This window comes from Brassicibacter mesophilus (assembly GCF_050433385.1).
GTDB lineage: Bacteria > Bacillota > Clostridia > Tissierellales > Proteiniboraceae > Brassicibacter > Brassicibacter mesophilus.
The window spans coordinates 1-115343 of the sequence record NZ_JBNPXI010000012.1; the positions used below are offsets into that span (position 1 = coordinate 1).

Here is a 115343-nt window from a genome sequence, read left to right on the forward strand (position 1 = left end):
AGGTGATTTTTTTGTATAACTTCTGTCGCGCACCCGCATAGCAGGTGGTTTATTGTTTCGCACGCTTCGCGAGCTCAACAGGCTAAAGCCCATAATAAAATAGCTCAGCAAATTTTTGCTGAGCTATTACACATGAGTTATTGCACAATAAAAAAACCTTTCTAATCATAGAAAGGGCATTATTAATACTAGTAGAACAAATACAAAGTAAGATCTCTACTACTAAATAACACCTCCCCATCCTCGTGAGTAATAAACAGCGCTGTTACCATTGGCAGGTCTCCTGACTTAGGAATAACAAACCTTACACCTTCCCATGCATATTGCACAGTGGCATTTGTAGGGTTCTATCCATTACAGTGGCGGGACCGTGTCGGAATTTCACCAAACTTCCCTTTTAAGCAATTTCATAAATGAAACTACACCAACAGTCATAGTATTCAATTTTAATTTCAACTAGAATATATCATTACTTAAAATAATTGTCAACAATTCTTTTAAATACAATTTAATGCAAATATATGTGTTATACTAAAATCCATTAAAGACTATTTAATAATAAAAGCATTTCTCTTAATTTTGCATTTACAAACATAAGTAATACTCCTAGTGAATATGTATTATTTAAGACAAGCCACTAGGGGAGGTATATATGAAAAAGAACATTAGTATATGTATTATTGTTTTACTTCTATTTATTTCTTCTTATAAAAATATATATGCAGAAGAAAATGATCAATATAAACAATATACAGCAGTGGTTACTGAAATAGAAGAAGATGCGAAAAATGATGGAATTATCTATCATATACAAGCTAAGTTTAAGAATGGACCTTATAAAAATAAATTAATAAAATTTGATCATATACCTATCGAAAACACACAATCGGACATTGAGCTGAGAAAAGGCATGACTATTATTGTTAGTCTATACTTAGTAGATGGAAAAATAGAAAGAGCAGATTTATCAGATGTGTACCGAATAGATACTATAAAAGTACTAGCTATTACTTTCATGGTTTTTCTAATTATCTTTGGAGGATTTAAAGGATTACGGTCAGCATTTTCACTAATACTCACATTTTTATTAATTATTTTTTGTTTAATACCTTTATTATTGAATAATTACAACCCTATACTAGCAACTGTTATTACTTCTTCCATTGCCATTTTTATAAACTTCCTATTAATAAGTGGTTTTAGCAGTAAAAGTTTTTGTGCTATTATAAGCACAATAGGAGGTACGATTGTAGCAGGACTTTGTGCCTATTATTTTGGTAATTATATGTCATTAACTGGTCTTGCCGATGAACACGTTCAAAACCTTGTTGCCTACACAAATATATCTATAGATTACCGTGGATTGCTTTTTAGTGGAATTATAATTGGTACTATTGGAGCTGTAATGGATGTCGGCATGTCTATCACTTCTTTTATCTTTGAAATAAAGAATAAACATCCACATACATCCCAATTATCACTGTTTAGATCAGGGTTAACCGTAGGAAAAGACATTATGTCCACAATGACAAATACTTTAATTCTAGCTTACGCTGGTGCATCACTGCCACTATTACTTTTTTTTGTAACTATGGATGCTTCATTTATAGATTCAATTAATATGGAATTTATATCAGAGGAAATACTTCGTTCGCTATGTGGAAGTATTGGTTTAATTCTGACAATCCCAATAAGCTCTTTTATGGCTTCTATAAAAGCATAACCATTCTAATTTAAAAATAGTATACAGCATTAATGAAAATAAATGAAAAAGATAGCCGCCTTATTGTCAAGACAGACTATCTTCTTATTTATAATAGAAAAGATAAAGCTGTAGTTTTTTTATTCTTCATCTTTCTTAACTATTTCAGTTAAAGAAGTTGCTAATCCAGCTAAGTTTTGTATTTCTGATGGTATGATTATCTTTGTTGCTTTACCATCAGCGGCTTTAGCAAAAGCTTCTAATCCTTTTAAAGATATAATTTGTTGTGTAGGAGCAGATGCATTAAGCATTTTTATACCTTCTGCTGTGGCCTGCTGAACTTTGAGTATAGCTTCAGCTTGACCTTCAGCTTCTCTAATAGCTGCTTCCTTCTTAGCTTCTGCTCTTAATATTGCGGCTTGTTTTTCTGCTTCTGCTTCAAGTATTGCAGATTCCTTTTTACCTTCAGATACAAGGATAGCAGATTTCTTCTCTCCCTCTGCTCTTAATATAGCTTCTCTTCTTTCTCTTTCTGCCTTCATCTGTCTTTCCATAGCATCTTGAATTTCTCTCGGTGGAATTATATTCTTTAATTCAACTCTGTTTACTTTGATACCCCATGGGTCAGTTGCTTCATCTAGTATGCTTCTCATTTTTGTGTTAATTGTATCACGAGAAGTTAAGGTTTGGTCTAATTCTAAATCTCCTATGATATTTCTTAATGTAGTCGCAGTAAGGTTCTCTATTGCAGATAATGGATTTTCAACACCATAAGTATAGGCTTTTGGGTCAGTAATTTCATAATATACTACTGTATCTATCTGCATAGTTACATTATCTTCTGTTATAACTGGTTGAGGTGGAAAATCAACCACCTGTTCTTTTAGTGATACCTTATTTGCAACTCTATCTAATAGAGGTATCTTTACATGTAGTCCAACATTCCACGTATCTTGAAATGCACCTAATCTTTCAATAACAAAAGCATGTGCTTGAGGTACAATCCTTATGTTAGTAATAATAAGGATTATAGCTATAAAAAATAGTACTAAAAAAATAATAAAACCAGGCATTATTTGTTCCTCCCTTTAATCAATTTTTTTGACAACTAGCTTTACGCCTTGAATCTCCATAATTTCAACCTTGCTATTTTCTTCTATTATTCGTTCATCATGTGACTTTGCAGACCATTCTTTTCCTGCTACCTTTACTTGACCTAAGCCTTCAATAGGGTTGATTTCCATAGTTACAATTGCTGTTTTGCCTATTAACCTATCAGCATTCGTCCTAGTGTGCCCTATTTTTAACACTCTTTGAGCTATTGGTCTTGTGAAATACAGGATCACACTTGATGAAATTAGAAACGCTAAGACCTGCACTAGTAAAGGTGCATTAAATTCAGCAAATATTAAAGCGATAATTGCACCAGCTGCAAACCAAATAGTTGTGAGTCCTAATGTAGCAGCCTCTATAATCACACATGCTACTGCAATAACTATCCATAGCACCTCGTTAGAAAACTCAAACCCCATTACACCCCTTCCTCCTTTCATAGTCTCATATAATATATACCCAAAGACTATAATTATAACTTCTATTTTATCAGTTTATTTTAAATTTAACAATGGGGGTAATTACAACAATTGTTTTAACTTAAAATCAATGTAGTCACTAGAAATACAATAAAAATCAATTCCTTCAATATTTCCTTCAAACGCAAGCCTATGACCTTCTGAGTGTAAATGTCCATATACACATATTGAAACTCCATGTTTTAGCATTACATTAATGAACTCATTAGGTTCTTTATTTTCCATATTGAACGGAGGATAGTGAAGCATAGCTACTTTTGTTTTAACATCAGTTTTTACTGATGAGAGAGAAAGGTCTAGTCTGTTTACCTCTCTACTATAAATTTTTTCGTCATGTTCATCAAACTCATCACTATCTTTAGTCGGCCATCCTCTAGTTCCACATATAGCAATATCTTTATATATAAAGTTATCATTGTATAAAAAATGTATAGTGTCCAATTGAAGTGATTCAAGCTTACTCTTAGTAACCCACCAATAGTCGTGATTACCTTTACTAATCACCTTTTTACCAGGCAACTCATCTATTTTCTTTAAATCTATATATGCTTCTTCTGCCTTTAATGCCCATGAAACATCTCCAGGAATTAATACTAGGTCTTCAGATTTAACAGTTTCTTGCCAGTATTCAAAAATTTTTTCTTCATGTCTATCCCATTTTTCCCCAAAAATATCCATTGGCTTTTCGCCAGATGAATCTAAATGAAGATCTGCTATTCCATATATAGCCATTTTTTCACCTCATTACTTAATGTTAAAGCTTAACATTAACCACAAAATAGCTTGTTTTACAGTTTAATAAAGGTTAATGTACTACATTAACACTTTCTACATTACATACTAAGTTCAAAATCTTCATCCCATTAACTCTTTTTTATTAATATTTAAGTTTCAGTGTGAGATATTTATACTTGAACATAGTTATAGCTAACATTCATGGTATCTAAAAGTTCTCTTTCTCTAGTATGACATGTAAATAAAATAATTTGTCTATTTAAGCTTTCATTAATCAAAAAACTCATAATGTTACTTAGTCTTTCTATATCATATTGTATAAAGCAATCGTCAAGAATTAGTGGAAGCTTGTTTTCTCCTTTTATTATATCTACAATACCAAATCTTGTAGCAAAATATATCTGATCTATTGTTCCTCCACTTAGCTTTTCTATATCTATAAGCTTGTTGCTGCTTGGATCGATTATTTTTATATCTAGAGCTTCATTGATTTTAACTTCTTCATATCTATTTCCTGTCACATCTGCTAAAATCTTCCCTACCTCTTTATTTAATCTTGGTGCAAAGTCTCTTTGAATATTTTTAGATATTCTATCAATTGTCTCTTTAGCTAACTCTAATGAAGAAAGCTTATTTTCGTATTCATTCTTTGTTTTAGTTTTTCTTGTAATCTCTTCTTCAATAAATACTAATGGCTTTGTTGTCGAATATAAATTTTTAATTTTCTCTTCCAACCTAGTAAATTCTTCTCGCTTATTGATAATATGTTCATTAATCTGCTTAAGGCTTTTTCCTAAAGTTGGTTTATCTAAGCCATTCATATCTTTTTCTTCAACATCCTTATACTTTTCAGCATTTTTCATAAGAAATTCAATGCTATTGTCTCCTAAAATTCTCTTTAGCAGACTATTCTTGCTATCTAATACTTGCATCAACTTATCAAATTTGCTCTTATTATCTAACCCTTTTTTAAATCCAGAAATGCTATTTACTTTATTCTTTTCAAGTATAGTTGCTATATTACTTTGTATTTCTTTATATCTTGCTTCAATATTCTTAATCTCATCGCATAATTCTGATTGTTCTCTTTGGATCTCTTTTTTAAGTTTACTAGTTTCAAGATATGCAGAATAATTCTGCTTAAATTTTAAAATACTGTTTTGATTAACATAGTCTTCACACTGTATTAGTATTAAAAAAGCTTTTATCTTATCTTCTAATACCTGAATTTCTTCAATTAGTTGATTTTTCTTGAGCTTAAGCTCTTCAATTATAAGTAGCTTTTCTCCTAATAGTAATGAATTCTTGGAATGTTCATTGGCAAGCTTTCTTAGCTCTGACTTTGAACTGCATTCATATTTATTAAGTATATCACTTAATTTAGAGTCTATTTCTTCAATCTTACTATTCTTTTCATTCTCCCTACCTTCTATCTCAGTTATTTGACTATTCAATTTTGAAGTATATGAATTAACCTCTTTTATTGTATAGACAGAATAAAAAAATAACGCTACAGGCAGAATACTAGCAAAATATAAAACAGGATCAATAATTAGTCCACATATTATTGAAGCTAGTTCCAGAAATATAGAGGCTATCTTTACATTTCTAAACTTTACTAAGCTCTTCTGTTTTTCTTCTAATCTAGCTGTTAGAAATGCTAAATTACTGCTTTCATTGTTATATATAAGTCTATTTTTCTCATCTTCAAGCTCTTCAAACATAAACATATTCTCATTTATATCAGTAAATTTTGCGTCTTTACCTGTCAATGTCTTAATGGATAATTCTTGAATCTTTTTATATACTTCTTCTAGTTCTCCTTTTTTTTGCTCCATTGTGTTATGATAAATAGTTAGTTTCTCACAATCATTCTCCTGTACATTAGAAAAACTTTCTAATTCTTTCAAACGCATTGATGTATCTCTCAATTTTACAGTTATTTTATTATATTTTTCATTTAAAGCTTCTTTATTATGCATTAGCTCTTTAAGAGTGTTTTCATGTGTAATAACCTCTGTATAATCCTCATAGCTTAGAGTACTATATTTTTTAAGATCATTTGTTTCTCTTTCCAACTCATCTATTTCTTCTATTAGCTTCACAGCCTCATTATATCTATGCTTAGCCTCATATATATCAAGCATAACTAAGCTATGCTGTATTTCCTCTTTTTGTGTGTTTATACTCTGTAACTCTTCAGAAATATTATTTAATCTTTCCTGATGCTCTTTTATTTCATCCATAACCGCATGTGCTTTTTTTCTTTCAATATCAAGAATGGCTAGCTCCTCAACAATTTTTCCATAAGGTGAAGTTTTTATCCTAGCCTTTGTTCCAATTTCATCAATTCTCTTATCAAGTTTCTCCATAACCTTTTTAATTGATATATCTTCGTCTAAGCTACCTCCTAGATTTATAAGACTATCTTTAACTTCTTTAGCAAGTCCATCTTCGGTCTTAGTACCAAGCTGTTTTATGCTTATGGTATTACTAAATACTATATTATTCAAATCTAAATGAACCGAAGATGGCTGATGTAATCGAGTTGTATTATCATACTCAAAGAGGTAAGTTATATCTTCACCAGTTCTTTCATCAAAAATCTTTACTTCGTCATTTCCTTTTATAAAGTTTCTCTCTATTCTATATATATTATTGTTGTGCATATATTTTAAGACTCCGTTATATTCATTTTGATTCCACGGAAAATATCTATCGTAATCATCTGAATACATTCGTCTTTTACTATATTGCCTAAAAAAACCAAAAAACATTCCTTCAATAAATTTATGCACAGTTGTTTTTCCAGCTTCATTATTCCCATATACAATATTAACACCTTTCTCTAGTACTAATGATTTATTATTAAATTTGCCAAAAGAGGATAAAATCAGTTCTTTTAACATCATTTTCTCACCTTCTCATTTAGTAGAACATCCAATCCAGAATAAAGTGCATCTTTTACTATGACATCTTCTAATCCCTTTTTCTCCATTTCTCTAATGAAGTAGCCTATAATATTATTCGAATTTTCCTTATAGATTTTATCCAAATCATAGTCAGGTACTGTTTTATCCACAATCTCAATATAATTAAAGTCATTAGTTACCAAGTCTTTAATATCATCTATTCTAAGACTAATATCACTATCTCTTATTCCTTTCATAACTATTCTATAAAGATTTTTCATTCTATTTTCATATGAGTCACAGCTACGTATTTCATCAATTATATCATTATAATTCATATTTTCAATTATATTTATCTCTTTAATTAAAAACTCTCTTTTGCTAAATGGAATAAAGTTAGCTTTAGTATCTTTTTCGGCTATTGATACTTCTACAATCCCATGCATTCCAGTTTCCCCAAAATCTAATGGTTCCGGGCTGCCACAATAGCATATTTTTTCAGTGATAAATTGTGGTTTGTGAATGTGTCCTAGTGCAACATAATCAAAACCTTTATCTATGATAACATTCTTGTTCATAGGTAGATATTCAGAGTCCTTATTTAACATATCCCCATGTACTAATAAAATGTTTATTTTACTTTGATCTTCTATTTTTATATTATCAGCTAAGTTTCTTTTTTCTTCTTTCTTGTCCCAGCTTAATCCCCATATTATTGTATTTAAGTCTTTAAACTCAAGCTTAGTGATTTGATTGCTTTCAAATATGTGTACATTATCTTCCCATTTTATCAATCTATATAACGACCTCTTTCCCAAGGTGTCATGATTTCCTGCAACAAGTACTACTTTAGTATCTTTAATCTCCTTAAATTTACTGTTTATTCTCTTAACATCTCCAATCGTACAGTACGCTTCTTCTAAAAGGTCTCCTGCTATCAAAAGAAAATGAGCATTTATTTGTTTACATTTATCTATGATTCTATCAAAGGTTTCCCATAATTCAAGTCTTCTTATATTAGAATGCTTGCTGTCAAAGCTTGCATTTTTAAACTCCATTCCAAGATGTAAATCACCTGTGTGTATAAATTTTATTTCCACAAATATCACCTCCATCATACAGAACATACTTTCGATAAAGGTGGTCCAAATTCCTGCTAAATACAGATATTTTGAATATTAAAAATTTAAATCCTGTCTAATTCTAGACAGGTCTTAAATTTATACTGCTTTTTTCTTTTCAAATATTGAAATACTAATAAGCATCATCCCTATATATATTATCAATACAAAAGATATAATCTTTATTCCATTTAGGTTGTTAATAAATGCATCAATAGAGCTTATATCAAAGCTTTTAGGTATATTCTTAAGAATATAAGATACAATTATCGGAGGTAAAAAGAAAATTCCAAAGAATAAAATTTTTGAAATATTAATTGCCCTAGTCGCACCAAACTTATATACAAGAATATATAGAAATCCAGAAAATAATAATGAAACACTTACACCTGCTAATATTAATAGCTTAGTAGCTTCATCTAGTATAAAGGTTCTTGAATATATTGAAATGACAGCATACGAAAATAATGCGCCGATAGCTGCTAAGATAATAGCAGTTATAAACTTACTTACAACAATTTTATATGACTTTATTGGCAATGTTCTCAACATCATATAGCCGCCATTTTTATCTTCATTATATTCATTTCTTGATACAATCCCGTACACTAATACAAATATGAACGCTGAGACCATGCCCAATTCTGTTCCATTGACACGATTAAATAAAATAAACATTACTCCTAAAACCATATATAGTATAATTGATTTACGTGATTGATATATATCTTTAAAAATAATATAGAGCATTATTTTCCCTCCTTAACTAGTGATATCAGAATATCATCAAGACTTGTATTTTCTACTCTTATAGCATCTTTAATATTCATCTTTTTAGTATATTCCTGTAATTTATCCAATGAGTCTGTAACACCAGAAATGCCAAAATAGTTTTCTTCTGTTTCCTTTAAATATTTTCTAATATCATCTGAAACAGCATCTTTTTTAATGTGCACTCTCTTCCAAGTAGACAATAATTTTTCTTTCTCTGCAGCTAATAATATTTTCCCATTAACAATATATGTCACATAGTCTGCAATCTTCTCAATATCTTCAGTAATATGAGATGATAGAAGTATTGATTTCTTTTCGTCTTGGATAAATTGTAAAAGTATATCAAGAATTTCGCTTCTTATGACTGGATCAACTCCTGAAGTAGGTTCATCTAATAAAAGGAGTTCAGGTTCATGTGCCAAAGCCAAAGCTATAGTTAACTTTACCCTCATCCCCTTAGACAGTTCTTTTATTTTTTTTGTTCTGCTAACTTCAAATTTCTCAATCAAGCTATTAAATTTTTCTTTATTCCAGTTTTTATAATATTGAGAAAAGAATTTTTCAGTCCATTTGACACTCATATCTTGATAAAAAAATTGCTGTTCACCTACATACCCTATCTTGTTCTTTATTTGCTCTTCATTAGCTTTATAATCTAGTCCAAATATTTTTATTTCGCCACTGTCATAGTTTATAAGATTCATTATAGATTTCATAACTGTCGATTTTCCTGCACCATTTGGACCTATTAAACCCATGATATATCCTCTTTTAAGATTAAAGCTGACATCCTTTAACTTGAATTCTTTATATTCTTTTCTCAATTTACTGACTTCTAAAATATTATCCATTTATGTCTCCCCCTATTTCATGTAATATTTTAATTAACTCATTTATATCAATATAATATTTATTAGCTTCATCAACTATCTCTTTCATTTTTTCCCTTATCTCTACCATCTTTTCACTCCTTAATTTATCTTTATTAATAGAGGTAACGTATGACCCTAAACCAGGTCTTGTTATGATATAACCTTCAGCCTCTAGATCCTGGTATGCTCGCTTGATAGTTATAACACTTGTCTTTAATTCATTAGCCATCATTCTAATAGACGGTAGTAATTCCCCTTCTTTCAATTCACTTGTAACAATAGCATTTATTATTTGATCTTTAATCTGTTTATATAAAGGATCTGGATTACTATTTGATATGGAAATAAACATATTTTCCTCCTCGTTCTGTGTATATAGTATATATACAGTATATATACTATATACGCTTTAGTCAATATACAATTCAATTTTTAATTACTATTTTTATCATGGTTATCTTGATATTCAGTTCTAATTTTAGAAGTGTACTTGAATATAAATGAAGAAACAATATAACGATTATTAGGTTTTTCTATGAAAACTTGGAAAAAGAAACTTAAAAATCTGTTAAGAAATCTGAATGTTCCATTTTATACATTTAATTTTAAGTTTTAATGATATATATCTATGTGATAATATTAAAGCAAACACAACATATTAATTTAGGAGGTTTATTATGGATATTAAAATTTTAGAAGAGGTCTGTTGAGGTGGAAGCAAATTAGCGCCCATCGTAGATGCGGCTTTACAACAATTGAAACTAAATTATAAATTTGAAATAGTAGCAAAGCGCCAAGAAATACTAAAATATGGCGTTACTAAAACCCCCTCTTTAGTAATAAACGGAGTTGTAGTACTTGAAGGAAAGGTTCCATCAATTTTAGAAATGCCTGATATACTATTAAATGCATTTAAGCAAGCTAAAGAACCTCCAGAAGTGTCTAAATAAGTCACTGCTGAAGGCTCTTTTTTGATTCTTTTATATAGAATATAAAGGGGTTGTCTCAAAATAAAATTTTGTGGCAGTTCCTTTATGCAAGTACTTTATTTCAATTCTCTGTTTTTGTTATCCACGCTAAAATTTCTTTCTATTTATACTTCCCCATTTATTTTTCTTATATTTATATCCGAAAAATGCTTTAAATCTCCACCAAGAAGTAAGCTGTCTATATCCAAAATTTTCTAATACGCTGTATAATACTAGTTTCAGGAAATCACTTATATTTTCATATCTTCTAAAAGAATATTCTTCAAGTAATATTGAGCCTAATGAGATAAATATACCATATAGTACTGCTGCGATAAAAAATAGTATTGCAAACTCTCCATTTAATATTCCAAAAACAAAAGATAATATAACAGTTATATAGCCAGTAATTTCTACAAATGGACCAAACATTTCAAAAAACCAATAATAAGGCACAATAACCATTCCTAAAAAACCATATCGAGGATTAAACAGCATTTTCCAATGTGTTAATAATGAATCTATCAAACCCCTGTGCCACCTTATTCTTTGATTTGACAGCGATTTTAAATCTTCTGGTCCCTGTGTCCAGCATACTGGGTCTGGTATAAACACAACTTTATACTTTCTTTTTTGCCTCTTCATATAATCATGTATCTTTACTACAAGCTCCATGTCTTCTCCAATAGTATCTACTGTATATCCACCAACTTGTTGCGCAATATTTTTTTTAAATACACCGAATGCTCCTGATACTATCATTAACCCATTTAATTCACTCCAACCTACTCTTCCTGATAAAAAGGCTCTTATATACTCGACAGTCTGAAAAACTGCTAGTCCACTTTTTGATAGCCCAATTTCTTCAATAAAACCCTTCTTAATAGTTGAACCATTTGCTATTCTTACGATCCCTCCTGCAGCAACAACTCTTATAGGATCCTCCACAAACGGTCTAACTATTCTCACAAGAGAATTTTTTTCTAAAATAGAATCAGCATCAATAGCTGTAAACAGAGGAAACTTTGCTATATTTATTCCTGCATTTAACGCATCAGATTTTCCACCATTTTCCTTATCAACAACTATTAGATTATCAAAAACAGAAGAAATATATATTTCTCTTATTGGTTCTGTGTTTAATACTTTTTCATATATCATATCTATTTTTTCTAACTTAAATGTATCTATAAGTTTGATCAAAGAATTATCCTTAGAACCATCATTTATAACTATCACTTCAAATTCTGAATACTCAAGGCTTAATAGGGAGTTAATATTTTCTACAATCGTACTTTCTTCATTATAGCAAGGTACAAGTACAGAAATTGGAGGAATAAAATCAGAAGACAGCATATCATAATATGAACCATACTTTATTCTTTTTAAGTGAATAAATATTCCCCAGAATGATAGAAATAAAATAAATGTATATATAATATTTAAAAAAGTAAGATATCCTAGTACAAAACGATTATACTTAGTTATAATATCAATTAATATTGTTTGCCAGTTCACAATCTCCACCTACACTTCTTGTAAGCTTATATTTTTCAATGTTCGAATAAGCCTTTTCTAATAAACTTTTGTTTCCCAAGCCATCTATTGCTAATTGATTAAACATCAGTTCCTTTTGTAATACTTGCCAAGCCATATCCTGAGCAAACTTATCATCACTAAACAACATACACGATAGCATAAAGATGCCATTCTCTCCATGTATAGCTAGACTATTGCCAGCATTATATCTTACTCTCCATCTTGAGTCCTTCATTAACTTAACAAGTATTTTAGTAGAATCAATATTTCTAAAGTTTGATAAAGCCCTTGCTAAAAATGATCGTACTTCCCAACTATAGTCATTGTATTTATTTAAGATCATTTTTGTATACTCAAAATCACCAATATCACCAATTTCATTGCTCGCTTTAAGAGCAGCTATCCTAATTTCTTTATCTTCATTGCTTAAATATTTTTTTATATAAGGAACAATCCTATAATCTTTGCGTTTTGCTAAAGCTTCAAGACCTATTATAATATACTCCTTACAATCTCCATCTATTTTTTTTTGTAGTACTGAGTATATATCTTGATTAATGCCATCAATCATATCTAGAATACGTTTGTAGTTTTTTTGTTCATTGTTAGTTAAACATTTAATAACATATTCTAAATGCTGCGCTCCAGTTATTCTAATTATTGCCTCTCCACTTTTAAACTGTATTTCTTTATTTTTTGATTCCAGTTTTTCAAGTAATATTGGTACAGCATTTTCGTATTTAAGTATACCTAGTCTATGTGCAGCTGTAGCCTGACTCCACCAGTTCCTTTTTTTTATCTCATGCATCTGCTTTTCTACTATACCTGACTCATAAGCTACTTCAATAATAGCCTGTTTCATGTCTCCTTTTGAATAGGTTAAATATTCAAATATTATTTCTTCCATCAAGTTCATTTCAAATCTACTTAAGTTCTTAGATATTTTCATCTTTCCATTTTGATGTAAATACTTTTCGATTCGATCAACAAATAAGTCTCTCTTCTCTCTTTTTATATTACTCTGTATTTTTTTTATGATTTTCCTTGACAATAAGAAAATGAACAGCAAACTGTCAATAATAAAAAAAACAAGAATTGTATAGTAAATAACTGTTTTAAGCATTTTCTCACCTTTTAGTAGTATTGTATTTCTAATATTTTTGTTAGATAAAATCTTAGAGAGATTTCATTATCTACAACTAAGACTTTAGCCATATTCATTTCCCTTAGTTAAATTTCTCAAATAGATCCTTGATAATATAATAAGACTTTTTTAGTCTTTCATGATAAGTAGGCACATCCCAAGATTCCCAACTATATAGAAATAAACTTTCAGAGTATATTTTTTCTCCTTTTATCATCGGTAAAGAATCTGTGATATTCATTTCTTTTCCAGTAACAGTAGCCTCTCCGTTTTTATCTGGCTTAAATGTTAATGCACCTATATGAAACCCCTCAGTAATTTCACTACTACTTATTCCTTGACTCCAAATATCTCCCATAACTTCTCTCGAACTAGGGTCTTTTACATTGAGTAACAACCAAGGAATTCTTATCTCAATAGTATTATTCTTTTCACTTACATAAAAATCTGCGAGAGAATTATATTCATTAGAATCTGGATCACCTATTCCCATCATTAGCCTTCCTGTTTCATATTTTTCAAAAGGAATATATTGAGATTTGTTTGGTATAAACAAACCTTTGTTTAAAGCAAGTTCAATTTTGTGATATATCCCATTGTCTTTTTTTGAGGCATAATCATTTTTAGGAATCATATTCAGCTTTTCTGCATATTGGTAATAAAAGGTATCATAATAACTATCAATTAATACTCTTGAGTTGTCTTTTCCATTAAGCTGAATAATAAAGTCAACTCCTGCATCTGATTTTACATTTGTATTAAATGGTAATGTAGTATTTCCTTGATTCTTTTTTGAATCAATGAATATGAGAGTATTCATTTTCTCCCAATCTACTTTATCTCCCAAATCCTTATAGTCTATTCTAAGATATAGATATCTTTCGTCACTTGTAGCAAACATTTTTTCTAGATTTCTTCCTTCATCATAACCATCGTAAAAACTATGATAATTCGGCTGATTTTGACTTTCATAAGCTTTTATTGATCCATTACCTTCCCATTCATCTATATTCCCATCTATTTTAACCTTTAAACTAGCTCCTGGATCAAAGCTAAGAAGTCCAAATTGTTGTTCATTTGTCTGTGCATTTGACCACATTGGTCTTCTATCAGGATTATCATAATCCATAGTATTCCATGTTCTCTTAAACCACTCATCTTGCCAAGTGAATATTAGTCCTCCTGCATATCCCTCATCAACTATGTTGTTAAATAGCTTTGCATCTATTTCTCCTTGTTTTTTCTCTGAGTTAAAACCTTGATTCATATCATAAACATTTTTATGTGTTAATCCTCTTGAAGCTGGTATCCCAAACTCAGCAACTAAAACTGGTATTTTATGCTGTTCTATTAAATCTTTAAGATACCCAGCATAAGTATTCTTCACACCATTTTTATCCTCATATTGAAGATACTTATCCTCATAATTCATAAAATCAGGATAGTATGGATATATATGATACGAAGCAAACAGACCTGTATACAAATTATCTTTAGCATAGATATTGTTCGGGTTAACACTTACTAAATCTTCATTTTCCAACGGCTCAGCTGGATGAGATAGTAAGTCAGTAGTCACCCAGTTAGTGAAACTCATAGGTCTTTGCCAATTATATTTCTCAGTTTCATAACCTACTGTATAATCAATCATTTCAGCTAACCATATCTCAAAAGGTGACGCTTCTTTAGTATAAACATACTGTCCTTGATAATCTTTTAATTCTGAGTTCTTCTCATTAGTACTATTAACCATATGAGGATCCCACTCTATTCCTAAAATCCATCCTATTACATATTTAGAAATATCATACCTATAAACACCTGACGCATGTCCTCTTCTTTCCTTGATTATTGCATTTCCATGTATCACATCAACAATATTTTTTATTTCCTGCTTGAATTCTGTTTCATTTACCTGCTCAAAAGCATTTTGTGATTTTACAAGCTCTTCTTCATTTATCCACACCCCATGAAATAAATAAAGGGGTTTGTCAGATGTCATATTATACTCATAAAAAGCTTCATAAAATGCTGGTGGATGAAGTGTATATACTCTTATAGCATTTGCATTCATTTCCCCGATATAATTGAACCATCTTAGGTACTCATCTTTTGATATAGCTGTCTCTCCAGGGAAGTATCCAGGTTTCGCAATTCCCATATTTACACCTTTTATCAGTGTATCCTCCCATTCACCGTTAACCATAATTTGAAGCTTATCATTACCAGCCTTTGCGTTAATTTTAACTCCGTCTTTTTCATCAACCTCAATAGTCGTTTTCACTTTATGATCCTTAGTAGATGCTTCCTTCAAAATCTTTTCAATCATAGGCACATATACCTTCCAATAAAATGCATCTTCGCTCTGTTTTGTATCAATAGTTGTGTATTTTTTTATCTTTGACAGTCCTAAGACTTTATAAAACCTGGGCACTTTGTTGATATCACTAAAATCTCCAGCAAAGTAATATGTAGTAAAGGCTCTGTTGTTGTTTTTAATAACTGCTGGAAAAATCGTCGGTAGCTTTTCTCGGCTAAGTTTCTCTTCTCCTTGCTGAGTTAAATCAATACGATAAGAAGCCAATTCAATTCCATTATTTCTAGGTTCTACTACATCAAACCAATAATTATAGTGCACACTTTTATTTATGCCAAACAATTCTTTACCTTTATCATTAAACTCTATTTGACATCCGTCTTTTCCAGTATCTTTTCCTTCTTCAAGTACTATTAATCTATTTTCTTCATTAACAAAAACAAATCCTGCTCCATTAAAACTCCATTTTTTATTATATTGTTTTTCAAAATTTCTAGCTGTCCATTCAGGTATTTCAACATCTCTTGACAAATCATTAAAATATCTTCCTATCCAACCTGTCCACTCTAGCCCCAAAAGATTATACATTTCTTTTCTAGCGTTAATATCAGTTGGACTTCCAAAGGTATTAAATTCAGCTACCAAAGTAGAACCATTTCTATACATGGTTTCCTTAATAGTTTCTACTTCCTCTTCAGTCAATCCGCCATATATGAGCTTAGATTTTTCACCTCTATCAATATCGTCATAATATTCATCCTCATATACTCCATATGTATCTGCCAAATATATGAAATCAGTATTCTCTAATGTTTTAGGCAATTTATTTACTTCAAAATCTTTATTTTCTTTTGGGAAAAAACCATAATAGTCAGTATTATATCTATATGGAAGCTTCTTTTCACCATGTGTATATTTTAGGCTGTTAAGAACCCACATTAATCCCTTGTGCTCTCTATAAGAAATATCTGGAACTGTTTTATCTATGATAACAACATTTAATGTTTTATTCTTTATTATAGTCCAACCTAATATCGATGAACTAACTATTAAAGCTAATCCTAGTAATATAGCTATTTTTTTTATAGATCTCAACATATAACCATCAACCCCTGTACATAATGTAAAAAAGGCTTCTATTCAAGTATTAATATAATAAGGAAGCCTTTTATGAAACCCATTTAGCAGAAATATTATTTTAAAGAAAACTAAAACTTTCATATGGGTTATAAAAATTTGTTTGCATTATCATTATATATTTTATTTCCCAATTTTAACAGATATTTTAATTATCACATAAATATAAAAGCTAAGTCAACCTAACTTAGCTTTTATTTCTTTTATCCTTAGCCTTTAAAAGTCTAGCTGTATCAAGACTATTTAATGGGCTCTTCTTTTCTTTTTCTTCATTTTCATTCTTAGTTTCATCAATACTATCATGGCTATCTGGGATATCAGAATGTTTAATCTTTTTTTGTTTACCTGCTCCAACTGTTTTTGTACTTATATTTTGAACATTAGATGGCTTTATAGCTTTTGGTTCAAAGGTAATATTAAATCTAAAATTAAGCCGTCTAAATGCAATATCTAATAACAAAAGTAATACAGCTAATATCAGTAAAATTCTAAACAAGTCCTTTGAGCCATAAACTTTTTCTAGCTCATTAGCAAATACATCCTTTGGACTTGTTATATACTTGCCATCTGACTTATTTATTAGCATATCAAGTCTGTTTTGAGATGTTGTAATATCATATTCCTTTGAATAATTAGAAGCAATACCATAACTGCCAATATTAACAGCTTTTCCGTCTTTATATTGTGTAACCTTAGCAATATATACACCTTTTTGATCAATTGGAAGTTTACTCTTGTATTCTCCTGGCTTTGAAGGCTTTAATTCTATATCATGGGAGCTAAGGTCTGGTGCTATTATTGTAGCTTTTGTTTCATAGTCGGTACTAATATCTCCAGTATTCCTAACAGTTAATTCCTCTTCCCCACCTATATTTGCCGTTTCAATAGATATATTATTACTTGAAGTTGTCGGAAAAGTCCATTCGATCATGTTTTTAATTAAATCATTTCCTAGTTGTGTTTGAAGATATTCTGAACTCCACCTACCATTTAAATCAGATGTCCATGCAACACTTCTTCCTAACCCGTATTGCCATGCTGAAAGAATAGGATCACCTGTATCACTGGTTAATATATTAAAAGCCCTATCTTTTACTGATGCTCCAATATATCCATCAAGTTCAGGTATTCCTTCAACTAATGGACCTATTATCTCGTGACTATACGAAACGTTTGGAATAAACCTTCTATTGTTTATATAAGCTTTTGATGCTAAAAAGGTCTCTTTAGTAAATATCTGAGGTATAGTCGAAAATTCATCAACAAAATAATATCTACCACTTCCTGTATTAGCGATCCATTCTAGTAATCTTGTATCAGAATCTTTTCCCACTGCGACAGTCGATATAGTTATCCCAGCCTCATCCATATCTTCTATAAGTTGATCATAACCTGCTGATTCTGCTTGCCCATCAGTTAATAATATAATATGCTTTATCTTTGTATCAGCATCCTTTAGTGCCTTATATGCCTCGTCTAGTGCTGGAATTATACTTGTTCCTCCACTTGCTCTAATAGTGCCAATATTTGATTTAATATCATTCTCATTTTCTGTTGACGACAGGTTTACTACCCACTGGGCAGCTCCATCAAATGCAATAACCCCTATCTTATCCTTTGGCTTAAGTGAGTTTACAGCTTTTATCGCTGCTTCCTTTGCTATTTCTATTTTACTTATACCGTATTGTCCGCCTTCCATACTTCCAGACTTATCTATTACAAGCATGAGACCGAGATTAGGTACCTCACCTTTTACTTTCATTTCCATGTCTACTGGAAGAACTTCTTCAAGAGGAGTGTTGTAATAACCGCCAAGTGCATAACTGTTTTCTCCTCCTGTCACAACTAATCCGCCGCCATAGTCTCTAACATAACTCTGAAGCGAATTTAAGAAATCCGTGCTGACATTTTCTAGAGATACATCACTCATTATTATTGTACTGTATTTAGATAGTTCTGAAAGACTATGCGGTACCTCTGTATCTTTTATATGCTGAATATTTAGCTTTGCCGAACTTAACAGCTTATATATCTCTCTTCCACCATCACTTTGGCCATCTATTAGTAAAATATTAGGGCTACCCGTTATATTGGTAAATGTTGAATACTCATTATTTTGGGTAATGCTATCATTTTGAGCATCTATAACAGCTGTATATGATTGGAATCCCGATTGGTCGGCTGTGTCCTTAAAAATAAACTTGTTGTTCCCTTTTTCTATACTAATCTCTTTTTGACCAGCCAATGCAGAGTTAGCGTATAAAGTTAGTTTGCCATTTGTTTTTACATTGCTGAAAATTTGAACTACTATATCAAAGCTCTGATTTTGATATAGCTTTTGGGGAATATCCATTCCATTTAATTGTACCTCGTCATCAATATGTCTATCTGCCTTCAAAATCTTTAAATCAATGTCATTGTATTCAAGAATATTACCTTCATTTAAACTATTTCCGATATTTTCCTCACCATCAGTGATTAGAACAATTCTCTTCATTGAATCCTCAGGAAGCAATGCCTGTGATAATTTTAATCCCTTTTCAATATCAGTGTATCCTCTATCAGGAGTTGTCTGGAACTCAACAGTCTCCATTCCTTTAGTTAAGGGAACTTCTATTTCAGTATTTCTACCAAAAGTAACTATACCAATTTTATCATTTTTTGACGCATAGCTTATAGATTCTTCTATAAAGCTCTCAATTTCTTGTTGCTTATCTCTTGTACTTTCTGACAAATCAACAGCAAAAATAGTAGATATAGTATCAACACGCGTTTTTATATTCATCCCTGAAAGTGCTAAAACTATAAGAAAAATTAAAGTACATCTAACAGCAATGATTGCTCTAGCTTTTCTTCTTTCCATATGCGCTACGGCATTTTTGAAATAGAGAACTAAGAAAATAAACAATGGTAATAGAATTAGCATCCACGGATTGTCAAAGCTAATAGCCACGATTATACACCACCCATTCAGCTGCTAGTAATAGAAGTACACATAATAAAAGAATATCTTCAATACTTCTCTCTGATTTAATTTTACTTTGTCCCTGTATTGCTTTGTTATTAGACTCTTTTCTCATATATTCAGTATTAGATTCATTTAAAGTATCAATATTAGAAGCAAAATAATTGGTAAATACCTGTTCATTGCTATCTTGCTTTATAGTATAAAATCCAGTTTCATCTGTGTTAGTATATGGAGGCAATGGAAACGGCGGCCCTATTTTTTCTTTTTCACCATTTGGAGAAATAACATATATATTTTCTGCCTTTGGAAGTATATCAATCTCAATACTTTCACCAGAAGCTATAGATGTTTTCTCTTGCCTACTTAGATTCAAAGTATAATCTAGCATATTTTGAATAAGTATGGGAAAATCAACTTTAAGTGGTAAATCAGTATTATGAATATCAAAACCGCAAACAATATATTTTTGCTTATCTTTCTGCCCCTTAAATATAACCGGTTCATCGTCAAAAATGAGTACTGGTATTGCCCATTTAGGTGCTTCTAATTGCTTTGCTTCACCTAATACAAAATCTAATTTTACATATCTAAATAAGTCATCATTTAACAGTTTTAGCTCTCCTTCTTTCTTTGTATCTAGAACGTTGAATAACTGATTATTTGAAGGATTAAGCATAATGATATTACCATCATCAGGAAGCTCTTTTGGTAGCATACCATCGAAAACATATAAGTCATATCCATTAAGATTTTCTATCACTTCATTAGATTTATATAAATCAACGCCTTTATTTAATGATATAGCCTTTTCAAGAAAAATATTTTCTTTACTAATTAAAAGGACCTTTTTTATAGGATTGCTATTTACAACATGATATCTAGAGTTGTCCAAGTCAAGAGCATCATCAATATCAATGTCAATTTTTATGGTACTGATCTTATTGTCTAAGTTATCCCAGTATACATCCTTACTTTCATTTGGTTTAAGGCTTATTTCTCTGACATCATGTAATTTGCTATCAGTAAATAATGACATGTCAAAATCAACAGCTTGAGCTGAATAATTTGTTACAGTAGTCAAAACCGTAATATCATTACCATTGATTGAATGCGATAAATTCTCTATAGCAACATTAATACTGTTGCTGTTTATATTATTAATGACTACGTTATCAATATCTGTGATTATTTCTTTATCTGTAAAGAAAATAACATTATAGCTTGTCATATCTTTTGTCATAGCTTTTACTAGTGAAATGGTGTCATCAAAATTATCACTTTTACTAGACGGCTTAATCGAGTTTAATCTTTTTTTAAGATTTGCTTTGTCTTTTGAATTATTTACTATTATATTTGGGTTGCTATCTACAGTTATTAAAGTTGCTCTCGTATCAGGCTTTAAGTTATTTATAATCTTCTCAATCTCTTTCGTCGCAACATCAAATCTAGTTTCATCTTTTTCCTTGCTTTGCATGCTTGCAGATGTGTCTAATATTATAATTAAATTTCCACCACCAATTTTATCTGAAAAAATATACGGTTGTGCAATAGCAAACACTAGAGCTGTAAATGTTAATAGCTGCAAAAGTAGCAAAATATTTTTTTTGAGTTTTTGCCATGGTCTATTCGCCTCTACATCTCTTAGAGCTTTTTCCCACAAATAGTTACTAGATATCCTTACATCTGTATGCTGTTTTTTTAGTAGATACATCAATATGATTGGTATTAACCCAATCAAAAATAAAAAAGACATTGGAGAATAAAAGCTCATGTTATCACCTCAAAATCCCAGCCTTAATCAAATTATCAAATACTATGGATTCTATAGAAGTCTCATTAGAAATAAGAGTATAATAGCATCCATATTTCCTGCAAATTTCTTTAATCTTGCTAAAAAAAGAGTTGAGTGTTTTTTCATATGCTCTAATAACAGACGAAGCCATAGATATATCCTTTGCTTCATCTGTTTCACTATCAATAAGTCTGACATCTCCTGTGAACTTAGGTCGTAACTCTTCTGTACATAAAACTTGAATCACAACTATGCTTTGATTCATATACGATAGGTACTTGATTATTTCTTCAAAGCTATCACTAAATAGATCTGATATTATTATAGATATCCCTCTTTTATATGGACGTGACTTTATAGCATTTATCATATCACTTTTCTGTTCACAGTTTATTCTATCTAGATAGTCTACTAAACTTGACAGTGACTTCTTGCCATTTATAGGACCGAGACTATCAAGAGTGTCATTGTTTTGATTAAATGCACTTACCCTATCAAGATTAGATAAGCTTAAATATCCTAATGCTAGAGCAATCTGCTTTCCTATAAAAGCTTTTTTAGGACTACCAAAATCCATTGACTTTGAAGCATCTAAAAAAATATTAATATTTGCTTCTCTTTCTTCCATAAACAACTTAATAAACAATTTCTCAAATCTGCCATAAGCATTCCAATCTATCTTCTTAAAATCGTCTCCTGATACATATTCTCTAAAATCTGAGAATTCAACTGAAGAACCTTTGCTTTTTGATTTTCTTCCACCACTGTATCCATTGTTTAAAATTACATTAGAGTTTAGTTTAAGTGTTTCAAGCTTTTTAAGAAGAGTACTGTCAACTAACTTTTGCTCCATACTATCAATCCCTTTATATTATTTCTTTTTATGATGTTTCTTTTTTTAGAAGCTCTTCGATTATCATATCACTGTTGATGTTATCTGATATAGCTTCGAAATTTAAAATAACTCTATGTCTTAAAACAGGATAAGCAGCATATTTTATATCATCAAAAGATACATTATATCTTCCTTCAATGAGTGCCTTCACCCTTGCAGCTTTAATTATTCCCTGAGCCCCTCTAGGACTCGAACCATATCTAATATATTTCTTAGTTATTTCCGGACTTCCATCTGACTCAGGATGAGTTGAAAGTATAAGCTTCATTGCATAATCCATAACTGGTTTAGCTATAGGTATATTCTTAGCAACATCAGCCATTCTGATGATCTCTTCTCCATTAGTCACCCTTGAAAGCTCGTTTTCTTTAATTGATGTAGTCATATTTACAATCTGGCTTAACTCATCAAGTTTAGGAAATTTAACATCAAGTTTGAATAAAAACCTATCCATCTGTGCTTCAGGCAATGGATAGGTTCCCTCCATCTCAATTGGGTTTTGTGTGGCAAGTACAAAGAAAGGCTTATTCAAACTATAAGTAGCATTACCTACAGTTACAGTTTTTTCTTGCATTGCCTCAAGCATAGCACTTTGAGTTTTCGGTGTTGCTCTATTTACCTCATCAGCTAAGACAATATTGCTGAATATAGGTCCTCTCTGAAATGTAAACTTGCTTAGTCCATTATCATCATGAGTAATTATATTTGTTCCTACAACATCTGCTGGCATTAGGTCTGGAGTGAATTGTATCCTGGAAAAATCTAAATCAAGAACCCTTCCTATAGTCTTGACGAGCTGTGTTTTTCCAAGACCAGGCACTCCCTCTAGAAGTACATTACCTTCACACAAAATAGCTATAATCACCTGCTCTATAATATCCTGCTGCCCAATTATTGCCTTACTTATCTCATTTTCAATATCATTAACCTTATTTTTAAAGTCAATTATCTCTTTTTCTGTTACTTCCACGCCTCTCCCACCTTTGCTAATCTAATTCACTAAAATATTCTTTTATGATTTCTTTCATACTATCAGGTATCTCATCATTATTAAGTCTTTTATAAGCCCCCTGTTTGTATGAATCCAATACTTCATCATAAGGAACTGATTCACCAGCAGTGTCTTCAAATTTCTTTATCTGAATAATATCCTTATTTCCTGAATCATTCATATTAGAATGTATTTGAGTCGCATTTCCTTCACCCCCAAGATTTTTGGGTGTGAACAGCTTTTCGTATTCTTTTACCTGTTTTTCTGATTCTTGTTTATTACCTGCCGAGCCAGAAGAACCACCACTACCATTTTCGCTTCCTGGAGATGTTCCATTACCAGCCCCACCACCTGTTCCTTGTGAGTTTCCATTTCCACTGCCTTGTCCTTGTCCCTGCATGCCGCTACCACTAGCAGAGCTTCCACCACTTCCTGAATTACTTCCTTGACCATTCCCTTGGCCATTTCCATTCGTTCAGCCACCTTCTTTGTTACCGTTTGTTGTGTCTGACTGCAACGAACATTGATCTACTGTTTCATTTAATTGACTTAATGCATTTGTTGCTTGAGTTAGTGATGACAATACTTCTGTATCATTTAATGCATTTGAGAAAGCCTGCTGTAAATTATTCATACTGTTACTCAAATTAGAATTATCCGCATTTTGACTTATATTTTGCGATAATGCTCCACTAATATCCTTAAATGCCTTTGCAAGCTCGGGATTTTTGCTTAATTCTTGAGCAAGGGCTTCCATATCTTTTGATATTTTTTTAAGCTCTTCTTGATTTGAGTTTTTTATATTGTCAGCCATTTTTTGAAGCTGCGATGCAACTTTTTTAGGATCCTGGCTTTCAAGCTTCTTTGCTAACTCTCTTGTAAATTCTTTATTTGCTAATTTATCTGATATCTGTTTTATTTTCTTATCTTTTAACTCTTTTTCTATTTCATTAATTTCTTTTTTAGCTTTCAATATATCTTTTTGTAGTTTTTGCAAATCTTTAGGCTTATTGAGTTGTTTTCTAAGCTCTTTAAGCTTTTTCTCAATCTTGCTTTTTTCTTCAACGCTTAGTTGTTTATCTTTTACAATTTCTTTTTCAACCTTCTTAATATTCTCTTTTTCTTTCTCAATCAGTTGCTTATTTTCTTGTTGCTGTAAAGCTATCTCATACGAAGATGTTCTTATAAATCCAACCATGATTGAAAATACAATTAGAGATATTGCTACTACTAGTATTTTTATAGGAGGCTTAAGCGAAATGTTTTTCTTAAGTTCATCATCACTGAGCTTTTCTATAGTATCCTGTTTCTGAATATTAGACAGATTTGAATTATCTTCAAAAAGCTCAAGAGATGTAACAACTCTTTCTTTTAGTCCCATTGAGTCGGCTAAAACACCTGTGTCATAATATGATGGTCTTTTTATAATCGCCCATATGATACCTACAATGCATAACACAATCCCTATTTTAAAAAGCTTATTCCATATAAATAATACAGGAAAAAACCTGGAAATAAGCATTAATAGTAGTGAAATAGCAGAAAAAACTAGTAAATCATAAGACAAATACATTATCATTTTCCTGATAAAATATTTAACTCTGAGTGGCCTCAATAATTCAATTATTTTCCTATTAAGCATATATTTCAGTCCCCATAGTTATTTTACTTTCTTAGACTTTCTTTTCTTAGTGTTATTTCCTAATCTAGTCATAGGATTTATTTTTAATGATGAAAGAGACAACAATATAAACGATACAACCAAGTCAAAACTAAGATTTATATATAGTGGTAATAACGGAGAAGTTTTTGCTCCTCTAGACAGTCCTCCAAGTATATCTTCCCCCATCATTTCTGATAGAATTGCCGCTAACCCACTAAATGGATTTGCATAAAGAATTATAGGATAATTAGATGTAATTGACAGTCCTTTTGGCATATAGTAAAACACCTGAAGCATCAATATAACAAAAAATGTTCCTCCTACAAGTCCTAAAGTTATTAAATAGCTAACTATAGTAGAAGCAGTTGTCTTTTTAAAAAAGGTTGAACAAAAAATACCAATGCTTCCTAGTAGTATAGATGTAACGAAGTAAAATGCAAATATTGTTAAAATATTTCCCGGGGAAACTCCTCCGAAAAGAAACATTATACTCAGCACTGGAATCGAAACAAGCAATAACAGGATAATCTCTGCTAAAGAAGACATCAATTTACCTAATATAATAGACCTGCTCGAAAGCCTAGTACATATAAGCAAATCCAAAGTACTTCTTTCCCTCTCTCCTGAAATACTACTGGATGTAGTAGCTGGTACAATAAATATTATCAAAATCAATTGTAAAATTGATATTATAAAAAACATCTCTTTTAACGAACTCGGTCTAACACCTCTATAATTATTATATCCTAAAAACGCTTCAGAAAATATTAATAGCATTAAAGCTGCTAAAATAGTAGTATATATGGACATCATTAATGGAGTTTTCCATGATCTCATTCTAGTTTTTAATTCTTTTTTCAGTACTGGGTTCATCATTCGTTATCCCCCCTTGTAACCTTCATAAATATTTCCTCTAAATTACTTTGAACAGGATTAAAAGATAATATTGGTAATTCTTTTGAAATCATTTTTTTAATTAGCTGCACTACTTCTTTTTCATCTCCATTGTACTCGAATTCTACTGTTCTATCATTGTCATATATCCCTCCAACTAGAGGTTCTTCTTTTAATAGTTTCACAGCATCGTCTACTTTATCTAATAATTTCATCTTAATTATATTGATTTTATTTACTTTCTTCATTATCTCGTCTACAGAACCACTTATAACTATTTTGCCATGCTCTATGATTCCAATGCTAGTACAAAGCTCGGACAATTCAGGAAGAATATGTGAGCTTATCAAAATAGTTTTTCCCATGTTTTTAAGTTCTCTCAAAATCTCCTTCATCTGAACTCTTGCTCTGGGATCCATTCCTGAAGCAGGCTCATCTAGTATTAGAAATTTAGGATTATGAATAAGACTTCTAGCTAGACAAAGTCGCTGTTTCATTCCCCTCGAAAGAGAATCTACATACTCATCCTTTTTATGCGATAAATCCACAAGCTCTAATAAATCAACCATCATTTTTCCCTTTTCTTCGTTTGATAGTCCAGCAACATCCCCATAAAATTCAAGATATTCATTTACCTTGAGGTTATCATAAACTCCAAAAAAGTCAGGCATATATCCAATACTCTTTCTTGCTTCCTTTAAATTTGAAGCAATGTTAAAGTCATTTATATATATATTTCCTTCATTAGGCTTTAATAATGTTGCAATCATCTTAAGTGTAGTAGTTTTACCAGCACCATTAGGACCAACAAATCCAAAAATTTCTCCTTCTTTTATCTCTAGCGAAAGATTATCAACAGCAGTAAATTTACCATATCGTTTAGTCAAGTTCTCAATTCTTAACATCTATTTCGCCACCCCTTTTATCGAAAATGCCGGCATCTCTACAGAATTATTTTCTGTTGTTTCTATCATAATCTTCACTCCAAGATTATCATCATAATATTGGTTACGGTTGCTATTGTCTATAGTTAAATTAGTTGTATTATACTTTTCCCATTGATTTGTTTGAAAGTTGAAAATTGAAGCGTTGTAGTTTTTTATAGGATATCCGTTTGTTATGTCTATATCTATTTGTTCAAAACTAATACTATCATCAGACTTTATAGAAAATACAGCATATCCCTCACCATAAAATCTTCTTTCTGGTATCTCTGGATGTAGTCCATTTATTTCCACAACCTCAGGTAATAATGCGCCAAAAGGTATTTGTACCTGCTCTCCTTTTTCATAATTAATATTAATAGGTATTATTATTAAGTTTCTATCAATTCTTTCAGGTTTTTCCCCATTAATATTTATATCACTAGAAATCGGCTCTGTATTCCAAGCAAATAATAGTATATTATTGTTGTTACCTTGATTGAAAACTTCCCAGAAGTATCCGTCAAGTATGTCTCTTTTAGTATTGTTATCAAGTATATCCTGACTTGTAGAATTTCTATTACTATAATTCCATGGATAAAGATTATCTAGTACTCTGTAAAAATCCTTACCGACATTTTTTGCACTTGAGGACTGCTTATTAAGGTTAAGGTTTATGTTCTTTGATTCACCTTTACTAATATCACCTAGCTTATAAAAATCTAATCCATATAATATAAATGCATCTTCTAGATTTATCGAAGTATTGTTTTGGAGGCTCCCAATTAAGGTGCCATCTTTTATCTTAATGTCTTGAGTATACCCTTCGTCTAATGACTTGACTTCTTGAAAGTTTATAGCTTGAGTATCCCATGTGCCTCTTTTTTTAAATATAATATGCCTTTCTTTCTGCAAGTCGTATTCTAATACTACATCTCCATTCACAAAGTTTGCATAATTCATGCTATCTCTAAATGTCGCAGAAGTATTTAGGATAGCTTTTCCACTAGTGGTTATATCAATATCGCCTTTAGTAAATCCTAGAATTCCAGATACAGTCTTAATACTTGCTTTCTGAGTTAAATCATCAAGTGTAATAATAGAGATATTATTCATTAGTGGATTTTTAAAGCTTGTCCCAAGTCCCCAAACATACATAACCAATGTAAATAGTAAAACTATAGCAGGTATAGAAAACCAAGCCTTTTCTCTTTTATCAAGTTTCTTTAGAACAATATAGTTTATAGGTCCTACAGCAATAATAAATATGCCTATTAATATAAAAACAAATTTCATTGAAGGCATCTTATCCTTTGGAATATATTGTACAGTATTAAAAAACCTGTTACTGTTAAAGAATTTCTGACTATCAGCTCCTGAGGAAGAGTTAGATCTAATCTTTTCTGATAACAAGTTTTTGATAAAATCTATCCTTCCATTCCAATCCTTAAAAGGGCTAAGCCCAAGATCAAAAGCAGTAAATATTATCCTACCGTTTCCAAGCTGATTTTCATATGCGAGTACACTATCTTTATGTTTTAATAACTCCTTCCCCCCACTAAAAGCTCCAACTGCAATAGGTAGAGGAACGTCTGTATCAAACACTTCTCCAGATGGACTTAATACTTGATTAAAGTTATCTAAAAATGATGTCCCTTGAACACTCATATTGTTAATATTTCCCAATCCTTTTAGAGTTCTATTATAGTTTGGTCCGGTTCCAATAACAAGTGTGCCTCCATTATCAACCCACTGTTTCAACGCTTTTTCTTGATTATCATTTAATTTCTCTGTATCGTAATTGTTGATGACAATAACATCCAATACATCTAAATACGAAGCCTGTTCTGGCATCACTTCATCTAGGTCTGCTATTGATGATGTTAGTGAATCCTTATTATTATTTGTTTTCAGAAAATTTACTAGCGTAAGATATCTTAAGCTATCAACATCATTACTTAGAACACCAATACCTACTGTACTTGTGGATTTTCCAGTATTCATATTGAACTTCTTTTCCCAAACTACTTTATCTCTGTCATCTAATATTCTAACCATAGCATTTGTTCTGTGAGATTCAAACACTAAATCCATATCTATTACTTTGGTAGCACCCTTAGCAATATTAAGGTCTTTAGTATATGCCGTATAAAGTTTCTTGTCCGTATAACCTTCCTCAAATAGAAGTTGAATTTTCCCATTTATATCTCTAGAGTTATTTTTTATTTCTACACTTATTGGAGTGTTGTAAGTATATTTGTAAAATCCTTTAAATCCTATATCAACATTAACTACAAATTCTTCTTCACTATATGCTGTACTTGAATTTGCGGTAAAGGATATCAACAATAGCATAACTATAACAAAACAACCCAATACCTTTTTAAAATGTATCATTTTAAGCCCCCTTAAACTGTTTATTGTATATAATTTGACGCTAAATTAGTTAAAATAGTTCCTCCCTTAATACTTTAACATAAATATAAGATTAATTTATTAAAATTTCCTTAAGAATAATGATTTTACATTATTTAGTTACTTATTCATAGTCACATAATTGCAGTAGTATTTACAATCTCATTATTTGTATGATAAACTACTTTCATCTATCATAGAGCTCTGCTTTAATCTTACGTATATCTCAAATTCAAATATAAAGAGGTGAACCCTTTTTTGGGAATTTCATGGTACCTAAGCATTCAGTGTTAATTGTTGCCTATCAAAAAAACACATTAAAAAGATTAGTAAAACAGCTTCAAGAAATAGGATTCCTTAATTATTTCAATTTAGAGGGTCGTACAGTAGATGAACTATTTCTTTCTATTGCTAAAGGATACGATTTAATTGTTCTTTCTAGTAAAGTTATTTATCCAATGGTAAAACCTTATCTTCCAGAGAAAACGCCTTATATAATCGCTAAAAGAACTATTAACTATGCTAATATTCAAGATCTCCTTGCTATCCCAAAAGGCATGAAAGTATTACTAGTAAGTGATTTAAAGGAGGCATCCGAAGAAACTATTGTGACTTTAAAGGAAGCAGGAATAGACTATGACTTTGTTCCCTATTATCCTGGAGCATCCTATGACAGTAATATCAGAATAGCGGTTACTGTAGGTGAACCCCAACTAGTTCCCCCTGACATTGAAAGGGAAATTGACATTGGTAACCGTGTAATTGATATCTCAACTATTACAGAAATTTTAGAGCACTTTAAAGCCTCCAATGATACATTTAATCAACTGTCTGCAAGATTTATGCAATCACTAGTTTATATAACAGAAAAATTAAGTGATGAAATATTTCAGTCAAACTTTCTAAGAAAAAGCTTAGAAGGTATCATAAACAGTATTGATGATTCTGTTTTAGTGTTTTCAAAGGAAGGAATAATAAAGAGTGTCAATCAACGAGCATTGGACATAATCAAGCTACCAAATGAAAATGTACTTGATAAACCAGCTAATGAAGTAATCGATCACTCCCTTATAGAAAAACTTCGTAATTTAGAAGTAGATGAAGATAATTTTGTTGAATATAATCAAGTAATATACTATATAAGAAAGAAAAAAATTCTTATAGAAGATAAATTATTTGGGCATCTGTATTTATTTAGAAAAGCCGATGAAATACAGAAGATAGAGTACAACTATAGATTAAAAACTCAGAAAAAGAACTTAGTTACGAGATATACCTTTAAAGACCTAAAAACCCAGAATAGTTCAGTACTAGAGCTTATAAAAATTGCCAAAAAGCTAGCTAAAAGCTCTTCTACTATATTGATACTTGGAGAAACAGGAACTGGAAAAGAAATATTAGCCCAAGCTATCCATAATGCTTCACCAAGAAATAAATATCCCTTTGTTGGGGTTAATTTTGCAGCAATATCTGAAAGTTTAACAGAAAGTGAACTATTTGGCTATGAAGAGGGTGCATTTACAGGGGCTAAAAAAGGTGGACATATGGGACTTTTTGAACAGGCCCATAAGGGCACTATTTTCTTTGATGAAATTGGCGATGCTTCTATGATGATTCAAAATCGCCTTTTAAGGGTACTACAGGAAAAGCAGATGATGCGTGTTGGAGGTGACAATCTTATTACTCTAGATATAAGAGTAATTGCTGCAACAAATAGAAATCTTCTTGAAATGGCAAAAGAAAATACCTTTCGTGAAGACCTCTATTACCGTTTGAATGTTTTACCACTTTACCTTATTCCTCTTAGAAAGAGGCCTGAAGATATACCACTTCTTGTAAATATGTATGTTGATAAATTTACTAAAGAACTAAAGCGTGAGCCTTTCCAGCTATCAAAAACAGCATTAAAAACAATGTTAGATTATAACTGGCCAGGGAACATCCGTGAATTAGAAAATGTAATAGAATATTTAGCTCATATTGCTGATTCAGTTGTATTCAAAGAGCAGCTCCCCTTTTTAAACACACAATATGCCTTCACAGGAATAAACGATAGAAATGTCCATGATCACGAAAAAAAGTTAAGCGAATTTGAAAAAAAAGGATTTATTGAAGAAATGATGGAGATTCTATCATATTTGTCAGGAGAAGGTCGTCCATCTTGTGGAAGACATGCAATACTTGAACATATGGAGATGGTTGGCTTTTCACTATCTGAGCAACAATTGAGATATCGTCAAGAATTATTAAGCAATGATGAATACATTATTACTGGACGTGGTCGCAAAGGAAGCTCTATATCTTCAAAAGGTCGCTCCCTTTTAGAATATTATAATAAGCATTATATTTAAGAATTAAAAAAAGCAGCTATTTAGCTGCTTTTTTCAATATCCAGATTAGCTAATTCATATATAGCCTTAGCATATATTGCAGTTGACTTGAGCAAATCATTAATCTCAATATATTCGTCCTTCTGATGAGCGGTAGACTCTCGTCCAGGAAAAACAGGACCAAAGGCTACACAATAGTCCATAAGACCAGCATAAGTATTCCCACCAGTTGATAAAAAAACGGGTTCCTGTTCTGTCTCTTCATAATATACTTGCTTTAAAGTTCTGATTATTGGATGGTCTCCAGTAACATGATGAGGTTTCTTTCCTCTTACTTCACTTACTTCAAAGCCAGAGGACTCAGCTACAGATATAATCCTTTCAATAGTACTCAAATAATGGGTAGTAACAGGATATCTAATATTTAATTGAATAAATCCTCCATCGTCTCCTTCATATTTTAGAATTCCAGCGTTGACAGTCAAAGGGCCAGTTATATCGTCAGAGTGTGCAATTCCAAATGCACTTCCATAAAAATCATTATATAAAAAGCTATTTACAAAGTTAAAATAGCTCTGATCCTGAGGATGGAATAAAAATCTTCTTAAAAAATTAATCATCAATAGACCTGCATTAACTCCTTTATAAGGTTCCATACTATGCGCTGACTCACCTTCAATCATAAGAGTTATTTCATTATCATTATTACTGATAGAACTTTTTAAATTTTTACCAGTACAATAATCCTTAAAGCCTTCTAAAATAACTGAAACTTTTTCTCCTCTTATAGTAGCATAAGAAGAATCTGGAACCATATTAGCTCTATCTCCTGAAATAAAATGTACTAACTTAAAGTCATAATCATGATTTTTATAATCCTCTGTATTCTTTATTTGCGAAAGCTTTACATTAACCTGTCCCTTTTCTGCATTAACTATTGGAAAATCTGCATCTGGGCTGAAAGCAGCAATAGGTAGAGATTCTCTTTCGATATACTTCTTAATTCCTCTCATACCACTTTCTTCGTCAGTGCCAAAGATTATTCGGATCTTATGATTAAGTGGTAGTCCTAACTCCTTAATAATCTTTAAACCGTAAAAAGCAGCTATGGTTGGACCCTTATCATCAATGGCTCCTCTTGCATAAATCTTATCATCTCTTATAGCTGGTTCAAAAGGTGGTGATAACCAATCTCCTGTTGCAGGTACCACATCTAAATGACATAAAACTCCCACATAATCCTCACCATTTCCATATTCCGCTATACCTGCATACCCCTCAATGTTTTTAGTTAGAAAGCCCGATTTAGATGAAATGTTAAGCATATATTGTAAGGCTTCATCTATTTTTTCTCCCATAGGCTTATTTTCAGTAGCAGTCTCTAAATCCTTTACACTTTCTATACTGAGTAGGCTTTTTAAATCGTTAATTATATTTTCTTTCCTCAAAAGTACCTCCTGATACCAATCAATCCGTTTCAACTATAATACCCCCAGTCTTAGTGTTTATATTTTTTATAACCCATAGGAAAGTCCTAGTTTTTCTTAATATTAACTTTCCGTTAAATGGGTTTCACAAAAGGCAACATTATAATGCTTCTTTAGAAGCCTTTTTTATATTTAACCATTTAATAAGATTGCAAATACCATGCCATGATTATGTGTATTCGAATAATACCAAAATTTAAATTTTCTATACTATGCATAAATAACTTGTTTTTGCTCTACACGTTACGAAAATATTACAAAAACTTAATTAATTGGCTTAACCAATTGTTACATAATTTTAAAATTTAATATAAATTGGGTGACCCATTTTATATTAAATGTTCTGAAAAACATAAATTATTTAAAATATAATAATGAAATATAGGGGATTACAACATACAAAAAAGATATTGTTTATCCCTATTATATTGGCATACCAGTTGCATATATATTGAAAACAAAATTACTTAAATCATATGGCCATATGAAAAAATTTTAAGGGGGAGTTATTTTGAAAAACAGATGGATAATTAAATCACTAGCACTAGTACTTGTTCTCAATCTTTTCCTAGTTGGATGTGGAAGCTTTACTGATAATTCGACTTCATCAAGTGGCACTACTAACAGTGGGAAAAATATCCAAAATGCAGAAGAGGTATTAAAGCTTAGTTTCGACAATGACATACCAGATTTAAATCAAACAACAACAACTGACACTATTTCCTTTACAATTCTTAATAACGTTGCAGAAGGGTTATACCGTTTAGATGAAAAAAACAAGCCTCAACCTGCAATGGCAAAGAGTGTAGATGTTTCAGAAGATGGGCTTACTTATACATTTGCTCTTCGTAATGACATTAAATGGAGTAACGGAGAACCTGTCACTTCTCAGGACTTTAAATATGGATGGCTCCGTGGATTAAATCCAGAAACTTCAGGAGGTTATTCATTTATTATCGCTGACTATGTTGTTGGTGCACAGGAATTTGCAGATGGAGTAGGAAAAGCTGAAGATGTAAAAATTGAAACCCCAGACGATAAAACTCTTGTAGTCCAATTGAAACAGCCAACACCTTACTTCATAAGCTTAACAGCCTTTCCACTTTACTTCCCATTAAATGAGAAGTTTATAAATGAAAAGGGAGAAAACTATGCACTAAGTACTGATGGACTTTTATATAACGGTCCATTTATGTTAACTGAATTTGACCCTGCACAGGGTGTAGTAATGGTAAAAAACCCAAATTATTGGGATAAGGATAATTTAAAGGTTGATAAGATAGATATGAAGGTTATTAAGGAACAAGGTACGGCTTTAAACCTATATGAATCAGGAGAATTAGATATGGCTTTATTGTCATCATCTGATGTAAACAACTTTAAGGATACTCCTGAATTTAGAGCATATACAAACTTCCGCTCATATTATATTCAATTTAACCTAAATGATGAATCAATTAGTAACAAGAATATACGTAAAGCTATACAATTAGCACTAGATCCTGAAGTATTAACAAAAAATGTTCTTAATGATGGGTCTGAAGCTGCAACTGGACTAATACCTACTGGAATGGCTGGTAATGATGTAACCTTTAGAGAAGCACAAGGAGATCTAATACTTCCTGATATCGAAAACGCTAAAGAGCTTTGGAATAAGGGGATAGCTGAGCTTGGCAAGACTCCACAGTTTGAGCTATTAACTGCAGATGATCAAGTTTCAAAAGATACAGGAACATTCATCCAAAGTCAACTTAAGCAAAATCTTGGTGTTGATATTGCACTTGTAACAAAGCCATATAGTGGTCGTTTACAGGCGATGAGGGACGACGACTATCAAATGGTTGTATCTGCATGGGGAGCTGACTACAATGACCCAATGACATATATGGACCTATGGGCAGCACCTGCTTCTGCATTCCGTGGTAACTTCTCAAATGAGCGATATGACGAACTAATAACCAACGCCAAAGCAGAGGTAAATCCAGCAAAGCGTATTGAAATGCTTCAAGAAGCTGAAAAACTTCTTTTAGCTGAAGAGGTAGTTTTGGCTCCACTTTACTATCAAGGCAAAGCATTTGCATTAAAAGAACATATTAATGGATTAGTTTATCATCCATATGGAGTAACTTGGGACTTCAAATGGTCATCTGTTGAAAAATAGATAGTAAAAAGAAGCGTCCTGTTGAAGTCAGGACTCTTCTTTTTCACCCTATTTTCAATATCTAAACTTAGGAGGTGTATAAATGAGACGGTATATAACAACTAGATTGATATATGGATTTATTACATTATTCATTATAGCTACTGCAACCTTCTTTTTGATGAAGCAGCTCCCAGGGTCACCCTTTGACATGGAAAAAATCGACCAATTATCTGATCAAGCACGAGAGCAAATGTTTGAAAAGTATGGTTTAAATGACCCATTGATTGTTCAATATGGTAAATATTTAGTTAATCTAGCAAAGGGGGATTTGGGAACCTCATTTTATTATAAAGGACGTTCTGTTAGTACCATCATAAGCGAAAGAATAGGTCCTTCTGCTCTATTGGGCTTTCAGGCAATACTGCTGGGAATAACCCTTGGAATTACATTTGGTATCGTTTCAGCTCTTAGACATAATACAGTTTGGGATTATTTCCTTATGATAATTGCCATATTAGGTATATCTATTCCTAACTTCGTATTTGCAGCATTAATGCAATATTATTTTGGAGTTAAATGGGGTCTCTTACCTGTTGCCTACTGGAATAGTTATTCAAATTCCATAATGCCTTCCCTTGCCTTAGCGGCTGGTGTTGTTGCAGTTATTGCTAGGTTTATGAGAACAGAAATGATGGAGGTAATCCAACAGGATTTTATGGTAACTGCAGAAGCAAAAGGAATCAGTGGGTTTGCTATTGTTATAAAACATGCTATTAGAAATGCATTAATACCTGTTATCACAATCCTTGGACCATTAACCATTAACATTATCACAGGAAGTCTTGTTGTGGAAAGTATCTTTGCAGTACCTGGACTCGGAAGCCTATTTGTAGACTCCATCAAAGTAAATGACTACTCTTCTGTTATGGGGGTTACGATTTTCTATAGTTTCTTGTTTGTATCTTCTGTCTTAATCGTAGATATATTGTACGGATTAGTTGATCCAAGAATTAGACTTTCTGAGGAAAAGGAGTGATACAATGGAAAATATTAAAAATTTAGTTCTAGATGATATGTTTGTACCAGCAAAAATTGCCTCGGGAGAAAATGAAAAAATCAAAAGACCTGTATCTAACTTCTGGAAGGATAGCTGGAGGTCTTTATTGAAACATAAAACCGCAACTATTAGTTTGTTTATACTTCTAATTATAGTCTTTTTTGCTTTATTAGGACCATATATGAATGAATATAAGTATTATGATACTAACTATGAAGAAACGTACCAATCTCCTAATAGTAGCCATTGGTTTGGAACAGATAAATTCGGTCGTGATCAGTGGACAAGAGTTTGGCAGGGTACAAGAATATCCATATATATTGCCCTATTGGCAGCTACATTGGATTTATTAATTGGTGTTACCTTTGGCGCTATTTCTGGCTATTTCGGCGGAAAAATAGATAGCATAATGCAGAGGATTATTGAAGTCTTAGTTGGTATACCAAGATTAATCGTAGTAATACTGCTCATGATGTTTATGAAGCCTGGTATTCTTACACTAACCATAGCAATGGTATTCACAGGCTGGGTAAGTATGGCAAGAATTGTAAGAGGTCAGATTCTAAAATTGAAGGGGCAGGAATATGTCTTAGCTGCAAAAACTCTAGGAGCAAGTAATTTTGATATTATTTTCAAGCAACTACTTCCTAATATGCTAGGAGTTATTATTGTAAATATGATGTTTACTATCCCATCAGCTATATTTACAGAGGCTTTTCTAAGCTTTATCGGTCTTGGTCTTCAGGAGCCTCTAGCTTCACTAGGAGTATTGATCAATGATGGATATCAATCTATGCGTAATCAATTTTATCTTTTACTTTATCCAGCAATCGTAATTATATTATTAATGGTAGGTTTCAACATATTAAGTGATGGTCTTAGAGATGCCTTTGACCCAAGAATGCGCAAATAGAAAGGGGGAGCAATAATGGAAAAACTACTTGAAGTGAAAAATCTAAGTGTTTCTTTCGATACATATGCTGGGGAAGTTCAAGCAGTGCGTGATATTTCATTTGACGTGGGAAAAGGCGAATGTGTTGCAATTGTAGGAGAGTCGGGATGTGGTAAGTCTGTTACATCTAAGTCAATTATCAGACTTAATCCTTCTCCCCCATCAAGAATCAAAGAAGAATCAAGTATTAAATTTAAGGGAAAAGAGCTAACCACCTTATCAAAAAAAGATATAAGAAAGATTAGGGGGCAGGAAATTGGAATGATATTTCAGGATCCAATGACATCATTAAATCCTACAATGACTATAGGATATCAAATCTGTGAAGGATTTATGAAGCATCAGGGAATGAGAAAAAAAGAAGCCATAGAACATGCGGTAAAGATGTTAGAACTAGTTGGTATACCTGACCCTCAAAAGATTGCAAAGAAATATCCTCACCAGCTTAGTGGCGGAATGAAGCAAAGAGTAATTATCGCTATTGCTTTATCTGGATCTCCTGAACTGTTGATTGCAGATGAGCCTACTACAGCCCTTGATGTTACAATTCAAGCTCAGATTTTAGCATTAATGAAGGATTTACAGAAAAAAATGGGTATGTCTATTATATTAATCACCCATGACCTAGGTGTGGTAGCCGGTATGGCTCAAAAAGTAATTGTTGTTTATGGCGGAAAGATTATGGAAATCGGGACTCTCGATGATTTATTCTATAACCCTCAGCATCCATATACATGGGGGCTGCTAAATTCCATAGCAAGGCTTGATCTTGAAGATAATGCAATGCTTGAGCCTATCATGGGAACACCACCTGATCTATTAAATCCTCCTAAAGGTTGTCCCTTTGCATCAAGATGCAGTTATGTTTTGGAGGTATGTAAGCATGTCATGCCATCCTATACTGATGTGAATACTGAACACAAGGTAGCTTGCTGGCTTCAGGACCCAAGGGCTCCAAGAGTTGAGAAATTGTCTAGGGAGGTAAATGCAGTATGATAGATAGAGAAACTATACTAGAGGTTAAGGAGCTTAAAAAATATTTTGGTCACGGGAATAATACTGTTAAAGCAGTTGACGGAGTAAGTTTTTCAATCAAAAAAGGAGAAGTTCTGGGTTTAGTAGGTGAATCAGGATGTGGAAAGTCCACTACAGGAAGGACAATAATCAATCTATACAAGTCTACCGATGGAGAAGTCATTTTTAAAGGCAAAAATGTTCATAAGCTAGTAGGAAGTGAAAAAAAAGCTTTTAATCGTGAGATGCAAATGATATTTCAGGATCCATATTCATCACTGAATCCTAGGATGACAGTCATGGATATTGTGGCCCATGGAATAGACATACATGGTCTTGCTAAAGGTAAAGAACGACAAGCAAAAGTTTTTAATCTTCTTGAAACAGTAGGACTTAATAAGGAGCATGCTAATAGATTCCCGCATGAATTTTCTGGTGGACAACGACAAAGAATAGGAATCGCTCGTGCATTGGCTGTCGAACCTGATTTTATTATAGCGGATGAACCGATTTCTGCGCTCGATGTGTCTATTCAGGCACAAGTAGTAAATCTGATGAAGGAGCTTCAAATAAAACACAATATAACATATTTATTTATTGCACATGATCTGTCAATGGTAAAGCATATTTCCGATCGTGTTGGAGTAATGTACCTTGGAAATATGATGGAGATAGCTGCAAGCTCAGATTTTTATAAAAATCCTCTACATCCTTATACAAAGGCATTGTTATCTGCCATACCAATTCCAGATCCTAAGGTTGAGCTGACTAGAAAGCGCATTATCCTTGAAGGGGATGTACCAAGTCCAATGAATCCTCCAAATGGCTGTCCCTTCCATACGCGATGTCCAGTGGCAAAGTCTTTATGCGGAGAAGTTCGTCCAAACCTTAAAGAAATTGAATCAAATCATATGATAGCTTGTCATTTGTATTAGATAATGAAATAGAATCTTTAATCAATAAGTTGTAAAATATTGCTATAGAATAAATTCAAATATATTAGGAGGGAAAACTATGACTGAACCAGGAATTAATGTTTATCGTGGTGGCCATCTAGAAAGTCAGCATCATATACACATTGCTGTTGTAAATACAAAGAGAGAACTTCTTTATTCCTATGGAGATCCAACTCGTGCTACCTTCGCCCGTTCTTCCATGAAGCCCCTACAGGCTATTCCAGTAATTGAAACAGGTACTATTGAAGCATTTAACCTAGAACCTGCAGATATTGCTGTAATGTGTGCTTCCCATAATGGAGAACCTATACATCGCTCAAGGGTTCTATCAATTTTAGAAAAGGTAGGACAACCTGAAGAGACTTTACAATGCGGAACCCATATTCCTAGAGATATAGAGAGCTATAAGGCTTTAATCAGAGAAGGAAAGGAGCTATCCCCTGTCTTTAGTAACTGCTCAGGTAAACATTCGGGAATGATTGCCACTGCAGTTCATCTACATGAAGACTTAGATAGGTATTATATATTGGAGCATCCTGTTCAACAAAGAATACTTAATATTATATCGGAACTTCTTGATTTTCCTAAGGAAAAGATAGGAATAGGAATAGATGGATGCGGTGTCCCTGTTCATCAACTTCCATTAAACTATATCGCTCTTGGATTTGCATACTTGGCTAATCCAGATACAATTAAGGATGATAGACACTCACAAGCCCTTAGCATTATAAGAGATGCTATGATGGCTCATCCAGAGCTAGTTGCAGGAAAAGATCGTTTTGATACCGATGTAATGAGAGCATTTAAGGGAAGGATTGTCTCTAAGGCAGGAGCAGAGGGAGTCCAATGTGTCGGAGATGCAGAAACTGGAATAGGTATTGCTATTAAAGCAGAAGATGGAAACGGACGTGCTGTAATGGTGGCTATGATGGAGGTATTTAAACAGCTAGGTATAGGTAATGAGGAAGTTTATGAAAAACTTTCAAATTATGTTGAGACTCCAATTAAAAACATGAAAAAAGAAATAATTGGGATAGTTAAGCCATCATTTACATTAAAAAAACATTAATTTAAAAGAGAGGAAAAAAAGTATCTTCCTCTCTTTTCGTCACCCTCTCTTATTTTTACGCTGTTTTGGTCTTGATATCACATTATTTCTAGCTTTGCCTTCATTTCTAAGATTATTTCTTCTAGTTTGCGAAACACCTTTATCTACTATTTTACCCATGTAAATATCCTTATGTGCTATGTCTATGTTAAAGGTTCTTTCATATTTTTTTATCAATGCTAATTCCTGCTCTGTAACTATAGATATTGCTACTCCTGTATTTCCTGCCCTTCCAGTTCTTCCAGCCCTATGAAGATAGTATTTTGGATCTTTTGGTATATCAAGATTAAATATATGAGTTACACCTTTAATATCAAGACCTCTTGCTGCTATATCAGATGCTACCAACAATTGTATTTTCCCACTCTTGAAATCATCCATAGCCTTTTTCCTATCCGTCTTAATACTTGTTCCATGTAGGCCTTCTGCTTTAAGTTTATGAAATTTAAGTTTTTGAGTCATTATCTCTATTTCATCACTGTTATTGATAAAAACTATAGCCCTCTCAGGATTAATACTTCTAACAAGCCTTCTTAAAAGAACGATTTTATCTCTCTTCTCACAAACAAAATACATGTGAGAAATATCTTCTGCTACTGTTTGTTTTTCCTTTACCTTGATAATTTGAGGCTCATTCATTATATCTTTAGCTATTTTTTCTATTTCATTAGATATTGTTGCAGAATATATCATTAGCTGTCTTTCTTTTAATGTGCTTTTTATTACAGCTTTTACACTGTCAATATTATACTTATCAAGCATCCTATCAGCTTCATCTATTACTATTGTTTTTACAGTATGTGCTTTTATTTTTCTTAGCTTCAATAGTTCGACTATTCTTCCTGGTGTTCCTACGATTATGTTAGGCTTTTCTTTAAGCTTTTCTATCTGTCTCTTTATGTTTACATTACCAATTATCACAGCTGAAATGATATCTATATTTGATGCCTTGGCTAATGCTTCTATTTGCCTTTGTATCTGTATTACTAGTTCGTGTGTCGGAGCAAGTATTATAGCTTGAAGCTCCTTATTAACATTTATTTTATTTAGTATAGGTATAAGATATGCTAATGTCTTGCCAGTTCCTGTTTCAGACTGTCCTATTATATCCTTATTTTCTAATGCTATGGGTATAGCATTTTGTTGAATCTCTGTTGGAGTTTTAAACCCACTCTTTTCCAAACCAATTAAAAGAGAAGGAGCTATCCCCAAATCTCTAAAAGATTTATTCACACTTAATCTCTCCATTCAATTTCTTATTTAATTTTAAATCTAAATATGTACAAAAAAGAGGAATAATAAACACTCATTCCCCTCTTTTACAACTAAAGTTATGAATTATTCTATATTGCTTCTCCATTCCTTTAAAGTAAGCTTGCGTGATTTCTGTAATACAGCAGGATCATTTTCTGCCATTTTCTTTGCTTCCTCATATGACTCAGCCTTGTATACAACTAATCCACCACTATGATCAGTAAATGGTCCCTTTGCAAATATTTTACCTTCATCTATATATTTTTGAAGATATGCTTTATGTATATCCAATATTTCACTATCCTTCTGAGGGTCAATTGTTTCTAATATCGCAGCATATAAAATCATCTTCCCAACTCCTTTTCATAATATTTTCCTGAATATTTTATTATACAATAAAAATAAAATCAATAGAAACTAGCAATGTTAAATATGAACATAAATTACCTTGTCTTTGTAAGCAATCTACGTCTGATAGTAATAAAGCTAAAGTAAGCTATCACTAATAATGCTATCACTATATATGCATGTATGGAATACTGCTCAAGGAGAGCTTTAATAGCATTGGCATTGCCCTTATATAGTTTTCCTAAATTAAGCATTATAAAGCACCATGGATAAATTCCTATAAAAGTAAGTATCCCATATTTTAAAGGTTTTATTCTTGTTATGCCTCCTACATAAGATATATAATTACCAGCACCAAAAGGCCTAGTTATTGCGATACTGATCGCACCATATTTATTCATCCAATTCTGTGCATTTGAATATTTGTCTTTAAGTATGCTATTAGCTTTGTTAGCTACCTTAGTTCCTACAGTATATGGTATATAGCTTGATAAGCTGTATGATAAAGCCATCATCAATGCAGTCATAGCTATTTCAGCTAAGCTAGGATTAAATAAATACCCGTAGGATAATACAATAATTATCCCTGGAAAAGGTATTGAACTACCCTCAATAGCCATCACTGCTAACAACCCTACAATTCCTAATGTACTTAATATTTCTAAAAGCTGTTGTAGCATTTTTCTTCCTTCCATTTCATATTATATATTTACCACTATTACTTAATATATCAATAATAACACAAGAAGTCCACAATGCTATATAAAAAATCAATAGGAACTTATTTCGATTTAGTATTAACCCTAATTATCATGTTTAAATCAAAATGAAGTCCTATCGATTTTTTTGTAAACTAGAATTCTGGCGGCAATGTAAGCATCTCTTCATAATTAAATACTGGACCATCAACGCACATATACTTGCTTCCAACCTTACAGTGTCCGCACTTTCCAATGCCACATCTCATGTGAGTTTCAAGTGAAGTCAAAATATCTTTACCATCCATTCCTAAGCTTATTAATTCATTAGCAACAGATTTAATTCTATTCGGTGATGCACATACAATAGCTGTAGCTTTTTTCCAATTAAAGCCAAGCTCAGGCAACAAATCATTAATATATCCTACATGAGCCTCTACTGCATCAGTTGGTTTTGCAAGTGCATACATTATTTTAACTCCATCTAACTTACTCCATTGGATTAAATCATCTCTATATATTAGACTCTCATATGATCTTGCACTAGCTATTATTACTACCTTTCCATATTTTTCTCTGTTTGCAAGTACTGCTTCAATAGTCGTACGAACAGGTGCAAGTCCTACCCCACTACCAATAATCAATATGTCTCTTCCTTTAATTTCTTCTTGCGGAAATCCTTTGCCAAAAGGACCTCTTAGCCCTACCCTGTCTCCAATTTTCATATTATGAAGAGCTGTAGTTACTTTTCCAGCCTTCTTTATATAGAATTCAAGATAATCCTTTTTAAAATCTCCAGAAGGAATAGATATTGCAATTTCTCCCACACCAAATACAGTTATTTTAAAGAATTGTCCAGTATATTTTAGACTTTGATGTAATGATTTATCTTCATATTGAACTATAAATCTCTTTATATCGCCAGTTTCTTGTATGATACCATTTATAATAGCTACTTTTGGAGTGTATACATATGAGCAATCATCACTACATTCATGATCAGGAACTTCAGCTTTAGCTTCAGAAACTTCACATGTATTCAACTCATCTTTGTGTCTTTTAGCATATTCATCATTTAATTTATTCATAATTTCAACAATATCTATAAAAGCAGGGCACACCTCAATGCATCTCCCACATCCAACACAGCCTTTAAAATCATATCTTTCGTCGATATATTTCATCTTATCATATATTCTGTATCGAACTCTTGATACTCCATCCCTTGGGTTATGTCCTCCTGCATTTCTTGTAAACGAATCTGCCTGACAAGAATCCCAATATCTCGCTCTACATCCTTCCCCATTTCCATGATCCTCATCAACTACATTGAAGCATGTACATGTTGGACATACACTTGTACAGCCTATACACCCCATGCATGTCTTCGAAAGCTCTTTCCACATTTTATGATCAAAGCTTTCCTCCAATACTTTTTTTGCATCCATAACGTTCAATTTCTTCGAAAATTTTTCTTTTACTTTATTATATACTTCATTCTTCTTTGATTGCATATCCTCTTCAGTAGGAAAAAACAAATGGGCAGCTATTGATATCAGTTGTTGTCCCTTTTCAGTTTTTGACTCCACTAGAAATCCATCATCAATTGGAGTAAATAGTAAGTCATATCCTCTTGATGCAAATGGTCCAGTTCCCATAGAGCTGCAAAAACAACTATTACCTGGCGATATGCAGTTCATAGCAACTATATATGTCTTTTCTCTATTTGCAGCATAAATATCATCCTTATATCTTTCATAAAAGAATTGATCAAGATAGTCTACGCTATAAGCATCGCAGGGTCTAATTCCAAAAAATACTCTATCATCAAAATCTTCACTTTTTATATCAGTTACCTCAACGCTTCCTTCAATAGTTTTCCATTTGAATAGCTTTTCTTTTTGACCAAACAAGTACTTCTTAAATGGCATTGTAAAATTAACATAGTCAAGAGTAAAGGTATCTTTATTATATGGTAGAAGATGAACTGCTCCATCCTGCTCAGTCGGTGTAAATAAGGCAAATGATTCCTTCCAATACTGTAAAACTGTTTCTAGATCTTTTTCTTTTAATAAATACATTATTTAACCACCTCTATTCTAACTGAACTTACCTTCAATTCTGGTATTTGAGAAACAGGGTCAAGATTCCTGTTTGTAAGCTTGTTTACAGGAGCCTCGCCAAAGTGGATAGGCATAAACACAACCCCAGCATTTATTTTATCTGTTACATGAGCATTAGTTATTAGAGAACCCCTTCTTGAAGAAACTTTTACTACTGCATTGTTCCTTATTCCAAGTTTCTCAGCATCTATTGGATTTATCTCTATAAACCCTCTAGGCTGCTCTCTATCTAGAGCCCATGATCGCCTTGTCATTGTACCTGTATGATAGTGGTGTTGTGTTCTACCAGTTGTCAATACAAGAGGGTAGTCTATATCTATTATCTCTCCTGGACCTCTATATTCATTAACTATAAATTTTCCTTTTCCTCTAGAAAACTTATCTTTATGAAGATATTTTGTTCCAGGGTGAGTAGCGTCTGGACATGGCCATTGTATTCCCTCTTTTTCTATTCTTTCATAAGTTATCCCACCATATGATGGAATAATACTTCTGATTTCTTCCATTATGTCTGAAGGAGATGAATATTCAGCTGGATACCCCATCGCCTTAATAATATCTGATAATATTCTCCAATCTGCTCTACTATTTCCAACAGGTTCAATAGCTTTTCTTACTCTCTGAACTCTTCTCTCAGTGTTAGTAAATGTTCCTTCCTTTTCCATAAAGCTAGCTGCTGGCAAAACAACATCTGCCATTTGTGCTGTCTCAGTCATAAAAATATCTTGAACAACTAGCAGTTCAAGGCTTTCTAAAGATTCTTGAACATGACTAATATCAGAATCAGAAAGCATTGGATTTTCTCCGATTATAAACAATGATTTAATAGTTCCCTTCAATGCTCCATCCATCATCTGTGTAACAGTTAGTCCCTTACCTCTTGCAAAACCTCTTCCCCATTTTTCTTCGAATCTTGCAATCACTGCTTCATCATTTTGTTTCTGATATCCAGGTAATGTATCAGGCAAAGCACCCATATCACATGCACCTTGAACATTATTCTGGCCTCTTAACGGATTTATCCCAGAGAACTCTTTTCCTATTTGACCGGTTACCATGGCAAGATTTGCAAGTGCTGAAACATTCATTGTACCAGTTATGTGTTGAGTTATTCCCATTGCATAAATAATAGAAGCATTCTTCGCCTGTGCATAGGCTCTAGCCATTCCACGTATTGTTTCAGCATCTATTCCAGTTATATCAGCAGCCCATTCTGGAGTATACTTTTCAATGGATTTTTTTAATTCTTCATATCCTTCAGTTCTATTTTGGATAAATTCCTTGTTTTCCAAACCTTCATATATTATGACATTAAGCATACTATTGATTAAAGCAAGATTGGTACCAGGAGTTAGTTTTGCATATATAGATGAAAACTCTGCCAATTGTATTCTTCTAGGGTCAGCAACAATTAGCTTTGCTCCGTTTTTCTTAACAGCTTCTATAATTCTCATACCAATAACGGGATGCTGTTCTGTAGTGTTAGAACCAATAACAAATATTACATCTGATCTAGATATTTCATCTATTGAGTTTGTCATTGCTCCACTACCAAGTTGGTTAGCTAAACTAGCTACAGTTGGACTGTGTCAGAGACGTGCACAATGATCTATACTGCTAGTTTTTAGTACCGCTCTTGCTAGTTTAGTAGCTAAATAATTCTCCTCGTTTGTGCACCTCGCAGATGACAATAACCCTATTGATTCTGATCCATTCTTATTAACAATATTCTTAAAGGATAATGCAATATACTCTATTGCCTCTTCCCATTCAACTTCTCTAAACGTTCCGTCCTGTTGCTTGATCAGTGGTTGCTTAAGTCTATCATTATGACTTACAAAGCTATATCCTTGCCACCCTTTAACACAAAGTCTCCCGCGGCTAACAATATGGTCTTGTTTAGGTGTAATACCAACTATTTCACCATCAACAATATTTATATAATAATTACAGCCGCAGCCGCAATATCCACATGTAGTTAAAACTTTATTCATCTCAGCAACCTCCTTCTAATATTCATTAACATTTTACCATTAAAAAATAGCTACATAAAGGCATAAAACTGCAATTTCAGCCAATCAAAAAGTAATTCACGAACAATTTTTATAGAATAATTACAAATATACGTTGATATTTATTTAACAAATTATGGCTATAAATACGTAAAATATGTCATACTATTTCTCCACTATGCTATACACTTAGAAGTTTAGGAGGTATTTTATCATTAAATGGAAAGATGCTCATGTATACGATCAAAATTTTTGTAACTTTTCTACAAACATTTTTATATTGGTTATATTTCCTGTTATTTACTCAGAATAAAAAAACCAAGTGCTTTCAACGTTAATTGCACTTGGTTATGTATTAAACATTGTTATAATTAAAACAATCTTTGGTTAATTTTTAACAAACGCTAGAAATATGTATTATCTATCTATATTATAATTTCAATGTTGTTTATTTATTTCCTCTGCTTTATTAATTTTTAAATATAACATATTATAAAATGCTTTAGATATGAACCTGTTAATTAAGCTAATTTTACTGTCATAAAAGAAAATCTTACTATCCCAGTTTCTTTCCTCCCAGTACAAACGATCTACCTCAAGTACTTTCAATGCTAGCACTTTCTGAACTTGGAAATAAATTAGCTGTTTTAAAGAAGGCTTATATTGAGCATTAGTCATAAACATATGACTAACAAATTTCATGAATTCTTTTTCTTCTCTCTCTTCGTTTTGATTACTTACAGTTCTTCCTATTTTACTGACAACGTGAAGTCCCCAATGTGTACTTACCTTTTCTAGATATTTTAATGTAGTTTTTAAATCTGAAGCGGCTGTAGTTGAAACAACCATAGCAGGCTTTCCTATAAGCTCTGGCCTATGGAACCACTTACAAGTTCTGTCTAAAAAAGTCTTAAGTTTACCTGAAACATTACTCATGTAAACTGGAGAGCTCAATATTATTCCATCTGAGTGTTTAAGTTTTTTCATAATTATCTCAGTGTCATCTTTGAGTGGACAATCCTTGCCTCGAATACATACTTCACATCCTAGGCATGAATTAATTTTATAATCAAAGAGGTCTATTATTTCTAAATCAATGTTTTTATTTTTTAGTTTTTCAGCTAAATCTATTAGTATGCTATATGTATTCATTCTTCTTTTGCTGCTGTTTATAGCAATGACTTTTTTTCTAACATTCGACATGGCTTATTCTCCCTTATTAGTCATATAAATAATTATATCCTTTTGAGAACACAATTAGAAACTAATAAACAGCATTTCTTTATATTTATCACGAAATACTTTCTATGTGAATATTATAAGGTATCTAGATTTTTGTTTAAGGAGACGATAGGGATGAACGATAGAAAGATAGTAGAAATAAATAATGTTGGTATGAATTATCATACACTTGATGGTGAAACTGTCGCTCTAAAAGAAATCACTCTTGATATATTTCACGGAGAAATAGTGGTTCTAGTAGGTCCTAGTGGGTGTGGTAAGTCAACACTGCTATCTATAATTGCAGGCTTAATTAGACCAACTAAAGGAAGTATACGTATTAATAGCAAAGAAATTAAAGGTGCAAGTAAAGACATAGGTTACATGTTCCAACGTGATCACTTATTTGAATGGAGAAATATTCTAGATAATGTTCTAATTGGGTTAGAAATACGAAACAAAGTAAATAACAAAACAAGATCATTTGCAGAAAAATTATTAGATACCTATGGTCTATCGGATTTTAAGAAACATTACCCAAGGCAGCTTTCAGGAGGTATGAGACAAAGAGTTGCTTTAATAAGAACATTAGCTGTTCAACCAGAAATATTACTGTTAGATGAACCATTTTCAGCGCTTGATTATCAAACTAGACTTGCTATAGCTGATGAAGTAGGTTCTATTTTAAAGCAAGAGAAAAAAACTGCCCTGATGGTAACACATGATATAGCAGAAGCTATGTATTCAAAAAGACTAACTATACTTTTCTACTCGCACAGCTGCAACTTTGAGCTCTGGAATTTTTGCAACTGGATCTACTTCTGGATTTGTTAAGTAATTTACTTTAGCATCAGAAAAATGAAATGGCATAAATAATACATCCTCTTCAATTATGTCAGTTTCTTTTACTGTAGTAATTATTGATCCTCGTCTAGAAGTCACTCTAACCTTACTGCCGTCTTTCAGTCCAAGTCTATCAACAGTCGCTTTATTCATTTCTATATAAGACTCAGAAACTTTTTTATTCAATTCTTCCACTTTACCAGTCATTGTCATAGTATGATACTGGAATAGAACTCTACCTGTGGTCATAATAAAAGGGTAATGTACATCAGCAAGCTCTGCACTCGAAATGTTATCTACAGTTACAAATAATCCTCTTCCTCTATCAATTTTCCCTTTATGTAAAAACTTAGTACCAGGATGATTCTTATCTAAACATGGCCATTGTATCCCAACTTCCTCTATTCTGTCATATGTTATCCCACCGTATTCGGGAGTTAATTCAGAAATCTCTTCCATTATTTCTGATGGATGATTATACTTTTTCTCCATTCCTAGTCTATTCATTATTTCCATAATAATTATCCAATCAGGTTTACAATTCCCAATTGGTTCAATTGCCTTTCTAACTCTTTGCACTCTTCTCTCAGTATTTGTGAATGTTCCATCTTTTTCAGCAAATGATGCTGCCGGGAGTACTACATCTGCAAGCTCTGCTGTTTCAGTTAAAAAAATATCTTGTACTACTAGAAACTCAATGCCCTCTAAAGCTTTTTTTACATTTTTCAAATCAGGATCTGTAAGCATAGGGTTTTCTCCCATAATATACAAGAACTTTATGCTACCATCTTCTCCTCCATGAATTATTTCTGATAAAGTTAACCCTGACTTTAAAGGAAGCTTTACTCCCCAAGCATTTTCAAACTTTTTTATCATTTCCTTTTTATATACTTTTTGATATCCAGGAAAATCTCCTGGCAGACTACCCATATCGCATGAGCCCTGTACATTATTTTGGCCACGCAAAGGATTTACACCTGCGGATTCCTTTCCGATATTTCCACAAAGCATAGCTAGATTAGACAGTGCCATAACAGAGAGGCTACCTGAAATGTGTTGAGTTATTCCCATTGCATAGTATATTCCTGCTTTCTCAGCATCTGCATATATTCTTGCTGCTTTCCGTATTTCTTCTGGATCAATACCGCATATATCTGCTACTTTTTCTACTGAAAATTCTTTAACATGTTCAGCAAATTCATTGAAGTTTTCAGTTTTTTCTTCGATAAATTTCTTATCATGTAAATCATTTTTGATTATCTCGTTCATCATAGAATTTATCAATGCAATGTTAGTACCTGGTTTTATTTGAAGAAATACATCAGCTATTTTAGCCAGCTCAATTTTTCTGGGATCAGCTACTATAAGCTTAGCTCCGTTTTTTTTCGCCTTCCTCATTTGGGTTGCTATAACAGGATGATTCTCAGTAGTATTGGATCCGATTACAAACATAAGATCTGTTTCTAATATTTCATCAATACTATTAGTCATAGCTCCACTTCCTAGTGTAGTTGCAAGTCCTACAACTGTTGACGAGTGTCAGAGTCGTGCACAATGGTCTATGTTGTTTGAACCAAAAGCTCCTCTAATAAGTTTTTGAAATAAGTAGTTCTCTTCATTGGTACATCTTGCTGAGCTTAGTCCTCCAAACACTTCTCCACCATGCTCACCTTTTATCTTCTTAGCTTTTTCAGTTATTAAACTATATGCTTCTTCCCATGTTGCTTTCACAAATTTTCCATCTTTTTTAATGAGTGGTGTTTTTAATCTATCTGGATGATTAATAAACTTATATCCAAATCTACCTTTAACACAAAGTAATCCTTTGTTAGGCAGTACATTAACAGGTTTTACATCTACTACATGATCGTTTTTAACTACTAATTCCATCTGACAGCCAACTCCACAGTATGAACAAGTAGTTTTTACGTTTCTTAGCTCTTCTGGCTCTGTGCCTTTCTGACCTGAAATTTCAGTTTCCTGTAGCTCTGCAAACTCTTCTAAAAATTGCTTAGGAACTAGCGCCCCAGTAGGACATACAGATATACAGTTTCCACACTCTTCACATTCATTATCTTCAGAGTTTACAGCACCAAAAGTAGGTTTCTTTGTTATATTTCCTTCATCATCATAATCTAGACAACCTTTGCCCTGTAGCTCTTCACATACTCTTATGCACAAATTGCATTTAATACATTTATTAGGATCAATATAGTAAAATAGACTGCTATCATCTATAGGATACTGTTCTTTATCAAAAACATCTATTTCACTAAAAATGCCATATTCATTACAGTAGTCATGTAGTTTACACCCATTCAGTTTATAACAATTGGAGAAAGCATAGGGTCGATTCATTAATAGTGAATTTAATACTTCTTTTCTTGATGCTATTACTCTATTACTTTGTGTCTGAATCTGCATTCCTTCTTCTACTTTAGTAGAACATGAAGTCACCAGTTCTCTTCGCCCTTCTATTTCAATAACACATAAGTTACATGATGCTTCTGGCTCAAGTCTTTCATCATAGCATAGTGAAGGAATATTAATTCCTACCTGTTGACAGGCCTGAAATACAGTAATATCTTTAGGTACATTGTAGAATTTGTCATTGATGCTTAAGCTTATCATCTGTTCACTCTCCTTAATGCTTGTATATAGTTCCATTTTCCCCATTATGAGTATAAGTTATTAATAAATATAAAGTGGCCATTTATCATGACCACTTCTAGCTCTAATCTATCTTATTGTCAAATTAATTTTTGTATTTCATCATATAACTCATCAGTAGTCTCTGCAGCAACTAACTCATCATCTACCAAAGCAATTAGTCCCATTGCACAATCACCACAATATCCTAAACAAGCTTCTACTTCATAATCTATTCCTTCCTCTTCTAGCTTTTTCATAACCTCCTCTACACCTTCAGCAAAGTTAGTTTCACAAAATTTGATTTCAGCCATTGATTTCACTCTCCTCAATATTTTTGTTTCTTCAATATTATTCTACTTTTTTTCTAAAAAATTCAGCTTTTGATCTAATTTTGTTATAAAAAATTATTATATTGTTTGTTAGGATAATCGAGGACTTCCGGCATATCTTATATCTAAAATTTCTGCTAGTTCTTTATCAACTGTAACCAAATCCTCCTTGCTTAGCTCTTTTATAGAATTCTTGCCTACAGCTTGAACTACCATTTTCATCTCTTGAACACAAGAAGTTAAAAAGTTCGAAAGGTTTTTTGCACCTTTTTCAACATTTAGCTTATCAGTATGTTCGCCATTATGTATAGCCAGTTGTGTTGGCGGAGCTTCTGGTAAAGCCTTAACCGCCTGACATTGAACCGTAGCAAATACAGCTATTGAGCCAATATAAACTGCATCTGCTCCTAAAGCCATAGCTTTTAAGAAATGTCCAGGTGTAGACAATCCCCCTGCAGCAATAACACTAAACCTTCCTCTCATCTTATTTTCTTCTAGCCACCCTATAGTTCTAGCTAATGTATGTAATGTAGGAAGTCCAACATTTTCTGATAGTGTAGGTGGAGCAACGGCAGTACCTCCTTCACTACCATCTATTGTGATAAAATCTGCATTAGTTTTTGAAATGACCTCAAGTTCGTATTCAATGAAGTCAGTGCCGGCTATTTTAATACCAACTGGAACGTCATACTGACTCTTAACACTGTTTACAAGCTCTATTATATTCTTACTTGTCTTCATCTCTACATTAGGCATTCGAGAATATATTGTACAATCTTCTCCCTCACTCAATTTCCAGACATTTCTTAGGTGCGTATCTATTGTGTTTGCATACTTGGTTGATTCTACTGCTCCTCCCCATGCACCTTGACCAAGCTGGATTTCTATAGCATCTAGCTGACTAAGCATCTCTGGAGTAGTCATCAGTCCTCCACGATTATACTGTCCCACTAAATATTTCGCAGATTTTCTTACCTCTTCAGCAACAGCAGATTCACCTGTATTAGTAGATGTACCTACAGCTGCTGAACCCTTAGCTAAAGCCATTTTCATCTTTAAGCTTAATGAGCCTCCATACGACATACCTGTTATCATTATTGGAATATCAAGCTTGAGTGGTTTTTTTGCATTAGGTCCTATTATTGTGTCTGTAGTTATTCTATTTAAGTCTGCTGTAGGAAGTTGAAATAATTGCCTTGGATTAAGCAATATTTTTTCCCAAGGAGATAGATTAACTACCCCTCCATACGGAAGCTTAAGAACCTTACCTGATTCAGCCCTAATTGCAGCCTCTATGATAGCTTTTGGAGTAAGCTTCTGAGCAGCAGTTATAGCTATATATGGATTGTCTGGGTAATCTTCAGTAAATAGTTTTTGGACCATATCATCTGTTATTGGATCAAGTAATTTCAATAAAATAGAATTCAACATAAAAAACACCTCTCTAGTTTATTTACTAGATTAGTGTCTCTTCAAAATTATTGATTTATTCAGATTTACTATCATATTCTACTTGCAAAAGATATAGCCCTTTAGCTACAGCAGTGGGTCCAGCATATTTTCTATCTTGTTTATTCAATATTTCATTTACTTTATCTGCCTTAATTTTACCTAATCCTACTTCAATCAGCGTACCAACTATTATTCTTACCATGTTATATAGAAAGCCATTGCCATGAAAGACTATATCAATTTGATTGTCATTCTTTATTATTTTAATAGAATATATCTCTCTTACCTTAGATTTTTTCTTTGATTTCAATGTTGTAAAGCTTGAAAAGTCATGTTCTCCTATAAGATAATCTGCAGCCTTCTTCATCTCACTTATATTCAAGCTTTCCTTAATATGAACAGCATATTTACGCCAGAATGGATTGTGATATTTATCATTCCATATCCTATACATATATTTTTTGGAAACTGCATTGTATCTTGAATGAAATCTTTCACCCACTTCTTCTGCAAAAACAACAACTATATCATCTGGTAAGTATGTATATAAAAAATCCTTTATCTCTTTTAACGTAAAGCTTGATTCAGTTTTAAAATTTACAACCTGTCCTATTGCATGAACACCTGCATCAGTTCTGCCAGACCCTATTATTTCTATATCCTCATCTGTCATTCTATTAAGCACTGCTTCTATTTTCCCTTGAATTGTCATATCAGTATTGTCTTGTTTTTGCCATCCTTTATATCTAGTTCCATCATATTGTATTATCAGTTTTATATTTCTCATACTTTAATTCTCCTTTAAAATGTATATTAAATCATCTTAATCTATATTATACTTTATTATCAACCTACTTAATACATTTATAAAAAAGGCTTCTAAAGAAGCATTATAATGTTGTCTTTTTTGAAACTCATATACGGAAAGTTTATATTAAGTAAAACTAGGACTTTCCTATGGGTTATAAAAGTAAAACTTTCCTATTCGTTATAAAAAGTTAAGGTATAAATATAACTTAGTAACTGAATAATAGTATTGAGAATGTCTATAATAACGTTCAAAGTTATAGATTATATCAATAATATGATAAAAAGGAGATGAATAGTTTGGAAGCTGGTGTAAGAAACAAATTTGTAGGAAAAATCGAAGAGATAAAAACTGACAATGTAATGGCCGAAATAAAAATGCGCGGAACCTGAACAGGAGATACTGTAAGTTTAACGTCCGTGATGACGAGAGATAGTATGGAAGAAGCAGGATTTAATCAAGGTGACGATGTAGAAGCTCTTGTGAAGGCTATAAACGTAGTATTTGTAAAACAATAATAATAATACCGAAGCCATATATGTAAAAATGCATATATGGCTTTTTTGATTAAGCTTATTTACCTAGAATTACTATTTTCTAAAGATCTTAAAACCTCATTATATGCATATTCTTTTATTTCATCAGGAAGTTTATCTATTCTATTTATTACTATTTCTGCTATCGCTTTAGCCATTAGCTTTTCTAGATTTTCAGCATTAGTGATGTTCATAACTACTTCTATATTTTGTTTTTTAGACATAACACCACCTCTGGTAAATCATATGATTTTTCGTGTTTGTACTATTCATTTATGTATGTCAATTTTATTCATAATTTAAGCTTCATGTTAATATTTCATATATAAAAGATAGTTTTTAAAAAATAAATGAGGATGGATGATTATGCCTGTTGTGGCCATATATTCACGGAAGTCAAAACAAACAGACAAAGGAGAGTCTATACAGAATCAAATTGATCTTTGTAAAGAATATGCTTTAAGCTATTTCTCAGTAGATAATTTTCTAATTTATGAAGATGAGGGATTCTCGGGCGGACATACAGATAGACCTATGTTTAAAAAGATGATAAAGGACGCCAAAGAAAAGAAATTTCAAATCATAGTCTGCTATAGACTTGATCGAATGAGTAGGAACATATCAGATTTTGCAAAAACAATAGAGTTTTTACAATCAAAGAATATATCTTTTATTTCGATTAGAGAACAGTTTGATACTAGTACCCCTATGGGTCGTGCAATGATGTACATAGCTTCAGTTTTTGCTCAGCTTGAAAGAGAGACTATAACTGAACGTATTAGGGACAATATGTACCAATTAGCTCGTACTGGAAGATGGCTAGGTGGAAGAACTCCTTTAGGCTTTAAGAGTAAGCAAACTGTATATTATGATAAAGAGAATAATAAAAGAAAAATGTATATTCTTACACCTATAAAAGAAGAAGTCGAGATAATAAAACTTCTTTTCAGGGAGTATTTAAAATTACAATCATTAACAAAGCTTGAAAAATGGACTATAAAAAAAGAATTAAAGACTAGAAATAATAGCACCTTTGATAAAAGTACACTGAAAATTATCTTATCCAATCCAGTGTACGTAGTAGCAGACAATCATACATATGAATATTTTAGCAATATGAATTCTGAAATATCTAATAGCAAGGAGGATTTTGATGGTTTATGTGGACTAATGGTATTTAATAAACATAATGAGAAAAAAAATTCTGTTACTTTAAACAATAAATCAAAATGGATCGTATCAGTTGGTAAACATGAAGGAATTATATCATCAAAAGAATGGATTAAAGTACAAAACACACTTGAGAAAAATAAAAGAAAGTCCTCTAGAACAGGAACTGGTAAAATTGGCCTTATAACACCTCTTCTAATCTGTAAAAACTGTGGATCAAAGCTGAGAATAACAGTAATCAAGAAGAAGAGTAGAACTTATTATTATTATAAATGCTTAACAAAAGAAAAAACCAAAAGCGGAGAATGCAATATTAATAATCTAAATGGTCCTCTAGCTGATGATTATATTGTCAATTCTATAAAAAAATTAGCTTACAATAAAAAATATTTGTTAAGCTATATAAATAACTGTACTAACTTTGACAAAAAGCTTTTTACTAATCCTAATAAGCAAAAGCTATTTCTCGAAGAAGAGCTTAACTCTTGTGAAAAAGCCGTTGAAAGTTTAGTAATACAATTATCTAAGTACAATTCTTCAAGAGCATCTGATTATATAATAAAGCAGATTGAAAGCTTAGATTTAAAAATACATGAGATAAAAGACAAGTTGTTAATATATAAACATAAAAATGAATCCTCAATTGAATTATATAAAAAAAACATAGATTTAATTCTTGACTTAATAGTTAATTTTAGCGAAAATGTTAATAATTTAAGCTTTGACGAAAAGAAAAGAATTATAGATATACTAGTAGAATCGATAGTATGGGATGGCGAAGTGCTGAGAGTATCTATGCTTGAAGTCAAAAAACAGTAAAGACTGTGGGAATTATCTCACAGTCTTAAGTCTTCAGATTAGTATCTTGAGCTTCTTTGATTTTTCTGTTGTTTTCTAGCTTTTCTACAATCTGGGCATCTTTTTGGCTCTTCAAAGCCTTTTTCTGTGTAAAACTCTTGCTCTCTTTCTGTGAAAGCAAATTCTTTTTGACAGTCATTACAAACTAATGTTTTATCCGCCATAATTTCACCTCCTAGATTATTGGAAGATCTTCACACTTTCTCACAACTCCTTCCAATAGAGTCACGGAGGATTTTGTTTAGAAATGTTAATCTCTTTACCATAATACAGTATATCATTATATTTTTTCTAAATCAATATAATTTTGTTTGATAATACAAAAAGAATTTTCACTCTATGTTCGGTTATAGAAATCCTAGTTAGCATATTTATTTCATTCTCTACACATCCTACTATTATATATATTAATTAAAATCATTAAAAGGAGTTGGAAACATTGACTAAAAATAGACTTGTTGTGCCTGAAGCACGAAAAGCGCTAGAGCAGTATAAAACAGAGCTAGCAAAAGAGTTTGGAGTTAATGATCCTAAATCACTAGCTTCTAGTCATACTGGATATATTGTAAGAGATTTAGTTAAAATGGGCGAAAAGCAGCTACTAGACAAATACAATAATAACTAAAACTCTTTGTCTTTTTGCATATATAGATGAAGCTATATCTATGGCAGATAGAGTTGTTGTACTATCAAACAGACCTTCCATAATAAAAGACATCATCCCAATTGAACTAAGCTGTCCTAATGGAGTTAGAACGCCTATAAAATGCAGGGAAGCTCCAGAATTCAGGCATTATTTCAATAAAATATGGAAGGAGCTTGATGTTCATGTCTAGTCAAAAAACAAAAAATAACAACCATATATCGACAGAGCATAAGGAATTTATAAGAAAAGTAAACTCTAGAAAAAAAGCCATTTTGATAACACAAATATCCGTATTGATACTTTCAATGGTTTTATGGGAAGTAGCTGCAAGATTGGGTTGGATAGATACGTTCTTAACTAGTTATCCATCCGGCATTTGGAAGTTGTTCATTAAGTATTTAAATAATGGTGCAATATTTGAACATATCGGTATCTCCGTAATGGAAACTGTTATTGGTTTCATAGCTGGTACTATTTTAGGTATTCTAATAGCCATCCTTCTATGGTGGTCAGATTTTATTGCAAAAGTATTGGACCCTTATCTAGTTATACTCAATAGTCTTCCAAAAACAGCATTAGCACCAATTATCATATTATGGGTAGGCGCTGGATATTCTGGAATTATAGTTACCGCAATTGCCGTATCCATTGTGTATAGTTACAATTAATGAATAATCATATTTTATTTATTACGTCATATAATTATATATGGATGCTTATATGGTTATTTTAGAAATCATAGAACGTTTAATAAAAAAAAATAAGGAACAAAAAGAAAAAGAACAAGAAAAGGAAGGTTGATTCTAACCTTCCTTTAATATTTTGTTGTTCATGATTCTATACTAACACCAAGTTATTAAAAAGCATTAAATTAACTTTAAATGAAATATTTATTTTTAAGTTTTAATGAGAACAAAAATCTCTCAAAAGATGTTATCAGAGATATTATTGTTGACAAAAAAATTAGATATGGATAATAAGAAGTTATATGGACATAAAGCGGATTCATCGTTTGCAAATAAATGAATGAATTGATTGTTCTATATTTCTTCAGTTATTTTAACACCTAATTCATATGCTTTTTTTATGATATCTTCTTTAGTCAATATATCATCTAATACTGATACCCCACAAACCGAAAGATTTGCAACTGGTTTTATTCCCATGTGCCCAAAATAATGTTCAATTGTTTTTATAATATGAGCATTTTCCTCTTCATTATTACCGGTTCTAACTGCTATTGAAAGTCCAACTCTTTCTCGATGTTTAAATGTACGATTAGGATTTGTATCAGAATAAGGTGTATTTCTATCAAAAAATACCTTAAGTTGACCTGTAATATCTCCCCAATAGGATGGTGAGCCTATTACTACAATATCTGAATCTATCAAATCTTTTATAATCATATTTATATCGTCATTTTGAAAACATTCACCAGTTTTTTCACAACTTTTGCAACCTATGCAATATTCTATCTTAGTACCTCCAAGACAATAACGTGATACTTCTGCACCACTTTGTTTAATACCTTCAATTACCTTATCAATCAAATATGCTGTACTTCCATTATCTCTTGGACTTGCAATAATGCATAATGCCTTTATTATAATCTCCCCCTTTTTATCAACCTCAAAATATAATCTTAATTTATAACTATAATAACATTATGCTAAAAATTCTACAACAAAAATAATATTTTCATAAAGTGAGTATTGTAGATAACGTTTGACATCTACAATGTTGCTGAATCGAACATATAAAGAATACTGCTGAGCAGTGCTTGCACCAGGTGAAGCAATATAACACGTCTACTCTATACACCAGCTTTTCGTGCCCTTGTGCAGATGCATTGTTATCGGACGTATGATGCCCCGTGATTCAGAGGTGATCACGGATAGTGGCCTTTTAATCATATCTTTCTTCCGCAAGCCACTTATTTCAGAATATATAAAAACTGCGAATTAGCCTAATTTCGCATTATACTCTTTTTACCTCAAATACTCTCTTTCAAATACATCCAAATCTTTGTAACATTTAATCTTAGTGCCAAGTCTGTCATAGTTCTTTTTATATTCTTCCATCGCATCATCAAATGCCTTAGCCAATAACATTAAGTTATCTGATGTAATATTTTTCATAAGGTCTATTCTGTCAATATTGTATTGGCTATACATATCGTTATAGAATTGTTGACAACTCGCCGCTGTCATCAATGATAAGTAAGTATCATTTTTATCAACAGCATGGTACATTTTGTTTCTCCAATTAGAATAAATTTCTTCATAGGTACCTTTAATATCAGCTTCTGTGATTTCTTTTTTTATAATAACCCTATCCCTCATTAGCTTTGCAAAATCTTTTACTACTTTCATTAATATTGTTGATGTTTCTTTAATCTCTTCAACACTCTCTGCTTTAATTAATTTCCAATATAATTCATTAAAACCCACCGGTAGATATTTCATAGTAGAAATTTCTTCCGGAATTCTCTTAATGCCTCTTTTTATATATGCCTTATTATACATATAAATAGCAAACTCAATACAATATAACATATCTGTTAGCGCATACCTACATTCTCCATATTTACTACTCATCATTATATCAGCATATCCTTGGCTTGCTTCGTTAACAAATTTTTCAGCCTTCTCATTATCTTCTATTGAATATTCTTGATTTAATTTACATGTGACTTTTGACCTTAATTCCATATATTTATCCATATACTTGTCATCATTGCAATATACAATATCTAATTCAAGTAATTTTGTAATAAATGGATTATTATACTCTGCCATTTCCTCGAGTCTGCTCCAAGGAGTACAATATATATCGAAGCCCACATCCTGCAATATAAAGCATGATTCTACTTTCCTAGCACTGTCATCATTGATAACAATACATAGATCTAAGTCGGATTTTTCATATATGTCACCCGAATGGAATGAGCCTGCAACTCCTATTAAGGCAATTGCTCCTGGGCAGACTTTTTCTGCCTTTTTTATAACTGCTTTAATTATTCTGTCATTTCTTTCTTCCAACTTTTTTTTCGTATATATTTCCATAGCTTAACCCTCCAGTAGTTTATATATAATCTTGAGTTCACCTTACCAAACCACTATGCATTTGATGAACACTTCAATACTTTGCTTACACAATCCACGCACGGATACACCTTGTTTTGCCTCATTTTTTCCGATAACGTCCGAAGCCTAGACTAGACTTGTTACCTCGATTAAGCTGGTAAGCTGGGGTTTTGCACCCGCATTACCTCGTGAACCTGAGGAACTGTCGCTTCTTAGGATTTAGTGAAAACAGGAGGTATTATATGAGTCCAATTCTATTTATTGATGTTTCAAACTCTAATAGTTATGCTACTTTTTTTCAAAAAACCTTTGACAATCATTAGCTAATTCCCTAGCTTCTCGAGTATATCCTTTACGCCAATATTCTCGTCCAATTCTTTGCGCCTCTACAGTAATAATCTTTTTATTATTTTGTAGATGAGGTACTCCAATCCAATATGTTCCTATCATTTTGTTATTATCATTTTTTTCAATTGTCCACGCTATTAAATCTTCATGGTTCTTATATGTACTCAAAAGTCTCTCAGTTTCGCTTATGTCCTTAGATACAGTATTTCCTGTCCATAAGTGCATTTGTTCATCATTCATAATTTCATACCATTCTAATGCATCTTTTTTTGTATTTATTTGCTGTAAAACAATTCTTTCTCCCTTTAAAGTCGATGCTTTCATCTAAACGCTCTTTTATTAAAAAATTTGTTATAATTCACCTTAGTTTTTCGTCTGTCATATAACGTTTTGGATTCAAGACATCTTTGAGCCTGTGACAACAAGGGGGAAAGATGTACTGCGGTTCTAATTTAAAGGCTTAACCCTACCGCAACGAACTCAATTCCTGTGTTAGTGGAAGTCCCAAACTCGCGGTCTTTGTTGTGTATTTTTAATTTACAAAATTAATTTTTTGAATCTAATTCTTTAAATAGGTTTTTAAATAAAATTTTTATTTCTAAATCAATATTAAATTTTTTACACATTTCTCCAAAGATATTTTTCATGTCCTCATGGAAATTATCACTGATATTTGAATTTGTAATACCAATTAATTTTAGCTTTTCTTTTATTTCTGATAAGAAAATATATGCACTATCTGTTTTATTTGATAAATACTTGGTAATTCCTTTATGTATTAATCGTAAAACTTTATACCATTCTGGTCTGTTAGGTAGATATATTGAATTTATACTTTTTCTTTTTGCTTGTCCTTCACTCAAGCAAAAACTTTCATCATATTTAATTAAAATCTTACTATCTTTCAAATCTTCAGTTGTAATGCTTTCTCTTAGATCTAAATCAACAGAAATATTATTGGGATAAACAAGAATTAATATATCTTTAGGATTTTCAGTAAAATTAGTCATTACAGGTTGTCCATATACAGTAATTAAATCATTTACATTTTGATTAGTAAGTTTTCCAAGAATTATTAAGTCTATATCTGAAAATCTTGTTGCATATCCTTTTGCCATAGAACCTTTTATTATCATAGAAAATTTATGTTCTAAACAATACTGATAAATAACCTGTATATAATTCTTATGATTTATCGTTGGAAACTTTATTTCATTCATAAATTCTCCTTTCAAAATCTAAAATTTTTATTGTATAAGATTTCTTGTGAACTTTTGAGGGATTTTCACTGACGTTTCATTACCGACAAACTATGTCGGTAATTCTATCATTATGGTATATTACACGGCAATAGTGTCGCAAATATCTGTTTACAGATGACTTTTATTAATTACATATTATACCACACTTTAGTAATCTGAGTTTGATTCAATGGCTCCAAGTGATTTCGGTACACTTCCAGTAACTTTTTCTTTTCTCTTTTCTTCATATTCTTCACGTTTTTTCTGTTTTTGACTCTCCTGTTTTTCTCCCGGCGTGTTTTTCTTCTAGGACTTCTTTCATTGATCTGCTACATCCAGCTATAACCAATATTTAACTAAAATTTTTCTTTAAAAAATTAAAAGGAGTGTACTCTATTCTGAGATGCTCCCTTGTATCTGTAATATGATTTACCACTCCAAGCTTTGTAGTGAAATGTAATACCATTATTACTGTATCAAATTCTTTCTTTATCCCTCTTTTTATCCTTTCTTTTTTTAGCTTAATTAATTGAAAATTTGAATAAGTTAATTCTTATTAACTAATCTGTAGAATAGTTATTCCTCAGTTATTTTAAAACCTTTAATTCGCATGGTATTTTTCCAAACTATTTCATGTATTTTTGTTTTAAAGCAAATTTTTCTCTAAAAACTAAGCAGCCCTTTTTTAATTGATATCTCTTTAATCTAGACATATTTATTTCCCCATCTTTCATTTAATTCTTAACAAGCATTTTTATATCTCTAAACATCTTCATACCAGCAAAGAAAATCACAAGAAATTCAAGTCTACCTAACATCATTCCTACAATTTCCGTCCAAAGTACAGCAGTTGGTGCATCAGGTGATGTGACTCCTACGGATAATCCTACAGTACCTAAGCTTGAGGCAAACTCAAACATTGATGCCTGTAGCGAGTATCCATTTGCTACTAAAATAAATACTCCTATTACATAAGCAATTAAATATATTGTAGTAAAATTACTTATCTCAACAACATGCTTATCTGATACATAATACTTACCTTCAGGCCTGTTTATATAATTTTGCCTTACTATATTTTTAGGTAATAGGTAAGCTTTTATATTCCAAATAAGAGACTTAATCAATACATACACTCTATACTGCTTTAATCCACCAGCAGTGGAACCTGCACCTCCACCAATTATCATTAGCACTATTAATACAAAGATACCTACGCCACTCCAATCTCCATATCCTACAGTAGAAAAACCTGTAGTAGATAAAGCAGAAACAGTCTCAAAAATCCCAACTCTTATACTTTTGCCTAAAGATCCATACAACTTATATAAGGAAAAAAAAGACACTAAAGGGATTGAAAGTGACAATATAAAAAACATAAACCTTATCTCTCCAATTTTAAAAAACTTTTTAATTTGACCCTTTAGAAGAATAAAATGTGCTGCAAAGTTTATGGTTCCCAATATCATTAATATTATAGTTATAAGTTCAATTGCAAAGCTATTATATTCTCCAATACTTCCAACCCTAGTAGAAAAGCCACCAGTTGATAAAGCGGCAATAGAATGATTGATTGCATCAAACCAAGGCATTCCTGCTAAAATGTAAAGAACAATTCCCGCTACAATATAGCTTGAGTATATAGCCATAATTAACTTTGTTGATTTAGCAACATCAGGAAGCAATTTATCAGATCTTCCTTCCGCATTATATAATCCTAATCCATGGGGACCAATTATTGCGGATAGCATAACAACAGCTAAACCTGCTCCTCCAAAAAATTGCATTAAGCTTCTCCATAATAGGAACATATTGCTAGTCTTTGCTACATCTACTACAGATAATCCAGTTGTTGTCCAACCGCTTACAGCTTCAAAAATTGCCTGAGTAAAATTAAGTTGTTTTGATAAAATAAAAGGTAATGCCGAAATTACTACCGTTATAAACCATGATAGAATAACTATCGTTCCACCCTCTTGAAGAGTAAGAGTAGCTTGCTTAACAGTTTTTATCTTGAGCCTTAACACATATCCTATAATAATTGCAATAGCTGAAGGAATAATAAAGTATAGTGCTTGATCTACTTCGGTTCTATATATAGGTAATATCAGCAATGGTAATAGCAAAGCTATTCCTACACCTAATATCATCGTTCCTAAATAGCCAATTATTAATTGGTATCTTTCCTTTAGTTGTTCAACATATATCATAACTAATCAATCCTTCCCCTAATTATCCTTAAGGTCTCTGATTGTACCACTGGCAAAGATAAAATAATAAGCTTATCTTCATTCATTATAACTGTATTACCCCTTGGTATAACTGCATTCCCACTTCTAATAATACATCCTACTATTGAATCCTTAGGCAATTCAATTTCGCTAAGTTTTTGACCAAGTATTGGAAAGCTATCATTTATCTCAATCTCCATTATAGCTACCTTTCCCTCTTCAATAGGGATAAGATTTGTTATATCATCTACAGAAATTTTCTGTTCTATTAATGATGAAATAATATTAGCTGTACTTACAACAGTATCTACACCTAGTCTCTTAAATATCTGTATATTCTTAGGATCATTAACTATAGCAAAAGTCTTCTTTACTTTAAATATCATTTCAGAAACCTGACATACTACTAGATTATCAGCATCTTTGGGAGTTAATGCTATGACAATATTAGAATACGCCGCTCCAGCATCCTCTAGAATATAGGGTTTAGTCCCATCACCATGAACAATGTTTGCTCTACTATGAATTCTAGCAAGCTTTCTGCAATATTCTTCATCACTATTCACTATGGTTACGTTATAACCCTTTGAAACAAAAGATTTAGTAAGGAAATGAACTTCCTTACCTCCTCCCACAATAATTATATTCATTACTAATCCTCCATTTCTTTTCCAACAATTATATTCTTAAACTCAATTGCTGATAAAATCGTTGGGCAAATTGTCTGGATGTCTAGCTCTTCGTATACTCTCTGTCTTGATGGCTCAAATAGCCTAGCAATAACCTTTGGCACATTATAGATTGTCTTAGCTATTTGAGCTATCATAATGTTTGTATTGTCATCATTTGTAGTAGTAACAACTACATCAGCTTTATCTATTTTTGCCTCTAGTAATGTTTCTTCTTCTAAAGCATCTGCCTCTATAGTAAATCCGCTAAAATCATCTGAAAGCCTGTGAAAAGAATGTTGATCCTTATCAATAACTACCACACTTTTCCTTTCTTTTGAGAGCAAACTGGCTAGATGAGAGCCCAATCTTCCACAACCAATAATAACTATATATTCATCTTTTTCTCTATTCTTCATTATTCACTCCCCCTAGATTAATACCAGCTCTCGTATATCTCATTTGAGCTGTTCTTTCTAGGTTTTTCTCTGCAGGCTTATAAGTTGGATCTAAAGCTAGTGCAGCTCTATAATGCTTTTGTGCTTGAATAATATCTCTTTTATACTCAGCTAAAACACCTAGAAGATTATGGGGCTCAGGAGAATTAACATCTTTAGATATAGATTTTTTTAGAAATTCTTCAGCCTTATCAATTTCCTTTAGCAAAATACATTTTTTTGCAAACTCTATTGTTTCTTTAAAAGTTTCTACCTTATTTTCTTTTAACTCTCTTCTGTCAAGAACATTTCTTACTATTTCTCTTATTTCATCAGGAGTAAATGGTTTGCTGATGAAATCTATAGCCCCTAGTTTCATTGCCTCTACAGCCTTTTCTATTGTCCCATATGCTGTCATCATAATAACGTCTATATTGTGATGAGTTTCTCTAATTTTCTGTAAAACTTGCATACCTGTTAATCCAGGCATCTTTATATCTAAAAGTACTAAATCATACTGATTTTCTTGCATTTTCACTAGTCCTTCTTCACCATTAACAGCTAAGTCTATCTCATAATTTTCACCAATAAGACATTGTTTTAAAGTCATTCTAATATTCTTTTCGTCATCAACAACTAAAATTTTTTTATTCATCTTTTATTCCTCCTCAAAATATTTAATTAATAGGTCTTTAACCTGCTGATGTGTAAATGGCTTAATAAGATAGTCTATTCCTCCCACGTCATAAGCTCTTTTAATATCTTCTTCCTGAGTTTTTGCACTCATGAATATTATCGGAATATGTGAAGTATCCATTTCTTCCTTTAGTGCTTCACATACTAAATACCCATTCATCTTAGGAAGTAAAATGTCTAGTAAGACTACATTAGGCATATACTCATGTGCTACCTCTATTGCATCAAGTCCATTCACAGCTACTCTTACATCATATCCCTCTTTAACAAGAAACATTTTTAATGATAATACTATGTTTTTTTCATCTTCTACTATTAATATCTTTTTCATATCGAGCCCCCTCTATCATACACCTATATATAAAGTAAAATAGAAAGTACTACCTTCTCCTATTTTGCTATTGACCCAGATTTCCCCACCATGAGCATTAATTATTTCTTTGCTTATTGCTAATCCTAATCCTGTTCCCCCTGATGAATCTCCATTTTCATCTTTCACCTGTACAAATTTGCTAAATACCTTATCTTGGTAATCTTCAGGTATCCCTTTCCCATTATCTGAGACAGATACTAGAATCTTATTTGTTGTTTCCTTTGCCATGATCTCTATTTTGCCTGTTCCATCTCTAGGAGTATACCTTAATGCATTTCCAATAAGATTTGTTAACACCCATGATATCTTATTAAAATCGGCTTTAACTTTAGGTAAGGCTTCTTTTATATCAATATTTATTGAAATGTTCTTATCCTTTGCTTGCATATGGAATGGTTTAGCAGCATAATCAACAATTTTTCCTATGTCATTTAATTCAATATCCATATGAACTTTACCTGACTCCAATCTAGATAAATCTAGAAGATCACTTACAAGATTTTTCAACCTTTCATTATCCTCTTTAACTGCATTTAGTAACTCTTCTTGATCTTTATTGATAGTACCGGGTATTTTGTCTAGCATTAATCCTACAGCCATACTAATTGAGGTCAATGGTGTTCTAAATTCGTGAGATACGGTTGAAACAAAGTCTGATTTCATTTGATCAATCTCTTTAAGCTTTGTAATATCCTGCATAAGAGTTACAACACCTACACTATCACCATCCCTATCTTTAATAGGCTTAGCATTTATTCTATAGTGTTTTATTTTTTCATCAACATTAGTAGTGATATCTATATATTTTTTATGATCATTTATATTTTCTAAATTCTTAAACTTGTCAATTATCTCAAATATTTCTTCTCTTTTTATTACTTCTAGAAAATGCTTACCTAATACATTCTTTTCTCTAATACACAAACTTTTTTCTGCAGCTCTATTAACCAACAGTAATCTATTATTTTCATCTGTAACAATAATTCCATCACTGATACTTTCAACTATTGCTTCTGCTTTTTGTTTTTCTTTCATTAGCTTTTTAATATTTAGTAATTCATATGTTTTTAACTTTTCTGACATGATATTAAATTCCCTTGCTAATTCACCTATTTCATTATCACTAGTTATATCTAATTGTTGGCTATAATCACCTTCTGATATTTTTTTGATTTTATCCTTTAAGTTATATATTGGTTTGACTATGTTGTTTGTTAAATAGAATGCAAAAATCAGTCCTACTAAAATTGTTGTTAGTGATACAAATGACGTTGAAAAAGTAGCGCCCTTCGATATTTTGTGTGCTCTGTCCTTACGAATAATCATTCCATCTTGGTTTAAGTTCTGTAAGTTTCTACATTCAGTTTTAGTTTTCTCAAAGGTAGGAAGTATTTGATTATAGTAATAAGTTCTGGCCTCTTCTATTCCTTGGTTCTCTTGAATGCTAATTAATTCATCATATTCATTTAGATACTCAATATATATCTTATTGATCTTTTCAATAATTTCTTTCTCTCCAGGTTCTGTAATATTGTCTTGTGCTCTTGACAACCATTTCAAAAACTCTACTTCATTTTCTTGGAAAATTTTTGTAGTAGTAGAGTTATCACCAAACATATACGCAAGCTCAGCACTATCTTGCCTCTCTATTGCAACTGTCATATTTTGTGCAGCTTCTATGCTTCTATAATTTGAGTACATAATATTTTCAATTGAATCACTTAATCTGTTAAAATTGGTTATCGCCCAGATACTATTAGCTACCAATACAATAAATATAAGAATAAAGATTCCTAGCATTTTAAATTTTATGCTCCTTTTCATTACTTCACCTTCTTTTATAGTAAATTTACAAAAAACAAAAAAACCATGAGAAGTCATGGTTTTAAATATGCGCCATCGGCTCCCCTTTCAACGCTTACGAGGTTAGCTGTCGGGCTCGGATTGAAAGAGTTATCCTATCCATCTCTGGAATTCGCCCCATAATTTTGGGTCCCCCGCTTCATAAAGAACTCAGCGATATTTATTCAATTTTTAATATTGCTAATTATATACCTATAAAAAATATCAGTCAAACACCATTTATGCCTTTATTCTAACAAATAACTGCTTATAAACGATTAGTTAAAACTTATGCTAAATTATAGTGTATATATCTTAATTTTCCTTTATCATAGTTAATTATTCTGAGCTACTTCCTATTAATTCTTTGAATGTTTGAACCCATTTTATCCTATCCCTCCAACTCTAAGTTGGAGGAAAATATGCTGTTTTTAAAATTAATCATACAGCAGAAGCAGTTCAGAAAGCGTGGATTGATATTTTCCCAGAATTATCAAGACAAGGATATCAATTTGATAAAGAAAGGCCAATCATCGAAAGGTATATAGTCGAAATAGTTAATAATCATTGTTGTGAAATTTGTGTACCCGTATATTAAAATAGTAATTGGGTATATTTCAAATTTATCAGCGAGATAGAGTCTGTAAATAACTTTGTGTCTAAGAAAGTTATTTACAGACTCTTGTTGACAGTTCCATAAATAGAATACATCAAATAAGTTGTTATGAAATATACTTTCTCTCACATCCAAAGCTCATCTCAAATTTTATTACCTCTAATGCTCTATTAGTAGAAAATCATGTTTAATGTGCTTGATTTACTCTAAACTACTCTTAACCTCATCTATAAATTCAATTACAGCTTCTTTTGTCGTTGCCCATGAAGTAACCAGTCTAATAGCTAATCTATTGTCGTCTATTTTCTGCCAATTATAAAAGCTAAACTTCTTCTCTAATCTTTCAATTTGTTTGTTTTCTAGAATAGGAAATATTTGATTGGTTGGTGAATTGATTAAAAACTCACAACCAGCTTTTTTTAGCCCTTTAGTCAAAAGATTTGCCATTTCATTAGCATGAGCTGCAAGTTCAAAATAAAGATTATCTTCAAATAATTTTTCAAATTGTATCCCCAATATTTTTCCTTTAGCAAGAAGTGCGCCTTTTTGTTTTATATGATATCTAAACTCTTGTTTTAAATTTTCACTTTTTATTATTAAAGCCTCACCAAGAAGAGCTCCATTTTTAGTTCCACCAATAAAAAATGCATCTGTAAAATTAGCCATATCTGTCAATGTTAAATTAGCCTCTTTAACACATAAAGCAGAACCTAATCTTGCACCATCAACATATAAAACAAGATTATTAAATTTACAAAATTCACTTATAATTTTAAGTTCTTTTTTGGTGTATACTGTTCCTAATTCTGTTGGATTAGAAATATATACAAGCTTAGGTTTTACAAGATGTTCATCTATATGAAAATTTAACACTTCTTGTATTTTATCAATAGTTATCTTTCCATCATTTGAATCTATAGTAATTACTTTATGTCCTGTACATTCAATTGCACCAGCTTCATGAACCGCAATATGTCCTGTATTAGCACTAATACAAGCTTCATACGGCCTTAAAAAAGCTCCAATTGCTATTAGATTTGTTTGAGTTCCTCCTGATATAAAGTGAACATCAGTATTTTCATCTCCTATTAGTTCTTTTATTTGATGAATTGCATTTTTTGTATGATTATCATTTCCATAGCCATCTTCTTGAATCATATTTGACTCAACTAGAGCATTCAAAATTCTTGGATGTGCACCTTCACTATAATCATTTTTAAAACTATACATTGTAATTCTCCTTTCATCACTAAGTTTTTAATCATTCCAGTATTAATTTATTAGATTAATCAATTGTACCCCTCTTATTCATATTTGTTGTATAGTATGAGGAAACATATTGCAAAAAATTGTTCATTAAAATTACCATATCTTATCCAACTTATCAGAATAGAATTGTATTGCTTTTTTGTAATTTTTTATATTTTCATCTAGGGATGTTTGGGCTAAGTTGGTTAGCAGAATTTCCATCGATTTTGAATGTTCATTTAAGTTATATAAGGTCATCGCATAGAACACTTGCATAGCCCTATCCTCAGTAAATTTAGCTAAACCTTTCTCAAGGACTTCTTTTGATTTTTGATACTGTCCTAATGTTCTATATGTACTGCCCAAACCTAAAAAAGCACCTTGTAAGTCCTTCTCTGGCAAACCAATTGAAATAGCTTTTTCATAATAAGGTACTGCTTCTTTTTCTAGACTCAGTACATCAAAACTCCAGGCACATTGATAATTTATTACTGAACTATCTGGATAGATGTCTGCAAGCTTTACTAAAATTTCATTTGATTCTCTTAATTTTCCTTCTTTCCTTAATTCAATTGCCATTTCTAATTCTTTCATAATTCATCTCTCCTTAATATTTTATCCCGTATTACAAATATACGCTAATTTATACTATCAATTTAAATACAAGATTCTGGATTATCAACACCTAACAAAATATTTTTTAAGGTTAGTATAACATAATATTGAATAGTCTTAATATTATTAAACCAATTAACATAATCTGATATCATTAATTTTAGTTATTCTAGGCTTTCATAATGGTAGCTTTATTAACCTTTACTTTGTTTTTTCTAATTTCATAGTTATTTCTACTTGCTTTGAGTATTTCAATGACTTTAGAATTTATTTATTCAACTATAAATCGACTTTTGATTCATAGTAATAAATACTTCTAGAAAGTTGCAGGACTTTACATATTGCTAATACAAGGTATAAGGATCATGAAATAATTATTCTATACTTATTACATAGTTAAGGTTGTCAATTCTATACTTAATTAATCTCTTTTCATATTTATTAAACTCTTTTTCTAATTTTTCTATATCAGAATAATATTCGTCCTCTATCTCTCTATTTTGTTCATCAGTAAATTCACCCATTAGCTTTTCTTTTTGACTATAATTTTCAAACATAAGGTCTCCAATAACAATTTTACCATTATCTTTTAATACTCGTATCATTTCTTTTATGGCAAGGCTTTTTTCTGCGTCATTCAAATGATGAAACGCATAGGTTGAAACTATAATATTAAATTCCTTATTGTCAAATGGTATTTTTAGAAATTCTCCTAATCTTACTTTCAAGTTAGGAAACTTTTGTTTTGCTACATTCAGCATTTCTCTTGATTGGTCTATACCAATAATATTGTATCCTTTACTTAAATACTTTCCTGAAAGATTTCCAGTTCCTACTCCTATATCAAGAACTTTAATGTTATTTGCATCTTTATTAATATTTTCTACTGATTTTTTATATACTGTTTCTAATATTTCTTCATAGTTCTTATATATCTTTAAACTTCCTATATCTTTTCTAATTGATGTATCATAAGTCTTAGCCCAATCATCAAAGTTCCATCTATCTTTCCAATTATCTTTTATTTCCCTTACTTTATTAATTTTTTGTGAGGATTCTATTATTTTATTTATATAGCTTAAATCGTTGCATTCATACATTGCATCCATTATTTCTTCAATTGAATTTTTGAGTAATCTTAACCTGTGAATCTCATCATTAAGTACTTCCCATTGGTTATAAAAATGGTCTAATATATTGTTCTTATGATTCTTTTCTATAATTTGCTTTATATCTTCTATTGAAAAATCTAATACCCTATACATAAGTATTGTTTGTATTATCGCTATATCCTCCTTGCTATAGTATCTATAGTTATTTGTTTTATCTCTTGAAGGCGTTATCAATCCCTTCTTTTCAAAAAATCTTAATTTGTTTGTAGTTATATTAAAGATTTGTGCTATTTCATTAATTGAGTATTTTTCAGACATATATTCATTCCTCCTAAAAGTATTTAAAATTATTCTATATATTAAGGATAAACCTTCATCTAAGGCTAAGGTCAACATGTTTTTATAATAAAGATTTATAAAAGTGCCATTTATGAGGAGATATTAAAAGATGACTGTTGTACATTTGACTTAATATGCTTTTTAAAAGGCTTTATTTTTTGAATTCTTTTTTCTCAATAAAAGACTTTTGTCCAACTTGTAAAATAGAAATTTGTATAAAAGTTTTATGTTGCCAAACGAAAGCAATAATAAATATGTTATCATCTAGCAATTAGCACGTGTTTAAAATTAATAACCAATTTAACCCACATTATCCCATTTTGTGATACAATATATAATTATTGCGACTACAGGAAGAAATTCGCCACACTAATTTCGTATTTTATTCCAGAAAAATAGAGTTACTGACACTATTAATGTCAGAGATTTAAAAATTAGTCAAAATTGATTTTTCGAGGTGAGATAATTATGAAAGTGGACTTGGTTTGTATAGATATGTGCCAAACAAGTTAGCTTAAAGGGGATCGATCAATTTCACGGTATAGGTTGTAAATAATCTGAATTCAATAACCTTACATCTTTATTTACGCCATGTTTTAAGGAAATAACAATTGAGACTGGTCTTGAATTTAACCCTGAAATTGCAGTTAATATTTTTCTATCTGAACACGGTAACTCACCCTTATATGATGATTTACTAGAATTCTTACAGAGGCTTATCGACACCAGTAAGAAATAATCTTGAGAAAGTCTGACATTGCTAAGCCTCGGAACGTTATAAAACATCAACTCACTCGTTTCATGGCATTCTTTTGAAGCTATGATTATTTAGACTTAGTTTCATACAGTAAGAACATATACTCACTATTTAAAACACAGTAAAGGAGAAATTTCTATGAGCAAATTCATTAATTTAGAAACTGAACGATTAATATTAAGAGACCATACTATTGAAGATTTTAACTCACATCACTCATTATTGTCAGATGAGAATATAATGTATTATCTTCAAGATATTAAAACTACCACATTAGAAGAGTCAAAATTAAATCTACTTAATGCGATAGAAGATATTTGTTCAAATAATAGAACAAAGTATTTTTTTAGAATTGAAAATAAAGTTACCAATGAACATATAGGTGAGATTGGATATACAGTTACAGACTTTACACCAGTAGGAAAGCTTGTTCATCTTGGATACTTTACATATCAAAGACATTGGAACAAGGGTTATGTTACAGAAGCTGTAAAAGAAGTGATTCGATTTGCTTTTGAAGATAATGATGTATTCCGAATATCAACTGGATGTATTAAAGATAACCTAGGATCTGAGAGAGTAATGCAAAAATGTGGAATGACTAAAGAAGCAGAGTTCAAAATGAATGAATGGCATGACGGAAAAATGAAAGACAGAGTATTATATAGGTTACTAAAGAATGAATGGGTGTTTAGCGATTTTAAAAAACAAATCAAATAATTGAGTACATCAATTTTTTAATATTGTTTGGAGTAACTTTATATTTTGCGAGGATAGGATATGAAAAAAGTTTATATTATTTATGCTGTATTTTTATTGCTACTTGCAATTTTCGTTTGCTTTAAATTCTCTATCATTGGAGTAACCGCAGACGGTCTTGAACATAATGTTCGTGAATCTCAAAAAATAGATGATAGTTGGCATGTATCCAAATCTGTGACTGATAATGTTGGTGCATTGCTGTTTTATGACAAACATCTAAATAATTTCACTTACTCTATTTATTTGAACAGAAAAGGATTCTCATTTGGATATTTCTTCTGTTCAGGCGGGAGTACCAGCAGCATTTCTGATGGTGTTAGAGCCTTTGATTATGACAACTCAATAGCTTTCATTTCTATGAATAATGTAAATGTGAGTCGAATCGAATGTGGGTCAAAAAACAGACTTACTCAGCGAACCGTCTATACGATAGAACCGGGTAAACCATTTGCTATCGTAATCCCCATTATTGATGAAAACGTGACGGTAAAAATCTATAATCAAAATGGAAATGAGATTCCGATAACAGAAATCTCAAATATTAACTGACATATATTACTATAGATATAGCAATAATTATATAATGATAATTTGAATTATAATTTCACAAAGAAGATACAATGAATAACATTTTGTGGTGCAATTTCATGACAAATTCGGGTGCTAAGATGATTAGCACCCGTTAGTGACTATGTGGACGTTCTTATTTTGGGTTGACTCTTTTGCGACTTTCTGTATTTTTTCACTTATTAAGTTTGAATATATCATGGCTCCTTCGCTATTAATATGAATACCGTCGATTGTCAAGTATAGAAGCCTTTTATCGCTTAGCCGTTTTGCCCCTTTAACGGTCGAAGTTTTCGGTGCATCAAAGATGAAAACATCATGATAGTGCCCAAGGAAGAAATTTGATATGTCCCTGTCTTCTAGGTGTCGTTCAAAATCCTGAGATATATCTGCCAACTCACATTGGTGTTCCTTAGCTACACGTTGAACGGCAGCATTGTATAAGTTCCTTTTCTGGTTGATCTCTGTCTGTAAGTTTTCGCCTAAACAGCTGAGCGTAGTAATAATAATCTTAGCATTTGTCAATTGTTTTACCTTTGAAACTATATCATTATAAAGCTGTTCAAAACTCGATACTTCAGATAAAGGTAAGCTTCCTCTTTTTTCTAGCCAAGCAGCTGTAAACTGGTAACATCTATTCATTGTCTTCATTGTGGGAATGAGTAGATCATTGTGTCCTGCTTCAATGACAATGATGTCATACGAGGCCTTATCTAGTGCATCAATTAGTCTTTTACCTATGCCATAGAGCGTGTCTCCACCAAGGCCCATGTTGACAAAGGTCATGGCAGGCATTTTACTTTTTAGCATGTCTACATAATTAATGCCAAGCTTTCCCTCGGTAATACTATCGCCGATAATTAATACTTTCATTATTAAACATTCCACCTTTCACTGAGAAAAAATTATAGACTGCTTGTCACCTGATCAAGTAACCTGTCAACAATCAGTTGATAGTGGGCACCGATTTCCTTTTGATGAAACCACAACATTGAAATGGCGCGAACGGATTCCATTATGATGTAGATATCTTCGTCTTGTACTAATTGGTTCTTAAGCCAATAGTCGCACAGCGATTGAATAAATGCTGCTGAATCATTTACATTGACATTCTCATGGTGTTGTTGAAGAATAGCCATTAGATAAGCTACATCCTGGACGCGAGCTCGTTGAAGCAATGGATTTTCATAAAGTTCTTTTTGGATCTGATACCAATATTCTCTCAGAGCGCATTTAGGGTGATCTCGATAAGCAATAACAGCTTGATTAATATTTTCTCTTCCAGTCGCTAGTTCATACTTAAGGAGTTCACTGAACATGTCTTCTTTGGAGGGAAATAATTTATAGAACATTCCCGTCGAAATATTGACTTCGCTGGCAATCTTTCGTATCTCAACACCTGGCAATCCATCCGATAAATAATAGTATTTAGCTATTTTCATGATTTGGTATTTAAGTTCTGTCTTTGTTTCGCTGGAAAATTTCTTTGGCATAATAACCTCCATACATTTTATGAACATCATACTATTTTGTTCACAAATTGTCAATAAGGAAACTGATATTGAAAATATATAAAGGAATATTATACTTTTTTTGACGATGGAATTGAAGTTATTAAAAAATTACATCTTATTAACGTGTTTTTGCATACGAGGCACATTGCAAATCTCACTTTCAAATCACTTTTAAGCTCTTATCGGTGTAATTTTGCTCATTTTTAGTGATGCTTAAGACTTGCCAACATAACTAAAAAAACAATAAAATCAAGGCTTTGAGTATTGTAAGTTTACCACCGTTTCCACACGTGTTCTGATAGAGTGATGATACTAAAACGCATTAATATCGGTTTTGTGTAAAGATGTACCCCTATAATCAAGAGTGATATTTTGCTTAATAAAATTATACTTTTATGCAACAATAGAGGATTTATATTTTAAAATAACAATACTTTGCTAGAACAGAGCCATTATAAATATATTTTTTACTGTTTGAAATACTGTATATATTATCAAAGTTCTAATTTACACATAAAAATATTCTGAATATATATCATTATTTTCCTATCTTAAAATCCATCTTATCAATATTTTTTTGTATTTCTACTGAAACCGGAGGATGCTCTGCTACATATTCCATGACAACATAGACTCTTGTAGAATCCAGTCCGTTGACATAAGTCTATTATGATAAGATTTGATGTGCTGTATATAAGGAACAACTTTTGAATTTTAAATTGTTTTACATTATATTAACTAAGTATCGTATTAGAATTTAGTTAAGACTTGCTCTATAGTTTCAACTTCCTTTTTAATCCAATTTTTTGCAGTTTTGCTATCCACAGGAGCTAAATAGCATCCTGACATAGCACATACTCTGTTTAATAAGATGTAAAGATTAATTGCACGTTCTTCTAAATGCATATTATATTTAGTAATAAATGCATCTCTTTCTTCTTGAGTAATTTTAGTAAAAGGAGGATAAAGCAAATGAGCAATATCAATCATAGGATCCCACCACATAAAATCACCAAGTGCTGAAAGGCCTCCAACTGAATAATTATTGCACTCGTTTAGAACATAAATACTCCAAGGAAAAGGGCTAAAATGGACTAATGAACTAGACCTTTGTTTCATATAAGGCAGATTTTCATCCCAAATAGAACAAATCTTTTCATAAAGTTCTTTACTTATTATGTTATTATCAAGAAGATATTTATTACTACCATTATAAATTTCAGCACTTCTATAAAACTCAGCTGGATGAATCGGGTATTTCTTTTTACTAGGGTCCCCATCCCAAATACCAGCCCAATCATTCTGAATACTATGGATAAGTCTATATGCTTTTCCTAATGCACTATATATTCTTTTTCTCTCAGATTCAGTAGCCTGTTTATATTCATTACAAAGACAATTTCCTTTTTGACTTTCCGACAGGATAAATCTAAACCCATAGTCATTTTTATTGGCTGAATAGGACAAAATTTTAGGTTGAGGTATTCCAGAAGCTCTAATTTCACTAGTTGCTTTTACTTGATTTAATACTGTTGAAGTATCTGTCCACTCATCAACAATCCCTACCTTTAATAAAAGACGTCTTCCATCTGACATATGTATATATTGCGATTGCATTACCCAAGGATTAGGTTTGCTAAGGCGTACAACTTCACTATCTATTCCTGCATCTAGTAAAATCCTATTAATAGTTTCTATTTTTATTTCCATTACATTTGGTCTTGTAAGTATACCTTCCTTAATATTATTTCGTTCAAACATCATTATCACTTCCTTTTCCATTCTTTTGGTTTTTCCATCATCTTCAAATATTCTTACTGTTCTACCCAAAAACCCAAGATTGTAAGTTAGTATTAGATTTGCCTGGCCAATCTTCGGTTAAGTAATCTAGCTCTGTCATTTTTAGTTCATGTTTCATGCTCTCGATTCCTCCATTCATAGTTGTATTAATTCGTACTTCACTCTCTAATAATAATTATATTGATGAATGTTGACACGTGTATGTCAACATTATAGAATTAAATATAATATTTTTGATAGGAGAAATATATATGCGCATACATAGATTATTAGGTATTCTTTTATTACTAGAGTCAAGGGAATGTATCAAAGCAAAAGATTTAGCTGAAGCTTTTGAAGTATCTAAACGAACAGTGCATAGAGATATAGACATACTTTGTGAGTGTGGAGTTCCTATTACATCTATAGCTGGCCCTGTCGGTGGATACTCATTAATGAATGGCTATACTTTGAATATTAAAACAATGAATGTTGATGAATTGATAACGTTATATCTAAGTGGCATGGGCTTGCATCCAACTAAGTATTCAAATGCAAACATCAATCTCAAAAATGCAATTTTAAAATTAGAAAATACGGTTCCACAAAAATATTCCGAGGATATTCAAAAAGCAAAAGAACGCTTTCATTTTGACCCAGATTCTTGGTGGAAGAGTAATATAAACATACCTCATCTTGATACACTAAGAAAAGCATTAATGCAATCAAAAAAAATAGAATTGACTTACACAAATTCAAGTATGGGAACCCACCAAACGAAAACAAGGATAATTCGTCCCTATGGACTTGTTGTAAAAAATTCAGAATGGTATCTCGTTGCTTTCTGTGAGAGTAAAAATGCTCTAAGGGTTTTTAAGTGTAATAGAGTATCAGAAGCACTTAAACTTGATGATACATTTTCAATACCCTGTGATTTTCAGCTAGAATCTTTTTGGAAAAAATGGATAGTAAATTTTAAACAACTTTTATCTGAAGTCCCTTTTTATCCTGTATCTTTAAGACTATTATCAATTACGAAAGAAGAATTAGTTAAAATGGATATTATTGAACAATCACAACTTAATAAGGAGGATATCATCTTGGTAAATTTATATACATATGATAATGCATGTAAAAGAATTATTGAATACGGAAATACTATTGAAGTTTTATCACCTGAACTACTTAGAAATTTTGTTATAAATAGTGCCAAAGATATAATAAATATATATCTAGGTAATTAATAAAATCGTTTAACTATTCCGCAAAGTTCTTTCTCATTATACGCATTTATATCTTTTATGTAATTGTGAGGTCCCCATAAATAAAAACTTCTCCAAACATCAGTTTACTTTTTTCCCTAAAAAAACCTACAGCTACAAGAGCTATAGGTTTAATTGCATGAATATACATCTAAGCAAGAATTTACTTTATTGCAAGGCTACATATTTCTTACCAGCAATAATATACACTCCACATGTGATGGTGCTAGTAAATCTTTTATGTATTTCTGTACTAATTAATATTTTTCTCAAACTTCATTATTATTGTGCCAATACCAGCAGGATTTCTCCCACCATCTTTCACATTAGAAGAAAAAGTCTGTACAAATATAGTTTTTTCGTTATCTAAACAATCAATCGCAACTTTTAATAATTGATAACCATATACTTTTTCGCGACATTTTTTTAACCACTAATCAAGCTATTTCATTTTTAAAATCTTCACATCCTATCGTTTCCCCAAATAATGATTCAACATCTTCTATATCTAATTTTAATCATGCATTGAAATGTTTTTCGGTAACAAGACTAATCATAAATGGCCTCCTTCTTTTCTTTCTATATTTAATATTTTACAAGTGTGTATTTATCCTATTGTATCATCCTTTCTGACTATAACAAAATAACCTTACATTTACCAATATTCCTCAAATTTAACTCAATAACTCTTTCATTATTATGAGGAAAGCTTCTGGAACATTTTAATGAATAACTGATTTATCATATCCGTATATCATCAAGTCTTTTGACTTGTCCGTTTAAAAATGTTGTATAAGCACCACCCTTAAGGCTCTCTGATAATACTCTTATTGCAATTTTAATTCCCTTATCACTTTAAAAATCCACATCTATCCACCATCTGAATTTTGTTTTCGTTTATGTTTTCTATAACAACGTCTTTAAATTACAATGGTATAATATTTGATGCTTCTATAATTGACTGATTTGATATATTCTTTAGGTCTAAATCTTTCTCATAAATTGTATTAATAAATAAAATTGCTAATGTTACTGTAGTAAGTCTTAATAATTTAGTAAATTTCATAGATTATTACCCTCCTTAAGTAATATCATTATATACTGTTTACTCTTTACAACAGCTATCTTAACACATAGGGTATTCCAATATTTATTAAGCAACATTCATACCAGTAAAAGATTTATTGACAAAATTTAAAATTAATGTTAACATTGTTACGGTAACAATGTTAACATTAATTTTAAAGGAGGTTCTTCTTATGTTTGGAAATCTTAAAGAACTACCAAAACCAGTAGGTACATACACAGTTGGAATAACACATATGGACTTTATAGACCAAGCTAGAAAACAAGTTTTTCCATTCGAAGAAACAAAAGCATATAGAGAGATACCAGTAACAATTTTTTATCCATCGGATAGTACTGAAGGCAAAAATACAGCACCCTATGCTTTTCCAGAAGCTTTAGAAGTCATTCATAAATTAACCCATGGTTTCTGGTCAAAGAATATGGCAAAGCTAAAAACTAGAGTATATGAAAATATTTCTGTTTCAAAAAAGCAAGACAAATTTCCTATTATCTTCTTCAATCATGGCTATTTTGCCTACGAGATGCAAAGTACAATTTTATGTTCTGATCTTGCAAGTCTTGGATATATAGTTATTTCTGTTGGTCATCCTTATGAATCATCAGGTATTAAATATAGGGATGGAAGAATTGTAAAAGCACACAAAAGCAATATTAAAAGGTTCAACAGCTCTACCAATAAAGAATACAAAAAAATAATATTTAAGGAGCTAGTTAATAGGAAAAAATGGTGCTCAGATGAAAAATCTATGGAGTTAGCTACAGCTCTTTTTGGAAAAATTGGTTTTGAATTATCTAGAAGCACTAAAATATGGGCTGCTGACACTATTTTTATCGCAGATCAATTGGAAGATATCAATAATGGGAAAATTGATACTATATTTAAGGATAAATTACAATTAGATCCAGGCTTTGGGATTACTGGTCACTCAGTAGGTGCTGCTACATCTGCCCAAGTATGCTATGATGATCGAAGATTTATTTGCGGCATTAATATAGATGGTGGAACTTGGGGAGACTATATGCTTAAAGATATTAATACACCATTCATGGTTCTTGCTTCGAAAATAATTCGAAATTTATGCAGAACTACTTTCATTTATAACTCGAAAGACTCCTACTTGGTTCTTATTGATAAAACAGCACATTGGGGATTTTGTGATGTATGCTTTGCTTCTAGGCAAGCTATTCTTAATGGTAATATGATTGGATTTAGAGAAAAATATGAATTTAGAAAAATTATTACTGATTTTCATGCTGCATTTTTTAGTAAATATCTATTAGATAATAGAGATATTAATTTAAAGGAATTAAATTTTACTGGTATTAAATATATAGAAAAATTAAAATCAATAGATGAAAGAATGGAGAAGGTTACTAAGTAATAATGAATTTTGAAATTATAAGCCGTAAGTGGTAAGTTAGATTAACTTAGTTTTACTAGCTCAAATAAATGGAATTTTCAAATCAGTAGAATAATTGATTGGAGGAAAATATTTGGAAAACAATAAATATGGTGAGAATGAAAGACGTTTAGAGTTGCTAAAAAGCATATCATTTTATTTAGAAGACGTTGGTCTATTAGAATTTAGTTTTAGAGGTGCAGCCAAAGCCGCAAATGTATCACCTATGACTTTGGTTCGTTATTTCGATAATAGGGATGGTCTGCTTGATGAGTTGTTGGAGTATTCAGCTAAAACCTATATTACACATTTAGAAAATACTTGGTCAGCGAATTTAATGGAAAATCCAGTTGAAACAATACGAAAATTAATTTGTGACTTACAGAATAAAGTATATGATATTGAAAGTAAAAAATTGTGGATTCAATTAACATTAATTGCAGAATCTCCTAATGCTACTAGTTCTATGAAAGAGAGATATAAAAATATATATTATATAAGTAGAGACTATATCGTACAACTACTTAAAAATCTAGGAGTATCAATTGAAAGAGCAACTGATATAGGCAATGCCTTTCACAGTTTTTCAAACGGAGTCTTTCGTGATTACTATACTCATAAAAATAAAGAAATAGCTAGATCTAGCTTTAACTTATTATTAAATTGGCTACAGACAGAGATTGATAAAAGTGTTAAACGTGACTCCTTTTAACATGCTCTACCACTTTCACACGTATCAGTATCAACTTTCTAGCAAAACACATGTCAAAACAATAACAGTACTATTTAATTGGTAATAGATTATCAAACAAAATTACAAAATTATCTATAAGACATCGATAAAGCCATTAAAAGGCTAGCTTAACGTATTTAAGCTAGTCCTTTATTTCATAGATAAGTGATAAGTAGTATTATTTTTTTCAAATAAAGCATTAGTAACTGATTAAATCTCATAATTGCTTTTCAATTTTCTTCTCTATCTAAAATTCTTATTTGCATTTTCAATAAAATAATAGTAACAATAGTTGCTAAATTATCCAATATGGGAAATCATATCCAAACTACTGATAACTTATTCTCGAATATAGGCGGTAAAATAAATAGAAATAGTACAAGAAGTATAACTAGTGATAGAATCAATTATACCATGGCTTTTCCAAGTGATTGAAAAAGGGTAGCATCAACAACTTGTATCCCAATGATATTAAAATAATTCGTAAAGCAAAGGAACCACCATTTATTATAATTCATGATTAAAAGCATTATAATGTATGGTTCTATATTAAATTTTTTCATATAATATAATTTTTAAGTCTCAATATAAAATAGTAGTTTTTATACGCCTATCCCTCTGCAACTTAGCTTTCTCATTAAAGAACATATAGTTAATGCAAATCAATATTTTAATATATGTTTAGATTAAAAATGTATCTTTACCATATGGTAAGGATACCCTTATTTTGTACTAATAAAGAAATATTCCCATAAAAATTAAAATTATCGAATAAATTACAACACCTAAGTTAAGTTGAAACATTTTCTTCTCATTATTGAGCATATCAGATACAAATCTCCTAAAGGCTTTATAGTTAAATAATATTGTACTAATTTTTATTACCGTTACTGACACTAATGCTGCAATTATCCAACTATACTCTATACTTGAAATAATGACCATATACCACGTAAAAATTACAATTAAATATCCTATTACACCAATTACGTTTAGTATTTTAGGTTTTTCTGAAGCATATGCACTATTTAGTTCCCAATTATTCCACTTTTCACCCATTACTCCCATTATTATTCTTGAACCGATTCCTATTAATGCCCATACAAAACAAATTATGCCGAAATAATTCATAATTAATTCCTACCTTTTCATTTAAAGTAATTTAATATTTCTTTTTCATTACACCTGAAATATTTGTCCCTTAAGCTTATAGTAAGAGTTTTTCACAACTCAACTACAAGGTTTATTTTAATTTTTTCTTCAACTCTCCTTTCGCCATATAATAAATGCTAAAACTTTTTTAAACAAAGTATTACTTTCTGGTATCATCAATCCTAAAATCACTTTTTTTAATGCCTTAGAATAATTATATAAAAGCTTTTACTTAATCCTATATATTGATAAATCTTAGAAATTCAAATCTATACCAAAATAACAAATATTTTTTCCTATCTTTTCTTGTCGAAATCAAAAAATGTTTGCTTTGGATATTACCTTCACTTTCTCATATGACTAACAGTCATGTGACCGTTAGTCATATTTTAATATATATAATTTTTTTTGTCAACAGTTAATTTACTTAATGGATAAGACCTCCTTCTAATATATCTTTAACACACCAATATCATATAATATAAATATATGGCACAATTCATTTTACCAATTGTTTTACAATAAAATCTTGTTATGTAGATAATATCAATTCTATTTTTCCATACAAAAAAAGCTAACAAGATTAATTAAATTCCTATCAGCTTTGCTTATTTAAAAATTCTCTTAACCCTGTATTCACAAGGTCTAAAAATTTAGACATCACATCCACTATTACTTCCTAGTTAGTAGTGAACAACACTCCACATGCACCCTATGAAAAAACATATTAAAACACATCACCTTATTTTGTGATAAAATATATAATTGTTACAGATATAGAAAGATTTTCACGACACTAATGCCGTGATTTATTCAAACTAAGTCAAACTCCCGTCATTATCAATGTCTGAAATTCAAAAGTTGAACTTATCCACAGATCCTTAGATTCTTGCGATTATTATAATGTATTTGTGGAGAAATTTTGTGAATTTTATTTTGTAAGATTACTTAAATAAATGCTTGTAGCATTCTGTAACCAAATAATTAGATAAACTAAAGGGGGATTTATGAGAAAAACATTAATTATTTCAAAAAGATATTTTAAATTATTTGCAATGTTTATATTACTTAGCATTATTGTTTTTCTTATATTAAATCAATTTGTCATAAGACATACAATCAATGATTTTATTAATATAGACATTGATGAGATTAGAGAAGTAAAAATTATTCAAAATGATATTAGTGTTATAACATATGAAAATACTTATGCATCAAAGGAGTTTAATATAAAAAATGATAAAGAAATAAAGAGTTTCATTAGCGATATTAATGAAATTAGCCTAAAAAGAGACTTTCAAAACGAAATACTTTATAATTTAGGACAATGGGTAAGTTATCCAAGTACGACTAGCAGTATTACATATAAAATTTATATAAAAACAATTAATAAAGCAATAAATGTAGAGTTAACTAGTGGAAACACTTATATTGATTTGAATGTTAGTGAACTAAAAGAAAATAGATATGACAAGCAATACTACTTTAAAATTGTTGATGGATCTGATGAAAAACTTTCAAAAGAGATTTTTGAGCTATTTAATTAAATATTCTTTAGTGATGAATGGCATCCTATGACAATGGAATATCAGATATCTCTTATTTATGCACTAACCACAACATAAGGAAGAAATCTTTTCATATCAAGTTCATAGACATTACTAATCCGAGAGGCATTGTACTAAAATCTAAATATCAATTATTCAATCGGATTAATTGATTTAACATCAAATACAACAAGGAGTAATTGTGATTATGAAAAAAAGAGGAGTAAGATTTTTTGTTCCTAATGCATATGGTGATTTTATATGGAAAGTATTAAAAGACATTGATATTATCAAATATCATTGGCATATTGACTCAGACGAAATTTATAAAGTAATAGATGATGAAATGATAGATGACAATTTGTTTAACAGCGATAGGATTGGTAGTTTAGTACTATCTGGAATAGAGTTTAAGTCACATATATTTAATCATATATACTATGCAATATTTGGAGAGTTTAAAGCATTTCCACAACACTCTCAAATTTCTATAGTAAATACTTACGAAGAGTTTTTACGAAGTGATTGTGAAATTGTATTACTAATAGTAGATAATATTTATTATGATGTGTATTGTAAAAATAAGAATTATCTAGAAATTATTTATCAAAACGCAATTAATAATAACTTTGAAAATATTACATATATTGATGAAAATGATGGAAGAACTAGATTAAATGTATGGTAGGTTATTAAAACTTCACCTAAAGCACTATTCTCAATAGTCTACGAGGAACATGTACATCGTTGAAAGATAGTCAAAACATTAGATTACAGATAGTACCTTATAGCGAGTATATATGTCTGGATTTGTTCCAGCATAATATTATATTGATATAGATATAGGTTACTGTACCAATGATATTTAAAAATCAATTTTCTTTTTTCATACTTTCTAAGATATTTTTTAAGGTTTGAGCTTCTTCATACCGAATAGTAAAATATTCTCCTTTATTAAGGTCAAAGATAACAGTTTTATTAGATGTAAACCATAGGTCACAGCTTATAGTTCTATCGCTAGGGGGTTCCTTACTAATCCAAAACTGATAATTTGGTTCGATATCAAAAATAGGTTCATCTTCCAATCTTTCAGCGTTATTTAATATTTGTTTAACTTGTTGTATTGTTTCCTGATTATATATTTTAAAAATTTTTAAGGTATAGTCATAATTATCTGAACTCCACATTATTTCAGCATCTTTGTTGTTTTTATTACTCGAAATATAAAGTACAACAGCTATTAATATAATAGCCCCAAAGCTAAACAGAATTTTATTCTTCATATATAATCCTCCATTATTTTATATATATATCATACTATGTTTTACAATAATAAAGAATAATAGAAAATATTTCTATGTTTAGTTCTATCTTTTTTTACATTATTGTCACTTTTCACACCACTTATTTTACCAAAGGCTATCACTTCGTTGACTACGCATATTACGAAATAACACATGGAATATCTAATTATTAACTAAAATAATAATTTATGTAGTATATCTCAACCCACAGTAAATATAGTTTTAATTTTTACTGTGGGTTGAGGTAAAAAATCTGATAATTTAACTTAACTGTAACAAACTTTCAAATATTTATGAAATAAGTCAAAAGAACATAATTCTAGAGTAAGGTGATAAAAATATGGATAAGCTTAACAATAAACATAGTTTAGCTGACATTTACAAAAGTCGCATGATTATTATTATAGTCTATATAATTATACTATTGATAATTAATATAACAAATAATAAGGTTTATAATGGAATTATCAGCACTCATATATTTGTCATATTGTGTCTTCTTGGTGCGCTATCAAATGGTAAAGATTTAATATATAAAAGAAAAAAGAATAGGATGAATACTATCTTTGACAGTGTATTAATATTGATAATATTAGGTATATTTTTATTATCGCTACCACCATATACACATGAGAAAGCAATCAATAAAATAATAATGGATTCAAGCAAAATATCGAATGTTAATATTAAATATATAAAAACATGGAATGCACCAATTAAAAGAAAAAGTCAGTACTTTATAAAATATCATTATCAATTATTTTTTAGAGAAGGGTATAGAGAAATAAATTACTTGTTTGACCCTAAAACAGGAGCTTATAAGATTATAAACTAAAATCACAAAAAACATATTTTAAATTTTTATATTTCTATTTAGAATAGTAAATACAAAAGCATCGTAAAATAATTTATATTGTATTTAGTTTATTTATAAGAATAAATATAAAAAAACATTTTATCATTTATTTTGATGATATTTTATGATAGTTTCAAAAAAACCGAAGGCAATTTCTATAACCTTCGGTCTCAAATTCTTTTTTATATATACTGCAGTAAAACATATCCTAAATAAATACCTGAAGTAGCCAAAATAAGCTGCTCTATTGTTCCATTTGTTCTTATGCCTAGTGGTAATCTTATGTTTTTCTTTGACGGAAAAAGCAAATCTATTCCTTGTGTAGTTATAATATCTAAAGCAAGGTGTGAAACATACCCTATTATAAAGCCTATGTGAGCCTCGTGTAGGTTAAATTCTGATGTTCCAATATATACTATTGTTGAAAATATAGTTAGTCCTAAAAGGCTATGTGTAAATCCCCTATGACGTGATATGCCTACAAGAATTAATGTAATACCTAAAAGTCTTAATATTTTGTTTATCGATGGTTCAAACGAATTCCCTAAATATATTAACCCTGCGCCCATACACGAGTAGGTGATCACTTTAAACAGCTTATTTTTAAACAAAAGAACTCGCTGGTTTATTTTACTTCTTGGATGATCTAGGTCTGGTATTAGTGATCCAACAGCTGAAGCTGCCGTTAAAATTAACCCACTTTCTAATGAACATCCTGTTGCTAACGTTAATCCTGCTGCAATTCCTACTATGATATGTGTTTTGCCTGTCAATTGAAATACCTCCTAAAAAGTCGCACTCTTGAGTCCATTCTAAAGCATTTAATTTTATGTCCTATACTTATATCCCCTTGATTTTTACGTGTATATGCATAAATTTTCGTTTATCTGAATTTTTTCTTTAAAAAATTAAAAGGAGCACACTCTACTGACATAAGTTCAAAGGCAGTATCACTAGAATTTGCTAATGAAAAGTCATTTTCACATCTTTCTGTGTCACAAATAATCATATATGACTACTCTATATCTGTGACACTGCTAATTTCCCTATTGTTATGAATAATGAAGCTAACAAAACTGCAGATAAATTTATACAAATACTTATTGCTTCAGTATAAATGAAAGAAAACCAAGAATTTAACAAAAACGAAATAAAAAAGTACTTGGATCTCTTTAGAAAGTCACTAAATTTTGCAAAAAACTAAAATAGACCTTAGATTGAACTGACCCCCAAAAGTTAGACCTAAAAATCTAACGATTGGGAGGTCAGTTTTTTCATGGCAAAATATAGTTTTGAGTTTAAGCGGCAAGTCGTTCAAGACTATCTGGATGGTAAAGGAGGGGCTGTATATTTAGCAAACAAATATGCAGTTCCTGCTCCAAGCAATGTTAAGCAATGGATTAAAGTTTACAAAGAGCATGGTGATGAAGGGTTAATGCGTTCTCGAAAAAAAGAATTATACAGTTTCGAATTTAAGCTTCATGTGGTAGAGTTATATTTAACAACTGAAATTTCGTATCAGGAATTAGCTCTATCAGTAGGTATTACAAATTATCCTTTGATCACTAAATGGGTAAATGATTATCGAATTGCTGGTCCTGATGCTTTAAGAGCAAAGCGTAAAGGACGGCGACCAAAAGTGAATAAACCAAAGAAAGTTACATACGATACAACGGTTCAGACCGATAGTAACCAAGAGTATTTAAAACAATTAGAAGAAGAAAATTTGAAACTTCGAATAGAGAATGCTTATTTAAAAGAGTTGAGGAGGTTGCGTTTAGAGGACGAAGCTCGTCTGAGAGAACAGCAAGAGTCATCCACAGCCTCCGAAGAGAATTCAAACTAAAGGACATTCTCTCATTCTCTGGATTTCCCAAAGCTACATACATGTATTGGCAAAAGTGTTTTGATAGAGAAAATCCTAATTTAGAATTAGAAAACACCATTAAAGAAATCCGTAAGAAAAATAAGGACTGGGGCTATCGCAGGATATATGGTGAACTTAGAAAGAGAGGTATTGTCATCAACCATAAGAAAGTACAACGAATCATTCAGGATCTTGGACTTCAAGTGACATCATTTACAAGAAAAAGCCGTAAATACAGTTCTTATAGAGGTAAAGTCGGTAAGGTTACGCCTAACAGAATTCACCGCCGCTTTCAGACAAGCATTCCGCATCAGAAAATAACGACGGATACAACTGAATTTAAGTATTATAAGGTAGATGATAAAGGAAGAATGACAATTCATAAGCTTTATTTGGATCCGTTTATGGATATGTATAATTCAGAAATACTTAGTTATGGAATCTCTATGAGACCATCTGCTGAAAATGTAATGACAGCATTAAACCAGGCAATTGAAATTACATCTGATTGCCACTATAGAAGAACTTTTCATTCTGATCAAGGATGGGCATATCAGATGAAGGCATATATACATACATTGAAAACAAACCGAATTTTCCAAAGCATGTCTCGCAAAGGCAATTGCTATGATAACTCTATAATGGAGAACTTTTTTGGCATCATGAAGCAAGAAATGTACTATGGACATGTATATTACAGTTACGATGAATTAAAAGATGCAATAGAAAAATACATAGATTATTATAATAATCAAAGAATCAAGCAAAAACTCTCTTGGATGAGTCCGGTCGAATATCGGCTCAGCCAGGCTGTATAATAAAGAAATAGCGAAGCAGTAAAAACTACTTCGCTATAAAGTCTAACTTATTGGGGTCACATCAGATAAGTGGTCTATTTTTTTGTTTTACTTCTAAATTATTATGTACCTACTATCTTCTAATATTTTTTAACAAATAAAATACATCTTAGCAAATTCTTTTTCATCTAAACAAATTTTATTTTTTATTAATTCTTGTATGATTTTTTCTTTTAATAAGCTCAATTTTGGTATCCTCCTTCGTTTTGATATCAGTAACAAGAACATATGTTTGCATGTTTTAAATTATACCCTTCTTTCATTTCTAAATCAACCTTATTTTTATCAATATAATTTTCTGTTTCATTTTTATTTACATCAACAACTATGATTTTTGAACATTAATAGGATAAGTCTGTCCTTTTTTTGTAACTCAGATGGGCATAGAAAAATGAAGATTTTCTATTGATTAACAGATAGTCATCAATTTTTTCAAGTGCTAAATCTCTGTATTAACTACAGATTCACGCATGATTTGACATATTCACTTTAAGAATATACAATTAAATTTTATATCAATGGTTAACGTATATTAAGCAATAGAATGGAGGACAACATATGAAAAAAACCTTAAAAATTTTTACTAGTGATATTAAAAATATTTTAAAAAACAAAATTGCTTTAATTATAGTATGCGGATTATTAGTTTTACCATCTCTTTATGCATGGTTTAACATATACGCTTCTTGGGATCCTTATGGAAATACTGGTGGCATTACAGTTGTTGTGTGCAACAATGATTTAGGAGGGAAAATGAAAGACCGTGATATTAATATTGGTAAAGATCTTGTAGAGAACTTAAAAGAAAACCATACGTTAGGGTGGACATTTGTAGATGATCCTGATAAAGCTATAGGTCTTGCTAGAACTGGAGAAGTTTACGCTAGTATAATAATTCCAAAGGATTTTTCTCAAAAAATGAGTACGATTATTGATGATAATCCAATGAAACCGTCACTAGAATATTATGTTAACGAAAAAATAAATGCTATTTCTCCTAAAATTACCGATAAAGGAGCTTCAACTCTTCAGAATAAAATTAGCACTGCTTTCGTTGAATCAGTTACTGACCAAATTTTTGCGATGTTAAAGGATGTTGGTATAAAAACACAAGATGTGTCTCCAATACTTAATTCATACAAAGAACATTTAGATAATTTAACTGAAAATATTCCTGTTATGATTCAACGTTTAAATGATAATGCTGAAACAGTTGACAGTGGTTCACAACTTGTTTCTCTTTCTTCTAAAGACATCGATTTTGTAGATAATGTTTTAAAAGATTTAGTTTCTTTTACTAATGATTTCAAAACAGATATTGACGCTATTAATAATAATGCAGATGAAATTTCAAGAGATCTTGTTGAAACTCTTAACTTAACAAAAACCTGTCTTGAAGACTTAGATAATAATACTGTGAAATTTAAAGAAAAAATTGTATTAGATAAACCTAATATTGTAGATACTCTCAATGAAAGTTCTGTTGATTTAAAAACAATTATTAAAGATATGCGCTCTATTCAAAGAAGTCTTAAACAGTTCGATAAAGATATATCTCCTGAAATAGAAGGCTTAGTTAAAATAATAGAAAACCAATTAACTGAACTAGAAACTTTATTAGAAAAAATGTCAGCTCATGATTTAAATAATGATGTTGTAAATAAACTAACTAAATCTATTCATGAATTAAATTCTAAAATTAAGCCTAACCTTTTAAAGTTAGATAACTTATTACAAGATAATTATAAAACTAATAATGCTGAGTATAATTATATACAGGCTATATCAAACAGTCTTTCTGATTTATTTGTAGAACTTGAAGACAAAGCTGAAACTACTGAGAGAGCTGCTAAAATATCTGATGATATTTTAATAGATGTTCAAAGTTTAAAAAATGAGATTACATTTAATAAATCACCTCTTCTAAAAACTTTAAATTCTATAGAAGAAAATATTAAAAATTTAAATGCCAATTACTTATTTGAAGAATCACTGTCAAATTTAAAATCTGACCATCAAAAATTGGAAAAATATAAAACTGGATTTTCTGCCTTAAATGCTATATTAGAAACATCAAGTACTCAAGTTGATTCAGCTATATCCACAATTGATAGCATAGATAGTACAGCTACTTCTATTAATAATGATGTTAACAAATCCATATCTTCTTTTGAGTATTATACACATGCTTTAGAAAAAGATATAAGTAAGAGCAGAAAAAATCTTAACAAAATTGATAGATTAATAGCAAATGAAAAAAATGCACTGATACCTCTAGTTAATGAAATTACGAATATTTCTTTAAACAGATTAGAAGATGTATCTAACCAATTAAGCGATTTATCAAATGACATTAAGAATAATGACGTTGAAAAATCATTAGATAATATGCATAATTTGAATTCAAATATTATTAGTAATCTAGATACTTTAATTATAAAATTGAATACTGATTTAACTGCTACTGTAAAAAGATATTTATCTAGTGCCTCTAATTTTTCATCAGATGTTAATATATTGCTTGTAAGTATTACTGAGAAAACATCACTAATGAAGGATTTTTCAAACAAATTAGCTCATAGTGGCCAAGCTACTGCTGACGATATGATTAAATTAAGCCAAAAATTACCAGAACTACAAGAGGATTTAATTCGTATTAGCACCAAAATTGAAAATTTTAATGAAAAAATTAATATCCAAAAATTTATAAATAAATATCAATTTAACGAAAATGCAATTTCTGATTTTATAGCATATCCCGTTGACTTGAACTCGCATTCACTATATTCTACAGATTATTATGGATGTAGCATGACACCTTTTTATACTGTATTATCTCTTTGGGTTGGAGTTTTGGTTTTATCTTCATTATTGTCAACTAAAAGCAAAAATGTAGATTTCAAACCTACTCCGCTACAAAATTATTTGGGCAAATATCCTTTATTTGCCATCTTAGCGGTTCTTCAAGGTTTGATTGTATCATTAGGTGATTTATTTTTATTAAAAGTTACTGCAGTCGAACCAGTTTTATTAGTAGTTTTGAGTATGTTTTTAAGTTTAGTGTTTTGTACAATAATATATACTTTAATTTCTCTTTTCGGAAATGTAGGAAAAGCAATGGGAGTTGTGCTTTTAGTGCTACAAGTTGCTGGATCTGGTGGAACTTTCCCAATACAAATGACTCCACCATTTTTTCAAAAGCTTTATGCATGGCTTCCTTTTACTTATGGGATTGGTGCTTTAAGAGAAGCTGTATTTGGAGTTCTTTATACTTCACTTAAAAAAGATATTCTTATATTATTTTCTTATTTTATTGTATTTTTAATAGTTGGAATTTTATTTGTAAGTGTAAATCATAAGCATATAGAAAAAATAACGCATAAACTTGAGGAATCAGGAATTACTGAATAACATAAGAAGCATGACCACAACAAAAGGATATCAACTATATTGGTTAGAGCGATGACAGAAATTGATTAAATGTATGATAAAATTATTGATATTGTTTAAGGGTGAATAATATGAAGGATATAAATAAAATGTTTTCGCCGGAAATAAACTGTGGCAAAACAGCAAATATCGAAAGTAAAATAGAACTTGATGCAACAAAAAAAACATCATGTCCCTGCTGTGGGTACCTCACGATACCTAATAATGGCGATGCACTTGCTTATATATGTCCTATATGTTTTTGGGAGATAGATACTTTCATTTCAAGCGAAAATGAAGAAAGTGACCAAAATCATGGACTAACTTTAGTTAAAGCAAAACAAAACTTAAAAAAATTTGGAGCGGTACTGCCGCATCTTAAAAAACATTGCCGACAGCCTATAGAGAGTGAATATCCAACAAAATAATGTAACAATCTTCATGAAATACGACATAATGGAGCTTTAATATTAAAGCTCCATTAAAAAACTTAAGTAGCAATATTATCCTTAAATAGGGTCTTTCATTGTCATTAAAAAAGCTATAACATTCTTTGGTGAATATGCTCCAATTAGAAATATAATCAACTTATCTATTTCTACACTAAGATACTCAGCAGGTAGCACTCATATAGTAACTACTAAAGCAAATTCTTCATCTATGAAGCTTGCCATCTATAGCCATATCCTTATCCAAAATGCTAGAAGAAAGCTAATCCCTTTTGTATTTGATGGAATTTGGAAAAATCAAGTATTATCTAACGACATTACATGAACTTTTATTATATGGATAATGGTAAGTTAATACAACAAAATCATATTACCTATGATACGGTTCGCCGTAACAAATATAACGTAGGCTTTTTTTACTAATGCTACCTCCCATCATATTGTTATATTTTCAAATTATTATGCTTATAATCCCCTTCTACTTTTTAGCAACTCTTATCCAGGTTTCACAATAACATTTTCCGTTTTCTTTATTGTAATACATCTCGAATTCGTAGCCATCTATTTTTTCATAACTTGCAGTAGGTAACCATTCCGTATAAACTCTTTTTATTAGTTTTTGAATAGCACTGCTAGTTTCCTCCTCTATGTGTTCTTCTGTAGTAAATATGGCCCAAGTTGCAGCAGGTACATTAACCTCTTTATAACCTTCTGTAACACTTTTAGGTGTTTTAAATGCACAGAGCATATACGGAAATGTACTGCCTCCTGTACTTCGATAATCACAAATGGAGTTAACAGGCGCGAGGCCGTGTCTATTATTCCAATCCTCTCCAGTTGCCTTGATAATCTTGTCTAATGTTCCTTTGTTAATTTCATCGAACCAAAACTTAGGTATAGTCTTAAGATTTTCGCCATTTTCTGTAGTAAAGATTCCTTCTACCCCAAAAACTGTAAATGCCTCTTTCTGTTCAATCTTGTAATTCATCTCTACATCTCCTTTAATAGAAATATGAAAGGATAAACGTGGATAAGCCTTAAGCTGCACACCCATATTGCGCGCCGATGTAGGTGTTACTCCGTGAATATTAAGAAATGCACGAGTAAAAGCTTCTGGAGATTCGTAACCATACTTAAGAGCAAGGTCCATAACCTTTATACTACTATTTTGAAGTTCAAATGCAGCAAGTGTCAATCGTCTTCTCCTAATGTATTCAGATAGAGAAACTTCAGTTATAAATGAAAACATGCGTTGAAAATTGTAAACAGAAGTGCAAGCTATTTGGGCAAGCTTGTCATAATCAATATGATCATCAAGGTTATCCTCTAAATAGCATAATGCATCATTCATTCTCTTTAACAACTCCATACACTTTCCCCCATTACTAGCCTTAATTTTACACCACAATGTCCTTTCACTTACTATTTTACCGTAGATATGCCTATACTCCCTTGCAATCTATGCACAATATTGCATGGTATATATTAGCCCTATCAAAAACAGGTTTTAAAACATTACTATTCCTTATTATATCTCTAAAGTTAACTTAAACTAAATATCTAATCTCGAAAAATATTCTTGAAACCTTACATCTTTCTTTCAAAACTACTCACATAAACAGCTTCAAGGAAAGTCTACGTTATTTATGGTACGGTTCTCCTTTCGTTACTAAATACATGACTATTTTAAATCAGTTATTACTCTTATTTTTTCCATTTTTTCACTTGATTCAAGTATTTTATTTTCACTGTCTTAGGATTTAATGATTTCCTAAAGTTTTCAGTAATAGGCATTTTCATCATCATTTTTGATGCTTCCTTAGATTCTTCTATAGACTCCCAATGCTGTATCATTATCCATTGACTACCTTCATTGACTTTAACAAGTTCTGTATCAATAAATCCATTTTGTTTTGAATGAAAATTCTCTTCAAGGTATTCAACAATCTTAATAGATTCTTCATCAGTAATCCCAGAAATAACTTGAAACTCCACAATTTCAGTACATACATTCTTATTCATAACATTATTACCTTCACTAAACATAGTATTTTTTTATTTAATTTTACTTAATCTACGCCTTAGTGAATAGTAAAAACTCGACAATCAATTATATTTAATTATTTGTTTTATAAAATTATTTTGATTTAAAAATTCCGTTGGAGTACTACCTGTAAATGATTTAAAATCTTTTATGAAATGAGTTTGATCATAATAGTTATTATTATATGCAAGTGAAGTAAAGCTGTCATTGTCGTTTAAGCAATTTATAGTCTGTTGAAATCGATTGATTCGATAAAATAACTTTGGACTGATTCCTATGTATTTATTAAATATTCTCTCAATCTGTCGCTGATTTATTCCATATTGCTTGCAAAGAACATTAATACCCATATTATTTATATTTTTATCGAATACTTCAAACACCTCATATATTTCTTTTCTTGGTATAAGAGAAGCATCAACTATCTTTACAATCTCATTTTCTATAATCTTAATTATCGTTGGAATCGAATCATCAGTATTGGTTTTATCTACTATCCTTTCTGTAAACCCCTTTATAATCAAATCTACCTCAATTGTCTTATTTTTAAACTCTGATATTGGTATTTTTAAAATTGGAAAAAGTCCAGTTGGGAAAAATGAAATCCCAAATACCCTTAATATACCACTTTGATTTATCAAATAGTATTTATCACTAATTCCATTAAAATGAAACCCTTTTGGTACTATTTTAGTTTTTTCATCTTTCAAATATATAATTGGAGGAGATAAATTTAAAATCAAATCAATATTACTTACTGGCGAAAGCTTATGATTAACCTCAACTGGTGATTTTGTTTCAATTACCCAGTAATATTTTATAAGACTTTTTAACATAGGATGTCTCACTGAATACCTTGTGGTTTGTAATAAATTTAACATAATACACCTCCAAATGTTAAAATAATAAGCTTTCATCAAAATTTGTGAGAGTTTCATCATATAAACACATAATACTGTTTTTGCTAATAATCAAATCTGATATGATACTTCTCGTATAATTATTTATAAAAAATTACTATACAATTTATTTTTAACTCCTGTATTTACGTTATACTAACGTTATAGTGAAAAATATGCCCTTTTCTACTTATGGTACGGTTCACCGTATCATATTCTAAACTTAAATAAATTTGTTCAGTATTTAACTACCTTAATCCTGAAATTTAAATTCTTATTATAGATATTAGATGTTGTTGTAAATATCATTCGCTTGTCATGATTAGCTAATAGTTTAATAAATAACTCTTTACTTGAAAATAATTTAAAATAAAGCAACTATTTATTTTATATCCAATATGACATCATATTACAGCTCTGAAAATCATTCGTCATTTTTTGTATATATATCGACATTGTTAACTCACTTTTCATATTTGCTTATACAAAAAGATACCTTGCTTCAAGAACTGTAAAAAAGAAATAATACATTAAAGTATATGTTTTAATGCACAGTAAAGAATCTCATTATGAAGAATGTAAAACGAAGGTAAAGAACATATTATTAAGATTGGTAATTGAAAATATTGAAAATAAATCTAAGAAAAATGTCTTCTTATTTTTATTAACCAAACAAAGACCTATGGTATGAATAGCCATGGGTCTCGTTTTTACTATTTTTATTGGTGATATCTTCTATTTTATAATTATTTTACATCAATCTGTGTCTGTTCTTCTAGCTCATCATATAAAAACATCAAGTAATCTACTTTTTCAACAATGCGTTTTTGTTCGTTTATATGTAAAACTAACATTATATTCAATTTTGGACGCCAGTGATTAAAATGAAAATTCTAACATTATGTTCTACTAGATATTCTATATTAATATACCATCCTCTAAATTTAAAACTCTAACAGCATCAATTATGGAAAAAATACTTCAAATCAACTTACATTTATTTTTAATATAGACCATATGTTTTATTTATCTCTTGAATAAAGATGATACCATTACCTGGCTCATCAATGCTAAGCTGCTCCCTAATAGAAGAAGCTATTTGTTCTGTTAAATCGCTTTGAGATAAGATTAAAACAACTTCCTTCTCTGGCTCTATTTCCATAGAAAATAATTTACTTGTTTCATGAATTCCAGATCCTCTTGCATTGATAATCGTTGCTCCTCTTGAGCCTGCTCTGTTAGCAGCCTCTACAACAAATTCAGCCTTGCCTCTGTCCACAACAGTAAATATAAGATTATACATTAGATTTTTCACACCTCTTTTTTCTTTTATATCTTTGCATGTTAAGTTATGTGCACCTAATATGTTTAGGAGAGAAGTGCTAAATGCTATACCATTATGAGGTTTCTCAAATCGAAATTTCTTATTGAGTTCCTCTAGAGCTGAATATGCAACAGCTTTTCCTGCCGCCATAATAATTATTTCTCTTCTAACTTCATTTAACCCTAAAATTTCCAAAATAGGACTTTTTATAGTGCCTTTTCCTAAAAGTATCGTACCACCTGTTACCCCATATTCTCTTGCATGCTTCATAATTTTACTTGCTAGTCCAAATTTTACAATTATACAAATTAGTTCACATTCCGTAGTATCAGGACTATACTTCATCCTTAGATAACCCTCCTTTTTTAGACTTAACACTAAAAATAAAGCCTAATATTTGTAAAGTTATTATTGGAGTTAAAGCTACCATAGCAATCATTCCAAATCCATCTATCAAAACATTTGCTCCTTCAATTGCCTCAGCAGCTCCTTGAGTAAAAGCTAGAATAAAAGTTGCAGTCATAGGCCCTGTAGCAACCCCACCAGCATCAAAGGCAATTCCTACAAATAATTTAGGTACAAAGTAAGTCATAGTAATAGAGATTAGGTATCCTGGTAAAATATAATGCCATAGCTGAATTCCAGGTACTATTATTCTTACCATTGAAAGAGCTACTGCAAGACCAACTCCAATAGAAAGGGCAATTAATACAGCTTTTCTCTTAACATAACCACTTGTAACCTCTTCTATTTGATGTGTTAATACATAAACAGCAGGCTCTGCTAAAATTGTCACTATACCAAGAACGAAACCCATAACAATAAGGTAAAAGTTACTATCTAAAGATGCAAGACTATATCCTACAATACCTCCTACGTCCATAAATCCAGCATTTACACCAACTAAAAATACTAAAAGTCCTACAAAAGTATAAATAAAGCCCTTTAATATCTTAGAGAACGCTCTTTTACTTAATTTGAAAGCTATCTTTTGTAGTATTAATAGAATAATTAGTAAGGGTAATAAAGAAAGAGCACTTTCTCTGAATACAGCGGGAAAAGCCTGAACAAAGGGACCTAGTATAGAAGTTGATTCCGATATATTAAATTCAAGTCCGGGAGAAAATTCAGTAGTCTTTGAAAAAATACTCAAAACAATAACTGATACTATTGCCCCTACAGATGCTATAGAAACCAAACCAAAGCTATCTTTTTCAGCAGCCTTACTATCTTTTTTCAATGCCGATACTCCAATTGCAAGCGCCAAAATAAATGGAACTGCCAATATACCTGTAGTTGCACCTGACGCATCAAAAGATATTGCTAAAAACTCTGATGAAGTAAATAAAGCTAGAATAAAAGTAAAGAGATATAGTATTGTTAATATTTTGTATAGTGGTACATTAGAAACTATTCTGATTAAGCCAAAAGCAATCATTATCGCCAAACCAATAGATACCACTACAAGGATACTTAAGCTCGTAATTTGACCTGATGTAACCAGTTCTATTTGATTAGCAAGAACTAGCAGCCCAGGTTCAGCTATTGAAATAAAGAATCCAAGAACTAATCCAGCAATAATTACTATCCACATTTTATTAGTTTTTGCAAGAGTTGCTCCTACAAGATTACCAAGAGGTGTAATTCCAATATCTACTCCAATTAAAAAAACGGATAGTCCCAAAATAATAAAAATTGCCCCAATAATAAATCTAATGATGAGATGAGGGTTGAGCGGTGTAATTGTAAAGTTTAATATAAGAACAATAATTGTGATAGGAAGAACTGAAAATAATACTTCTTTCAGTTTATCAGTTAATATATTCAAATATATTCACATCCTCTCCTTAAATATCTGCTATAACACCTATTAAATAATATTTAGTTTTTTCCTCACTCTTCATAAAATAGTATATCATGGGTATACCCTATTATCAAACAATGGAGGATTCACTTATGTGTAAATGTCAATTTCATTTATGACTTAAATAATATATTAAAACAAATTGTGAGTTGAGGACTAATTTGACTTAACTTGATTTAGGTTGTATGCTATTATATCAGTATAGGCTAATCTTATATTTATGATAGGAGCATACAGTCATATGACTTGTTTAATCAATAGAAATCAATCGAAATTATTTATTATTTATATTATTTCTGTCGTAGTATTATTAAACTATGTGGTTATATTCAATTTCAACAATATTACAAGCAACATTGATAGTCTAAATTTTCCACATATTTTAGCTCCACAATACCACTCAGAAGCTTTTGTTATTGAACAGGCATCTCACAATAAAAATAAACCTGATATATTGTATAGAACTACAAATATATCAGGTTTCATAATAGTTTGTACCTATCTTTTGGTTCTAAATTATAAATATGCAGCTTATATATATTTGCATATTTATAATCTATTTTTATTTTTGCAAAGATTACTTATACCAAGACAAAATTCTAGTAGGTACAAGGCTTCCTTTAATATTAAATATTCAGTTTATTTTAAACTAGTAGCTTAATATAAGGAGGTTTTATAAATGAAACTACAATTAGATGTAATTGCAGTTTTACTTGTTTTTATTGGATTTTGTATAGGTTCTATATTTTTAGTAAAAAAAGCCAATGAAGAAATAAAGAATCAAGAGCTGAAGAAACAAAAACATGCTAACAATGAGCAAAGTGAAAGAAAATAAATGCAAACAATTAAAGAATAAAAGGATATTGGAGTAAATTACTCCAATATCCTTTTATTCTTAAGTCATAGGGATAATAATTAACTACAAATTTATTTAACCTTTGTATAAAATGCTTCAGGAATTGGTTTCTGAAAATTTTCAAAATATAAATAAAGAATAGTAAGATATGTCCATGTTAAGCTATATTCCATTATGATCCTGATAATACTAATCACTTGTCATAGTGCTTTTCTTTTCTTTACTATTATTATAAAATTATAATAACTAAATTTATATTAGAATGATTTGTATGAAAAAAGTTGCCATATATAAAAGTTAGTACAATTGAACATGACAGAGAAGGCTTTAGTATCGGTGCGCAAAAGGATGGAATATTAAAGATATATACATGATGATGGATATACTGGTACAAATACTGACAGACCATCTTTAAAATTAATGCTTGAAAAACTTAATGATATTGACATTGTACTTGTTTATAAGCTGGATAGACTTTCACGTTCGCAGGAATATGTATTGTATTTAGTAGAAGAAAAGTTTCTGAGCAACAATGTAAACTTTGTATCTTTGTTGGAACCATTTGATACGACAACTCCATTCTGCCGTGCAATGCTTGGGATACTTGCAGTATTCGCCCAACTTGAAAGAGACACTATCGTAGAGAGAAGTAAGTAAAGTAGATATAACATTTAGTTTCTAATTGCATCTATACACTATAATGAAACCCTCCACTGTAACACCAGGCTTTTATTGTCTGTTAAGCTAATTTTGAATGGAGGTAATTACAATATGACTAACACCTATCAAACATCAGAAGTGGCACGAATAATCGGCATACATCCTAATACTGTACGGCTTTATGAGGAGCTTGAACTTATCCCAAAACCAGAGCGGCGACAAAACGGCTATCGAGTATTTACAGATTTTCATTTAGAGCAATTCCGACTTGCACGAACCGCACTAGAAGTTGAAGTTTTACAGAATGGTTTACGGAAAAAGGCTATTGATATAATTAAAACTTCGGCTACCGGTAATCTTGAAGATGCAAAAAATACTACAAAAAACTACTTACAGCAAATCAAGATAGAACAAAGGAACGCTGAAGAAGCCATAAAAATTGTAGAGCAGCTATTGTCTGGCGACCACCAAGAAATAAATAAACTATATCTTACGAGAAAAGAAACGGCTGATTATTTGCAAATTTCAATGGATACTCTACGAAATTGGGAATTGAATGGTTTGTTGACTGTCAAGCGAAAGAAAAATGGTTATCGAGTATATACAAATGAAGATATTAAACGGTTAAAAATCATTCGCTCTCTCCGGTGTGCCAACTATTCACTTTCAGCTATTTTACGGATGTTAAGTGAACTATCTCACAATCCACAGGCAGATATAAAAGATGTTATTGATACCCCGGAAGAAAATGACGATATTATTTCGGTATGTGACAAACTGCTGACATCATTACGATACGCTGAAAAAAATGCACAGAGTATACTTGTTCAACTTGAAAAAATGAAAAAACAATTCAAAACAAACCCTACATTTTAACACCAGACTTTCGTCTGGTGTTATTCTTTTTATAAAGAAAAAAGGAGGGTTTAGAGTGGAAACAGTTATCCATGTCAAAAATTTAAGCAAATCATACGCTGAAATCAAGGCAATCCAAAATGTAAATATCTCGGTTTGCCGCGGTGAAGTATTTGGTCTGCTCGGCGCTAATGGCGCAGGAAAAAGCACCACCATTGAGTGTATTTTAGGAACAAAGAAGCAAGATAGCGGAACAGTGTCTATTTTGGGAATGAACCCACAGACAGCCCGCAAGACTTTATTTGAAAAGGTTGGCGTTCAATTTCAAGAGGCCAATTATCAAGACAAAATAACAGTACGCGAGCTTTGCGAAATTACGCAATCACTTTATAAATCTGTATTAGATTATGAGGATTTATTAAAGCAGCTTAACCTTTCAGACAAACTAAAAAGTCAGGTAAGCGAACTGTCCGGTGGACAAAAGCAACGATTGTTTATCGTCCTTGCCCTAATTCCTAATCCGGAAGTTGTATTTTTAGACGAGTTGACAACGGGACTTGATGCAAGAGCAAGGCGTGACGTGTGGAAATGCCTTTCCGAGTTGAAAGTAAAAGGTCTTACAATCTTTTTAACTTCTCACTATATGGATGAAGTAGAAGCCTTATGCGATAGAATTATGATTCTCAAAAAAGGAAATATAATTTTCCATGGAACGGTAAAAGAAGCCATAGATAGTAGTCCTTTTGAGAAATTGGAGGACGCTTATCTTTGGTATACAGACGAGGAGGTAATAAATAATGAAAGCATTTAGCACCATGTTAAAAACAGAGCTAAAGCTATCTTTGCGCGGTATGGATATGTTTATTTTTGCAATTTGTATGCCGGTTGTGGTCACAATCATACTTGGCATTATTTACGGGAACAAGCCCGCTTTCGACGGTGCTGAATACACCTTTTTAGCGCAGTCTTTCGGAGCGGTGTCTACCATAGCCATATGTGCCGGAGGTGTTATGGGACTACCCCTGCTTGTGTCCGATTACCGCCACAGAAAAATATTGAAAAGATTTAAGGTAACTCCTATAAGCCCTGCTATGATTTTAGCGGTACATGTGGTAATTTATGCGATTTATGCCGTCGTTTCGCTTATACTTATTTATGCTATATCAACACTTTTTTTTAATTATCATATGGTTGGTTCAGGGCTGAATTTCTTAGGAAGTTATCTTCTCATTATGCTGTCCATGTTTAGCATAGGCATGATGGTCGGCGGTGTAGCACCTAATATGAAAATAGCAAGCGCTATAGCATGTGTATTATATTTTCCCATGTTGATTTTTTCAGGCGCAACCTTACCTTATGAAGTTATGCCTGTGGCTCTTCAAAAAGTAGCCGATGTATTGCCTTTGACACAGGGCATAAAACTCTTGAAAGCTGCTTCACTTGGCTTACCGGTTGACAGTGTTTTACTTCCTATTATTGTGATGATTGTACTTGCAGTAATATGTATAGCTGTTTCCATTCAATTTTTCAGATGGGAATGATACTGATCAGATAACAAAACTACGGCGGTTTTGAAGCCCGCCGTAATTTTTACCTTTAACAAATGGATATAGTCAAGTATGCGGCGGCAAAAAAGGTTAACGCTATACTACTTTTTACCTTAAAGCTTATTTCAAAAAAACTCTTGACTTTAACGGTGAATCATCAAAAAAGCCATAGTCTTTTTGCGCTGGAATTCTTTCATCCACAAGGGACACTCACAAAGAACATAGATACAGTCTATAGTTCCTATGTAACTGCGGTTTTTATATAGCAATAAAGTAACCGTCAGTACAGTCAAATGTACCTCAACTCTCTCAAGAACAAATCCACATACTAGACATCGAATGGCATACCACCTCTTGTATTCAATCCAACTATTGAAAATAACTGATGTATATATTCGTCAGGTGTTTCTCCTTGTATAGAGGACTGTACCGTGACATTGAGAAACATATTGGCAGCACTAAACAATCATAAGAGAACGGCCAGTAATACAAAATATAAAAGTGAAGCATTTCCTAATACAGATAATCCGTACTCCCTTATTTATTCTATATTTGTTTTTTTAAGATATAGCTGTGATAATTCTAAAGATTTTCTAAAGAAATATCTTATACTGCTACTGACAAGTACTTTTATTTTACCATTAACATTACGCCACAAATTATTTATTACAACTTAGTATATAAGCAGGTGGCATATTAATTGCTTCTCTTTTCACATCTATCGCTCTAAAATACTCACCTATAAATTCTTTTTTTAGCAATGTATATTGAAACGTAATAAATTTACCTTCATCCTTCAAAATTTTATTAGTTTTGTTTAAAATAGTGCTCGCTACACTTTGAGGTAAAGAAGCAAATGGCAAACCTGAAATAACATAATCTATATAAGGAATACCATATCTCTTTAAATGTTTATCTATATTTTCTGCTGAATCATTTATTATATATAAATTTTTCTCATCTTTGTATTTATCTCTTAATAAGTTATAAAATTTATTATTACACTCTACAATGAGAATCACAGTGTCTTTGTTTCTTTTTTCTATTAACTTATCAGTAAAAACACCCGTTCCTGGTCCATATTCTACTATGAATTTAGTATCATTAAAATTAATATTTTCAACCATTTTATTTGCTAATCTTGTTGAACTTGGCAATACTGCTCCAACAGTCCTTGGGTTTAATATATACTGCAAAATAAAAGATGTACTTTTCATAATAATATTTCCTCCGTTAACTTAATCTTTAATTTCAGTATAAACCCTATACCTAAAGAAATAGCCATAAAAAATCTTAAGAATTTCTAAAGTTTCATAATACTGATAATGTCCTGAATACTATCTTAACAGCTTCGGTTTGTAGTTGTGTTTCTTAATCCTTCCAACTAAACTATCTATATTATCTTCTAATCTTTCGGTATATTCAGCTTTTGTAACTTCATCTACACCTGCTGCTTTATTTCCACTAAGTTCTCTACGAAGGAACCACAATAGTACACTAGGAACTAATACCATTTGAACTAAATATCCAAGTTAGCTCATACCTTGTTGAAGATGTATTACTAAAAAATATAGGCAGCTCAACCATCTATGTTTGTAATTTAACAACTGAATAATTTTGATACTTTTAAATAATTATTTAAAGACCATAGGCTATAATTTATAACAACCTATGGTCTTCTATTGATAATACACTTTAAAAACATATAGTGCCTGTTTGAAATAAGATCCTTTTTCTACAGAGTAGAGAAGTGTTTACCCACCTCCCTCCATCAAACCATACATGCCGTTTTCCAGTATACGTCTTTCAGATTTTCTTCACCCTTCAGCATTCGTGACATACTAAGAGTTTTAAGACCTTCTTTATAAACTAGTAGTCTAAATTCCTTCATTTTCTCTATCCTATGTGGTCTTTGTCTTTTAAGTTTACCACTTGCATATGGTCTGCAATAATAATTTCTCATCCCAATTATTTCTGGAAGCTAATCAGACATAACAATGCTACTTTATAATATGAGTCAGTGCATCATTGCTAACTAAAATTTAAAATGAAGCACCCCTTGTTTTCTTATCTATTTTTAAATTCAGTTTCTAAAATACTCATCACTATAGCATCATGATATTGATTATTAAAGTATAAATAATCTCTTAAAACTCCTTCTCTCTTAAATCCAAGTTTTTCATACACATGAATTGCTCTTTTGTTAAATGAATAAACTTGTAATTCAATCCTATGCAAATTATATATTCCAAACCCAAAATTAAGCACTGCTAGCATTGCGTCTGTCCCATATTTCTTGTTATAATTTTCTTCTTGGAATATTGCAATTCTTATATTTGCACTTCTGTTTTTCCAATCTATATCATTAATAACTACTTCTCCTACAATCTCATCACTTTCTTTGTTTACTATAAAAAAGTCTGCTCTTGAATTATCACTACATATTTTACTAATATAATTTCTTATTCCAACTTTAGTAATAATAATTTTAGTACCTGTGTTTTTGAAGTTATCAAAACTTCCATTACTTAGTTTATCATAATATTCGTCAATATATTGCTCCTCTATGGGTATTAAATAAACTCTTTCGCCCTCTAAAAACCTAACTTTTTCATTTTTATTACTCATTTTATACCTCCACAATATTCATATTTTTATAAAATTTAATAACTTTGCTGATATAATTCTATCACTCAGTTCGCTGTACCTAAAGATAAAGAACATTTCTGCATCATCCTTTACATAACAAAAGTTACCACTCACACAAGAGTGGTAACTTAAAACTAAGTGTTTTTTGTATATACGATTTTTTTAATACTTTCAACTGAAAGAAAAAACTCTTCAGCAAGTTCTTTTATTGTATGTCCATTTCTATGCTTATTATATATAGCTTTGTTTCTATCTTTTATATATTGTCTACTTCCCGAATTTTCTCCCCATCTTTTCCGTTTTTCTGGTTGAGAAGGAATATATACATATCCACCCTGAATATATTTTTGAATTTCTTTAACTAAATTATCTGGTAAGATTTTTTCAGCATTTCCATAGTTCATAAAAACTCCGCTCCTTAAAATTTTATTTTATTATTAAGGAAGCAAAGTCTGTTTATATGATTTTACTTGTTTAAAGGCGATATTACTACTGTATTACCCCTGTGCAACTATCGCCTATATAATATCTACAGACTTTGCACAGAGTTCCGCTTCTTTTATAATCTTTGGTTATATTATTCATTCTACACACTCCTTTTGATGAAAATTATATTAAAATTTTATTAATATTTCAACTTAGGTATTCCTTCATATCAAATTAGAATATCTATCTGCATACTATCGTTTTTACAGATCGTTATTTTGCTAAAATTCACTGCTTCACTAAATCTATGGATTTTAGCAGTATTTTAAGACACTTTTTGCATTCTTCAATATATTAATCTTATGTTAAACTTTTACATCATAATTAACTAATACTTTGAAAATGATTGATTCTATCGAAAAATGTCATTATTTATGGTACGGTATACCATATCATAAATAACGGCGTTTCTATTAAAAATATTAAGTATTCCCACTTAATAATATTCTTACTATAGCCTACACATTAACTCTGACGTATTGACACCTAATTATCCATAATCTATTACAAGATTATATTTCCTCTAACAATGAATTTGATCTGATTTCTTAAATCTTCAATTACATCTATATACTTAAGATTATCACTATAAGCAAAGATAGTAAATTGAGTTATGACACAACTATATATACACGTAATAGCCGTATCTAAATCAAATTCTTTTACTTTTACACTTGTTTTTTTCAGCTCATAAAATAATTCCTTTAACTCTATCATGATCATTTCATCCATGTCAAAAATGCTTTTTCTTGTAGCTACTGACTCTCTGTTATTGGTTTCAAAAACAATTGAAAAGTACTCTCTTAGTAATTTTTTATCCACACTTGCCATTTTTCTTATATAAAAATCAATAAGATTTATTATCTCATTCACTAAATAATCTTCGTCTATATCTTCTCTCAAATGTATATTATACTTTCCCATTTGAAAGTCTCTAAAGACAGCTTCTATAAATAATTGTCCCTTTGAGCTAAAATAATTAAAAAGTGTACCTTCTCCAATACCTACCGCCTTTGCAATTTCTGAAGTTTTCACTTGTTTATAACCATTTTCTTTAAAAGCTTTCTCTGCATATTTTAATATAGTTTTTTTAGTATTTTTCTTTTTCATTTCTCTTAATCCAGCCATGAATTTCTCCCTATATTTATTTTATATTACAATTTTATTTTATCATAATTCCACTTTTCCTACATCTCCATACACTATTTGTATAAACAACATGCAAAGATATAACTTATTCTCAAATAATTATTCTTTTAAAAAGACTATTCTTATTACTGATAAATCATTGTAACGTTTACTTAGTAATATCTGATAATTTTAAATTATCAATTGGTGCTTTGTATCTTGGACACTTTTTTTGCTAAAACTTTTTTCCGTAGTATTAATAGCTGTATAGTTTACAATTTACACACATGCTATTATCCACATATATGGCTTCGTTTACTTTTCTAGCCATTTCGTTCATATGGCTTCTTTGAGACTTACCTATAAAACGTCCAAAATAACTGTCACCCATTATCTGCTAATATAGCAGAAACAAAGGCTGACACCTCTTTACTGGCTTTTACATTTCTATCCCTAACTTTAGTAGCATCTCCCATATCAAATACCATAACAAAAATCGGTATATAAAAGTTATTTGACATCTTAAAATGAATCGCTTAGCTAATCTATATACCTTTGTTTCAACATCCTTTTTAAAGAATATAGCTCCATAAAATATCATATTATTATTCCTTTTAATCTCGTACTCCAATTTATTTTTACATTGCCCTTTGTAATTAATTTTCCTCATTAGTAAATATGAGCTTAATCATACTTTGCTAGGATTATATAGCGCAGTCAAGTATAAAATTAAAAAGCTAACTGAAAATTTTTTCTCAGTTAGCTTTTCATTATATAAAAAAACATTTATCTGTTCATCGTAATCTAGTGCAATCTCCTTGATAGAATTACATAGCCTTAAAGCAATGGCTAAAGGAGCCACTAACTGTGGATAATTTGGAAGAGGAAATAGCACTCACTTTCTGTCTATATCTATTCATTATTCTTTAATAGTTATTTAGTCCTTTCTCTTTGTAAGTCCTCAAGCCAGTTTGGTTCCAATTTTAATGCTCTTACAGTAATCACCCCGTCTGCATCTCTTGAAATTTGAATAGCCATTTGATCCTGCATACTTACTGTTTTATATACTCCTATCTCCCCTTCTTCTAAATAGTCGTCTATAGGAATATCAAAACTGTAGCCTTCATATTCATAATGTGCTAAGCCATTTGCACCGCAGGTAACTTCTTTTATGGATTCAGGTATTTCAATACCATCTTCTACTGCTTTTTTCCAATCAACAAAACTTAAAATTATAGGGCTAACATGCTTTTTCTCCAATTTTACCGTCCTACCAGTAATCACCCCATCAGTATCCCTTAAAAATTGAATAGCTATTTCATCTTTTATTTTGTATGTTTTATATACATCTATCTCTCCTTCTTTTAAAAAATGATCTACAGGAAAACCAACTTCTCCCTTTCCATCTCCATATTCATATTCATAATGTGCTAAGCCATCTTGCTTGTAAGTAACTTCTTTTACTGATTCCGGAATCACAGCACCATTTTCTATTTCTTTTTCCCAATCAATATCAATAAGTCCTTCATTAAAAGCTGTAGAATCCTCTTCTGGTTCTTCTAATAATTTTTTCAGATATTCTTCAGCTTTATCATGATCAGCTTTTGTTATATCAAGAGGTAAGTTAAAAAGAGCGTTAGCTCCATCGTAATCAGTATTAGGAGTGGTTTCGCCAGTTTCTTCATCATAATTAAAAGCATTTATATCATAGAATGTACTGGTACTTATGCAAAGATAAAGCCCCCTGTCAGCAAACTTCTCAACCCCATCGCATTCAACCAATCTGTACATAACCCCATCAATTACAGATTCGCTATATCCACCATTCATAGACGCTATATTTACTTGCCATGGTTTTTGGCCCTTTATCAGAGGAGATATAAAAAACGGCTCTTTACCATACTCTTCATCCTTGGTATCTGGCATTTTACTTCCATCTTGCTTTGCTATTGAGACTACAGCATATGTTCTGTCTGGATGTATATCTTCTGTAGAGTATTTAAAATCACTTAGATTCTCACCTGATACTACTCCAAGCAAAGTAAATTTATATCCCCCTGAAACAACTGATTCATTTATTTCGATTGCATTTTTATGATCAAATGCTTGCGCAAGCGTATGATCTCCAATATGCTCAGCAACTTGTTTTGGGTTAAGAAAATGCCATGCTGCAAATGCCGTTATTGACATTGCAAGAGTAATTGTAGCTGCAATCAATGCAACTGATATCCTTTTTTTATAGACTGGTTTCATAATATCATTCTCCTTAAGTTGGTTTATAATTTTTTGATTTAACTCTTCACTAGGCTCAACTGTCACTGAAAGAGCTTGTTTCAACAACTGATCCATTTGCTCAGAATTTTTCATGTCCACTAACCTCCAACTCTAAAATATTCTTTAATACTTTTCTAGCTTTATGAAGCCTGCTTTTCACAGTTCCCTGTGGAATCTTTAATGCCGATGCTATCTCTTCAATGGACATTTCTGCAGTATAGTACATATACAAAGGTATTCTTAATTTGTTATTCAACGTGTCAACTACAGTCTGTATCCTATCACGGAGATCATTGGATATAACAATATCCTCTAAAGTTAACTCATCCTTACATATGTATCCACCGTTGACATCTTCGTTAAGCTCCTGTATTGGAGCTATTTTTTGACGCCAGATATATTTCCGATGCTTGTTTTTCCATATCCCTATTGCAATAGAAATTAGAAATCCTTTAGGATTATTATCTTTGTCAATCTTATGACATAACTCCATTGCCTTAAGAAATGTCTCTTGATATAGGTCATCTGTATCGGTCTTGTTTTTTGCAAGCTTATAGCAAAATCCATAAATAGATTCGCCATGCAGCTTTACAAGCTCACTTAAATCTGCAATATCCAAATAGCCCCTCTCCTTTCAGCATAGCTAAAACCTCCTTTTTAAATATCTCTTCACCTATATATTGTCATGAGATAATAAAAGGTTCATTTTAGAATTAGAATAAAGAGAACCTATAGAACATTATTGGATTCATTTTAGTATTCTACAGGCTTTCAAAATAATATTCAAGCTTCATTATCTTTATCCTATGCTCTAGCCTTTTATATATAATAGGCTACAACTTCTTCATTCCGTATCTTTTCAAGTTATATAATAAGTGTAGTATATCTATAGGATAGTAAAACACTCGATTTTGACTTATATTTATCAAAAAACAGCCGTTATTTTTGGTACTGTTCACTATCTATCACCCTAAACTTTGCTCAATATTTCAGTATTTTTCTATAATCACTCAGCTTCTAATTATATACATTCCAAATAAACAGCTTCTGGTTATTTGCCTAATAGATATGTATAGTTAAATAAGGTTTATTAAGACTTAAATACTACATATTACATTATTATCTCTAATCTTTTTTCAATAAAGTCTTTTATCTCTTCATCACTTAGTTTTTGAAATTTATTTTGAAATTTCCTTTAAATTTCATATTTAGAAAATCTTATAATTTGCTTTAAATGAGAATTCTTAGGAGATAAATGGGCTAAATCTCTAAGCATATCACTAAGTTTGCTTAAGCTTACAATATCATTTGAATTGTATTTAATCCTATGTTTTTTAAGCATAATGTTGAAATGCCTAATATCCCTACATAATTCCAAATAGCTATCAATAAACCATAAATCTATATGCTTTTGCTTCAATATTACTAGTTCATTTTCTCTATAAGGGCTAAAATGTTGTTCTTCATCAAATTCAATAATCCTAGTTCCTAATTGTGGATGATTTACTGTAATTCCATCAATATAGCTTGCTAAATATCTAGATGGAATATTAAAATCACTTTTAAAGCATTTCAAAATTTTTTCTATAATATTTATTGTATTATCATTAAAGTCATATTCTAAATAATTTGAAGACAAAAATATATCATCTTTTGATACTTTTTTATCTACTGATTTTGATTTTAAATATTCTTTCCCAATAATATTTTGAAAACATTCATAAAATTTTACTTCATTTTTACCCATTCTATATCTCCCTGTAATTTCATATTCTTTACTTAAAAGGTATATTGATTCGAAATTCATGTAAAAATAAAATTTTGTCTTCAATTAATTTAATAAGTAAGTATGGATAATGAGTAGCTAATGGGTCAAAACCATACTACTTATAATAGGCATTATTCTGTTTTACAGATACCTTGTCTATCGGAAAAATTGTTTTGAAGTCACTTGCGCTTGCTGGAAGTGCTTTTCTTCTCTTCACTATTATTATAAAACTATAATAACTAAATTCAAAATAGGATGATGTAAATGAAAAAAGTTGCCATATATATAAGAGTAAGTACAATTGAACAAGCTAGAGAAGGCTTTAGTATCGGTGCGCAAAAAGATAGGCTAGTTAAATATTGTCAAGCTAAAGGGTGGAATATTAAGGATATATACATAGATGATGGATACACTGGTACAAATACTGACAGACCAGCTTTAAAATCAATGCTTGAAAAGCTTAATGATATTGACATTGTACTTGTTTATAAACTTGATAGACTTTCACGTTCGCAGAAAGATGTATTGTATTTAGTAGAAGAAAAGTTTTTAAGCAACAATGTAGACTTTGTATCTTTGATGGAGTCATTTGATACGACAACTCCATTCGGTCGTGCAATGCTTGGAATACTTGCAGTATTCGCCCAACTTGAAAGAGACACTATTGTAGAAAGAAGTAAGTTAGGTAAAGAAAAAAGAGCAAAAGAAGGCTTATGGCGAGGTGGTGGTAATACCCCAATAGGATACAAGTTTGAAAATAACGAACTAATAATTGATGATTATGAAGCATCACAAGTAAAAAGAATATTTGATTTATATTTAAAAGGTAAAGGCTATAATACTATTGCAAAAGAAATGATTGATAAAGGATATAAAAAAAACAATGGAAAAGACTGGTCTTGTACTCAAGTTAGGCGGGTTTTAACAAATAAAACTTATACTGGACTTATAGAACATGATGAAGAATATTATAATGGAAATCATGAAGCCATAATTGAAAAAGAAGTATTTGATACTGTTCAAGATATAATAAACAAAAAAAGCAGAAAAGGAACTTCTACTAAATATTTGTTAGGTGGGTTAGTGTATTGTGGATATTGTGGAGGAAGATTGAGAGCTTCATGGTCAACACCTGGTAAAGGCGGCCGTAAGTATTATCATTATCTATGTTATTCGGTAGTTGGCGCTCCAACACATATGGTTAAGGATCATAATTGCCAAGGGAAGACATGGGAAATGGGTAAACTAGACAATATAGTTATATCAGCTTTAAAGCAAAAGAGTCTTGACATAAAAGAACTTAAAAAAGCTTACGATTATAAAACTGTAAAAGCACCTAAACCAATAAACCCTAACTTCATAAAAGATAAAATAGAGAAGATAGATAAACAGATAAGTAGACTAATGGATCTATACCAGGACGATAAAGTTCCAATGGATATCGTCTCTGAAAGAATTGAAAAATTATATATTCAGAAAAAAAGTTTAGAAAGCACTAATATAAGTATGAAAGATAAATCTGATGGAATATTACCTTTTGAACAATATGCTTTCTGGTTGGAAAACTTTGATGATATTTGGAATGAAGCGAATTATGAAGAGAAAAGAGTTATTTTATCTTCTTTTATTAAAAAGATAACCGTTACAGATGCGGTACATATAACATTTAGCTTCTAACTACAACTATACATAATCGCTGTGTGTTGATTGTGTATAGTTGTAATTGATAATAGCTCATATTATTAGCCTAATAGGAATATAGATAATGAAATTTTTTGTTTAGACATATTAGAATTTAGGTTTTTTATATTAGTATAAACACATTTAATTCTGATAGACATATTACTCTGCAAAATACTCTACCCAAAATGGTCGGAAGTCTGTTGATAAAGCAACCAGCTGTTCTTCTTCAATAGTATCATATCTAAAAATTCTTTTGGATATTCTATATTTTGAATAATATTCAAGCCGTACCTATAAACAATTCTATATCTACCATCATAGAATTATGAGCGATTTCATTCATGACTATTCAAGTGATTAGACTCACAACAAAATATATCATCGTAACCGATTCCTAAATATATGTAGAAAATGTTGCTATCATTAAATCTAAAGGTTTATGTCCCTTATTGGGATTTCCATACAGAATTTTACACCATAATAATGATTTTCAGCCCATATTGAACCATTATGCATTTCAATAATCTGTTTAACTATTGCTAGACCCATTCCATAATGACCCTTTTCTCCCTTGCTAAATCGTTGAAATATTTTATCTATGATGCTGCTATCTATGTTTGGACCATCATTTGATATACAAAGTCTAGCTGTATCCATATCTCTTTTCAATGATATACTTATTTTGCTTTTTCCATATCTAACTTGATTGTCCAAAATATTTTCTAATACTACATTCCACTGATCGCTATCTCCATCAATAACTATTGATTCCATTTCTAATTCCCAGCATAAATCTTGACCCCTAAATTTAAATTTTTTCACAACTTTTTCTATCAGCGGTTTTAGTAAAATCTCCCCATGTTCTAGATTAACTTGTTTTTTTAGATAATCTAATTTTGTCATATACAACAAGTCTCTAATCCTTTTTTCTAATCGTTTAGATTCAGTGTCTATAACCTTTAAAGTGCCTTCCATATCTCCCTTTGGATATATATTATCAATAATTGAGTTAACATAGCTTCGAATAACCATTACGGGTGTTTTTAACTCATGGGATATATTTTGCAGGAAGGACTGCTGTTTTTCATCATGAATAACTAATTGTTCACGCATCCATTCAATAGACTCAGCTAATCTTCCTATCTCATCATTTCGTTGTATATTGATAGGCTTATACCAATCTCTTTTTGCTATTCGTTTCACATCTTTTTCTAAAGCCACAAGGGGGGATGTTAAGTGCTTTGACAAAACTATTGCTCCTATAAGGCAAATCATCATTGCCATAACTGTTATAAACATCAATCGTCGAAAAAGTGTCTTTACAAGAGAATCTTGATATGTATCCCACATAAAGGAAAACAAAGGATAGGATCTTCCTAAATCAGTAAAAAAAGCCTTTTTTCTTATTACATAAAATATCTTAGTATCACCAATTCTATCAGTATATCGTTTTATATTTTCCGTTTGGCTTTCTGCTTGTTCCACTATCTTATCTAAGAACTCAGTAGGAAGCTGTTGATGCTCCCCTAAAGAAATTATAACTTTTTTCTTTAAATCTTCCTCCAATGTAATAAAAGATAGGGGCATATGCTTAACCATCAATGTATCCTGCTGAACTTTTGCTTTTTCTATGCTATCAATAATTTCAAAGGGTTCCTCTATAACCTTTTCTTGAGACCTTTCAATAGTATCATGTAAGTGATTTAGAAAAAATGTATCTAGTGTTATAGAAAAAAATAATGCGAGAAGTATTAATATTGCCAAAGTTACTCCAGCAAA

Annotated in this window: 102 protein-coding genes and 2 riboswitches (1 of these 104 running past the window's edge); of the genes, 33 read left to right on the forward strand and 69 right to left on the reverse strand. The window is 31.0% G+C overall.

Annotation, left to right across the window (positions count from 1 at the left end):
* Positions 1-256: 256 nt before the first annotated feature.
* A riboswitch (cobalamin riboswitch) is annotated at positions 257-444 on the reverse strand.
* A gap of 208 nt (positions 445-652) precedes the next feature.
* A complete protein-coding gene (locus HNR33_RS12895) occupies positions 653-1723 on the forward strand; it encodes a YibE/F family protein (RefSeq protein WP_429083924.1) in 1071 nt (356 codons plus the stop codon).
* 119 nt (positions 1724-1842) lie between these two features.
* Here the strand turns inward: HNR33_RS12895 and HNR33_RS12900 are convergent, their stop codons facing one another.
* The 8 genes from HNR33_RS12900 to HNR33_RS12935 all read right to left on the reverse strand — a co-directional run bounded on the left by HNR33_RS12900 (position 1843) and on the right by HNR33_RS12935 (position 10060).
* A complete protein-coding gene (locus tag HNR33_RS12900; RefSeq protein WP_429083927.1) occupies positions 1843-2775 on the reverse strand; it encodes an SPFH domain-containing protein in 933 nt (310 codons plus the stop codon).
* Between the two features lie 15 nt (positions 2776-2790).
* Complete coding sequence (locus HNR33_RS12905) at positions 2791-3234, reverse strand: NfeD family protein (RefSeq protein WP_429083930.1); 444 nt, start codon at positions 3232-3234, stop codon at positions 2791-2793.
* A 102-nt stretch (positions 3235-3336) separates the two neighbouring features.
* Positions 3337-4026, reverse strand: a complete 690-nt coding sequence (locus tag HNR33_RS12910; RefSeq protein WP_429083933.1) for a metallophosphoesterase — start codon at positions 4024-4026, stop codon at positions 3337-3339.
* Between the two features lie 173 nt (positions 4027-4199).
* The gene (locus HNR33_RS12915; protein ID WP_429083935.1) at positions 4200-6941 is read right to left on the reverse strand and encodes an AAA family ATPase; all 2742 of its coding nucleotides are present in this window, start codon (positions 6939-6941) and stop codon (positions 4200-4202) included.
* Positions 6938-8041, reverse strand: coding sequence for a metallophosphoesterase family protein (locus tag HNR33_RS12920; RefSeq protein ID WP_429083938.1), 1104 nt, complete (start codon positions 8039-8041; stop codon positions 6938-6940). The genes HNR33_RS12915 and HNR33_RS12920 overlap by 4 nt, the downstream gene beginning before the upstream one ends.
* 120 nt (positions 8042-8161) lie before the next feature.
* Entirely contained in the window at positions 8162-8812 is a 651-nt protein-coding gene (locus tag HNR33_RS12925) for an ABC-2 transporter permease (RefSeq protein ID WP_429083941.1), read from the reverse strand.
* A complete protein-coding gene (locus tag HNR33_RS12930) occupies positions 8812-9687 on the reverse strand; it encodes an ABC transporter ATP-binding protein (protein ID WP_429083943.1) in 876 nt (291 codons plus the stop codon). The genes HNR33_RS12925 and HNR33_RS12930 overlap by 1 nt, the downstream gene beginning before the upstream one ends.
* Positions 9680-10060, reverse strand: a complete 381-nt coding sequence (locus HNR33_RS12935; RefSeq protein WP_429083946.1) for a GntR family transcriptional regulator — start codon at positions 10058-10060, stop codon at positions 9680-9682. Before HNR33_RS12935 ends, HNR33_RS12930 begins: the two co-directional genes overlap by 8 nt.
* A 379-nt stretch (positions 10061-10439) precedes the next feature.
* Here HNR33_RS12935 and HNR33_RS12940 point away from each other — a divergent pair, with 379 nt between their 5' ends.
* Complete coding sequence (locus HNR33_RS12940) at positions 10440-10658, forward strand: thioredoxin family protein (protein ID WP_429084205.1); 219 nt, start codon at positions 10440-10442, stop codon at positions 10656-10658.
* 126 nt (positions 10659-10784) lie between these two features.
* On the opposite strand, the gene HNR33_RS12945 is transcribed toward HNR33_RS12940, so the two are convergent.
* The 12 genes from HNR33_RS12945 to HNR33_RS13000 all read right to left on the reverse strand — a co-directional run bounded on the left by HNR33_RS12945 (position 10785) and on the right by HNR33_RS13000 (position 29336).
* The gene (locus HNR33_RS12945; RefSeq protein ID WP_429083949.1) at positions 10785-12194 is read right to left on the reverse strand and encodes a glycosyltransferase family 2 protein; all 1410 of its coding nucleotides are present in this window, start codon (positions 12192-12194) and stop codon (positions 10785-10787) included.
* Entirely contained in the window at positions 12169-13338 is a 1170-nt protein-coding gene (locus tag HNR33_RS12950; RefSeq protein ID WP_429083951.1) for a HEAT repeat domain-containing protein, read from the reverse strand. Before HNR33_RS12950 ends, HNR33_RS12945 begins: the two co-directional genes overlap by 26 nt.
* A gap of 103 nt (positions 13339-13441) precedes the next feature.
* Entirely contained in the window at positions 13442-16774 is a 3333-nt protein-coding gene (locus HNR33_RS12955) for a hypothetical protein (protein ID WP_429083954.1), read from the reverse strand.
* Positions 16775-17000: 226 nt separating this feature from the next.
* A complete protein-coding gene (locus HNR33_RS12960; RefSeq protein ID WP_429083956.1) occupies positions 17001-19766 on the reverse strand; it encodes a VWA domain-containing protein in 2766 nt (921 codons plus the stop codon).
* Positions 19756-21552 carry a vWA domain-containing protein gene (locus HNR33_RS12965; RefSeq protein WP_429083959.1) on the reverse strand — a complete coding sequence of 599 codons (1797 nt, stop codon included), beginning with the start codon at positions 21550-21552 and terminating at the stop codon, positions 19756-19758. Before HNR33_RS12965 ends, HNR33_RS12960 begins: the two co-directional genes overlap by 11 nt.
* A 4-nt stretch (positions 21553-21556) precedes the next feature.
* A complete protein-coding gene (locus HNR33_RS12970; RefSeq protein ID WP_429083961.1) occupies positions 21557-22426 on the reverse strand; it encodes a DUF58 domain-containing protein in 870 nt (289 codons plus the stop codon).
* A 28-nt stretch (positions 22427-22454) separates the two neighbouring features.
* On the reverse strand, positions 22455-23438 hold the full coding sequence (locus HNR33_RS12975) for an AAA family ATPase (RefSeq protein ID WP_429083964.1): 984 nt from the start codon (positions 23436-23438) through the stop codon (positions 22455-22457).
* A 16-nt stretch (positions 23439-23454) separates the two neighbouring features.
* On the reverse strand, positions 23455-23859 hold the full coding sequence (locus HNR33_RS12980) for a hypothetical protein (RefSeq protein ID WP_429083966.1): 405 nt from the start codon (positions 23857-23859) through the stop codon (positions 23455-23457).
* A gap of 75 nt (positions 23860-23934) precedes the next feature.
* Positions 23935-25101, reverse strand: a complete 1167-nt coding sequence (locus HNR33_RS12985) for a hypothetical protein (RefSeq protein ID WP_429083969.1) — start codon at positions 25099-25101, stop codon at positions 23935-23937.
* Positions 25102-25119: 18 nt separating this feature from the next.
* On the reverse strand, positions 25120-25998 hold the full coding sequence (locus HNR33_RS12990; protein ID WP_429083971.1) for an ABC transporter permease: 879 nt from the start codon (positions 25996-25998) through the stop codon (positions 25120-25122).
* Entirely contained in the window at positions 25995-26921 is a 927-nt protein-coding gene (locus HNR33_RS12995; RefSeq protein WP_429083974.1) for an ABC transporter ATP-binding protein, read from the reverse strand. Before HNR33_RS12995 ends, HNR33_RS12990 begins: the two co-directional genes overlap by 4 nt.
* Positions 26922-29336 (reverse strand): hypothetical protein, encoded by a 2415-nt coding sequence (locus HNR33_RS13000; protein WP_429083975.1) that lies wholly within the window; start codon positions 29334-29336, stop codon positions 26922-26924.
* A gap of 287 nt (positions 29337-29623) precedes the next feature.
* Here HNR33_RS13000 and HNR33_RS13005 point away from each other — a divergent pair, with 287 nt between their 5' ends.
* Positions 29624-31705 (forward strand): sigma-54 interaction domain-containing protein, encoded by a 2082-nt coding sequence (locus HNR33_RS13005; RefSeq protein WP_429083978.1) that lies wholly within the window; start codon positions 29624-29626, stop codon positions 31703-31705.
* 20 nt (positions 31706-31725) lie between these two features.
* Here HNR33_RS13005 and pepV read toward each other — a convergent pair whose 3' ends face one another.
* Entirely contained in the window at positions 31726-33165 is a 1440-nt protein-coding gene (gene pepV / locus HNR33_RS13010) for a dipeptidase PepV (protein WP_429083980.1), read from the reverse strand.
* A gap of 517 nt (positions 33166-33682) precedes the next feature.
* Between pepV and HNR33_RS13015 the strand changes: the two genes are divergently transcribed.
* The 6 genes from HNR33_RS13015 to HNR33_RS13040 all read left to right on the forward strand — a co-directional run bounded on the left by HNR33_RS13015 (position 33683) and on the right by HNR33_RS13040 (position 40362).
* Positions 33683-35332: a peptide ABC transporter substrate-binding protein gene (locus tag HNR33_RS13015; protein WP_429083982.1), complete on the forward strand. Its 1650-nt coding sequence runs from the start codon at positions 33683-33685 to the stop codon at positions 35330-35332.
* Positions 35333-35414: 82 nt separating this feature from the next.
* The gene (locus HNR33_RS13020) at positions 35415-36350 is read left to right on the forward strand and encodes an ABC transporter permease (RefSeq protein ID WP_429083984.1); all 936 of its coding nucleotides are present in this window, start codon (positions 35415-35417) and stop codon (positions 36348-36350) included.
* A 4-nt stretch (positions 36351-36354) separates the two neighbouring features.
* On the forward strand, positions 36355-37284 hold the full coding sequence (locus HNR33_RS13025) for an ABC transporter permease (RefSeq protein ID WP_429083986.1): 930 nt from the start codon (positions 36355-36357) through the stop codon (positions 37282-37284).
* Between the two features lie 15 nt (positions 37285-37299).
* Complete coding sequence (locus tag HNR33_RS13030) at positions 37300-38319, forward strand: ABC transporter ATP-binding protein (protein WP_429083988.1); 1020 nt, start codon at positions 37300-37302, stop codon at positions 38317-38319.
* Entirely contained in the window at positions 38316-39272 is a 957-nt protein-coding gene (locus HNR33_RS13035) for an ABC transporter ATP-binding protein (RefSeq protein WP_429083991.1), read from the forward strand. The genes HNR33_RS13030 and HNR33_RS13035 overlap by 4 nt, the downstream gene beginning before the upstream one ends.
* Before the next feature lie 79 nt (positions 39273-39351).
* Positions 39352-40362 carry an asparaginase gene (locus tag HNR33_RS13040; protein ID WP_429083994.1) on the forward strand — a complete coding sequence of 337 codons (1011 nt, stop codon included), beginning with the start codon at positions 39352-39354 and terminating at the stop codon, positions 40360-40362.
* Positions 40363-40401: 39 nt separating this feature from the next.
* Here HNR33_RS13040 and HNR33_RS13045 read toward each other — a convergent pair whose 3' ends face one another.
* The 6 genes from HNR33_RS13045 to HNR33_RS13070 form a co-directional block, all read right to left on the reverse strand.
* Positions 40402-41634 carry a DEAD/DEAH box helicase gene (locus HNR33_RS13045; protein ID WP_429083997.1) on the reverse strand — a complete coding sequence of 411 codons (1233 nt, stop codon included), beginning with the start codon at positions 41632-41634 and terminating at the stop codon, positions 40402-40404.
* A gap of 105 nt (positions 41635-41739) precedes the next feature.
* Positions 41740-42003 carry a YciI family protein gene (locus HNR33_RS13050; RefSeq protein ID WP_429084000.1) on the reverse strand — a complete coding sequence of 88 codons (264 nt, stop codon included), beginning with the start codon at positions 42001-42003 and terminating at the stop codon, positions 41740-41742.
* Positions 42004-42098: 95 nt separating this feature from the next.
* Positions 42099-42698 (reverse strand): DedA family protein, encoded by a 600-nt coding sequence (locus tag HNR33_RS13055; protein WP_429084003.1) that lies wholly within the window; start codon positions 42696-42698, stop codon positions 42099-42101.
* A 158-nt stretch (positions 42699-42856) separates the two neighbouring features.
* Complete coding sequence (locus HNR33_RS13060; protein ID WP_429084006.1) at positions 42857-44782, reverse strand: 4Fe-4S dicluster domain-containing protein; 1926 nt, start codon at positions 44780-44782, stop codon at positions 42857-42859.
* Positions 44782-46818: a formate dehydrogenase subunit alpha gene (gene fdhF / locus HNR33_RS13065; RefSeq protein WP_429084008.1), complete on the reverse strand. Its 2037-nt coding sequence runs from the start codon at positions 46816-46818 to the stop codon at positions 44782-44784. Before fdhF (HNR33_RS13065) ends, HNR33_RS13060 begins: the two co-directional genes overlap by 1 nt.
* Positions 46819-47274: 456 nt before the next feature.
* Complete coding sequence (locus HNR33_RS13070) at positions 47275-48039, reverse strand: flavodoxin family protein (protein ID WP_429084010.1); 765 nt, start codon at positions 48037-48039, stop codon at positions 47275-47277.
* A 153-nt stretch (positions 48040-48192) separates the two neighbouring features.
* On the opposite strand from HNR33_RS13070, the gene HNR33_RS13075 reads away from it, so the two are divergent.
* Positions 48193-48891, forward strand: a complete 699-nt coding sequence (locus HNR33_RS13075; RefSeq protein ID WP_429084012.1) for an ABC transporter ATP-binding protein — start codon at positions 48193-48195, stop codon at positions 48889-48891.
* Here HNR33_RS13075 and fdhF (HNR33_RS13080) read toward each other — a convergent pair.
* The 5 genes from fdhF (HNR33_RS13080) to HNR33_RS13100 form a co-directional block, all read right to left on the reverse strand.
* The gene (fdhF, locus tag HNR33_RS13080; protein ID WP_488167842.1) at positions 48811-51576 is read right to left on the reverse strand and encodes a formate dehydrogenase subunit alpha; all 2766 of its coding nucleotides are present in this window, start codon (positions 51574-51576) and stop codon (positions 48811-48813) included. The genes HNR33_RS13075 and fdhF (HNR33_RS13080) overlap by 81 nt on opposite strands.
* Before the next feature lie 74 nt (positions 51577-51650).
* On the reverse strand, positions 51651-51863 hold the full coding sequence (locus tag HNR33_RS13085) for a DUF1450 domain-containing protein (RefSeq protein WP_429084017.1): 213 nt from the start codon (positions 51861-51863) through the stop codon (positions 51651-51653).
* Between the two features lie 108 nt (positions 51864-51971).
* The gene (locus HNR33_RS13090; protein WP_429084019.1) at positions 51972-53312 is read right to left on the reverse strand and encodes an FMN-binding glutamate synthase family protein; all 1341 of its coding nucleotides are present in this window, start codon (positions 53310-53312) and stop codon (positions 51972-51974) included.
* 55 nt (positions 53313-53367) lie between these two features.
* Entirely contained in the window at positions 53368-54120 is a 753-nt protein-coding gene (gene truA, locus HNR33_RS13095; RefSeq protein ID WP_429084022.1) for a tRNA pseudouridine(38-40) synthase TruA, read from the reverse strand.
* A 598-nt stretch (positions 54121-54718) separates the two neighbouring features.
* The gene (locus tag HNR33_RS13100) at positions 54719-54901 is read right to left on the reverse strand and encodes a hypothetical protein (RefSeq protein ID WP_429084025.1); all 183 of its coding nucleotides are present in this window, start codon (positions 54899-54901) and stop codon (positions 54719-54721) included.
* Between the two features lie 142 nt (positions 54902-55043).
* Between HNR33_RS13100 and HNR33_RS13105 the strand changes: the two genes are divergently transcribed.
* Positions 55044-56666: a recombinase family protein gene (locus tag HNR33_RS13105; RefSeq protein WP_429084028.1), complete on the forward strand. Its 1623-nt coding sequence runs from the start codon at positions 55044-55046 to the stop codon at positions 56664-56666.
* Positions 56667-56704: 38 nt separating this feature from the next.
* On the opposite strand, the gene HNR33_RS13110 is transcribed toward HNR33_RS13105, so the two are convergent.
* Entirely contained in the window at positions 56705-56869 is a 165-nt protein-coding gene (locus HNR33_RS13110) for a zinc-ribbon domain-containing protein (RefSeq protein ID WP_429084031.1), read from the reverse strand.
* 275 nt (positions 56870-57144) lie between these two features.
* Here HNR33_RS13110 and HNR33_RS13115 point away from each other — a divergent pair, with 275 nt between their 5' ends.
* From HNR33_RS13115 to HNR33_RS13125, 3 genes are read left to right on the forward strand one after another with little or no spacing between them, the layout of a single operon-like run.
* Complete coding sequence (locus HNR33_RS13115; protein ID WP_429084033.1) at positions 57145-57330, forward strand: alpha/beta-type small acid-soluble spore protein; 186 nt, start codon at positions 57145-57147, stop codon at positions 57328-57330.
* Positions 57331-57370: 40 nt separating this feature from the next.
* Positions 57371-57541, forward strand: a complete 171-nt coding sequence (locus HNR33_RS13120) for a sulfonate/nitrate/taurine transporter ATP-binding protein (RefSeq protein WP_429084035.1) — start codon at positions 57371-57373, stop codon at positions 57539-57541.
* A complete protein-coding gene (locus tag HNR33_RS13125) occupies positions 57534-58019 on the forward strand; it encodes an ABC transporter permease (protein ID WP_429084037.1) in 486 nt (161 codons plus the stop codon). Before HNR33_RS13120 ends, HNR33_RS13125 begins: the two co-directional genes overlap by 8 nt.
* A gap of 372 nt (positions 58020-58391) precedes the next feature.
* Here HNR33_RS13125 and HNR33_RS13130 read toward each other — a convergent pair whose 3' ends face one another.
* From HNR33_RS13130 to HNR33_RS13175, 10 genes are all read right to left on the reverse strand, one after another.
* Positions 58392-58961, reverse strand: a complete 570-nt coding sequence (locus tag HNR33_RS13130) for a flavodoxin family protein (protein ID WP_429084208.1) — start codon at positions 58959-58961, stop codon at positions 58392-58394.
* 378 nt (positions 58962-59339) lie between these two features.
* Entirely contained in the window at positions 59340-60416 is a 1077-nt protein-coding gene (locus HNR33_RS13135; RefSeq protein WP_429084040.1) for a hypothetical protein, read from the reverse strand.
* Positions 60417-60725: 309 nt separating this feature from the next.
* Positions 60726-61109 carry a GNAT family N-acetyltransferase gene (locus tag HNR33_RS13140; RefSeq protein ID WP_429084043.1) on the reverse strand — a complete coding sequence of 128 codons (384 nt, stop codon included), beginning with the start codon at positions 61107-61109 and terminating at the stop codon, positions 60726-60728.
* A 221-nt stretch (positions 61110-61330) separates the two neighbouring features.
* Complete coding sequence (locus tag HNR33_RS13145) at positions 61331-62005, reverse strand: nucleotidyltransferase domain-containing protein (protein WP_429084045.1); 675 nt, start codon at positions 62003-62005, stop codon at positions 61331-61333.
* 755 nt (positions 62006-62760) lie between these two features.
* On the reverse strand, positions 62761-64236 hold the full coding sequence (locus HNR33_RS13150) for a TrkH family potassium uptake protein (RefSeq protein WP_429084048.1): 1476 nt from the start codon (positions 64234-64236) through the stop codon (positions 62761-62763).
* A 2-nt stretch (positions 64237-64238) separates the two neighbouring features.
* Positions 64239-64907, reverse strand: coding sequence for a potassium channel family protein (locus HNR33_RS13155; RefSeq protein WP_429084050.1), 669 nt, complete (start codon positions 64905-64907; stop codon positions 64239-64241).
* A 2-nt stretch (positions 64908-64909) separates the two neighbouring features.
* Positions 64910-65344, reverse strand: a complete 435-nt coding sequence (locus tag HNR33_RS13160) for a potassium channel family protein (RefSeq protein ID WP_429084053.1) — start codon at positions 65342-65344, stop codon at positions 64910-64912.
* Entirely contained in the window at positions 65334-66017 is a 684-nt protein-coding gene (locus HNR33_RS13165; protein ID WP_429084054.1) for a response regulator, read from the reverse strand. The genes HNR33_RS13160 and HNR33_RS13165 overlap by 11 nt, the downstream gene beginning before the upstream one ends.
* 3 nt (positions 66018-66020) lie before the next feature.
* Positions 66021-66389 carry a response regulator gene (locus HNR33_RS13170; protein ID WP_429084056.1) on the reverse strand — a complete coding sequence of 123 codons (369 nt, stop codon included), beginning with the start codon at positions 66387-66389 and terminating at the stop codon, positions 66021-66023.
* 15 nt (positions 66390-66404) lie between these two features.
* Positions 66405-68255 (reverse strand): ATP-binding protein, encoded by a 1851-nt coding sequence (locus HNR33_RS13175; RefSeq protein ID WP_429084059.1) that lies wholly within the window; start codon positions 68253-68255, stop codon positions 66405-66407.
* A 76-nt stretch (positions 68256-68331) separates the two neighbouring features.
* Positions 68332-68460: riboswitch (cyclic di-AMP (ydaO/yuaA leader) on the reverse strand.
* Between the two features lie 285 nt (positions 68461-68745).
* On the opposite strand from HNR33_RS13175, the gene HNR33_RS13180 reads away from it, so the two are divergent.
* Complete coding sequence (locus tag HNR33_RS13180; RefSeq protein WP_429084210.1) at positions 68746-68871, forward strand: hypothetical protein; 126 nt, start codon at positions 68746-68748, stop codon at positions 68869-68871.
* Positions 68872-69090: 219 nt separating this feature from the next.
* Here the strand turns inward: HNR33_RS13180 and HNR33_RS13185 are convergent, their stop codons facing one another.
* From HNR33_RS13185 to HNR33_RS13195, 3 genes are all read right to left on the reverse strand, one after another.
* A complete protein-coding gene (locus HNR33_RS13185; RefSeq protein ID WP_429084062.1) occupies positions 69091-70119 on the reverse strand; it encodes a threonine aldolase family protein in 1029 nt (342 codons plus the stop codon).
* Between the two features lie 132 nt (positions 70120-70251).
* Positions 70252-70731, reverse strand: a complete 480-nt coding sequence (locus HNR33_RS13190; RefSeq protein WP_429084065.1) for a tetratricopeptide repeat protein — start codon at positions 70729-70731, stop codon at positions 70252-70254.
* A 395-nt stretch (positions 70732-71126) separates the two neighbouring features.
* Positions 71127-72182 (reverse strand): MerR family transcriptional regulator, encoded by a 1056-nt coding sequence (locus HNR33_RS13195; protein WP_429084067.1) that lies wholly within the window; start codon positions 72180-72182, stop codon positions 71127-71129.
* 916 nt (positions 72183-73098) lie between these two features.
* Here HNR33_RS13195 and HNR33_RS13200 point away from each other — a divergent pair.
* On the forward strand, positions 73099-73680 hold the full coding sequence (locus HNR33_RS13200) for a GNAT family N-acetyltransferase (protein WP_429084070.1): 582 nt from the start codon (positions 73099-73101) through the stop codon (positions 73678-73680).
* 60 nt (positions 73681-73740) lie between these two features.
* On the forward strand, positions 73741-74271 hold the full coding sequence (locus tag HNR33_RS13205; protein ID WP_429084073.1) for a hypothetical protein: 531 nt from the start codon (positions 73741-73743) through the stop codon (positions 74269-74271).
* Positions 74272-74394: 123 nt separating this feature from the next.
* Here the strand turns inward: HNR33_RS13205 and HNR33_RS13210 are convergent, their stop codons facing one another.
* From HNR33_RS13210 to HNR33_RS13220, 3 genes are all read right to left on the reverse strand, one after another.
* A complete protein-coding gene (locus HNR33_RS13210) occupies positions 74395-75162 on the reverse strand; it encodes an SGNH/GDSL hydrolase family protein (protein WP_429084076.1) in 768 nt (255 codons plus the stop codon).
* A gap of 32 nt (positions 75163-75194) precedes the next feature.
* Complete coding sequence (locus tag HNR33_RS13215) at positions 75195-75782, reverse strand: TetR/AcrR family transcriptional regulator (RefSeq protein WP_429084079.1); 588 nt, start codon at positions 75780-75782, stop codon at positions 75195-75197.
* Positions 75783-76553: 771 nt separating this feature from the next.
* Complete coding sequence (locus tag HNR33_RS13220; protein WP_429084082.1) at positions 76554-77633, reverse strand: phosphotransferase; 1080 nt, start codon at positions 77631-77633, stop codon at positions 76554-76556.
* Positions 77634-77854: 221 nt separating this feature from the next.
* Between HNR33_RS13220 and HNR33_RS13225 the strand changes: the two genes are divergently transcribed.
* Positions 77855-78826, forward strand: a complete 972-nt coding sequence (locus HNR33_RS13225) for a helix-turn-helix transcriptional regulator (protein ID WP_429084084.1) — start codon at positions 77855-77857, stop codon at positions 78824-78826.
* A 943-nt stretch (positions 78827-79769) separates the two neighbouring features.
* Here the strand turns inward: HNR33_RS13225 and HNR33_RS13230 are convergent.
* The gene (locus HNR33_RS13230; protein ID WP_429084087.1) at positions 79770-79910 is read right to left on the reverse strand and encodes a hypothetical protein; all 141 of its coding nucleotides are present in this window, start codon (positions 79908-79910) and stop codon (positions 79770-79772) included.
* A 193-nt stretch (positions 79911-80103) separates the two neighbouring features.
* Between HNR33_RS13230 and HNR33_RS13235 the strand changes: the two genes are divergently transcribed.
* From HNR33_RS13235 to HNR33_RS13245, 3 genes are all read left to right on the forward strand, one after another.
* Positions 80104-81315: an alpha/beta hydrolase gene (locus HNR33_RS13235; protein WP_429084089.1), complete on the forward strand. Its 1212-nt coding sequence runs from the start codon at positions 80104-80106 to the stop codon at positions 81313-81315.
* Between the two features lie 112 nt (positions 81316-81427).
* Positions 81428-82045: a TetR/AcrR family transcriptional regulator gene (locus tag HNR33_RS13240; protein ID WP_429084092.1), complete on the forward strand. Its 618-nt coding sequence runs from the start codon at positions 81428-81430 to the stop codon at positions 82043-82045.
* A gap of 330 nt (positions 82046-82375) precedes the next feature.
* Positions 82376-82501, forward strand: a complete 126-nt coding sequence (locus HNR33_RS13245) for a hypothetical protein (protein ID WP_429084094.1) — start codon at positions 82376-82378, stop codon at positions 82499-82501.
* A gap of 297 nt (positions 82502-82798) precedes the next feature.
* Here the strand turns inward: HNR33_RS13245 and HNR33_RS13250 are convergent, their stop codons facing one another.
* The gene (locus HNR33_RS13250) at positions 82799-83197 is read right to left on the reverse strand and encodes a hypothetical protein (RefSeq protein ID WP_429084097.1); all 399 of its coding nucleotides are present in this window, start codon (positions 83195-83197) and stop codon (positions 82799-82801) included.
* 1028 nt (positions 83198-84225) lie between these two features.
* On the opposite strand from HNR33_RS13250, the gene HNR33_RS13255 reads away from it, so the two are divergent.
* Both HNR33_RS13255 and HNR33_RS13260 read left to right on the forward strand, forming a co-directional pair.
* Positions 84226-84765: a hypothetical protein gene (locus tag HNR33_RS13255; RefSeq protein WP_429084100.1), complete on the forward strand. Its 540-nt coding sequence runs from the start codon at positions 84226-84228 to the stop codon at positions 84763-84765.
* Positions 84766-84973: 208 nt separating this feature from the next.
* Positions 84974-85453, forward strand: a complete 480-nt coding sequence (locus tag HNR33_RS13260) for a DUF2691 family protein (protein WP_429084102.1) — start codon at positions 84974-84976, stop codon at positions 85451-85453.
* Between the two features lie 184 nt (positions 85454-85637).
* Here the strand turns inward: HNR33_RS13260 and HNR33_RS13265 are convergent, their stop codons facing one another.
* Complete coding sequence (locus HNR33_RS13265) at positions 85638-86048, reverse strand: hypothetical protein (RefSeq protein WP_429084105.1); 411 nt, start codon at positions 86046-86048, stop codon at positions 85638-85640.
* 361 nt (positions 86049-86409) lie between these two features.
* Here HNR33_RS13265 and HNR33_RS13270 point away from each other — a divergent pair, with 361 nt between their 5' ends.
* Complete coding sequence (locus HNR33_RS13270; RefSeq protein WP_429084108.1) at positions 86410-86904, forward strand: hypothetical protein; 495 nt, start codon at positions 86410-86412, stop codon at positions 86902-86904.
* A gap of 203 nt (positions 86905-87107) precedes the next feature.
* On the opposite strand, the gene HNR33_RS13275 is transcribed toward HNR33_RS13270, so the two are convergent.
* Positions 87108-87698: a metal-dependent hydrolase gene (locus tag HNR33_RS13275; RefSeq protein WP_429084111.1), complete on the reverse strand. Its 591-nt coding sequence runs from the start codon at positions 87696-87698 to the stop codon at positions 87108-87110.
* A gap of 503 nt (positions 87699-88201) precedes the next feature.
* Between HNR33_RS13275 and HNR33_RS13280 the strand changes: the two genes are divergently transcribed.
* From HNR33_RS13280 to HNR33_RS13290, 3 genes are all read left to right on the forward strand, one after another.
* Positions 88202-89610, forward strand: a protein-coding gene (locus HNR33_RS13280; RefSeq protein WP_429084113.1) for an IS3 family transposase whose coding sequence is annotated in 2 segments (ribosomal slippage) — positions 88202-88679 and positions 88679-89610 — 1410 coding nt in all. Because the reading frame shifts where the segments join, the coding sequence is not laid out codon by codon here.
* 597 nt (positions 89611-90207) lie between these two features.
* Complete coding sequence (locus HNR33_RS13285) at positions 90208-93060, forward strand: YhgE/Pip domain-containing protein (protein WP_429084115.1); 2853 nt, start codon at positions 90208-90210, stop codon at positions 93058-93060.
* 110 nt (positions 93061-93170) lie between these two features.
* Positions 93171-93506 carry a CPCC family cysteine-rich protein gene (locus HNR33_RS13290; RefSeq protein ID WP_429084118.1) on the forward strand — a complete coding sequence of 112 codons (336 nt, stop codon included), beginning with the start codon at positions 93171-93173 and terminating at the stop codon, positions 93504-93506.
* 499 nt (positions 93507-94005) lie between these two features.
* On the opposite strand, the gene HNR33_RS13295 is transcribed toward HNR33_RS13290, so the two are convergent.
* From HNR33_RS13295 to HNR33_RS13315, 5 genes are all read right to left on the reverse strand, one after another.
* Positions 94006-94896, reverse strand: coding sequence for an AraC family transcriptional regulator (locus tag HNR33_RS13295; protein ID WP_429084121.1), 891 nt, complete (start codon positions 94894-94896; stop codon positions 94006-94008).
* Between the two features lie 335 nt (positions 94897-95231).
* Complete coding sequence (locus HNR33_RS13300; protein WP_429084124.1) at positions 95232-95549, reverse strand: hypothetical protein; 318 nt, start codon at positions 95547-95549, stop codon at positions 95232-95234.
* Positions 95550-95633: 84 nt separating this feature from the next.
* Positions 95634-96452 (reverse strand): AraC family transcriptional regulator, encoded by an 819-nt coding sequence (locus HNR33_RS13305; protein ID WP_429084127.1) that lies wholly within the window; start codon positions 96450-96452, stop codon positions 95634-95636.
* 1021 nt (positions 96453-97473) lie between these two features.
* Positions 97474-98139, reverse strand: coding sequence for a P-II family nitrogen regulator (locus HNR33_RS13310; RefSeq protein ID WP_429084130.1), 666 nt, complete (start codon positions 98137-98139; stop codon positions 97474-97476).
* On the reverse strand, positions 98129-99622 hold the full coding sequence (locus tag HNR33_RS13315; protein ID WP_429084132.1) for a DUF1538 domain-containing protein: 1494 nt from the start codon (positions 99620-99622) through the stop codon (positions 98129-98131). The genes HNR33_RS13310 and HNR33_RS13315 overlap by 11 nt, the downstream gene beginning before the upstream one ends.
* 715 nt (positions 99623-100337) lie before the next feature.
* Here HNR33_RS13315 and HNR33_RS13320 point away from each other — a divergent pair.
* The 5 genes from HNR33_RS13320 (at position 100338) to HNR33_RS13340 (ending at position 103570) form a co-directional block, all read left to right on the forward strand.
* The gene (locus HNR33_RS13320; RefSeq protein WP_429084135.1) at positions 100338-100493 is read left to right on the forward strand and encodes a hypothetical protein; all 156 of its coding nucleotides are present in this window, start codon (positions 100338-100340) and stop codon (positions 100491-100493) included.
* A gap of 387 nt (positions 100494-100880) precedes the next feature.
* On the forward strand, positions 100881-101171 hold the full coding sequence (locus HNR33_RS13325) for a recombinase family protein (protein ID WP_429084213.1): 291 nt from the start codon (positions 100881-100883) through the stop codon (positions 101169-101171).
* A gap of 114 nt (positions 101172-101285) precedes the next feature.
* Entirely contained in the window at positions 101286-102050 is a 765-nt protein-coding gene (locus HNR33_RS13330) for a MerR family transcriptional regulator (protein WP_429084138.1), read from the forward strand.
* A gap of 55 nt (positions 102051-102105) precedes the next feature.
* A complete protein-coding gene (locus HNR33_RS13335) occupies positions 102106-102840 on the forward strand; it encodes an ABC transporter ATP-binding protein (RefSeq protein WP_429084141.1) in 735 nt (244 codons plus the stop codon).
* Positions 102827-103570 (forward strand): ABC transporter permease, encoded by a 744-nt coding sequence (locus HNR33_RS13340; RefSeq protein ID WP_429084144.1) that lies wholly within the window; start codon positions 102827-102829, stop codon positions 103568-103570. The genes HNR33_RS13335 and HNR33_RS13340 overlap by 14 nt, the downstream gene beginning before the upstream one ends.
* Before the next feature lie 665 nt (positions 103571-104235).
* On the opposite strand, the gene HNR33_RS13345 is transcribed toward HNR33_RS13340, so the two are convergent.
* The 10 genes from HNR33_RS13345 to HNR33_RS13390 all read right to left on the reverse strand — a co-directional run bounded on the left by HNR33_RS13345 (position 104236) and on the right by HNR33_RS13390 (position 111860).
* Complete coding sequence (locus tag HNR33_RS13345; protein ID WP_429084147.1) at positions 104236-104793, reverse strand: class I SAM-dependent methyltransferase; 558 nt, start codon at positions 104791-104793, stop codon at positions 104236-104238.
* A gap of 120 nt (positions 104794-104913) precedes the next feature.
* Entirely contained in the window at positions 104914-105090 is a 177-nt protein-coding gene (locus HNR33_RS13350; protein WP_429084150.1) for a hypothetical protein, read from the reverse strand.
* A gap of 257 nt (positions 105091-105347) precedes the next feature.
* Positions 105348-105539, reverse strand: a complete 192-nt coding sequence (locus HNR33_RS13355) for a hypothetical protein (RefSeq protein ID WP_429084152.1) — start codon at positions 105537-105539, stop codon at positions 105348-105350.
* Positions 105540-105643: 104 nt separating this feature from the next.
* Positions 105644-106204 (reverse strand): GNAT family N-acetyltransferase, encoded by a 561-nt coding sequence (locus HNR33_RS13360; protein ID WP_429084154.1) that lies wholly within the window; start codon positions 106202-106204, stop codon positions 105644-105646.
* Between the two features lie 155 nt (positions 106205-106359).
* On the reverse strand, positions 106360-106629 hold the full coding sequence (locus HNR33_RS13365) for a CD3324 family protein (protein ID WP_429084156.1): 270 nt from the start codon (positions 106627-106629) through the stop codon (positions 106360-106362).
* Positions 106630-107215: 586 nt separating this feature from the next.
* Positions 107216-107839, reverse strand: coding sequence for a TetR/AcrR family transcriptional regulator (locus HNR33_RS13370; RefSeq protein WP_429084158.1), 624 nt, complete (start codon positions 107837-107839; stop codon positions 107216-107218).
* A 383-nt stretch (positions 107840-108222) separates the two neighbouring features.
* Positions 108223-108360, reverse strand: coding sequence for a hypothetical protein (locus HNR33_RS13375; protein ID WP_429084160.1), 138 nt, complete (start codon positions 108358-108360; stop codon positions 108223-108225).
* 412 nt (positions 108361-108772) lie between these two features.
* Complete coding sequence (locus HNR33_RS13380; protein ID WP_429084163.1) at positions 108773-110206, reverse strand: hypothetical protein; 1434 nt, start codon at positions 110204-110206, stop codon at positions 108773-108775.
* The gene (locus HNR33_RS13385) at positions 110193-110732 is read right to left on the reverse strand and encodes an RNA polymerase sigma factor (protein ID WP_429084165.1); all 540 of its coding nucleotides are present in this window, start codon (positions 110730-110732) and stop codon (positions 110193-110195) included. The genes HNR33_RS13380 and HNR33_RS13385 overlap by 14 nt, the downstream gene beginning before the upstream one ends.
* A 576-nt stretch (positions 110733-111308) precedes the next feature.
* On the reverse strand, positions 111309-111860 hold the full coding sequence (locus tag HNR33_RS13390) for a hypothetical protein (RefSeq protein ID WP_429084167.1): 552 nt from the start codon (positions 111858-111860) through the stop codon (positions 111309-111311).
* A 285-nt stretch (positions 111861-112145) separates the two neighbouring features.
* Between HNR33_RS13390 and HNR33_RS13395 the strand changes: the two genes are divergently transcribed.
* Positions 112146-113558 carry a recombinase family protein gene (locus HNR33_RS13395; RefSeq protein ID WP_429084168.1) on the forward strand — a complete coding sequence of 471 codons (1413 nt, stop codon included), beginning with the start codon at positions 112146-112148 and terminating at the stop codon, positions 113556-113558.
* 435 nt (positions 113559-113993) lie between these two features.
* Here the strand turns inward: HNR33_RS13395 and HNR33_RS13400 are convergent, their stop codons facing one another.
* Positions 113994-115343: the 3' portion of a HAMP domain-containing sensor histidine kinase gene (locus HNR33_RS13400; protein ID WP_429084171.1), read on the reverse strand. It continues 39 nt past the right edge of the window; only the last 1350 of its 1389 coding nucleotides appear in the window; the start codon falls outside the window, past its right edge; its stop codon occupies positions 113994-113996.

What these genes read in the sequence shown, in the direction of transcription:
- HNR33_RS12895 (WP_429083924.1), top strand. Translation starts at nt 653, where the DNA reads ATGAAAAAGAACATTAGTATATGTATTATTGTTTTACTTCTATTTATT.
- HNR33_RS12900 (WP_429083927.1), bottom strand. Translation starts at nt 2,775, where the DNA reads ATGCCTGGTTTTATTATTTTTTTAGTACTATTTTTTATAGCTATAATC.
- HNR33_RS12905 (WP_429083930.1), bottom strand. Translation starts at nt 3,234, where the DNA reads ATGGGGTTTGAGTTTTCTAACGAGGTGCTATGGATAGTTATTGCAGTA.
- HNR33_RS12910 (WP_429083933.1), bottom strand. Translation starts at nt 4,026, where the DNA reads ATGGCTATATATGGAATAGCAGATCTTCATTTAGATTCATCTGGCGAA.
- HNR33_RS12915 (WP_429083935.1), bottom strand. Translation starts at nt 6,941, where the DNA reads ATGATGTTAAAAGAACTGATTTTATCCTCTTTTGGCAAATTTAATAAT.
- HNR33_RS12925 (WP_429083941.1), bottom strand. Translation starts at nt 8,812, where the DNA reads ATGCTCTATATTATTTTTAAAGATATATATCAATCACGTAAATCAATT.
- HNR33_RS12930 (WP_429083943.1), bottom strand. Translation starts at nt 9,687, where the DNA reads ATGGATAATATTTTAGAAGTCAGTAAATTGAGAAAAGAATATAAAGAA.
- HNR33_RS12935 (WP_429083946.1), bottom strand. Translation starts at nt 10,060, where the DNA reads ATGTTTATTTCCATATCAAATAGTAATCCAGATCCTTTATATAAACAG.
- HNR33_RS12950 (WP_429083951.1), bottom strand. Translation starts at nt 13,338, where the DNA reads ATGCTTAAAACAGTTATTTACTATACAATTCTTGTTTTTTTTATTATT.
- HNR33_RS12955 (WP_429083954.1), bottom strand. Translation starts at nt 16,774, where the DNA reads ATGTTGAGATCTATAAAAAAAATAGCTATATTACTAGGATTAGCTTTA.
- HNR33_RS12965 (WP_429083959.1), bottom strand. Translation starts at nt 21,552, where the DNA reads ATGAGCTTTTATTCTCCAATGTCTTTTTTATTTTTGATTGGGTTAATA.
- HNR33_RS12970 (WP_429083961.1), bottom strand. Translation starts at nt 22,426, where the DNA reads ATGGAGCAAAAGTTAGTTGACAGTACTCTTCTTAAAAAGCTTGAAACA.
- HNR33_RS12980 (WP_429083966.1), bottom strand. Translation starts at nt 23,859, where the DNA reads ATGCAGGGACAAGGACAAGGCAGTGGAAATGGAAACTCACAAGGAACA.
- HNR33_RS12985 (WP_429083969.1), bottom strand. Translation starts at nt 25,101, where the DNA reads ATGCTTAATAGGAAAATAATTGAATTATTGAGGCCACTCAGAGTTAAA.
- HNR33_RS12990 (WP_429083971.1), bottom strand. Translation starts at nt 25,998, where the DNA reads ATGATGAACCCAGTACTGAAAAAAGAATTAAAAACTAGAATGAGATCA.
- HNR33_RS12995 (WP_429083974.1), bottom strand. Translation starts at nt 26,921, where the DNA reads ATGTTAAGAATTGAGAACTTGACTAAACGATATGGTAAATTTACTGCT.
- HNR33_RS13000 (WP_429083975.1), bottom strand. Translation starts at nt 29,336, where the DNA reads ATGATACATTTTAAAAAGGTATTGGGTTGTTTTGTTATAGTTATGCTA.
- HNR33_RS13005 (WP_429083978.1), top strand. Translation starts at nt 29,624, where the DNA reads ATGGTACCTAAGCATTCAGTGTTAATTGTTGCCTATCAAAAAAACACA.
- HNR33_RS13020 (WP_429083984.1), top strand. Translation starts at nt 35,415, where the DNA reads ATGAGACGGTATATAACAACTAGATTGATATATGGATTTATTACATTA.
- HNR33_RS13025 (WP_429083986.1), top strand. Translation starts at nt 36,355, where the DNA reads ATGGAAAATATTAAAAATTTAGTTCTAGATGATATGTTTGTACCAGCA.
- HNR33_RS13030 (WP_429083988.1), top strand. Translation starts at nt 37,300, where the DNA reads ATGGAAAAACTACTTGAAGTGAAAAATCTAAGTGTTTCTTTCGATACA.
- HNR33_RS13035 (WP_429083991.1), top strand. Translation starts at nt 38,316, where the DNA reads ATGATAGATAGAGAAACTATACTAGAGGTTAAGGAGCTTAAAAAATAT.
- HNR33_RS13040 (WP_429083994.1), top strand. Translation starts at nt 39,352, where the DNA reads ATGACTGAACCAGGAATTAATGTTTATCGTGGTGGCCATCTAGAAAGT.
- HNR33_RS13050 (WP_429084000.1), bottom strand. Translation starts at nt 42,003, where the DNA reads ATGATTTTATATGCTGCGATATTAGAAACAATTGACCCTCAGAAGGAT.
- HNR33_RS13055 (WP_429084003.1), bottom strand. Translation starts at nt 42,698, where the DNA reads ATGGAAGGAAGAAAAATGCTACAACAGCTTTTAGAAATATTAAGTACA.
- HNR33_RS13060 (WP_429084006.1), bottom strand. Translation starts at nt 44,782, where the DNA reads ATGTATTTATTAAAAGAAAAAGATCTAGAAACAGTTTTACAGTATTGG.
- HNR33_RS13070 (WP_429084010.1), bottom strand. Translation starts at nt 48,039, where the DNA reads ATGTCGAATGTTAGAAAAAAAGTCATTGCTATAAACAGCAGCAAAAGA.
- HNR33_RS13075 (WP_429084012.1), top strand. Translation starts at nt 48,193, where the DNA reads ATGAACGATAGAAAGATAGTAGAAATAAATAATGTTGGTATGAATTAT.
- HNR33_RS13085 (WP_429084017.1), bottom strand. Translation starts at nt 51,863, where the DNA reads ATGGCTGAAATCAAATTTTGTGAAACTAACTTTGCTGAAGGTGTAGAG.
- HNR33_RS13090 (WP_429084019.1), bottom strand. Translation starts at nt 53,312, where the DNA reads ATGTTGAATTCTATTTTATTGAAATTACTTGATCCAATAACAGATGAT.
- truA (WP_429084022.1), bottom strand. Translation starts at nt 54,120, where the DNA reads ATGAGAAATATAAAACTGATAATACAATATGATGGAACTAGATATAAA.
- HNR33_RS13100 (WP_429084025.1), bottom strand. Translation starts at nt 54,901, where the DNA reads ATGTCTAAAAAACAAAATATAGAAGTAGTTATGAACATCACTAATGCT.
- HNR33_RS13105 (WP_429084028.1), top strand. Translation starts at nt 55,044, where the DNA reads ATGCCTGTTGTGGCCATATATTCACGGAAGTCAAAACAAACAGACAAA.
- HNR33_RS13110 (WP_429084031.1), bottom strand. Translation starts at nt 56,869, where the DNA reads ATGGCGGATAAAACATTAGTTTGTAATGACTGTCAAAAAGAATTTGCT.
- HNR33_RS13120 (WP_429084035.1), top strand. Translation starts at nt 57,371, where the DNA reads ATGGCAGATAGAGTTGTTGTACTATCAAACAGACCTTCCATAATAAAA.
- HNR33_RS13125 (WP_429084037.1), top strand. Translation starts at nt 57,534, where the DNA reads ATGTCTAGTCAAAAAACAAAAAATAACAACCATATATCGACAGAGCAT.
- HNR33_RS13135 (WP_429084040.1), bottom strand. Translation starts at nt 60,416, where the DNA reads ATGGAAATATATACGAAAAAAAAGTTGGAAGAAAGAAATGACAGAATA.
- HNR33_RS13140 (WP_429084043.1), bottom strand. Translation starts at nt 61,109, where the DNA reads ATGAAAGCATCGACTTTAAAGGGAGAAAGAATTGTTTTACAGCAAATA.
- HNR33_RS13145 (WP_429084045.1), bottom strand. Translation starts at nt 62,005, where the DNA reads ATGAATGAAATAAAGTTTCCAACGATAAATCATAAGAATTATATACAG.
- HNR33_RS13150 (WP_429084048.1), bottom strand. Translation starts at nt 64,236, where the DNA reads ATGATATATGTTGAACAACTAAAGGAAAGATACCAATTAATAATTGGC.
- HNR33_RS13155 (WP_429084050.1), bottom strand. Translation starts at nt 64,907, where the DNA reads ATGAATATAATTATTGTGGGAGGAGGTAAGGAAGTTCATTTCCTTACT.
- HNR33_RS13160 (WP_429084053.1), bottom strand. Translation starts at nt 65,344, where the DNA reads ATGAAGAATAGAGAAAAAGATGAATATATAGTTATTATTGGTTGTGGA.
- HNR33_RS13165 (WP_429084054.1), bottom strand. Translation starts at nt 66,017, where the DNA reads ATGAATAAAAAAATTTTAGTTGTTGATGACGAAAAGAATATTAGAATG.
- HNR33_RS13170 (WP_429084056.1), bottom strand. Translation starts at nt 66,389, where the DNA reads ATGAAAAAGATATTAATAGTAGAAGATGAAAAAAACATAGTATTATCA.
- HNR33_RS13175 (WP_429084059.1), bottom strand. Translation starts at nt 68,255, where the DNA reads ATGAAAAGGAGCATAAAATTTAAAATGCTAGGAATCTTTATTCTTATA.
- HNR33_RS13185 (WP_429084062.1), bottom strand. Translation starts at nt 70,119, where the DNA reads ATGTATAGTTTTAAAAATGATTATAGTGAAGGTGCACATCCAAGAATT.
- HNR33_RS13190 (WP_429084065.1), bottom strand. Translation starts at nt 70,731, where the DNA reads ATGAAAGAATTAGAAATGGCAATTGAATTAAGGAAAGAAGGAAAATTA.
- HNR33_RS13195 (WP_429084067.1), bottom strand. Translation starts at nt 72,182, where the DNA reads ATGTCTGAAAAATACTCAATTAATGAAATAGCACAAATCTTTAATATA.
- HNR33_RS13200 (WP_429084070.1), top strand. Translation starts at nt 73,099, where the DNA reads ATGAGCAAATTCATTAATTTAGAAACTGAACGATTAATATTAAGAGAC.
- HNR33_RS13205 (WP_429084073.1), top strand. Translation starts at nt 73,741, where the DNA reads ATGAAAAAAGTTTATATTATTTATGCTGTATTTTTATTGCTACTTGCA.
- HNR33_RS13210 (WP_429084076.1), bottom strand. Translation starts at nt 75,162, where the DNA reads ATGAAAGTATTAATTATCGGCGATAGTATTACCGAGGGAAAGCTTGGC.
- HNR33_RS13215 (WP_429084079.1), bottom strand. Translation starts at nt 75,782, where the DNA reads ATGCCAAAGAAATTTTCCAGCGAAACAAAGACAGAACTTAAATACCAA.
- HNR33_RS13225 (WP_429084084.1), top strand. Translation starts at nt 77,855, where the DNA reads ATGCGCATACATAGATTATTAGGTATTCTTTTATTACTAGAGTCAAGG.
- HNR33_RS13230 (WP_429084087.1), bottom strand. Translation starts at nt 79,910, where the DNA reads ATGAAATTTACTAAATTATTAAGACTTACTACAGTAACATTAGCAATT.
- HNR33_RS13235 (WP_429084089.1), top strand. Translation starts at nt 80,104, where the DNA reads ATGTTTGGAAATCTTAAAGAACTACCAAAACCAGTAGGTACATACACA.
- HNR33_RS13245 (WP_429084094.1), top strand. Translation starts at nt 82,376, where the DNA reads ATGGGAAATCATATCCAAACTACTGATAACTTATTCTCGAATATAGGC.
- HNR33_RS13250 (WP_429084097.1), bottom strand. Translation starts at nt 83,197, where the DNA reads ATGAATTATTTCGGCATAATTTGTTTTGTATGGGCATTAATAGGAATC.
- HNR33_RS13255 (WP_429084100.1), top strand. Translation starts at nt 84,226, where the DNA reads ATGAGAAAAACATTAATTATTTCAAAAAGATATTTTAAATTATTTGCA.
- HNR33_RS13260 (WP_429084102.1), top strand. Translation starts at nt 84,974, where the DNA reads ATGAAAAAAAGAGGAGTAAGATTTTTTGTTCCTAATGCATATGGTGAT.
- HNR33_RS13265 (WP_429084105.1), bottom strand. Translation starts at nt 86,048, where the DNA reads ATGAAGAATAAAATTCTGTTTAGCTTTGGGGCTATTATATTAATAGCT.
- HNR33_RS13270 (WP_429084108.1), top strand. Translation starts at nt 86,410, where the DNA reads ATGGATAAGCTTAACAATAAACATAGTTTAGCTGACATTTACAAAAGT.
- HNR33_RS13285 (WP_429084115.1), top strand. Translation starts at nt 90,208, where the DNA reads ATGAAAAAAACCTTAAAAATTTTTACTAGTGATATTAAAAATATTTTA.
- HNR33_RS13290 (WP_429084118.1), top strand. Translation starts at nt 93,171, where the DNA reads ATGAAGGATATAAATAAAATGTTTTCGCCGGAAATAAACTGTGGCAAA.
- HNR33_RS13295 (WP_429084121.1), bottom strand. Translation starts at nt 94,896, where the DNA reads ATGGAGTTGTTAAAGAGAATGAATGATGCATTATGCTATTTAGAGGAT.
- HNR33_RS13300 (WP_429084124.1), bottom strand. Translation starts at nt 95,549, where the DNA reads ATGAATAAGAATGTATGTACTGAAATTGTGGAGTTTCAAGTTATTTCT.
- HNR33_RS13305 (WP_429084127.1), bottom strand. Translation starts at nt 96,452, where the DNA reads ATGTTAAATTTATTACAAACCACAAGGTATTCAGTGAGACATCCTATG.
- HNR33_RS13310 (WP_429084130.1), bottom strand. Translation starts at nt 98,139, where the DNA reads ATGAAGTATAGTCCTGATACTACGGAATGTGAACTAATTTGTATAATT.
- HNR33_RS13320 (WP_429084135.1), top strand. Translation starts at nt 100,338, where the DNA reads ATGAAACTACAATTAGATGTAATTGCAGTTTTACTTGTTTTTATTGGA.
- HNR33_RS13330 (WP_429084138.1), top strand. Translation starts at nt 101,286, where the DNA reads ATGACTAACACCTATCAAACATCAGAAGTGGCACGAATAATCGGCATA.
- HNR33_RS13340 (WP_429084144.1), top strand. Translation starts at nt 102,827, where the DNA reads ATGAAAGCATTTAGCACCATGTTAAAAACAGAGCTAAAGCTATCTTTG.
- HNR33_RS13345 (WP_429084147.1), bottom strand. Translation starts at nt 104,793, where the DNA reads ATGAAAAGTACATCTTTTATTTTGCAGTATATATTAAACCCAAGGACT.
- HNR33_RS13350 (WP_429084150.1), bottom strand. Translation starts at nt 105,090, where the DNA reads ATGGTATTAGTTCCTAGTGTACTATTGTGGTTCCTTCGTAGAGAACTT.
- HNR33_RS13355 (WP_429084152.1), bottom strand. Translation starts at nt 105,539, where the DNA reads ATGAGAAATTATTATTGCAGACCATATGCAAGTGGTAAACTTAAAAGA.
- HNR33_RS13360 (WP_429084154.1), bottom strand. Translation starts at nt 106,204, where the DNA reads ATGAGTAATAAAAATGAAAAAGTTAGGTTTTTAGAGGGCGAAAGAGTT.
- HNR33_RS13365 (WP_429084156.1), bottom strand. Translation starts at nt 106,629, where the DNA reads ATGAACTATGGAAATGCTGAAAAAATCTTACCAGATAATTTAGTTAAA.
- HNR33_RS13370 (WP_429084158.1), bottom strand. Translation starts at nt 107,839, where the DNA reads ATGGCTGGATTAAGAGAAATGAAAAAGAAAAATACTAAAAAAACTATA.
- HNR33_RS13375 (WP_429084160.1), bottom strand. Translation starts at nt 108,360, where the DNA reads ATGTCAAATAACTTTTATATACCGATTTTTGTTATGGTATTTGATATG.
- HNR33_RS13380 (WP_429084163.1), bottom strand. Translation starts at nt 110,206, where the DNA reads ATGAAAAATTCTGAGCAAATGGATCAGTTGTTGAAACAAGCTCTTTCA.
- HNR33_RS13390 (WP_429084167.1), bottom strand. Translation starts at nt 111,860, where the DNA reads ATGGGTAAAAATGAAGTAAAATTTTATGAATGTTTTCAAAATATTATT.
- HNR33_RS13395 (WP_429084168.1), top strand. Translation starts at nt 112,146, where the DNA reads ATGAAAAAAGTTGCCATATATATAAGAGTAAGTACAATTGAACAAGCT.